A 115343-nucleotide genomic window follows, 5' to 3' on the forward strand; every position below is an offset into this window, starting at 1 on the left:
TTTTAATATCGCTTTCATTCTCAAAGCGGGTGCAAAAGTAATCATCTTTTTCTTTATAACAAGCTTTTTTGAAAATAATTTTAAATTTATTTTCTTTCTGCTTGGTTTTCAGAAAATCAGGGTTGCTAAGATAAATGGTTTTATTTAGCTACACAAATTTTCTTTTGATTTTGTGAAATCTTAATCCAAAAAAGTAAAGAACTCTGCTCTAATGCGGGTGCAAAAGTAATACTCTTTTTGGCATTTGCAAGTGTTTTTCAACTCTTTTTTGGATGTTTTTTGCAACTCGTTGGTTCTACGGTTTTTGCAGGTGAAAGTTTTTTTGATAGTTTAAAAGTATTCAATACAAATCCTAGTTAGCCCCGATTGTAGTGGCACCGTGTAAAGCGAAAAGCGGGAATATGGATTACTGACACAACCCTAACCCTTTGCTTCAAAAACTATTTTTTTGACGCTTTTTTCTCCCAATAGTCTGTAAGCTCGTCAATATCAACAGGAGTTGCTGATTTTTGTGGCATGAGTCTACCTCTGATGAAAGCTCTATCGAGTATGGATTCGATTAAAAAGTCTTCATTGACTTCGTAAGGTTGGTATTTTGTTTTAAGATTGATATCGAAAAGTCGGGCTGTATTATTAGACCAAAAGGCCTTCCAACCACTTTTGTAATCTTTAATCAGTTCGAAAGTAGTATAACCGGTTTGTCGGTGAATGAGTTTGACTAAAATTTGGCCTTGCTTTCTGGAGAGTTTTTTTAATTGTGCTGTGAATTCGTTTTCCATGTAATCTTCAACAATTTTGAAATATTTCTTTTTCTCCTTGTTGGTTTTCATTTTATCCATGTTTCTATTTAGAATGGTCAACCTGTCTGCAGCTGCTTTAGCGAATGGATACACCTTATATACTCTATTTTGAAGTAATAGAAATTCTTTCTTCTCAGCCGGTGTTAATTTGTTTTTATAGACAACGACTTCCTCTAACAAAATAGGATCTTTGACTATCGTGTCATTTTCGTCAGTTACTACCTCTTTTTTTTGAATAGAATCTGTTGTGATTTGGGCATTCGCAACTGATGCCACAAACAATACAAAAACGAATAAAAGCAACTTCTTCATAGCTAATAAAAATTAGGGTAAAAATATAGAATATCCTTAACAACTGTAATGCCAAATTTATATTTTAGCAAAAAAAAATTATGGCAACAAAATCTATACTTACAAAATCATCACTAACATTTTTAGAAAACTATTTAAATAATGCTTCTCCGACCGGTTATGAATCGAACGGACAAAAGCTTTGGATGGATTATTTAAAACCTTATGTAGACACTTTTATCACGGATACTTATGGTTCGGCTGTTGGGATTATAAATCCGGACGCGCCTTATAAAGTAGTTATCGAAGGTCATTCGGATGAGATTTCTTGGTACGTTAATTATATTACTGATAACGGCCTGATATATGTAATACGAAATGGTGGTTCCGATCATCAAATTGCGCCTTCCAAGAGAGTAAACATACATACCAATAAAGGAATAGTAAAAGGTGTTTTTGGTTGGCCGGCGATTCACACGAGAAATCGCGGTAAAGAAGAATCGGCTACTTTACACAATATATTTATAGACTGTGGCTGTTCAACAAAGAAAGAAGTTGAAGCATTGGGAGTACATGTTGGTTGCGTGATTACCTATCCGGATGAATTTATGATTTTGAACGGCAATAAATTCGTTTGCCGTGCGATTGACAATAGAATGGGTGGATTTATGATTGCGGAAGTAGCTCGCTTATTAAAGGAGAATAAAAAGAAATTACCCTTTGGATTGTATATTACTAATTCTGTTCAGGAGGAAGTTGGTTTAAGAGGTGCCGAAATGATTACTAAGACCATCAATCCTAATGTAGCTATAGTTACCGATGTTTGTCACGACACCAGCACACCAATGATTGATAAGAAAATCGAAGGCGATTTAGAAATGGGTAAAGGTCCGGTTATTGCTTATGCACCGGCAGTTCATAATACTTTAAGAGATTTGATTGTCAATACCGCTCAAGACCAGAAGATTCCTTTTCAACGTCATGCGACTTCGCGAGTAACCGGAACAGACACTGATGCTTTTGCTTATAGTAATGGTGGCGTGCCATCGGCATTGATTTCGCTTCCGTTGCGCTATATGCATACTACTGTAGAAATGGTTCATCGTGAAGATGTGGAAAATGTAATTAAATTGATTTATGAGAGTTTATTAAAAATAGAAAACAACGATTCTTTCTCCTACTTTAAATAATAACTAATAAAAAAGCATCCCGAAAAGGATGCTTTTTTGTTTTACAATGCTGAAAATTATTAACCTAAACTTATAATTTTAAATCTGTAGTAATACCCATATTATTGTTACTGGATTTATTAATTTTTAGTAAGCAATTAATTTTTTCAAAATCCAAAGGATAATACTCATTATCCACATTGCTTTCCACAATTTGATTTCTTTCAGCAATTTTGTCTTCAACAGACATTTCTAATGCAATAGGCTGATAAACATCCTCGCAAGTATCGGTAACCAATTTGTTTTCGGCTATTACTTCCTCTAATGTTTTGTTGTAAGTTGATTTAATTACGGAAGCCGGATTAAAAATAGTTGCCTCTTCTCCTGAATTTTCAATGGTAAATTTTGAAATTTCGTTTTTTACCAAAGTCAGCTGACTTTGTTTTTGAGTGTTGTCTACACTTACTGTAGTTAAATCCTGTTGAACTAAATCTTGTGCGTTTAATTCGTTTGCTGCATTACTATTAGTAAAACTTAAAGCAGCTAATCCTAAAAAAATGATTGTTGTTTTCATGATTGATTTTTTTTTGATGATGATTCTTTTTGATGATGATTTTGATACTACTATTAATATCCTATGCAAATATATGGCTAAAAAAAGGTATCTTGTATTACATAGTACTTAAATTTAACATAATTTTAACTTTTAAAATACCCTAACTGAATGATTTACAGAATAAAGCGCCGTTCTTACAGTAAACGACGCTTTGTTTAAATTGGTTAGACTTGTTTCAACAAAGCAACTGCTTCATTGGCATTTGAGAGCTCAGCATACTTTAAGGCCGTGAATCCTTTCTCATCTTTGGCCTCTATTTTTGCACCTTTATCTAATAATACTTTAATGATTTCCACATTATTGTAACGAGCGGCTAACATTAATGGAGTCGTTCCGTTTGTTGATTCGTTTACATCGGAACCATACTCGATAAATTTTTTAACGGTAGCCAAATCTCCTTTAACGATAGCGTTACAAAGAGGCGTAACATCATATAGTATAACTTCAGTTGGTTGAGACGTTGTTGAAACGTTGGTTGCCAAAGCAACATTGGTAAAAGCTACTAGAGCTAAGCCTGCGAAAAAGATTGTTTTCTTCATGATGAATGATTTAAAAGTTATTGATTGTCAGTAAGACGTCGTAACCCTAATTTTCGTTGCATCAAATAGTTAAGTATAACAAAATTTTAACATTAGGCACAAAAAAACCACGCCTAAACGTGGTTCATCATCTTATGTTTACTCTTACTTTACGATTTCAAAAAGTTAACTACGTTTTTTTCTATTCGTTCATTAATGTTAGAGATATCAGCTTTGACAAATTTTTCTCCAAGAATATTTTCGTACAATTCTATATAACGTTCCGAAACCGTTTCGATATATGCTTCAGTCATATCTGGAATTTGTTGTCCTTCTTTGCCTTGGAAACCATTTTCGATTAACCAACGACGCACAAATTCTTTTGACAATTGTTTTTGCTCTTCGTTGTTATCTTGTCTTTCCTGATAACCATCGGCGTAGAAGTAACGCGAAGAATCCGGTGTGTGAATTTCGTCAATTAAAACAATTACACCATCTTTAGTTTTACCGAATTCATATTTGGTGTCTACCAAAATCAATCCGCGACCGGCTGCGATTTCTGTTCCGCGTTGGTACAAAGCTCTGGTGTATTTTTCTAATACCAAATAATCCGCTTCGGAAACGATGCCTTTTTCTAAAATAGCTTCACGCGAAATGTCTTCGTCATGAGAACCGTTATCAGCTTTAGTGGTTGGTGTTATAATTGGAGTTGGGAATTTGTCGTTTTCTTTTAAACCTTCCGGCATGATTACGCCACAAAGTGTTCTTTTTCCTTCGGCATATTCTCGTGCTGCATGACCGGAAAGATAGCCTCTAATTACCATTTCAACTTTGAAAGGTTCACAAAGATGTCCGACAGCTACGTTGGGATCAGGAGTTGCAATTAACCAGTTAGGAACGATGTCTGCAGTCAAGTGCATGAACTTGGTGGCAATTTGGTTTAAGATTTGACCTTTGTATGGAATTCCTTTAGGCATTACGACATCAAATGCAGAAAGTCTATCTGTAGCAATCATGACTAAAAGTTCGTCGTTAATATTGTAAACCTCGCGAACTTTACCGCGGTAAACCGATTTTTGCCCCGGAAATTGGAAATTTGTATTGGTGATTGTATTCATATTGTTGTGTTGTTATCCTAAAAAAGACAAGGATAAATTGTTGTGCTGCAAAAATAACTTGTTTTAAAGTGTTAGACAACAACTTAACCAAATTTGTAAAAAAAATTATATAATTGCAAACTATTAAGTATCATAGCATTGAACCGTGGTAAAAAAAATATTCTTAACACTTATGATACTCGGTGTAATCATCGTTGTCATTTTGAATCATCGAGTACCCTTTTTTAAACACACAGGAGGACCATGGTCTATTGGATTCGGGTTCTCTAAAGAATATCCGAAAGAAATTAGTTTTCACCAAAATAAAATCTACAGCTTCGAGGAGTTAAAAAGCCAAATTGATAGTACTCAGTTTATTGCTGATCCCTTTTTTATTAAAGAAAAAGACACTTTTTACCTCTTCTTTGAGCATAAAAAAATTAATAATTTCAAAGCAGTTATTGGCTTACTTACTTCAGTTGACGGACATCATTACCAATATCGAGGCACAGTTTTAAAAGAAAATTTTCATTTATCCTATCCCCAAGTTTTCAAACATAAAAAAAACTATTATATGCTTCCTGAGAGTCAGGGTGCTAACCATGTTTTGCTCTACAAAACAGAGAAATTTCCATTTGATTGGAAAATATGCGATACGCTTATTACTAATACACGATTGAAAGACCCAACAATCTATCTTTCTGACACTTTAAATATTATAGTAGGCAGCGATAAAAACTTTAAAATGCACATGTATCAAGCTAATAATTTACATGGAAATTGGAGATTACATGATAGACCTTTGGTGATGGAAGGCACTGAATCCCGTCCAGGCGGACGCTTTTTTGCAGATAATAAAGGATTGGTCTTACCGGTTCAAAATGCCCATAAAACATATGGTTCTGGTCTTTCTTTATATCGATTACAATTCAGAAACAACTTCTATACTATAAAGAAAGAGAAACATCTACTTCTCAAATCACAAGAAAACATAAAAGAATTTAATGCTGGCATGCATCACCTTGACATCCAAAAAATAGACCATCTTTATTACTGTGTATATGATGGCAATCAAAAAAAGAACAACGAAATCGTATTTAATTATAAATTACCTCTACTGCTTAACTATTTGGACTGTAAAAACTGGTTTCGACAAAATAGTTCAAACCGATATTCAAAAAAACAACAAACCCTATCATCGGAATAGGGCTTGATATTAATTTAGGTAAATTAGTAATCGTTGTTCTCAATACTCTTATAAGCATCAATTACTTTTTTCACCAATCGATGGCGAACGATGTCTTTATCATCTAAGTATATGATTCCGATGCCCTCAATGTCTTTCAGCACCAAAATTGCTTCTTTCAATCCGGATATAGTACGACGTGGTAAATCCACTTGCCCAGGATCACCGGTAATGATGAACTTGGCATTTTTTCCCATCCGGGTAAGGAACATCTTCATTTGAGAATGTGTAGTATTTTGTGCTTCATCCAAGATTACAAATGCATTGTCTAATGTTCGACCACGCATAAAAGCCAGAGGTGCGATTTGAATAATACCTTTCAGCAAATAATCTTCTAAAGTTTGCGGCGGTAACATATCTCGTAATGCATCGTACAAAGGTTGCATGTATGGATCGAGTTTTTCTTTCATATCGCCTGGCAAGAACCCCAGATTTTCACCAGCTTCAACAGCAGGACGTGTTAGAATAATTCTTTTTACCTGTTTTTCTTTCAATGCTTTTACTGCCAATGCAACACCCGTGTAGGTTTTTCCGGTTCCGGCCGGACCAACCGCAAAAACCATGTCGTTTTTGGCTACATAATCCACTAACTTTTGTTGGTTTGGTGTCATGGCCTTAATCAGCTTTCCGCCTATTCCGTGCACCAAAATTTTGTCACTGTCAGGCATGCGTTGTTCGTCCTGAGAATTGCTTTGTATAACGCGATCAATGACATTGTCGTCAATATTGTTATAGCGGGTAAAATGCAACATCAGTCGGTTAAAGCGATTTTCAAACTCATCGAGTTCTTCTTTTTCGCCAAATGCCTTCAGGGTTGTACCACGAGCGACAATTTTGAGTTTTGGATAGTACCTTTTAATAGTTTCAAGATGAGCATCTTGAGCGCCCCAAAATTCTTTAGGTGCGATGTCGTGTAATTCAATGATACGTTCGTTCAAAAGCAGTAGTATTAAATTAAAATAATTCGCTATATATTATTAGCTTTGTATCCAAATTTAATCAAATAAAAGAATAGGTTTTACTATTTTTGAGTCCAATTTCTACCAAGTTATAAACAATCTATGTCAATAATTACCTTAACTACCGATTACGGATTAAAAGACCATTTTGTAGGCGCTTTAAAAGGTAAATTGTTATCCGAGTTTCCGGAAGCCACCATTATTGACATTTCGCATCATATTGACGCCTTTAATATAGCCGAAGCTGCTTACATCATTGGTGCTGCTTATAGCAGTTTCCCTAAAGGAACTGTTCATTTGATTGGTGTAGACATAGAGTTGAATGCCGAAAACCAGCATATTGCGATGCAATGGAACGACCAATATTTTGTTTGTGCCGATAATGGTATCTTGAGTATGTTGATTCAAAAGATAGTCCCGCAAAAATTAGTTACCATTACGATACACGATCGATTGCCCAATGATGCCACAGATTTAGATGTTTTTGTAAAAGTCGCATGCCATTTGGCTAAGGGCGGCTTGCTAAATGTCATTGGCAAAGAAATAAAAACTATTAAAGAGGTCACCGAATTACAAGCCGTTGTTCAAGAGAATCAAATCAAAGGTTATGTAATTTATATTGATCATTTAGGGAATGCTGTGACCAACATCTCGAAGAAACTATTTTTAGAGATGGGCAAAGGCCGACCTTATGAAATCAAATTCAAAGGTCAAAACATCAAAACGATATTGCCAAAATATTCCGATATAGTCGTATCCGAAAAGTATACTTGGAAAGATTATGAAGGCGAAAAGCTTGTGATTTTTAACGAAGCCGGTTTTTTAGAAATAGCTATTTTCCGAAGCAATCCGGATACAGTAGGTTCTGCAAGTTCCCTTTTAGGATTAACATACAGAGATTTAGTGATAATAGATTTTAAAAATTAGGGAATTAGAGACAAGTAAAAAAGGATAAAATGTTTGTTAGAATAGTAAAAATGAGCTTTCACGAAGAAAATATTCCGGCGTTTCTGGAAAATTTTGACAGTATCAAAGAAAAGATACGCAGTGCTGAAGGCAATCGCTTTCTGGAGTTGTATCAAGACAAAAACAATCCGTGTATTTTCTTTACTTATAGTTATTGGGAAACCGAAGAGGATTTGGAAAATTACAGGCGTTCGGCTTTGTTTGACGAGGTTTGGACCTTTACCAAAAAATTATTCAACGAGAAACCTGAAGCATGGAGTGTAGATAAAGTGGTCAGTTTACAGTAATTAGTATTCAGTAAAAAATAAAAAAATATAATGAAATCAATCGCATTACGAGAAATAAAATCCTTTTTTGGTTCACCCATAGGCTATTTAGTGATAGCCATTTTTCTTTTGCTCAACGGGTTGTTCCTTTGGGTTTTTGATGGAGAATACAACATTTTACAAAGCGGTTTTGCCGATTTGAGTCCGTTTTTCACTTTAGCCCCATGGATCTTAATTTTCCTTATTCCGGCCGTAACTATGCGCAGTTTTTCGGATGAGAAAAAACAAGGTACTATTGAGCTTTTGCTGACCAAACCATTATCGATTTGGCAAATAGTCAACGGCAAGTTTTTAGGCTCATTTCTACTGATTGTAATTGCGTTAGTACCAACTCTAGTCTACGTTTACGTAATTTCAAGTTTAGGCTCGCCTGAAGGCAATATCGATATGGGCAGCACTATGGGTTCGTATTTCGGACTGTTATTTTTGGTTGCTTCTTACACAGCTATTGGCATCTTTACTTCTACCCTTTCGGAAAATCAAATTGTTGCGTTCCTAGTTTCGGTGTTTTTATGCTTTCTATTTTATTTCGGATTTGAAGGCGTTTCTAATTACGTTACAGGTTTTGAAGATGTCGTAGCCAAAATTGGAATGGATTATCATTTCAAAAGTATGTCTCGCGGGGTTTTGGACACTCGTGACATCTTGTATTTTGTGAGTGTCGCCTTTTTGTTTTTATCGTTTACCGTGTATAAATTAAAATCCTTGAAATCGTAATGAGTGCGTCTAAAAATAACTTAAAAAAAATAGCCCTAACCCTATTGTTTGTGGTAGTGCTGAACTTTGCCGGTCATTTTGCCTTCAAACGATTTGACTTGACTGCCGACAAACGTTATACGCTTTCTGAAACTTCTTTAACTATTGTAAGCGAAGTAAAAGAACCACTTTATATTGATGTGTTCTTAGAAGGAGAATTTCCGGGTGAATTCAAAAAACTGCAAACGGAAACCCAACAATTATTAGAAGAGTTCAAAGCCGAAAATCCTAATATTATCTTTCAGTTCGTTAATCCGCTTGAAGAGGAAGAACAAAGAGATGCTACTATCCAATCTTTTTTAGAACGCGGTTTAACTCCGGTAAATGTTACTGTCAATAACAAAGGACAACAAACTCAAGAAGTAGTTTTTCCATGGGCTGTCGCAACCTGTGGTGACCGTTCAGTAAAAGTACCCTTGCTAAAAAACATGATGGGTGCTTCAACCGCGGAAAAAGTGGTGAGCTCAGTGCAACACCTGGAATATGCTTTCGCCAATGCTATTAATACGGTTTCAAAAGCCAAACAAAAGAAAGTAGTTATCCTCAATGGAAATGGTGAAATCGAAGACCGTTACATCGCAGATTTCATCAAATCCGTAAGAGACAATTATTATATCGGACCATTTACTTTAGATTCGGTAGCCAAAAGTCCTAATGAGACTTTAAAATACCTTAACAAATACGACTTAGCGGTCATTGCCAAACCCACAGAAGCTTTCACTGATGAAGAAAAACAAGTTTTAGACCAATTCATCATCAATGGCGGAAAAACACTTTGGTTAGTGGATCATGTGAATATGGAAATGGACAGTTTGTATAACGAAACCGGTTCCAATTTAGCTTTCCCAAGAGATTTAGGTTTGAACGATATGTTCTTCAAATATGGTGTTAGAATTCGTCCCGACTTGATTTTTGATTTACAAAATACCCCAATTGCTTTGGCTACCGGCGAACAAGGAAGCGCCACGCAATACACGCAATATCCTTGGTTTTATTCGCCAATGGTTTATCCCACGATTAACAACCCAATTGTAAGTAATTTGGATGGCATCAAGTTTGACTTTACCAGTCCGATTGAACTTTTAGGGAACGATATCAAAAAAACTGTTTTATTGCAGTCGTCTAAAGTTTCAAGATTGATTGGTACTCCGGCTCAAGTGAGTTTAGAAGTAGTTTCCCTTCGCCCTGAACCAAAAGAGTTTGCCGGAAAAGGGAACTATCCTGTAGCAGTTTTATTAGAAGGACAATTTCATTCCATGTATGAAAACCGAGTTTTACCGTTTAAAGATGCGACATTCAAAAACTTGGGCAAAGCCAATAAAATGATAGTGATTTCAGACGGAGACATTATCAAAAATCAATTGGATAAAGACGGTCAGCCACTCGAATTGGGTTATGACAAATGGACCAATAATTTGTATGCCAACAAAGAGTTTATGATGAATTGTGTCAATTATTTGTTAGACGACAACGGACTTATTAACATTCGGAGCAAGGAAGTAGATTTGCCTATACTGGACAAACAAAAAGTCTTTGACAACTACACCTATTCGCAAGTCGTAACTGTAGCAGTACCAATCATTATCTTATTGTTATTCGGCGTAGCCTTTACCCTTTTGCGCAAGCGAAAATACAGTAAGTAATGTTAATAAAAAACTTTTTGAAATCTGTTAGTTTAAGATATATTTGTAAAAAATAAAACAAAATGAAATGCCTCAATTGAGGTTTATCATAAAAATGGTATTTGATGGGCATTCCATCTTCCAATAAAAAATAAATAAAAAATCCAGATGAAATTCATAGTATCGAGTTCATACTTATTAAAACAACTACAAGTTTTAGGTAGCGTTATCAACAGTAGCAATACCTTGCCTATTTTAGATAATTTCCTATTCGAATTAGACCATAAAATCCTAACTGTTTCTGCTTCTGATTTAGAAACGACCATGTCGGCTACTTTAGAAATTGATTCAACCAGCAAAGGTAGCGTGGCTGTTCCGGCAAAATTGTTATTAGACATTCTAAAAACGTTTCCAGAGCAACCATTGACATTTACAGTAGAAGAAAACAGTACGATTGAAATCAGTTCCAATTCAGGAAAATACGCTATTGCCTATGCTCCGGGAGAAGAGTTTCCAAAATCGGTAAGTTTAGACAATCCATCCTCTACTGTAGTTCCTTCAGAAGTATTGGCAACTGCTATCAGCAAAACCATTTTTGCTGCCGGAAACGACGACTTGCGCCCGGTAATGAGCGGTGTGTTTTTTCAATTTTCTCCGGAAGGATTGATTTTCGTAGCAACTGATGCTCACAAACTAGTGAAATATGCACGTACTGATGTAAAAGCTTCAGAAGTAGCGGATTTCATTATGCCAAAAAAACCTTTGAACATTTTAAAAGGAATTTTAGGAACGTCAGAATCTGATGTAACAATTGAATATAACGATTCCAACGCGACTTTTTCTTTCGACAGTTATGTATTGACTTGTCGCTTAATCGATGGAAAATATCCAAACTATGAAGCAGTAATTCCAAAAGAGAATCCGAATAAATTGATGATTAACCGTGTTCTTTTATTGAACTCTGTGCGTCGTGTTGCGATTTTCTCTAACAAAACTACGCACCAAATTCGCTTGAAAATCGCCGGTGCCGAATTGAATATTTCTGCCGAAGATATCGATTACTCTAACAAAGCTGAAGAGCGTTTGACTTGTGATTACCAAGGCGACGATATGCAAATTGGTTTCAACTCCAGATTCTTATCTGAAATGTTGACTAATCTTCAATCAGACGAAATCATGTTGGAAATGTCTATGCCAAACCGAGCCGGAATCCTAACGCCAATTGATGGCTTAGACGATGGCGAAACTGTTACTATGTTGGTAATGCCGGTAATGTTAAACAACTAAGATAAACTAACCATAGTTATGGAAAACCGTCTCGATTGCAAAATCAAGGCGGTTTTTTTTATTCCCAAAAGATTGCATGACTTCATTTGTCATTTATCTAAATTAAATATGTTATTTTACTTACTTTAGCTAAAATAAAAAAATATCATGGCCGATTATATAATTCAAACCGAATCACTGAATTTCCAATATTCAAAGGATAAAAAAGTCTTAGAAGATATTTCTATTAATGTTCCGAAAGGGGCTATTTATGGTTTTTTAGGTCCAAATGGCGCCGGAAAATCAACTACCATGAGATTACTCACCGGAATCATTCCTGAACAAGGCAATGCCATCAAACTTTTTAACCAACCCTTGCAAGAACAATTGCCGAAGGTTTTTGCAAAGATTGGTTCCTTGGTAGAATCACCTGCTTTGTACTTGCACTTGAGTGGCATTGACAATTTAAAATACATTGCCAAACTTAGAAATATTCCGGAAGAAAAAATTCATGAAACCTTGAAACTGGTTGATTTATCGCGTGATGGAAAACGCAAAGCCAAGCAATATTCATTAGGAATGAAACAACGCCTTGCCATTGCCATGGCTTTACTAAACGAACCTGAATTATTGTTGCTCGACGAACCCGTGAATGGATTGGATCCAAACGGAATTATTGATATTAGAAAACTACTTATCAAACTCAACAAAGAAAATGGCGTGACCATATTTGTTTCGAGCCATTTGCTTAGCGAAATTGAAAAAATGTGTACCCATGTTGGCATTATCAGTAAAGGCAAACTGCGTTTTGAAGGCACCATGCAGGAACTTTCCAAAGCAGCCGGTTTGTGTAAAATTCAGCTTACGATTGATGAGGCTCAAAAATGGCAAACCGAACTGGAAGCCAACTATCAAAATGTGAATTTAGTTGCCCAAAACCAGCTTACGGTAGACATTGGAAACAAAGAACTCATTCCTGATTTTATTAAAACCCTTATCTCCAAAAACGCCTCGATTTATGAAGTGAAAATCTTGGATGGATTAGAAGAATGGTTTATGACAATAACTAATGATAATCATACCGATGAAAAATAATATAGTCAACTTTATCACCGCTTTAAAAGCCGAAAATATCAAGAAAAGAGGTACCGGTTTTTATTGGACCAGCGCCATTTTGGGGATTATTTCTCCCATCTTATATTTTATAGTTTCTATCGTTATAAACACCGAAGAAATTAAAGCAACCTTGCCTTTTAATTTTTACCAGAAATTTATCCATGAAGCAGTAAATCCCTTTGCTTACTTCTTTTTTCCATTACTAATCATCATTATTGTAAGTCGTATTACACAATTAGACCATAAAAATGGAGGTTGGCAATTAATGGAAACCCAGCCTACATTTAAATTCTCCATCTATTTTTCGAAGTTTGGCATCATCTTAATCGCTAATTTGATTTCAATCCTTTCTTTTGTCTTAGTGTCATTACTCTGCGCTTGGTTACTGACATTTATTTTAACTATACCTAAATTGGCGCAAATGGAAATCCCTTTCAGCGGAATCTTCCATATTATCTCCCGATTGTTTGTAGCATCGCTTTTAATTACAACCATACAGTTTATCATCTCTGTTTTGATTCCGAGTTTTATTTGGTCAATCATAATTGGCTTTTTCGGATTATTACTCACTGTATTTCTTAAGCCATTTGATTTGGTTCCGGTTTGGTATCCTTATGAAATCCTTTCTAAAATTGCTGTAAATCCGGATGGTAGTGACTTGGGCTATTGGTTTACCTTTACGGAATATGTGGGCTTGACCATCAGTATTGTATTGTTGCATATTGGTTTTAATTGGTACCGACACAAAACACTAAAACTGACTTTTAACAAAATGTCAAAAATAATAAGTTTGGCTGCCGTTCTACTGGTTTTTGGTGGATTGACCTATTGGTTGTTAAAACCCAATCAAATGCCCGATTACGACAAAACAGTATTTAGCGGTAGCATTGACAGTAAAGATCAATTTCAATACGTGTATGTAAAAGACAATACAGTTCAAGACACCATTGCAGTCATTCCCATTAAAAACAATACGTTTCATCATATTTTTGCCAACGAGGTAATCACTGATAATTATACATATGTCATCGACGGGAAATATGGAGGTAATGTCTTTTTCGGTCAAAAAGACAGCATTTATTTACAGGGAAAAATATCGGGTCAAGTCTCTGAATTCAAACTCAAAGGAACAAGATTGGCCGAAAATCAAATGGCCACTAATTCAGTGCTGGATTGGAGTATGGTCTCTTATTTTTTAGAAGAAAACATCAATTTAGACAAACCCAACATCATAATTGAAGCATTGCATGATGAATGGAAAGAAAGTATGGAAACTTCCAATAAATTCAAAACCGTTGACAATTATGTTCCCAAAAACGATTATGTCGAAAGAAACCAAAAATTGATCACCACGCGTTATTTGAACTTATGGAATGATTTTCTAAAAAAGCGAGCTGCCTTGTATCCCAACGAGGAAACTAAAGGCGGAAAGATGATAGCCGAAATGCAAAAAAATCTATCCTTAACCGATGAAAGTTTGCTCAGCAGTCCGGACTATTTTGACTATATAATCAGCCAACTGATAGCTAAAAACAACCAGGACATTGACGACAATACTAAATCCATTTTAGCCATAACAAAAATGAAAACCGGTTCTTTTAAGGACAAAATGCTATTTTGGCAAATGAACAAAACCATTGAAGAAGCATCCACAAGTAAGGAAAGAAATGAATTTGTGTCACGTTACATTACCCAATTCAGTAACAAGAGATACCAACAAAAAATCAACCAAATCAACAATATTGTCGAAAGTATGGGCAAAGGCAAACCGGCACCTCTCTTTGAAGCAACCACTATTGATGGTAAAAAAGGATCATTGGCTGATTTAAAAGGAAAATACGTCCTTTTGGATGTTTGGGCAACTTGGTGTGGACCGTGTAAACAACAGTCCCCATTTTTTGAAAAATTTGCCTTGAAATATAAAAAAGAGAACATCCAATTCGTTGCCCTAAGTACCGATGAAAACATCCAAAAATGGTATATAGCTGCGAAGAGTAAATCCAAATCGGTGTTGCAATTGCATGCCGATAACCCCAACTCATTTGGAAAAGATTATGCCGTCGTTTCCATACCGAGATTTATTTTAATAGATCCGAACGGTAATTTTGTCAATGCCGAATTACCCTTTCCTAGCGATGCTTCTTTTGAAATATTATTGCGTAAAGCGATGAATTTACCCGAAGAAGAATAACCGGATAGCTGTTTTAGTTTTAGTATCTTTGCCAACAAACAGAGAAAAATGAATGCACAGGAAACTATTGTAGCTTTAGCTTCACCTTCGGGTGCCGGTGCCATTGCGGTTATCCGAATTTCGGGTACTGCCGCGATTTTCATTGCCGAACAAGTTTTTCAATCGGTTTCCGGAAAAGCCATCAGCAAGCAAAAAACCCATACAATTCATCTCGGACACATAGTTGATGAGGGAAAAGTGTATGACCAAGTGTTGCTTTCTATTTTTAAAAATCCGCATTCTTATACCGGCGAAGATGTGATTGAGATTTCTTGTCACGGCTCGACTTACATACAACAACAAATCATTCAATTAGTACTTCGGAAAGGTTGCCGAATGGCGCAAGCGGGAGAATTTACTTTACGCGCATTTTTAAACGGTAAACTCGATTTGTCTCAAGCCGAAGCGGTAGCCGATTTGATTTCGTCAGATAATGAAGCCAGTCACCAAATTGCCATGCAACAAATGCGCGGTGGTTTTAGTAACGAAATTGCGAAACTACGGGAAGAGTTATTGAATTTTGCTTCACTCATCGAACTTGAATTAGACTTTGCCGAAGAAGATGTAGAATTCGCTGACCGAACTCAATTTAAAGATTTATTAAACCGAATCGAATTCGTTTTAAAAAGACTAATTGATTCCTTTGCTGTTGGAAACGTAATCAAAAACGGAATTCCGGTTGCGATTGTAGGCGAACCCAATGTGGGAAAATCGACTTTATTAAATGCTTTATTAAACGAAGAACGCGCCATTGTTTCCGACATCGCCGGAACAACTCGTGACACTATCGAAGACGAATTGGTCATTGACGGAATTGGTTTTAGATTTATTGATACCGCCGGAATTCGCGAAACCAAAGATGTGGTTGAAAGTATTGGTATTAAAAAAACGTTTGAGAAAATTGAACAAGCGCAAGTCGTTTTGCTATTAGTTGACGGTTCTCGGTTGTCCGTTGAGAGTTTGACCGGCGTAAAAATTGAAATCGAAAAAATTCGAAATCAGTTTCCCTTAAAACCCATTGTAATCATCATCAATAAAAAAGATTTGATTGCTCATGAAATGATTTCAACCATTAACCACCAACTGACAACAGACAATGGTCAACCGACAACTATATATCTTTCCGCCAAAAACAAAGAAGGCATTGATGACTTAAAAAAACAATTAATGTCGTTCGTTAATACCGGTGCTTTGCGTAATAACGAAACCATAATAACCAATACGCGTCATTATGATTCGCTGTTAAAAGCTTTGGAAGAAATTCAGAAAGTGCGTTTTGGCATGGACACCCATTTATCTTCAGACTTAATGGCCATTGACATTAAACAAGCCTTATATTATTTTGGCGAAATTACGGGCGAAGTCACTAACGATGAGTTGCTTGGAAATATTTTTGCGAATTTCTGTATCGGGAAGTAATTATTCAATCACTAGTTTCTTCACCTCAGTTTTGCTATCACTGGTAATTTTGGCCAAATAAATTCCGGAGCTTACATTGGGAGAAATTGGGGCTTGACCAGTAACTTTTTGCTCAAAAACTTTCATTCCTAAACCGTTGTAAAGTTCAATCGCCGCTTCGGAATTCAATCCGGAAACGATAAAACTATCTCTCGCCGGATTGGGATAAATCACATACTTCGCCGTTTGGTTTTCGTTAGTAGAAAGCGAAGCAAACCATGCCTGACCTACATTGGCGCCCCAAATATAATCGGCTAAAAGCGGATAATCAATAAATGGATTTCGGTTCATTTGCCAAGTGTAGATGTAATTATTTCGGTTCATTTCAAAATCGTCTCTTGGGTCACTTTGATTCCACGATAACAACGTGGTTAAATCTCCTAATTGCCCTACAGTTGTGTCAGGAATATCTCCATTTACAACGTCTAATCCATTGTAACGAATAGCCATGTAAAAAACAGCTCTGGCAACATCGCCTTTCCAAGAACCTTGGGTTCCGCTTGGTCCATTGTACCCGGTTAACCCATAATCTTTGTTACTTCTGGAGCTATTTTCAGGTCCGTCTTCAGCGCGAATGTGATGAGCATCAGCATGACCGGCTGCCAAATCATCGGCATTGGAAGACGACCAAACATTAATTCCATCAGGTGTATCTTCGGTAGCATTGACAAATCCACCACGAGATTGCGGGTAGATATGCTCTCTGTTCCATGTTCCGACATTGCTGGACGAAGTTTGAAAATCGAGTTTGGCTCTTGGCGATTCAACATACATCATCCAAACCTGATTACTATTGAGTGGATTTTGATCCGCTACTCTCAATATATCCGTAACATCGCCGTAAGTATGGGCACGAACTGCTGCAGGATTGGCAATTATATCCTGTAATCCTTGTTTTAAAGCCGTTCCGGATAATCCTTCAATAGATGCATAATAACCAACCGGCACTGTACTTGTCACATTTCCATAAGTCGGATTCAGCGGTGTTCCAAAAGGTAAAGTTGAAAAATCATTGTCGACGACTCTAATTTCAAGATTATCGTTTCTACGATTGTAACCGAATGGCAAATCACCAAATTTTATTCTTAGTACTTCATCGCCTTCATCTACAATATCATCAACCAATGTAATGGTAGTTGCAAATGAATTAGCACCTATCGGAATAAAAACTGTGGTATTTCCAGTAAAATCATTTGTATTGAAAGAACCATTGGTCAGTGTAAAAGAAAATAACAAATCACTTGTCACATTAGTTTGCGTTGTAAAAGTAATTGAAAAACTATCGCCTTCATTTTTATTGGCAGTATTGGCAGTAATAGTTATTCCATTAAAAATAAAACCGCTTCCGTCATTATTTGCTCCCGGAGTTGGTGCCTTTACTTCCCATGTACCATCAATTTTTCGTTGAATGGATTGGGTTGTCCCAAGACTATTGATATTCTCATTCTCTTGTGTAGATTCACCCAATAAAGTTTGTAAAGAGGGAACCGCAGTTGCATTATTAGAGTGAACCAATGCATCAATCAAATTGGTAGTAGTGGCAATAGTTCCCGCAGGAAAATCAGCTGTTGAACCTAAATATAAACCAACACCATCCGGACCGTTTTGAATAGAACCAATACTAAAAATCCTTTCAGGCACTGGTGCTACTAAATTATTACCAATCAAAATCAAACCATTTACATCGGTAGTGAGACCATTCAGACTTACCGTAAAATAGCTGGTATCCGCTAAAGATCCCGTTCCGTTAAAGAAAACAAGTACGTAACCATTAAGAGAAAAATTGGGTGTTTCTGATTTTAGTTCGATGAATTGTTTGTCATTGGTACTTGGTGTATCAGCATCAAATTCATTGATAAGCACCTGAGATTGTACTATTGATGAGGACGCCATCAACAGACAGAAGACTATTTTTTTGAGCATTAATTGAAATTTTGTCAAATTTATTGATATGCAATCTATTAAAACTACAATTCAATTTTTTTGTGATAATTTAACTAACACTGAAATGATTTTTAAAGAAAAACCTTTAAAATACAAGGCTTAACGTTAGAATTTTACTACATGAAATCTGTGGCTATTTTTTAACATAAATACACTATTTTTACCCTAATTATTATTGCAAACAATGCTTGAGATTTTAGGATATGTTGGCGCCTTATTCATAGGCATCGTTTTAGGGATTACCGGTGGCGGAGGTTCTATTTTAACGGTTCCGATATTGGTTTACTTGCTCAATTTTAATTTTGTAATAGCCAGTGCTTATTCCCTTTTTATAGTCGGAACTACCTCTGCATTCGGAAGTTTTCAGAATTTCAAAAAAGGATCAATCGACAGCAAAACTGCTTTACAATTTGCCATACCTTCCGTACTTGGCGTTTATCTGTCACGAAAATTTATAGTTCCCAATATTCCTGACACCCTATTTTATTTTGGTTCGTTACAACTTACTAAAGAGACTTTTTTAATGTTGATTTTTGCTGTCGTGATGCTATTGGCTTCCATTTCAATGCTTAAAGAGAGTAAAGTAATTGTGAAAATCGAACCTCAAAACAAATATTGGTTAATTCTTCAATTGTTTTTGGTGGGTATATTGATTGGCTTGATTGGCGCCGGTGGTGGATTTTTAATTATTCCGGCTTTGATGAAATTGGCTAAATTGCCTATCCGAAAAGCCATTGGTACTTCACTACTAATCATCACAATTAATTCGTTGATTGGCTTTCTTGGAGATGTTCAAACCACTGTAATAGATTGGGAGTTTCTCTTGACTTTTACCGCTTTATCCGTGATGGGTATTTTTATTGGGCTTTTTATTCAAAAATACATCAATGAAAAAAGACTCAAAAAGCTATTTGGCTTTTTCATTTTAGCCATGGCTGTGTTTATTATCTATAAAGAGATATTTTCATAAAGTAATCTAAATTCAAATGGTTTCTACACATCAAATCTTTAAATTTGCATAAATCTTCTCAACTATGAAAATCGAACAAATATATACCGGATGTATTGCTCAAGCGGCTTATTATCTTGAAAGTAATGGTGAAGCGGCTATTTTTGACCCATTGCGTGAAGTAAAACCCTATTTGGACAAAGCGGCTAAAGACAATGCTAAAATAAAATACATTTTTGAAACCCATTTTCACGCCGATTTTGTTTCGGGACATTTAGATTTAGCTCAAAAAAGCGGTGGCAAAATTGTTTATGGTCCAACAGCAGCGCCGGAGTTTGACGCAATAATCGCTGAAGACAATCAGGAATTTAAAGTTGGGCATTATACCATCAAAGTACTTCATACACCGGGACATACATTAGAAAGTACCTGTTATCTTTTGACCGACGAAAATGGAAAACAACACGGCATTATTACCGGAGACACTTTATTTATTGGTGATGTAGGTCGGCCAGATTTGGCACAAGCCTTAACAGAAGAATTGACCCAGGAGAAATTAGCTTCTTACCTTTTTGATTCGCTTCGAAATAAAATTATGCCTTTAAGTGATGATTTGATTGTTTACCCTAGTCATGGTGCCGGAAGTGCTTGTGGTAAAAACATGAGTAAAGAAACTACAGATACTTTAGGCAACCAAAAACGCACCAATTACGCTTTAAGAGCCGATATGAATAAGGAAGAATTCACTAAAGAATTGTTAGATGGTTTGGGACTTCCTCCTGCTTATTTTCCTCAAAATGTAATGATGAATATTAAAGGTTACGAAAGTTTAGATACAGTTATTGAAAAGAGTAATATCGGTCTTTCGCCAAAGGTATTTGAAGCTGTTGCCAATCAAGGTGATGTTGTTGTTTTAGATGTTCGTCATGAAAATGATTTCGTAAAAGCACATATTCCCAACTCGATTTTTATAGGGATTCAAGGTAATTTTGCGCCTTGGGTTGGTTCTTTATTAAAAGATGTCAATCAAAAACTATTGCTGGTTATTCCGGCAGGAAGAGAAGAAGAAACTATAACCCGATTATCCCGTGTTGGTTTCGACCAAGTATTAGGCTATTTGAAAGGCGGTATGGAAGCATGGGTAGAAGCCGGTTTTGAAACCGATAGTATTAAATCGATTTCACCTGAGGAATTTTCCGGACAATTAACCCCAAAAAGCATAGTAGTTGATGCCAGAAAACCCGGTGAATACGAAGCAGAGCATGTTGAAAACGCTTTAAATATTCCTTTAGACACCGTTAATGAAAGCTTCCAAAGCGTTCCAAAAGGAGCCGATTTCTTTTTGCATTGTGCCGGAGGTTATCGCTCTGTGATTATGGCTTCAATACTAAAATCAAGAGGCATTCACAATTTGATAAATGTGGAAAAAGGGATGAACGGTATAAAGCAAACCAAAGTTAATTGCACCCAATTTGTATGTCCGTCTACCAAAAAATAATTAAAGAAAAAAAATAAAAAATTCACTATATCCTATTGCAATTTAAATACATTTGCAATCGTTAAAAATTTAAACCAAAAAAATGAAAAAAATAATTCTTTTACTAGCCGTAGCCGTTCTTTCATTCGCTTGTAATAACTTGGCTGAAGGTGAATACATCATCACAGGAAATATTAAAGGCATGAAAACAGGCTTAATATTCCTGGAGAAACAAAGTCCAATGGGTATGGGATACATGGCTATTGACACTGTAAAAATAGAAGATGGAAAATTTGAAATTAAAGGAAAATCGGATGAACCTGAAATTCATTTCATCCAAATTGATAAAGTTAAAGGCAAACTTCCTTTAATACTTGAAGGTGGCGAAATTGCAATAGAAGTTGACAAAGACAGTTTATTCAAATCGAAACTAAAGGGAACATACAGCAATGAAGAGTTTACCAAATTCAATGAAGAATCCAATAAGCTTCAAAAAGGAATGCAAAAGAAAATGAAAGCCTTTGAAGTAAAAAACAAAGCGCTTATTGAACAAGTGGAAAAAACCAAAGACACAGCCATAGCTAACCGACTAAGAGCTGAATATGAACCCCTACAAAAAGAGGCTCAAAAGACTATGGAAGAATTCACTTTTGCTTACCCAAAAACACATCCAAAATCGTTTATCAGTGTATTAATTGTACAAATGATGATGAATAATCCAAAGTATACTCCAAAAGAAATTGAAGGCCTATACAATTCATTGGATGAATCTTTGAAAAAAACTAAACCGGGAAAAAGCATCAAAGAAAACATTGATGCCTTAAAAAAAAAGCCAGCGATAAGTCAGCCATAAGCCTTAACCAAATTGCACCCGATTTTAAAGCCCCAAATCCTGAAGGAAAGTTGGTTTCTTTAAATGAGAGTTTAGGTAAAGTAACGTTAATTGATTTTTGGGCTTCTTGGTGTCCACCATGCAGAACTGCCAATCCGAAATTAGTTGCTTTGTTTAACGAGTTTCACAGTAAAGGTTTCAATATCATTAGTGTTTCGCTTGACAAAGAGGCCGACAAATGGAAAAACGCTATAGCTAAAGACAAGTTGACCTGGACACAAGTTTCAAACTTAAAGGAAATGGAAGATCCTATTGCAGTGCAATACGGAATTGAATTAATTCCGACTACTTTTTTATTAGATTCTTCAGGAAGAATTATTGGAATCGATTTACCTCATGAGGAAATGAAAGCCAAAATCAAAGCGCTTTTGGGAACCAAATAAGACTTTTTGATCATTACATACAAAAATCTCCTTAGGGAGATTTTTTTATTGCTTTTAAAACCAATAGCTTAAAAAAAGTTGCACAATTAAGTTCCGATTTTATTTGTGAAGCTCAAAAGTGTTTTTATATTTGCAATCGCTAAAGGCCATGGGGAGATACTCAAGCGGCCAACGAGGGCGGACTGTAAATCCGCTGATTACATCTTCGCAGGTTCGAATCCTGCTCTCCCCACAAGAAAAACCGAAACTTATGTTTCGGTTTTTTTTATTTTGTGGTTACGTCAAATGCTTGCTTTTGAAAGTAACTTCAAAGTAAAAAAACAAACAGGGCGACTTAGCCGTGATTTAGTTTTTCTTGTACCTATTTAATCCTAATAGGATGTTGCATGGCAAAATCCTGCTCTCCCCACAAAAAAAACCGAAACATAAGTTTCGGTTTTTTTATTTTGTGGTTACGTCAAATACTTGCTTTTGAAAGTAACTTCAAAAAAACACCACCATAAAATTTTACAAAAAAGAAAAGGTAGAAAATAGCTAACAACTAAAAGAATAGTAAAATAAGCAACCTATTTAAAATACTATGTACCTCTGCAAAAATAGTATTGAAAGAAAGAATGAACCTATCGAAGATATCGATTAAGATTTAATAGTATAAAACTATTTTAGCGTAATTTTATATACGGTTTTACTAATGAAAAACAATTTTCATTTGTGATCATTATTTGCTAATAATAGTATAATTCAGACCTTAATTAATAGACAAAATCAAAAGATGGGAAAACAAAAACCTGATAATGTAGTTTATTCAGAAAAAGAAGGATATCACGCTAACATATTGCCTTTCGCAACCAATGTTGGTGCCCCTGTTATTAAAATTGATGATGTCGTTGCATGGAAAAGCAGAGGAATTCATAATGTAAACAAAGAGTTTGAAAGTAAGTTTAATGAATTAAAAACGGCTTATCAAAGTTTAATAGAAGAATACCAATGGAATGAGTTAGTCTATAATGCAAAGTTTTCATTTGAGCCAGTAATTGGGGAAATTTATCATATGTATTTAGGCGATGATGGAAAACAATTTTTATCACTAATATCACCGCAAGAATGGAACAAAGAGTTCATAGCCTCTTTCAGACTCAACAGTGATAAAAAATGGTTATTGATAGACAAACAAAGCCTAAGTTTCATTTAATATTTTAACCACAAATCCCTAAAGGTTTTATTCTTATCATAATCGATAGCCTGCTTTTCAATATTGAAATAGCGATTGCCACGAGGATCATTTCCAACACCGGCCAAATAAGCCCAATTACCCCAATTACTGCAAACATCATAATCGATAAGCTGTTGCTCAAAATAACTCGCACCATATCGCCAATCGAGCTTTAAATCGTTACAAAAATAACTCGCCACATTTTGACGACCTCTATTACTCATAAAACCTGTTAATTGTAGCTCAATCATATTAGCATCCACAAAATCAACTCCGGTTTTACCGTTAACCCAGTCTTCAAGTAATTTTATATCGAATTGATTTATCGTCAAGTCTTTATTTTGAATGCCTGATTTTAGAAATATTTTATTTTGATGTTTCTTCATCATAAACCTAAAATAATCTCGCCATAACAATTCAAATACTAACCAATACGTTGATTCGTTAGCTCCAAATTGGGATTCATATTTTTTTAGTTCCAAATAAATAAACCTGGGCGAAATACAACCCAAAGCCAACCAAGCAGAAAACTTAGAAGAATAATCGGCACCTACCATACCGTTTCGGGTTTCTTTGTAGATTGAAATGGCTTTTGATTCAAAAAAATAATAGTTCAGCCTTCTTAGCGCTTCCGACTCACCTCCTTTAAATTGGATTGCCGCTCTATTGTCTATTGCCACCTCGTGTATACCTAAAGCTTCTATTGTTGGCAAAATTACTGGTGCAATTTCAGGGGAATTTACAACCATCGGTTTGTCAAAAGATTTTCTGATGATGGCATCCTTCTCCGTTTTCTTTCTAAAATTGGTAAACACCTCCGGAATGTCTTTGATGGAAAAAGGCAAATCTTCGGCATGGTACAAAGTACTGGTGCTAAATGTCAGTAATTCACAATGGTGTTTCCAAAGTTCAGCCTGAACCAAGGCCTCGGTTTGCTTTTCTTCATAAGCTACTTCTCGCTTAGCGTACACTCGTTGGGCTTTAAACTGCTTGACAACCTGTGGAATTTCTATTTCTGGTTTTCCCTTTAAAATTAGCAATCCTGAACCTAACTCTCGTAAACTTTTATCTAAATCGATTAAGGATTCTAATAAGAATTGGATTCTGAAACTACCGGTTTTTTTAAAACCATATCTGGTCGTTTCAAAATGGGATTCGTCAAAACAATACACCGGAATTACAGCATCATTTTGTGCAATTGCTTTGACCAAGGTTTCGTTATCAATTAATCGTAAATCTGTTTTAAACCAAACTATAGCAGTTTTCATAATTCATTGAGGTGTTTTAAATAATAATCGGCTTGTTGTAATAACGCGGTTTTATCTTCCGGCTTCATTTTACGCCAAACATTGTACATCATACCAATCCTTGGGTTCTTGGCCAATTGGTCTTCGTGACGGTCATAAAAATTCCAGTACAAACTATTAAAAGGACAAGCTTTATCGCCTACTTTCTTAGCCTTGTTGTAAAAACAACTACCGCAGTAATGACTCATTTTATCTATATAAGCAGCCGAACTCACATAAGGTTTGGTACCCACTATACCGCCATCGGCAAACTGACTCATGCCGCGGGTATTGGTAATTTCAACCCAATCAATAGCGTCAATATAAATCCCCAGGTACCAAGCATCGACTTCATCCGGATGGATCCCGACCAAAAGTGCAAAATTCCCGGTGACCATTAATCGTTGAATATGATGGGCATAGGCATAGTGAAGTGATTGGTTAATGGCGTCTTTAAGACAATTCATTTTTGTTTTTCCGGTCCAAAACCAATGCGGTAACTTTTCCTGATGGTTGAAAAAATTCATTGTAGCATATTCAGGCATTTTCAACCAATAGATGCCTCGCATGTATTCGCGCCAACCAATGATTTGCCGAACAAAGCCTTCCAATTGATTGTACTCGATACGTTCCGGCTTATCTTTCCATTCCATAATAGCCCGTTGGATTACCTCTAAAGGCGATATCATCTTAGTATTCATCGAAAAAGATAATCTTGAATGATAAAGCGACCATTCATTGGGTGACATAGCGTCTTGGTACGAGCCAAATAGCGGCAAACATTCAGCAACAAAAAACTCGAGTAATTCCAGTGATTGAGTTCTATTAATTGGCCAAATAAAATTAGTAGCATCAATAGTTCCAATGGTTTTTATATTCGTTTTAGCCATCTCATTGACTATCTCTGAAACATCCGTATTGAACACCAAAGGATCAATAGGCTTATGCGTTTTGGGCAACTTTTTTCGATTGTCACCATCATAATTCCATTGGCCTGTAGTAGGATTATTGCCTTCCATTAGAATTTGGTGTTTTTTACGCATGGCGCGGTAAAAACTCTCCATCAAAAATGACTTTTTACCTTCAAAAAAATCGCCTAACTCATTTCGAGCAGCAAAAAAATGCTCAGTATCGAATACTTGAACGGGAATTAAAAGTTGGTTCGCAAATTCCTTGAGCATTATATCAAGGCGATATTCATCCGGCAGTTGATACTCAAAATGGGTGTAATTATCCCTTTCAAGGATAACATTTAAGTTAGCCTCAAAAGATTGCAAATTAGATTTATCGGTTAATTTCAGATAAATAACTTTATGTTTTTGAACTTGTAAATTATCTGCAAAATGGCGCATAGCGGCAAAGAAACCCGCTACTTTTTGAACATGATGCTGCGCATAATCGGTTTCGGTACGCACTTCCATCATTACATAAGTCACCGCATCATCGATCATAGAAAACCATGAGTGTTGGCTGTTTAATTGATCGCCTAAAATCAATCTTAAAATCTTAGTTGCCATAATTATTTATTCATTCTGCATTTATCACTGCAATATTTTACCTCATCCCAAACCTTTTCCCATTTCTTTCTCCAAGAAAAAGGTCGATGGCAAACCAGGCAAACTTTAGAAGGTAAGTGCTGTTTTTTAATTCCTTTCATAACCAAATTTTAATCGGTTTCTTTTCCATTCAATCTTAACCGCTGACCCATCGGCCACGAAGACAGCCTTGGGTTGGGTATGGTTCAATACTGAAAAATCGTTTCCATACATTGTTGAAAAATCACAATTTATGGCGTGATTGGTAACCGGAAAGACCTTCCATCTCGGGTGCTGCAAACGGTATTCTTCAGTAGCATTTTCGTTTACTTTAGTATAACCGTAATAATGTTGGTAGATAAATTCTTCAAAAGAATTAGGCTCCATGTCCTTAGATTTTGTCTCGGTTTCAACGAAAATACTGTTCCACTTTTTATTCAAAAGCCACTCGAATTGCAATTGTTGTGTTGATTCAAATTTGCTAAAAAAATGCTTGGTAGGAACTACGGTATAATGTTCTTTGTACAACCAATTGGCTACCCAAGCCACTAAGGGATAAGGGATAGTTTCATTGATAAAAACAACGCCTCTTTTAACAAAATACCCTTCTTCTCTCTTGACATAAAACCGCAAATTGATTTCTTCAAAAGTGCCAAAGCGTGGAATGGGAATATTAAATATTTTGGTTTTTTTAAACATAAAACCTACCAAACTTATATAGGCCTTACCGTCGAATAAGTCGATTGTAACTCCTTTAGGTAAAAATGGGCGGAGAATCTCAGGATCAATTTCGTAATTGACCATGATGATATTTTCCCAATTAGCTTTTAAAAATATGGCCATTATTGACTTTTGTTTTTGAATTTTCGATTTGGATTGTTTACATGTTTCTTTAGAATCTTTTTACCCTCATGCTTGACCTCTTCTTTTTTTCTGAAACCCCAAATGATGTCACTGGCATATTTTCGAGTAGCTTCGAGGTCAACAATGGGGAACGGATAATCTTTACCCATTTTGCATTCGTATAGTTGTTGGTCAATCAAACTTAATTTCCAAGGTTCATGAATTAAATGAGGCGGAATATTGCCCAATTCCGGCAACCATCGTTTTATAAATATAGCCTCGGTATCGTGATCTTCAGAATTCTTTACCGGATTGTAAATTCTTACCGTATTAATTCCGGTAACACCAGCTTGCATTTGCAATTGGGGATAATGAATCCCAGGTTCATAATCTAAAAACTGTCGGGCTAAAAAATGCAATTCCCGCCAATCTTGCCAAAGGTTAAACACAAAAAAAGACACGACCATAGCGCGCATTCTAAAGTTGATGTAACCGGTTTCGACCAAACATCGCATACAGGCATCAACAATTGGAACACCTGTTTTGCCTTCTTGCCAAGCTTTGATATAAGATTCATTCTTAGGTTTTGCTATACCATCAAATGCGCGATTGATATTTTCAAACTCCATTCGGCATTCGCTTTCAAACTTTTGAATAAAATGACAATGCCAATGTAATCTGGAAATAAAATTGGACAACGCTCTTTTATTTTCAGATTGATTATAATGCTGCATTGTATATTGATAAACCATTCGCATACTGATATTGCCGTAAGCCAAATAAGGTGACAATCGGCTACAACCTTTCCGACTTAAATTGGGTTTGGAAATATGCTTGCTATAGTTGACATAACGCACTTTGATAAAACTATCCAAATATCTCCATGCCCAATACTCTCCACCTTGCTGAAAATTAGTATTTCTTAGGGTTATTGCTGCCGGCAGATCTTCCCCTTTTATGGCATCATATATAGTGTTATTTAAAGTTAAAAAAACGCCTTTTTCAATAGCTACTAATTTGGGTTCACTACTCATGGTTTGGCGCCATTTTTCCTCCCATTGGCTACGATTTTTAAGCTTCCTAATTACACCATTGGTTTGAAACTCTTGCCAGACGATTTTATTTTTATCAAAAAAATGCTGCATGGTTATGTCTCGGTCAAACGTGAGTCGGTTTCCGGTTTCCTGATGTGAGTAAACTGTTTTTATCTGATAATTAGAGGATAATGCTTCGAAAACAGCAATGGATTCTTGATGAAAAACATACAATTGAGCCGAAACTTTATTCAAATTATTTTGCAAGTCTTTTAATGATTCATAAACAAAACGCCAATGTCTTGCATCGGTATCCTCATGAGTCATTACAGTAGGTTCAAAACAATACAACAACAAAGTAGGTACTTCTTGTTGAAGCGCCATAAATAAGGGTTCATGATCGATTAGTCTCAAATCCCTTTTGAACCATACAATATTGATTTCTTTCTTATTCAACTGCAAGGATTGAAGTAACTTCTTTATCGGGTTTGGCGTAACTCAAGCGGTCTAATCGGATCGTCTTATGATAACTGTCTAAACCGGAACAAGTGATGGTGTTGGCTTTTTCTAAATCAATAAACCCATCTTTAGACAAACAATCTTCCGGAACATGAATTTCAATAATCTCACCAATAATCATAGTGGTATTATTTATGGATATATCTACTTTTTCCTTAAACGCTACACCTAACTGAATGGCGCTTTCTTTTACAAATGGTGAAGGAAAATTGCTTTTAAATTCGGGTGTTAAACCAACGGCTTCAAATTCAGAAACCTCAATATCATACCTAGCCGATGTTTGATGAGCTTGTTTGTAAATGTCTTCGTTGATATGATTTAAAGTATAAAAACCGGTACTGATAATGTTTCTCAAGGTATCACGCTCGGGTGGACTTGGTCTGAAAATCATGGCTACCAGCGGTGGATTAGCGCCCAAATGAAAAATAGAACTGAAAATAGCCAGATTATTGGTGCCTATTTCACTTCTGGTTCCAACCAATGAAACACTTTTGAAACCGCCCAAACCATTAATAAGATGTACTCTAACTTGCTTATCTAAAAGTGCTATCTCATTTGAATTTATACAAGCTCTTTTCATCTTCTTTTTGAGATTTTATTATTAGAAATGGCACGTTGTAAATTGCATTTGAAACGATCTATTCCTTCTACTCGTTTTGCGGCATGCTTGGTTTTACAACTTTCCACTCTTTCACGCCACAATTTATAACTGCTGAACTTCAATTCTTTTTTCATCAGCGCTTTTACCTCAGCTTCTGACAAGTTAAACTGGAATTGTATGGCATCAAAAGGAGTTCGGTCTTCCCAAGCCATTTCAATAATGCGATCAATATCAATTTCTGACAGGCTATTTTTTTCTTTTCTTGACAAAATCATTTTTAAAATTGTTTAACTATAAATCAATAAAGTTAAACAAAGATATTCAATTGTTACCAAACTAAGTGTTAATTTAAGTTTGTTTTAATAGATTGTCCATAAAACAATAGTGCAACTATAAAATTATTGAGTTTAAAAAAACTAACCTATTTTGCTATTCAATTGCAACTGAGTCCAAAACTAAGAATACAAGTATTTTTTTTGTTGAAGATATAATCAAAAAAAGTATCTTTGGTTTTCTAAAAAGTATGCTTTATGAAATCAAATTTAATTTTCAGTTCACTTATAGTAGTTTCCTTGGCGTTTGTTTCTTGTAAAAAAGAAGAGGAAGCCGCTACAACTACAGATGAAACTCCTAAAGAAATAATAATGCCGAGAGTGCAATCTATTCCGGCACAAAATTATACCCAACAACCTACGACTCAAAATGCCGCTCCCGGTCAAAACCAACCGGTAACAGCAAGTCAAACCATTACACCGAACCAAATGCCGGTTACTACAAAAAAAGGAATGAATCCGCCTCACGGTCAACCAGGACATCGTTGTGATATTGCAGTTGGTGCACCTTTAAGTTCTCCTCCGGGAAATAACCAAGCCAAAGCCGGAAGTGCTATTACCCAACAAATTGACCCAAGTAAGTTTACGACGCAAACCCAAACTTCCCAACCCTCTGCTACGCCGGCTATATTGAGTTCGGATGGTGCTGCTACGACTACAACAGCTCCGGGCATGAATCCGCCTCACGGACAAGAAGGACATCAATGTGGTATTGCAGTTGGCGCACCTTTACCGAAATAAAAACAAATCATTTCATAAAAAAATCCCATCTCTTAATTGAAATGGGATTTTTTACTTTTTAAGACTTTGTTCTTTATTCTAAAGCAAAGGTCACGGTAACATTGGTACTGATTTCAATTTCACCTATCGCTAAAGTTTCTCTTGGCATAGCTTCAGCAGCCATGGCCATCATTCCGCCTTTATACATAGGCTGTGGTACGTATACACTTGAATTGTCTGTAATCAACAATGCTTTGCCTATTTTTTGTCCTAACACTGAAACATAATCCGAAGCTTTTTGTTTGGCATTGAGCATTGCTTTCTTTCTGGCTTCTTTTTCATAGTCTTCCATTTTAGAGGACTTGAATTCAACACCATCAATCGAATTCACTCCGGCATCAGTCAACCCCATCATGATATCATCGTATTTTGATAAATCCTTTAAGGTAATACTCAATGTTTGATTGGCTTGAAAATTATATTTCTTCTTTTCGTAGTCATAACTCTTACCTAAACTAACGTTATTGGTTTTATAATCTGTAGCAGGAATTCCGCTTTTCTTTAAAAACTTGATCACTTTATCAACTACTTCATCATTCATTGTTTTTACTTCTTTGGCATCTTTGCCTGAGTTTTGAAAACCAACAGTGATCACTGCTTGATCCGGAATTATTTTAATTTTTCCTTCTCCGGTTACTGTAATTTGAGGTACTTGGGCTTTTTGTTCTTGCGCATTCGCAATACCTGTAACTACTAGGGCTAAAATTAAGATTGCATTTCTCATATTGTTTTATTTTAATTGTATCTGTCTAATTCCAAAAGTTGTGCCAATTATAATTTTCCCATTTTAGCCATAACAAAAAGTATAATGATGGGAATTGCCAATAAAATGACCATTAACAAGCTTTCTTGAAATAAACTCGGTTCTTTTAATAAAGTAATGGCGTATCCTCCGATAGCACCACCAAAATGCGCGGTATGACCAATGTTGTCATTCTTGGTTCTCATTCCGTATATAGAATAAAGCAAATAGACAATTCCGAAAATATAAGCCGGCATTGGAATTATACCAAAAATACCAATCGTCATATCGGGGTAAAGTAAAATAGCAGAATAAATAATTCCGGTTACTGCACCGGAAGCACCCACTGCCCTATAATTATATTCATTACCGTGAAAAACCATAGTTAATAAGCTGCCGAAAACCAAACTTCCGGCATAAATCAATAAAAAAGTGGTATTTCCTAATGATTCAAAAACTACCGGTGCAAAAGAATACAATGCTATCATATTGAAAGCCAAATGAAACACATCGGCATGAAGAAAAGCGGAAGAAATCATTCTAAACTGCTCTCCGGCACGAATACTGCCTACATGAAACTGGAATTTTCTAAAGAAATATTCATCATTAAATCCTTTAATACTGATAAGAACATTGGCTAAAATTATGCCTAATAAGAAAAAATTATCCATTCAAATATATTTCTGTAAAAATAATAATACTTCCGTAGGTTTTGTTAATGTTATCCGTTTAAAATCACATTTAACTTTATATTTGCATAAAATTCACTAGCATGCAGTTTATTGTTTTTATACTCCTTTATCCTTTCCTTTGGTTTATCTCTGTTTTACCATTCCGACTTCTATATGCAGTTTCCGATGTTATCTATCTTTTGATCTATTATGTTATTGGATACCGCAGAAAAATTGTTCGTCAAAACATTCAATTAGCCCTGCCGCATTTGTCTAAAAAAGACCAAATAACCATTGAAAAAAAATCTTATCGTCACATGTGTGACATGTTTTTAGAGATGATTAAAACGATGACCATTTCTGAAAAGGAAATAGATAAGCGATTTGTTTTTACTAACTTGGAAGTACTGACCAACATGGAGCAGAAAGGAAAAAGCATTGCCGTAATGATGGCTCACTATGCCAGTTATGAATGGGCTATTTCCCTAAATAAATTCAGTAAACTAACCAGCTACGCTATTTATAAAAAAATTGCCAACAGGCATTTTGATAAGTTGGTCAAAGACATTCGACTCAAATTTAAAGCGATTTTAATTACAACTCGTGAAACCATTCCAACCATTGAGAAAAATTACCGCGAAAACCATTTAGGCCTTTATGGTTTTGCCAGCGATCAATCTCCGCAATTGAGTAAAACTCACCATTGGGGTACTTTTATGGGAATTGAAACTCCTGTCCATACCGGTGCAGAAATGTTGGCCAAACGTTTTGATATGAATGTTATATTTCTAAAGGTAAAAAAAGTAAAACGTGGTTACTATCAAGCAACATTTGAATTGATGTTTGACCAACCAACAGCGGTACCGAATTATGAAATATCCGATGAGTTTTTAAGGCGTGTAGAGAAACAAATCTACGAAGCACCGGAATATTATTTGTGGACACACAAACGTTGGAAACACAAGAAAAAATAGTATTCAGCTAGCAGTGTTCAGTTATTTAGCATTAAACCAAGATTTAACCATGGCTAATTCTGAATGTTTTGCGTTTTTGTGAATGAACTCGTTGGTTTTTGAGTTGTATTCATAATCTTTCGCCCAAACTGCATGGTTTTGTGCCAATGCTTTAATGCTTTCGCAAACAAATTGTATCTCTTCTGAAGTAGTGGTTGGATGAATCGACATCCTAATCCATCCCGGTTTTTTGATTAAATCTCCCGAGGTAATTTGGCACACCAAATCATGAGAAGTTTCTTGGTCAACGTGCAATAAGAAATGTCCATAAGTTCCGGCACAACTGCAACCTCCACGGGTTTGAATACCAAATCTGTCATTCAATAATTTTACACCCAAATTAAAATGCAAATCATCAATATAAAACGAAATCACCCCTAAACGGTCTTGGTGTTGGTTGGCCAAAATGTGTATGTTTTCTATCGAATTCAATTCGGAAAAAATATAGGCTACAATTTCATGTTCGCGCTCTAAGATATTCTTAACGCCCATTTGCTCCTTCAACTGAATCGCCAAAGCAGTTTTAATCACCTGAAGAAATCCCGGAGTTCCGCCATCTTCTCTGTCTTCAATATTGTCTATGTATTTGTGTTCACCCCAAGGATTCGTCCAAGATACGGTTCCACCACCCGGACAATCGGGTACATTGTTTTTGTATAAATTTTTGTTGAAAATCAACACCCCCGAAGTTCCCGGTCCACCCAAAAATTTGTGAGGCGAAAAGAAAATAGCGTCTAAATAACTTTCGTTATCGGGATGCATGTTTATCTCAACATACGGCCCTGAACAAGCAAAATCTACAAAGCAAACACCATTGTTTTGATGCATCAATTTGGCTACTTCATGATATGGAGTTCTGATTCCCGTTACATTGGAACAAGAGGTTATGGAAGCAATTTTAAAACTTCTTTCTTTATATTGCTCAAGTAATTGTTTGAATTCATTCATACACAACAAACCCTCTTCATTCGCAGGAATTACCACTACATCGGCAATGGTTTCTAACCAAGAAGTTTGGTTCGAATGGTGTTCCATGTGAGAAATAAATACAATGGGTTTTATAGCTTTAGGAATTTCCGTAAATGCTTTAAGATTCTCAGGCAATTTCAAGCCTAAAATTCTTTGAAACTTGTTTACCACGCCAGTCATTCCGGTGCCGTCATTAATCAACACATCATTATCGTTGGCATTAACATGCTTTTTGATAATGTGTCGGGCTTCATGATAAGCCATAGTCATTGCAGTTCCTGAAATAGTGGTTTCAGTATGGGTATTGGCCACAAAAGGACCAAATTGATTCATCAATTTTTCCTCAATTGGTCGATACAATCTTCCGCTGGCCGTCCAATCTGTATAAATGATTTTCTTTTTCCCGAAAGGCGATTCAAACTCTTGGTCAATTCCAATAATATTTTGACGGAATTGTTGAAAATACTGCTCTAAAGCCGTTTGGGTATCTGTGGTAATCATAATGCAACTATTTGAGTTCAAAGATACATTATTTTTAATTTTAGGTCAAAAAAAATACTGTTTGTTGATAAATTCACAATATTACCAAAGGGTTTAAACCTTAACTTTGGGGATAAGTCTTATTTAGAAATTCCTTTAAATATGAAAAAATACATATCACTACTGTTGGTTATACTAGGTATAACCTCAGGTTTTAGTCAAGAAGACAATCGTCCGGTAAATACCGGGGATGATTTTAGTTTAGAAGGTGCTTTAGCGCTATTTAAAAAAGCCAATTCCCTAGAAGAATTTGAAAAATTTCTTAACGAAGAAAACAGTGTTAACAATCTCGACCTCAACAACGATGACGATATTGATTACATTCTTGTAGAAGACATCAAAGAAGGTGATTCTCATGTTATTGTCCTGAGCACTTATCTTGACGAAAAAGAGAAACAAGACATTGCCACCATAAGCATCGAAAAAACAGGGGAAAATAAAGCTTTACTTCAAATTGAAGGTGACAAAGATTTATATCCCGAAAACACCATCATCGAACCCATTGATGAAAAAGAAACCATAAAAAGTTCAAAAGGCGGACCTAATGTTCCTGAAATTGATTTTCAAATAGTTTCGGTGAATGTATGGCTTTGGCCAAGTGTACGCTTTTTATATGCTCCAAATTATGTAGTTTGGGTATCGCCATACCGTTGGAGAAACTATCCTCGTTGGTGGAAACCTTGGCGACCAATTTCCCATCCGGTATTTTATGCGCATTGCGCACCACATCGCGTTTATTATCGTCCGGTTACTACTCGTAGAGTTGTTGTAGCCCGAAATACGTATACTTCGAGAAGACATTCCTCTACTTTAGTAGTGCACAATCGTAGGGGAACTACAGTAATTCACAAAAACAAAAGAGGCAATGTAAAAGCCGTTAAAGTAAGAAGAACTCCGGTAAGAGGAAGAAGATAAAATTATGAATAAGAACACACTTTGGTCATTGCGCTTAGGCTTCTCGGGAAAGCAAAGTAAACTTATTGAGAATATGGGTTTACCAAAGTTTATAGGAGAATCCTTTGCAGCAAAAATTGACAAAAGTCTGCCTTCCTTTTTGGATAACAGCCCGAAATCTATTCAGGAATTAAGAGCCAAAAGACAATCGCTCCAAAGCAAACCTCAAGAGGAAGTCAAAGAAATGCTCAAAGCTGAACTCCAAGTTTCCCAGGAAATGAAAGCTTGGTGGTTGAACAAAATGATCGAAGAGGAGTTTCCACTACGCGAAAAAATGACTTGCTTTTGGCACAACCATTTTGTTTCAACGTTCCAAAAGGTAAAAGTCAATCATTGGGTTTTTCAGCACAATCAAATCTTGCGTGAAAATGCTTTCGGCAACTTTAAATCGGTAACCAAACAAATCATCCAAACCAATGCCATGGTTCGTTATTTGGATAATGTAGACAATCGTAGTGACAAAATTAACGAAAACCTGAGCCGAGAATTATTAGAACTCTTTACACTCGGCATCGGAAATTACACCGAAGACGATATAAAAAATGGTGCCAAAGGTTTGGCCGGCTTAAACCTGGGAGAAGAACAAGCCATTTATCGAAAGTTACTCGAAAACAACGATACCATTACTTATTTCGGCAAAACCGGAAAATTCAAGGCCAATGAAATGGTAGATATCATTTTTGAACAAAAAGCAGTGCCTTATTTGCTGACGCGAAAAATCCTAAAATGGTTTATTTATGACAATCCATCGGAAGAATTGGTACAATATTATGGAGATTATTTCCGAAAAGTAGATTTTGAAATCAAGCCATTGCTAACCAAAATCTTCACCGAAGAATTCGCCAAAGACAATGCCGGAAGCAAAATCAAAGATCCGTTGGTTTATATTCTTCAATTGATACACGAACTGAAAGTTGAAGAATTGAATCCGAAACTGCTTGCTTTTTTCCTGAAACAACAAGGCATGGATTTGTTCAATCAACCTAATGTCAAAGGTTGGAATGGCGGAAAAGAATGGATGACTTCTCAAATCTATTTGCAACGCAACAATGCCGCCGATTTGCTTTGTAACGGTAAAAGCTTAAGTCGAAGAAAACAATTCACCGACGATGAAATGATTAACGAAAGTGTATACCAATTGGTGAAAGTAAAACTCCATTGGAACAAAACCGGCAACAACAAAACCATCATAGCTGAACTGTCCGACAGATTAATATTTCAGACGGATGAAAATTTACAGAAAGAATTTGAAACCATTTTAAAATATGATTTCAATCCCAAGGCAGAAAATGCCGATGATGCCGTATTGCGATTGTTCAATGCCATAGTAAAAACACCAGAATACCAATTGATATAGCCATGAACAGAAGAAACTTTTTATCCTTAACAGGTACATTTACAGGCGGTGCATTGTTGTTACCCGATTTTCTTCACGCTTTTGGCAATCAGTCGAACTTGGTAATTGGCGAACATTGTTTGGTCTTTATTCAGTTGAATGGTGGTAACGATGGTTTAAACACTTTTATTCCTTTCGACAATCCATTATATTATGATTTGCGTGCCAAAATTGCGTTGTCCAAAGACACCATCATCAGTAAAAACAAAGGCATGGCTTTTCATCCTGCGTTAAAAGATTTTGCAGGAATACAACAAAACGGCGATTTGAGCATCATTCAAAACGTAGGTTATCCCGAACCAAATCGGTCTCATTTTCGAAGTCAGGAAATTTGGCAAACCGCCTCTGGCTCGAACCAATACATAAATGATGGTTGGCTCGGACGTTATCTCGATTTGCAATGCCAAGACCACCAACCTACTGCCGGCGTAAATTTGGATTCCATAGATAATCTAGCCCTAAAAGGCAATGAACCTAATTTTATCACCGTAAAAGATCCCAATCGTTTCAAAATTAGAACCGATAATGACGACACGGTAAAACTTTCCGACAATCCGCAATTGGATTTTGTTCGTAAGATTGCCAACTCGGTTTCCGAAGGTTCGGAGGAGATTCAAAAAGCGATTGCAAAATCAACTGCCGAAATGAGTTATCCTAAAACCAATTTAGGCAAAAACTTAGAATGGATTGCCCGATTGATTAAAGGCAATTTGAACTCCAAAGTATATTACACTTCTCAAAATGGTTACGATACCCATGACAATCAATTGACTATTCACCAACGCAATTTAACGGAATTGAACGATGCGGTATTTAGCTTTTATTCGGATTTAAAGAATGCTAAATTATTGCAAAATGTTACCATCGTAGTCTTCTCTGAATTTGGTCGAAGAGTAAAAGACAACGGCAACGGAACCGACCACGGAACCGCTGCTCCAATGTTTATCATTGGCGGTAATAACAAGGGCAATATCATGGGAAACAACCCTAACTTAAATGATTTGGACAATGGCGATTTAAAATATGAAATCGACTTCAGAAGTATTTATGCGACGTTGTTGCAAAGCAAAATGGATTTTGATTATAAAAAGATTGGTATAACCAATACTCCTATCAAAGGACTATTTTAATTTTCGTTGCCTTTTGTACTATTTATTGGTCAAAATTATGTTAAAAATAGACTTTAAGACGTTTACTTTTACAAATAAATTTCTCACCTTTGGGATAACGAACCAAAAAACAGAAACTCGACATGAAAGTCTACGAATCAACAGGCACTTTTAACCCAAGTGACGAAACTTTTTCTATTACCATTCAAACGACTAAAATCAGTCCGGATGAATTCTACATCAGTCAATACTACAACATCAGCAATGCAAGTCGATATGCTATAGTAGGTATTTTGCAAACTGTTGATAAAAACGACACCGATTTCTCTAATTATCCGGCCGATAGCCAACTCGTTCTTGAAGATGTTTCTTTTAGTACATTAGATACTTCTTATTTAGCACCCGGTGATAAAGACATTTATGACATTACTACCAGAGATCAAATTACCGTATACATCCACCACGGAATTGGTTTTGACCCAACCACCAATTCCGACGACAATAAGTACATAGAAAACTACAAAGACGGTATTTATGTACACTTAGCCGGTGGGTCACCTCCGGGAACTGGTGCGCCAGGTGGCTTAAATGGCTAAATATTCATTATGTTTAAATCAATTCCATTCAAATCTATTTTCATAGTACTATTTCTTTTTAGTACTTTGATAGCTATTGCCCAAAACGCAGCATTAAAACAATTTGATTCTGAATTTGACCAACTTGACTTTAACACTCGTATGGCCGAATTAAAAAAGTTCAAACCAAATGAGTTGTCTATAAAAGACAGAGCGCTTTTTGAACATTTATCCGGTAAAACCCAATATTTAAACAGTTCAGGTGTCGGAGCAGTAGAACATTTTGTAAAGGCGAAAGAATTATACCTTCAGGTCAAAGATTTTGACAAAGTAGCGGAGTTGTTAGTAACATTGGCCGAACAAAAAAGTCTTAGTGATTATGTTTATGCCGATTATAAACCTTTGCTAGATGAAGCCATTATTTATGCTGAAAAAAGTAAAAATCCCGATTTACTGTGTAAAACCTATAAACAGATTGGAAAAAGCATATATAAATTAGAACCTCAAAAAGCGATTAATTATTTTCAAAAAGCTATATCCATTGCAAAAAAAAACAATCTTTACGTTCATGAAATTAAGATTAATGGCAACATTGGCGTCACCTATTTTGAAGTACTAAATGATTTAAAAAAAGCACACTATTATCATAATCTATCTTTAGAATTAAGTAAAAAACACAATCATCAAGAAGGTATAGCATATGCCTTTGTCAATTTTGCAGCCATCTTTCGAAAAGAAAAAAATTACGAAGCTGCTGTAAAGTATTACCTCATGGCTCTAGAATTAAAATTTGACAATTACAGAGCTAATGTTGACCTCATTGTACTTGGATATATTTCGGATACTTACAAAGAGATGAAGAATTATGAAAAAGCATTTGAATATCTCGACAAGAAAAAAGCACTTGAGAAAGAATTGAGTGATCAACAAGAAAACAAAATCATTCGCGACATCAATACCAAATACGAAACCCAAAAAAAAGAACTCGAAAACAAAACCCTTAAAATCAAGGACCAACAAAACAAAATGATACTCTATGCTTTTGTCGGGTTATTCATTATTGTAGTCATCGTCGCCTATTTCAGAATCAGCAATATCAATAAAAAGAAAAAAATTGCAGAACAAGAAAAGTTTATCGAAACCCAAAAGCTCGAAAATGTCCTCAAAGACCAAGAGCTTCTTGAAATAGATAAAATGCTGGAAGGCCAAGAAAAAGAAAGACTAAAATTAGCCAATGATTTGCACGACAACTTAGGCAGTATTTTAGCCACTTTGCGACTCAATTTCCAAAACTTATACCAACAAAAAGTAGGCATCAATCAAGAAGAACAGGAAATGTTTGCCAAAACCGATGATTTAATTGAAGAAGCTTACCAAAAAGTTCGAGGTATGGCACATGCCAAAAACGCCGGCGTAATCGGTAGCGAAGGCTTAGTACCGGCAGTACAAAATATTGCCAAAAAAGTCGCGATACCGAATAAACTGAAAGTACAAGTGATTCCATTTGGCATGACCAAAAGACTGGATAACGCACTCGAAGTCACACTCTTCCGAATGATTCAAGAAATCTTAACCAACACCATCAAACACGCTGAAGCTAGCGAAATCAGCATTAGTTTGACCCAAGACGATGACAGCATCAACATTTTAATCGAAGACAATGGCAAAGGTTTTAACCCAAAAACCATCGACAAAAAAGAAGGCATGGGTTTAAGCAACATCGAAAAGAAAGCCGAACAACTCAACGGCACTTTCAGCATAGACAGTTTTGAAGGAAAAGGAACCACCATCATTATAGACATCCCCATATGATAAAGCTTATTATTGCCGAAGATCATCAAGCTCTGATTGACGGAATGAAATCATTCTTGAAAAACGAGAGCGACATCGAAATCGTAGGTCATGCCAATGACGGCTTGGTCTTAATAGATATTGTACGCCAACTAAAACCTAATGTGGTCATCACCGATATCCGCATGCCCAAATGTGACGGTATCATCGCCACCAAAACCATCAAAGCCGAATTGCCCAATACCAAAGTTATCGCCTTCAGCATGTTTGACCACGATGATGCTATTTCGCAAATGAAGGAAGCCGGTGCTTCGGGTTATATCATGAAAAACGCTTCGTTGCAAACCGTTTTAGAGGCAATCAGAGCGGTAAATGAAGGATACTCGTATTTTGTCAACGAAGCTGAAAACGAATACGAAACTCCCAAAAACGAACTGGTGTTCAGCTCCCGCGAAAAAGAAATTCTTCAATTAATTGCCGAAGGAAAATCGTCCCAAGAAATTGCAGATATCCTCTTTATAGAAAAATCTACTGTCGATTCCCACCGTAAAAACATGTCAAAAAAAATAAAAATTATTGGCAAAACCGATTTAACCAAATTCGCTTTAGAGCGAAAATACGACTATTTGTAGTAATTTTACCCAAGAATCATGATAAAAAATCCCCATTGATGGGGATTTTTTTTTTGGTTTTGTTTTCCGACTTTTATTTCCTCTAAGAAATTAATTTTTTAATTTTTAGTTGGTTAGTAAAAACCCTGCCCGTACAAACAAAATTATAAGTGGTATTTGATTAGTTATAGTAAGGGCAGGTTTTTTTTACATAAAGTAAAATCCAATTAAACGAATACATGCCAAAAAGAAACTTCAACCCCAATCTGGTGATTTCCTATCACCGTATGCGCCAATCCATTGGTTGGCTCGGATTAGCACTGCCTTTCATCCTACTTACAGGCAATTATATTATAAATGAATACGAATTACTCAATAACGAACACCTTCTAATGACACAATGTAACACCTATACTGCCGGTCATTCTTTTAAACCTTCTATTAGTCATTATTACTATACGACTGTTGGTGAGTTGTTTACCGGTACACTTTGGGCAGTGGCTTTATTTATGTTTAGCTACCGAGGATACCCGCAACGCGATGAAGAAATCATTCCGTCAGACAGTTTCATGACCAACTTAGCCGGAATTTGTGCTTTGGGAGTAGCAATATTCCCTACCTCATCCGACTATTGCCTTACCGACAATGTTCGCAATTACATTAGTAGCGAAACCATAGGAGCAGTGCATTATATTTTTGCAGGGTTCTTTTTCATCACCTTAGCACTCATCTCTATTTTTAATTTCAGACGTACGGCCAACGTAGCTGATTTTGGCAAAATGCCCTCGCACAATTTTTATAAATACTGTGGAATCATAATGTTGGTTTGTATTGCCCTAATTGTAATTTATTCGGTTTGGATAGAAGAGAACTATCCTATGTGGAAAGCATACAATATTACTTTCATTTTAGAAGCTATAGCGCTGGTAGCCTTTGGATTTTCTTGGCTTAAAAAAGGAAGAGTAGACAGTAATTAATACTAAAACATAATAATTCATAATTTTTAAAAAAAAGAAGTCATGTGTTGGAACAATGTTGAAACCCAGTGTAAAATGGTTTATGATACACCATTTATTCGTGCCGAGAAACCCCTCGACCGTAAGTTTATCATACAAATCATCGCTGAGGAATTCCCCGATTTTCCTCGTGTACGTATTGCAGCTACAGTTGACCGCTGCCTAAAAATATTCCCCGCGCCGGTGGAACGTCAAAAGTTGTTGCATTTTGTGCAAACCAGCTTGCGATAAACCGGCACTCTATACCTACCGCTCCGCCCTCTTCCATTTTGAGACTTTGAAAGAGGGTTTTGGAGCGAAATGATTACCCTAAAACAACACAACCACTTTTACCAAAAGAAGAAGCTCAAAAGTAGTTTCTTACTAGTGAAAAGTGGTTTTTTTGTATATTAGCTCGGAGAATAAGAAAATATATAACCTATCAACACGTTGTGACCAATTTTCACAACTTAGATCTAAAAAATTGGAAAAGAAAATAATAATACGTTTAGTTATATTCAATTTTATTCTTGCAAGCTTAATTACTCTTGACTTATTTATACCCGGTAAAGAAAGTTCTGTAAAAGAATTAGATTCGTTCTATTCAAAGTTAACACATACTGGCGGAAATAACAATCCTACTCATGAATTGCGGCATATTGTTGAATTGTCAAATGGAGAGTCATATCGGATTGCTCAATACCCTGAAAAAGAATATAAGAAAGGTCAAAAATTAAAAACAGTCAAGTCTATAATATTTAGTAATGTGAATGAAATAATAGTAAAAGACAATAATTGGGAAAAAATACATGTTGGACTATTTTCTAACGGAACTATTATTTCTTTGTTTGTAGGTTCAATATTAGTTTCACTTATAAATTTATATGCTAGAAATAAAGGTTTGAATATAGCTTTGATTGCGTCGACCATGTTTTTGGTAATAATACTTTTTCTTTACATTACTTATTACTAAAAACATCTGGTAACAGTAGTTTGTGATAATTGCGAGACTTGGGATTTTTCCCGAGTTTTCTTCAATAATTCAAATAAACACCTGCAATGTCTGAATAGACACCTGTCAACTCCGAAATACAACCTGCAACGTTCGAAAAGACTCCTTCAACTTCTGAATTCAAACTTGCCAACTTCGAAAAGGCTCCTGCCAACTCCGAAAAGACACCTACAACTTCCGAAAAGCGGTCAACAAACTCCGAAAAGGCATCACGAACTTCTAAACACAGAAAATAAAGCCGGGAAAAATGGTAAAACCCATCCAATAAAGTAAAATCCGAAAGCTATTCTTACTCTTACCAACTACACTTGAAACCAAAAAAAAAAAAAACGATTTACAGCAAATATTTATTAAAAAAAAATACATATTTATTGTTTATCAATAAATAATTGTATTATATTTGCCTTGTTAAACTTTAAAAATGCGCTCTTATGGAAATTAAAATTAGTACCGCTCAAATCCTCAAACTCTTGTACATCTTTTCATGGATCATCTTTATCGGCTTGTGTATTGAAGCCGGAGGTTTTCTATTTAATTCGGTATTAGCGTTAGTTAGACCCGATAACATTGGTGTTTTTTGGCATCAAATCGATTTGACCCAACTCTACAAGCACGACGTTAATCAGTACTTTGTGATTACGTTTTACATCAGTATCATCGCCGTCATGAAAGCACTAATCTTCTACCTGATTGTAAAAATATTGCACGATAAAAAACTAAACCTGTTACAGCCTTTCAACCCTGAAGTACGCCGGTTCATCTTTAACCTTTGTTACTTGACTTTAGGAATCGGTTTGTTCACCCACTTTGGAGTTACCCATGCGCAGTGGCTCTACAAACAAAACGTTACAATGCCCGACATTTACCATCTTCGTTTAGCCGGCGGTGATGTATGGCTGTTCATGAGTGTTACGCTGTATGTAATCGCCCAAATTTTCAAAAGAGGCATCGAAATCCAAAACGAAAACGATCTAACAATATAAACTATGGCTATAATTGTAAACCTAGATGTGATGATGGCCAAAAGAAAGATGTCGTTGAACGAACTTTCCGAAAAGGTTGATTTAACCTTGTCCAATTTGTCTATCCTAAAAACCGGCAAAGCCAAAGCCATTCGTTTCAGCACACTTGAAGCGATTTGCAAAGCCTTAGACTGTCAACCCGGAGATATTTTAGAATACACCGACTAACTATTTTCATATATTTGAAATCAATAGAAAACTAACAAATGGAACACAAAGCCTTATCCATTCGCCCTTTCATTGGTGCCAAGAACTATGAAGTCTCAAGAAGCTTTTACCGCGACTTAGGCTTTGAAGAAGTTGTTTTGTCACACAACATGTGCTTATTCAAAACAGCAACAATTGGTTTTTACCTGCAAGACGCTTATGTCAATGATTGGATAGACAATACGATGGTGTTTATGGAAGTAGAAAATGTGGAGCAGTTTTATAAGCAATTAGTAGCTCTAGATTTGCCTTCAAAATACGAAAGTGTTCGGGTTGTTCCCATTCGGGAATTAGATTGGGGAAGCGAATGTTTTGTTCATGATCCTTCCGGGGTTTTATGGCATTTTGGCGAGTTCGTAAAGAAATAAACTAATACAACAACTTCACCTCTTTCAATTCGTAATACGCTACATTATCATCATTTAACAGCACCGCCAATTTACCATCACGGGTCACGCATTTAATAATGCCCATAAATCGGTCGCCATTGGGGAACTCAAAAGCAGAAGGTTTGTCTTTTTTGAATAACAAATCGTTGTAATGCGCCCAAGCTTCATCAGCTCTTTCAGGAAATAGTATCAAGTGTAATTTTAGTGATTTGATAAAACTTTTCGCCATTTCGTCCAAGTCATAATTTTTTCCGGTAATGTTGGTCAGTGAATTGGCTTGTGGTAAATGCTCAAAATCGGTTTGGTTTAAGTTCAACCCAAAACCAACAACCGAAGTAAAACTGCCATCAGATTTTAAGGTGTTTTCGATTAGTATGCCACCTACTTTCTTATTCTCTGCCATAATGTCGTTGGGCCATTTGACATTAACTTTCACTATACCATTCATAGTCAAAACACCTACAGCAGCCAATGCTACCGCAATATTAAAATCATAAATAGAGATCATATCCTGCGGAACATCCTTAACCAAAACACTGATAGTTAGATTTTTACCGGATTCGCTCACCCATTCAGAACCCATTTGACCTCTGCCTTTTGTTTGTTCAAAAGCCATCACCGCAGTATAGTTTTCCAACCACTTTTCTTTGGCCAATTGCTTTAAATAGTCATTGGTCGAATCTATGGCATCGAGTTTGATTATAGGCATGATAGAAATAAAATTGGTGGTAATTTTAAACTTTTGTTAAGCAAAAATAAGGACAAAAAGTAATACCTTTGCCAAATACACATAAATACTAGATGACGAAAAAAGCAATTAACACTGATGTACTCTTAGCGAGTATCATCAAAGGCATTGAAGAAGTAAAAGGAAATGATATTGAAATACTCGATTTAAGAGCTATAGACACCGCAGTTTGTGATTATTTTATCATTTGCAACGGGAACTCCAATACCCAAGTTAACGCGATTGTTAACTCTATCCAAAAATTAGTTTCAAAAGAATTAAAAGACAAACCATGGCACGTAGAAGGTACGGACAATGGCGAGTGGGTTTTAATGGATTATGTTGACATCGTCGTACATGTTTTCCAAAAACAAATCCGTGAATTCTACAATATAGAAGGATTATGGGGCGATGCCCAAATTACTACCATTCCAAGTAACTATTAAAAATTGCGCTAAACATATATGGCAACGGAAAAGAAACCCAATAATTTTAAAGTAAGTCCGTGGTGGATTTACGCCGGATTAATCATTGTATTCTTCGGATTAAACTACATCGGCGGTTCCGGATTTCAGGATACGGCTAAGATTTCTTCGTCTAAATTCAACGAATACTTAGACAAAGGACAAATCGAAAAGGTGGTGGTTTTCAACAAAACTGAAGGGGAAGCTTATTTGACAGCTGCGGCTTTAAAAGACAAAGCCCATACCAAAGTTTCGAAAGATATGCTGGACAATCCTAACAAAGGGCCGCACTACTCTTTTGAGATTGGTAATGACGAAGTATTCCAAAACAAAATCGAGAAAGCCAAATTGGACGGTAAAATCAAAGACTACGATTTTAAACCGAAAAGCAATTGGTCTGAGATATTCATCAGCTTATTGCCTATCATCATCATCATTGGAATTTGGATTTTAATCATGCGCAGAATGTCAGGCGGTGGTGCCGGTGGTGGCGGAGGTCAAATATTTAACATCGGAAAATCAAGAGCCAAATTATTTGACGAAAAAACCGATTTAAAAACCACTTTCAAAGACGTAGCCGGATTAGAAGGTGCTAAAGAAGAAATACAAGAAATCGTTGAGTTCCTAAGAAACCCTGAAAAATATACTACACTTGGAGGTAAAATTCCAAAAGGTGCTTTATTAGTTGGGCCTCCCGGAACAGGAAAAACCCTGTTAGCTAAAGCTGTAGCCGGTGAAGCCAAAGTGCCATTCTTCTCACTATCAGGTTCTGATTTTGTGGAAATGTTTGTAGGTGTTGGAGCTTCTCGTGTTAGAGATTTATTCAAACAAGCCAAAGACAAAGCTCCGGCGATTATCTTTATTGATGAGATTGATGCGGTAGGTCGTGCTCGTGGGAAAAACAATTTCTCAGGTTCTAATGACGAACGCGAAAACACCCTAAATCAGTTGTTAACTGAGATGGATGGTTTCGGCACCAATACACATGTAATAGTTTTGGCGGCAACCAACAGAGCCGATGTATTAGACAAAGCCTTAATGCGTGCTGGACGTTTTGACCGTCAAATTTATGTTGACCTACCGGACGTAAGAGAACGTAAAGAAATATTTGAAGTACACTTACAACCTTTGAAAAAAGTTGAAGGTTTAGATATTGAATTTTTAGCCAAACAAACGCCTGGTTTCTCAGGTGCAGATATCGCCAATGTTTGTAACGAAGCGGCTTTAATCGCTGCCAGACATAACAAAACTGCAGTTGACAAACAAGATTTCCTAGACGCTGTCGACAGAATCGTTGGTGGATTAGAAAAGAAAAACAAAATCGTTACCCCGGATGAAAAACGCGCTATTGCCGTACACGAGGCTGGTCATGCTACCGTAAGTTGGATGTTAGAACACGCAGCGCCATTAGTAAAAGTTACGATTGTTCCGCGTGGACAAAGTTTAGGTGCCGCATGGTATTTACCGGAAGAGCGTTTAATCGTTCGTCCGGAACAAATGCTGGATGAAATGTGTGCCACTATGGGCGGGCGTGCCGCTGAAAAAGTAATGTTCAACAAAATCTCTACCGGAGCTTTGAGCGATTTGGAGAAAGTAACCAAACAAGCGCGTGCGATGGTTACAATTTACGGATTGAACGACAAATTAGGCAATGTAACTTATTATGATTCCTCGGGACAAAGTGAGTATAATTTTTCCAAACCGTACTCTGAGGAAACGGCTTTGACTATTGATAAAGAAATTTCAAACTTGATTGAAACAGAATACCAAAGAGCTATCAAGATTTTACAAGACAATAAAGAAAAACTCGAACAGTTAGCTAACATATTAATTGAAAAAGAAGTAATCTTCAAAGACGATTTAGAAACCATTTTCGGCAAAAGACCATACGACAATCACGCTGATGAAACCATGGCTGATGCAGTAATCGAATAACATTTACGGTTTTTTAACATTTTTTTAAAATCTTAATTCAAAACATACTTTTGAATTAAGATTTTTTTATCTTTGAGGGATTTCAAATACCAAACCAGATTATACCCAAACCAGCATGAGTCTTTTCAGAAAAATTTTTGGCACAGGTAATGATGCCTCTGACGAAGAAAGTCAAAGCGAATTTAACAATGCTCCTTCTAGCTTTTCACTGCTTCCTGTAGATGAAAAGTTCACTTATAATTTCAAAAAAAATGGCGGTAAGTTTTTGTATTGCGAAAACTTGAATGAAGTAAAAGACCAATTCCTAAACATATTAGAAGAAAACGATTGGTTCGAATGCGAAGCCCTTTGTTATGAGCCAAAATTATACAGCATGTTAGACGAAAACAAGTTGCATTATGACAAACCGGCCAATCCGGTATTTTTATTTGCGAGTTGTGAAAACCTAATTGCCGATGAAGGTTCGGTGTTATTTTCCTCCAACCAAATCAAGCAAAACAAACCTAACGATTTGCCAAACAACATTATCATATTAGCCACTACCAGTCAGATTTTGGAAACCAAAAGCGACGGATTGCGTGTGATTAAAAAGAAATATGATAAAGATTACCCAACCAATATCACTACCATCAAATATTTCGAAAAAGCTAAAGACGAAGATTTCCTGCAATATGGAAGCACCGCTAAGAATTTATACCTCTTGCTTTTAGAAGATTTATAGCATGACGACTACCGTAACAAGAGCTTTATCCGGCGCAGTTTATGTACTGTTGTTAGTAGGCGCGACTTTATATTCCCAATATAGCTTTTTGTTGTTGTTCGGTTTACTATTGCTTTTTTCAGTAGTGGAATTCTGCAAATTAGTTTCGCTAAAACCTATTTTCCCGCTTGTGATAGCGACCGTTGGTTATATACTTTTCAACTTAAACAATACGGTTAAAACCAACGAAATTTTATTGTTAATTGCAGCTTTGCTGGTTTCAATTCGGTCATTATTGTTTCTGTTTGAAAAAAAGGATAGATTTCTGGATACGCAAGCCAAATACGTTTTCCTGATTGGCTACCTCATCATTCCAATTATTATTTTTACCAAAATTCCTTTTATCAACAACCAATATGTTCCCGAAATTATCATCAGCATTTTAGTCATTATTTGGGCCAATGATACTTTTGCTTATTTAGTTGGTATTACGATGGGGAAAAACAAACTCTTCGAGAGAATTTCGCCTAAGAAAACTATTGAAGGTTTTGTTGGAGGTGTTATTTTTGCGGTCGTAGCCGGAATTTTATTGGCTGAATTTTACATCAACAAACCCGATGAAACCACCATCAAATGGATTATCATAGCGATGATTGTTAGTGCTTTCGGCACTTTAGGTGATTTGATTGAATCAAAATTTAAAAGAATCGCCGGCGTGAAAGACAGTGGCAATATCATGCCCGGTCACGGAGGTTTTCTAGATCGCTTGGATAGTATTATATTTGTAGCACCATTTGTTTATTTGTTTTACCAAATTATTTATTATGTTTCATAAAGAAGGTTATAAAATCATTTTCATAGGAATAATAAGCTTTATCGTAGCTTTATTATTAGCCGATAAATTTGTGAGTTTGACTTGGCTCAGAATAGCTATACAGCTGGTTGTCATTTTCCTTTTTGTAATGATTTTACAATTCTTCAGAAACCCTAACAGAAAGATCGTACCAAATGACAATTACTTTTTGGCTCCGGTTGACGGCAAAGTAGTAGTCATTGAAGAGGTATATGAAGAAGAGTATTTTAAAGACAAAAGATTACAAGTTTCGATTTTTATGTCACCCATCAATGTACACGTAACACGTTATGGTGCTTCCGGGAAAATCAAATTCAGCAAATACCATCCGGGAAAATATTTGGTTGCATGGCATCCGAAAGCCAGTACTGAAAACGAAAGAACAACTGTAGTAATTGAGACCTCCGCCTTTGGCGAAGTTTTATACCGACAGATCGCCGGTGCATTGGCACGCAGAATAGTAAACTATGCCGAAGAAGGACAACAAGTCGTTCAAGGTGATGATGCCGGTTTTATCAAATTCGGTTCGAGAGTAGATATTTATTTTCCGATAGGAACAAAAGTTGACGTTGCTTTAAAACAAAATGCTGTAGGTAACCAAACGGTTATCGCTTCCAAATAATTAGGATAAAACATGTCTGAAAAAGAATTAGAAGTTCGATTTCTGGAAGCCGTGGAAATTGCTTCCCAAATGACACAGTCATCATTGCCGCAAGATGTACAGTTGCGTTTGTATGCCTATTACAAACAAGCTACTTTTGGTACTATTGGCTATAACAATTCTTCCAGTTTTGATTTAAGAAATGCTTTTAAAACCAATGCTTGGATGCAAATCAGTCATTTATCCGTAGACGAAGCTAAAGAATTATACATTGAAGCCATCCATGCTATTGTAAACGAAAAAAATAAATTATGAAAAAGGGTATTGCATTGGCATTGTGTTTTTCTTTTATAATACTGACATCTTGTAACAAAAAAAAATTGACTGAAGTTGTCGAAGTGCCATTGCCTTCCGCTGAAGAAAAAGTAACCATTGGACATCCTGATGATGTTACTGCTGATGAAGGACAATTTGCTCTGGCCAAATTACCCTATGAATACAATGCATTAATGCCGAGTATTGATATTCTGACGATGGAAGTGCATTACTCCAAACATTATTTAACGTATACCAATAACTTAAACAAATTAATTGAGGCCGATCCTTTGATGGTTGATTTGGCCATTGAAGATATCTTGAAAAAACTCGACATGAACAATGCCGATTTACGAAACAATGCCGGTGGCTATTACAATCACACTTTATTTTTTGAAGGTTTGGCGCCAAAATCGGAAGAACAACCAAAAGATACTTTAGCAACAGTGATTACCCGAGATTTTGGATCCTTTGAAGTCTTTAAAAACCAATTTATTGATGCTGCTGAAAAACAATTTGGTTCAGGTTGGGCCTGGCTAATCGTAGACAAGGCGGGAAAGTTATCGGTGACAAGTACACCCAACCAAGACAATCCTTTAATGCCAACCCAAACCGTAAAAGGAATACCTATTTTGTGTTTGGACGTTTGGGAACACGCTTACTATTTAGATTACCGTTACAAACGTAAAAAATACATCGAAGCCTTCTTTAAAGTCATCAACTGGAAAAAAGTTTCCGAAAGATATGAAGAAGCAACTGCTGTGAAATAAAAAAAATCCCTAATCTTTCAATTAGGGATTTTACTTTTTTACCAAATAACCACTTTCAAATTATCCGGTCTTCGCATTTTGCTTCCCGGTTTAATGTTGAAAGCTTTATGAAAATCCGGATTGTTTTCCAATGGCCCGTTGATTCTGTATTTGGCCGGTGCGTGTACGTCGGTTAGTAATTGCTGGGCTAATGATTCCGGTTTGATATTCACCATCCAAGCGTAGCCATAAGCTAAGAAGAAACGTTGCTCCGGAGTTAACCCACTAATTTTTTCTTTGTTTTTATATTGAGCCGATTTTTTAAAGGCTTCAAATCCCATTACAACTCCGCCTAAATCGGCTATGTTTTCGCCTTGCGTAGCATCACCGTTTACAAATTTGCCCGGTAAAGCTTCGTATTGACTAAATTGGTCCACAATCAATTTGGTTTTGGCTTTGAATTTTTTCAAATCTTCAGCAGTCCACCAATTGTTTAAGTTGCCTTTTTCGTCATATTGACTGCCTTGGTCATCAAATCCGTGGGTGATTTCGTGCCCGAAAGTTGAACCGCCAATTATTCCATATAAAACTGCATCATCCGGCATTCTGCCTTCAAATCCCGGTACTAGAATGTTACAAGCCGGAACACAAATTTCATTGTTAGATGGACTGTAATAAGCATTATACGTCTGTGGATACATTCCCCATTCGGTTCTGTCTACCGGTTTACCATACTTAGAAATCATAGTGTTGATGGCCCATTTGTTAGTCGCCATTACGTTGGCTAAAAAAGTACCTCGATTAATGTTTACACTGCTCATGTCTTTCCATTTGTCCGGATAGCCTACTTTCATCACAATTTTACTGAGTTTGAACAAAGCTTTTTTCTTCGTTTCCTCGCTCATCCAATCTAAGGTTTTAATACGCTCAGCATAAACATCACGGATATTGTTACCGATTTCGAGAAGCTTTTCCTTTGAACCCTTTGGCAAATAATCTTTTACATAGACCTGTCCAATCAATTCGCCTAAAGAGCCATCCGTTTGTTCTACAATTCGTTTCCAACGTGGTTTTTGTTCTTTCACACCACTCATTACTGTTGAATAGAAATAAAAGTTTTGCTTTTCAATCGCATTGTGTAAATAGGAAGCGTAAGAATTGACCAAATCCCATTCTAAATAAGTTTTCCAATCCTCAACAGTATAGCTTTTAACCATTTGGTTAAGCGCTTTGTAGAATTCAGGTTGGCCTACGATTACCGTATCGGCATTCTTGATACCCATAGCAGCTGTCATCAGTTTCCAATCGATGTTAGGAGTAGCACTATTAATTTGTGCCATGCCCATTTTGTTGTAATTCTTTATCGGATCTCGAAGTTCTTCAAGCTCTCTAGAGTTTTTAGCCAACTCTGTTTCCAATTTCATGATAACTTGCGCATTCGATTTTGCAATCTCTAAATTTTTTCCAATGAGCAAATTCATTTTTTCAATATGCTTTACATATTCGGCCCGAATATTTACCGTTTCTTTATCAGTATTGAAATAATAATCCCGGTTGCCCAATCCTAATCCGCCTTGCCCCAAGAAAATAGCATACTTCGAGCTGTTTTTATCGTCTTGTCCTACATACAAAGAAAACGCAGGATTAGCTCCGATGGTATGCAAATAAGCAATAGTATTTAATAATGAAGGAATATCATTGATGGCTTTAATTCTATTCAAATCAGCTTTTAAAGGTGATAATCCTAATTTTTCAATTTGCAAAGTATCCATACCGGAAGCATAGAAATCGCCTATTTTTTGTTCGTTACTACCTTTAGGAGCATCAGTCATTTCCGCTGATTTTTCACAAATTTGTTTGATTTGCGAATTGATAGTATCTCCTATAGTACGAAAAATACCGTTACTTCTTTCGCTTGCCGGAATCGGATTTCGTTTGAACCAACCGCCATTAGCATACATAAAAAAGTCATCTCCGGGATTAACCGTTGTGTCTCTGTTAGTCAATAAAGGATCTATAAAATCGGCTTCTTTTTGGTTACAACTAACAAGCAATAGCGCTGAGAATAAACCAAGGATTAGTTTAGTTAATAATTTCATAAAAGTATGTTTTTGATGTGTATTGGACTAATGAATGATAAAAATGTTACCAAATGTAATGCTTTTGTAAAAATAACAACAATAAAAAACCACCCGAAGGTGGCTTAGTGATTAGTCTTTAACGCCTAACTTGTCTAAAATATCTTCCATCAAACACCATTTGGTGATAGAAGATTGCAATAAATTAACTCCGACAAAAGCGGTAAACCATAGCCAATTCTGATTGACGTAAATTGCCAACAGCAAACTGAGTAAGATGAAAGTTCCGGCTACGGCTCTGATAATTCTGTTTTTCATATTCTTATAATTTAAATTAATTTTCCCATTTTTTTCTTTCGGTGATATAATAAATCAAAGGCACAACAATTAGCGTGAGCAAAGTCGACACAATCGCTCCAAACACCAACGAAATTGCTAAGCCTTGGAAAATCGGGTCGAATAAAATGATGGATGCTCCAATAACCACTGCGCCGGTTGTTAATAAAATTGGCGTAGTTCGAACTGCTCCGGCTTCAATGATAGCTTGTTTCAACGGTATGCCATCTTTCAATCGAATCTCAATAAAATCAATCAATAAGACCGAATTTCGAACCATAACTCCGGCCAAAGCAATCATACCAATAAAAGAAGTTGCGGTAAAGAAAGCGCCCAACAACCAATGACCCAATACAATCCCGACTAACGAAAGCGGAATCGCCATCATCATTACCATCGGGGTTTTGAAATTTTGAAACCAACCTACAATCAACATGTAAATGATGACAATCACGATTAAAAAAGCTGCTCCCAAATCACGGAAGACTTCCAAGGTAATTTGCCATTCGCCATCCCATTTTACGGTGAAATCACTTTCATCGGATGGCTGTTCCATGTACAATTCATTGACTTTATATCCTTTTGGCAAATGCATTTTCTGGAGTTTTTCATTCATGCCTAAAATCGCATACACCGGGCTTTCCAAATCGCCTGCCATGTCAGCTGTTACATAAACCACTCTCTTTTGGTCTTTGCGGTAAATAGTTTTTTGCAAGGTATCTTGAACCACTTTGACCAAATCACTTACCGGAACTACATTCCCGCGATTGCCTTTGATTTTCAGACTTTGAATGTCTTGTAAACTTGTTTTGTCTTTATCATCCAAAGACAAAACTATACCAACATTGTCATTTGAATTTTCATCATACAAATTAGAAACCGGATACTCTTTAAGCAAATAAGTCAAATTGCCTACAACTTGCTGCGGAGCGATTCCGTTGAGCATTGCTTTTTCTTTATCGACTACTAATTTATATTCCGTTTGGTCGTCTTCAGTCATCCAATCTACATCAACTATATCCGTGGTATTTTCTAAAATGGTTTTTACTTGATTGGCGACTTTGATTTGCTCCTTATAATTCGGTCCATAGATTTCCGCTACCAATGTTGATAATACCGGCGGTCCTGGTGGCACTTCTATAATTTTGACATTCGCAGCATATTTTTTGGCAATCTTTTGGATTTCGGGACGCACGATTTTGGCGATGTCGTGACTTTGTAAATCGCGGTCTTCTTTGTGCAACAAATTCACTTGAATATCGGCCATATTGCTGCCACCACGCATATCGTAATGACGCACTAAACCGTTAAACGTAATCGGAGCAGATGTACCGATGTAATTCTGATAATTTACCACTTCGGGCACTGTAGAAAGGTATTGCGCAATTTCCTGAGTTACCGCAGCCGTTCTTTCTAAAGTCGTTCCTTCGGGCATGTCAATAACGACTTGGAATTCGTTTTTATTGTCAAATGGTAACATCTTCACGGCTACCGATTTGGTAAAAAACATCAAAACCGAACCTATTAACAATAAAACGGTGATACCTAACATCAAACGACGCTTTTTAGAACTTTCTAAAAATGGTCTTTCCATTTTGCTGTAGACTTTATAAATCCATGATGTTTCTAATCCTTGTTCGGCTTTTTGTTCTTGTTCTTCTTTTTCGTGTAATAAATGGTAACCCAAGTAAGGTGTAACAGTCAACGCCACAAACAAGGACAACAACATTGCAATCGAAGCACCAATCGGCATCGGACTCATGTATGGTCCCATCATTCCTGATACGAAAGCCATTGGCAAAATCGCCGCAATAACCGTGAACGTGGCTAAAATGGTTGGGTTCCCAACTTCATTAATCGCATAAATAGCCGCTTGTTTGAATGGCAATCGCTTCATTTTGAAGTGACGGTGCATGTTTTCGGCGATGATGATACTGTCGTCTACCACAATTCCTACTACGAAAACTAAGGCGAATAAAGTGATACGATTTAACGTGTATCCCAATATATAATAGGCGAATAATGTCAAAGCAAACGTCAATGGTACTGAAAAGAAAACCACTAAACCACCGCGCCAACCCATGGCCAACATGACCAAAAGTGTTACCGCAATAATCGCAATGCCTAAATGCAGCAACAACTCGCCTACTTTATCCGAAGCGGTTTCACCGTAATTACGCGTTACTTCTACGTGAATATCATCGGTGATAATGGTTTGTTTCAGATGCTCGACTTTCTCCAAAATCTTTTCGGAAATTTTCATCGCATCGGCACCTTTTACTTTACCGATAGAAATCGTTACGGCCGGATATTCCGAATTGTTTTTGGCGAATTTTTCATTGGCTTTGCCGTTCCCAAAAGACACGTAACTTCTCGGCGTTGACGGTCCGTCTTGCACTGAGGCTACTTGTTTTAAGTATACCGGCAGATTAGCATTGACACCAACCACTAAATTCTCTATATCTTCTGAAGATTTTAGAAATTCTCCGGTTGTCAACAAATATTCTTTATCGGCTGAAACAAAACTTCCGGATTGCGAACTGCCGTTATTAGCTTGAATCATTTGCATAATGCTCAACGCATCGACACCGTTTTCCGCCATTTTATCTTTGTCTAAAACCACTTTCACTTCGCGGTTTCGGCCACCGATTTCTTTGGTGATGGCGACATCTTTTACTTTTTCAATTTCCGAAGTCACTTCTTCGGCTATTTGACGAATTTCGAAATCGTTTAGTTTTTCGCTCCAAAGTGTTAACCCTAACATCGGAACATCGTCAATAGAACGCGTTTTTACCAAAGGTTTGTACACGCCTTGCGGAAACATATTTTCGTGTTTGGCCAACACATCGTATAATTTTACATAGGAACGTTCCACATCTTGCCCAACATAAAACTGAACAATCAACATCGCCTGACCGTTCATCGCCATACTGTGCACGTGTTCTACTCCTTTGATATTGGAAAGGATTTTCTCTAAAGGTTTCACTACTCGACTTTCGACTTCACTCGGACTCGCACCGGGATAACCCACCATTACGTCGGCCATCGGAACATTGATTTGTGGTTCTTCTTCTCTTGGAATCAGAAACGAACTGTATACGCCGATGATCATTAACCCAACCATTAACAGTATTGTTAATTTCGAATTGATGAAAAAATGGGCGATTTTACCTGATATACCTTCTTGCATTTTTAGATTTTTAGATTGTTGGATTGTTAGATTTTCAGAATCTATTGGATAGAAACTTTTGCGCCATTATACAACTTACCTTTTGCCGAAACGATGTATTGTTCTTCAGCCGATAAGCCTGATAAAACCTCGACTTGGTTGCCAAAAGTTTTCCCGATGCGCAACCATCTTAATATGGCTTTGTTACCGTTACCAATAGTGTAAATTCCGGTGAGTTGGCCTTGTTTGACCAAAGCACTTTCGGGTACCAACACTTTATCGGTTGTGGTAGTCGTTTGAGTTTTATTGGCCACAGGGAATTGAACATTAACAAACATGCCGGATAAAATGGCTTTGTCGATTTGGTTCAAACTGACTTTTACCAAATACTGTCCGCCGGTATTTTTAGCCGAACTGCTGACTTCAATCACTTTTCCGGTTACTTCTTTGTTGATGGATTTTACTAAAATTTTTACAGCCATTCCGTTTTGAATGTTGGCTATATCACTTTCCGAAACCATGGCAGTAACTTGCAAACGCGAAACACCTTCGATACTTACTAACGGCATTCCCGGATTCGCCATATCGCCTTCTTTGACAAAAGTATTAGTCACTTCGCCCGAAAACGGCGCGGTGATATTGCTGTAATTGAATTGGGCTAAAACTTCATTGCGCATTTGCTTAGCGGCATCCAATCCGGCTTTGGCCATTTCGTAGCGCGAAGTCATGTCGTCTAACTCTTTTTGAGAAGCACTTTGTTGGTTGAATAATGCCGTGAATCTTTCGTAGTCTTTTTTAGCATTATTAAACGAAGCTGTAGCTTGCAAAATAGACGCATCTACTTGGGCTTTTTTGGCTTGTAAATCGGTAGCGTTGATGCTTACCATCAATTGTCCGGCGCTAACTTTTTGCCCGACTTTCACATGTACTTTGGTCACGTAACCCATCATTCGGGTACTGACATTGGCACTGTTTTCGGCTTCAATTTTGCCGCTGGCGGTTACAAAAGAACCATTGTTTTGCGCAGTCATTCCACTAACTTTTACCGGGATAGCCGCTGCGTTATCTGTAATTTCTTTTCGGTCTTTTCCACAAGAAAGGAATAAGAAAGTCGATAGCAATAGCGTGGTTATTATTTTATTGTTCATGTTGTTCTGTTTTATAATTGTCTTAATACTATTGGGTCAAAAATTGTAAATACTGTTGGGTGAAATTGTACTCAAAAACCGCTTGCAAATGCTCTAATTCCTTTTGAATCATTTGGGTTTCGGCAGTCAATAAATCAGTGGTTTTTTCTAAGCCTTGGGTGAAGCGATTTTGGCGAATGCGATAAGCTTCTTGTGATTGTTCGAAGGCCATTTGCGACAAACCGACTTTGTTCTCAGTATCTTTTAGTTGTCGATTGGTTTTGCTTAATTCGAGTTGGCTTTGCTTTTTGTATTGCTCGGTTTCGATGGCAGCTTTTTGGAAATCGGCTTTGGCTTTGTCGTATTTTCCGATGGATTTGTAACCGTCGAAAACGTTCCAAGACAATTGTGCTCCAACCAAATATCCTTTGGCAGCTGTGCCTAAAAACTGACTGTCGTACAACTCATAACTTCCGAAAGCGTTTAATCTTGGTAAAAAATTCATTTTGCTCATGACCATCATTTTTTGATACGCTTCGGATGATTTATCCATCGCTTGAATGTCTTTTCTATTCTCGGATAATTGGGTGTTTATAGCTTCAACCTTAATGGAATTTTCCAGTTCTTCTGAAGGTTTAAAGGTTTTGCCTTGAGTGTCTTCGTTTAACAGAAAAGCCAAATAATCGGAGGCATTTTGCACATTGCTTTTGGCGTATTGCAATTGATTTGAAATGTCATTTACGCGTACTTGAACATTCAACACATCGGTCTTTTGCAACAAACCTTGTTTGAAATAATTGTCGACCAATTTTAAATTGGCTTTAGCCGTTGACTCTGCTTTTTCCAAAACACGAACGGCTTTATACGCCAATTGGAGTTGCATGTAAGCCTTAGTCACTTCGAGTTCTAAATACTCTTGAGTTCGTTTCGTTTGCAATTGAAAGGCTTCCATTTTGGCTTTGGCCGCTTGTCTTCCAAAAATGCCGTCAACGTTGAGTAGTGGTTGTTGGATTTCGATTTTAGTGGCAAAGTTTTGCGTGGTTTTCGGGTCATTCAACAAAGCCGGATTGAAATCGGATTGGGTTAAGATTTCCTGATTTAATTTGGAACCAAAAGCCATTAACGGATTGGTAGTAGCCATTCCGGTATAAGACATAGTAATATTGGGCAAAAAGAGTGCATTTGATTGGCGGTAATCCGCTTTAGCCGATTGGTAGTTTTTATCAGCGATTTTGATTTGCAGGTTTTTTTCGGATACTTTTTGTTTCAAATCGCTTTTGGAAATAGACAAAGTATCTTGGCTAAATCCGAAAATTGATAAGAATAAAAATCCTGTGGTTACTATTATTTTGTTCATATTCATCTTAGTTTATCTGAATTATGAAGCAAAAATACTGCTGTAGAAAAGCGTGTACAGTTACAATTGTTACAGAGGCATTTGGGCATAAAAAAATGCCTGATTTCTCAGGCACTCAAAAATATAGTGGTATTGAATTGATTTATTTTACAATCACTTTTTGGGAAACATAAAACTTATTATCGAATATAAAAGTGATGATTACTGTTTGATTGGAAATTCCATCCAGTTCGAAATTCATACCATTATCACCTTGTGTAGTAGCTTCAATTTCACCGTCTAAAACAATTTTACCGTCCATGGTAGAAACAAAGTAATCAATGTTAGTGGCATAAGCCATTTTAAAATTGATTCTCACAGTACTGCTTTCGGTCGGATTTGGAGCAACGGTCATTGAAAACGGATTTTTGCCTTCAATGGGTTGAACACCTAAAGGAAGATTTTTAATCAATTTTACTTCATAAATAGTAGCATTGGCTGAAGTGGTTGAAGTATTATTGACTGAAAACGGATTCGCACTTGGACTGGTCAATCCGCCAACAATGTGCCCGATTACAAATTCATCCGTAGTAATCTCGCTTAGTTTTATGACCTCGTTACTGAAATGTGGTAATGATTTATTCGGTATAAATTCGGCACTTGCGCCTTTTAAAGCCGGCATGGTTTCGGGCAGTTGGTATTCTTGTAAAGAACCGTCGGCGAATCTTGTAGTTCGGCTGATGGTATTGACAAAGGGAACATTATTGTCCTGAACCAAAGTAGTTCCGTTGTAATAATACTGACTGATTCCTCCAAAAAAGAGATTGTGCATACGATTTTCGGTAGCATCGTACAAACAAGATTTGGCACTGTGGTAATTGCTCAAATATTGGTTGAAAGACGTTTGCGGAAAATAACCTTCGGGTTTGATGTCAACGGGATATAAAAACGGTAAGTCGACATTGATTTGAAAAACGCCGGACGAAATCGTATAGCCTTGAGAACCATCGGGGAAAATTTGAGGCAACAAATTGTAGTCTCTTCGGTGTAAATGAACCGCATCAGTTATCGCTTCATAATTGGAAATACTCAATTGGGTTTCAGAATTATCGATGAAAAATTTTCTAATTTGATTGGAATAGGTTTGGGTAAAGGTTGGGTTATTCATCGGATTGTATCTTCCGTCAAAACGATGGCCGCCAATTAAATAAAATGTGTTGTTTATTTTTCCTAATTGTCCACCGGTGATGGCAAAATTGGCATCGGTCATTTGTTTGAAATGAGGCAAAATGGAAGTGCCATTAACTACTGAATTAATCAAACCCGGAACATCAATCGATGTCATTTTATCAAACGTAATGTGATCATTGGCTGATACTGAAAAAGCATAACCTCCGATAATATAAAGTGTATTTTCGTCTTGGTAAAAATTGAAATTACTGGCTTGCAATTGCTCTTTTAAAGTGGTTGGCAGAACATCTATGGAAGTTGACCACACTTGATTTGTCACGACATCAACTACATAAATATTGGTATTATTGTTTGAAGCCGGAAAAGCATTAAACGGTTGTCTTGCGTGAATTCCATCGACTCTTCCGCCTATTATTAGCCATTTACCATTGGATTGACCAAAAGCATACGAATGGATTCCGGGAAAATTGGCAATGGTAATCGGATTGAGTTGTACTTGGTAATCAAATGTAGATTGTGAAAAAATCACATTGGTCAATCCTAAAAACAGCAAAGTATAAAGAAATTTCATATTAAGAATATTTCACCAAAGCTATCTATTCTCAACATACTGTTTTGCAACATTTGTTACATAAAAAAAACGCCTCTAAATTGAGGCGTTTTTAAACTAAACTTAAAGGTATAATTAAGCTTTTTTTGAAGCGCAACAACCGGCTTTTTTCTCAGTACTGCACTCTTTTTTCTCTTCGGTTGAGCAAGACTTTTCAGTTTTTGCTTTTTTCTTTTTTTGTTTTGGTTCACCATTACTAGCATTAACATTCATGGCAAACAAAAGCGCAACAGCGGCAAATGCGGAAACTAATTTTTTCATCTTTTATAATTTATTTAATGGATTAATCTATTTAACTGTTATCAAATGTAATCTTTAAAAACCTTGACAAACAAAATTTTAGCTTAAAACTAACTTAAGAATCAAGCTTCGAAACAACAACTATTTTTCTTGCTTTGGTTTTGGCACAAAAATATTAAACAACAATCCGCCCATTAAGCCACCGTATAAAGTTGCGTTCAAGGGCTTAGAAGTAATTGCACAACTCCCGCTGGCACAACCTATAAAATGATAATAAGCATAACCGCCAATGGCTCCGATCAATACTCCGATTACAGTGACAATTACTGCTTTACTATTCATTAGTGTTGTCTGTCATTCGGCCGATGGCGCAGTTCACATAAGATTTTGCTTTTCTAACCAAAGTGTTATTCCCTTTTTCGGGGTAGCCTAAATCATTAAGCTTGTCAACGATTAATTCTCTATTCACTTCTCCAGTTACCAAAACAGTATCAATTTCTTTATTAATTTCAACTCCGGTTACCCCTTCAATTTTAAGCAAAGCTGTTTTGATACTGTTCATACATCCGCCGCACTTAATATTCTCTACTTCAAATTGCTGTTCCATGATGATTTAATTATTGGTTTTGTCTAAAATATTTTTGATAATTTCTTCTTTGGGCAAAACGCCGGATTGGCGCCAAAGTTGCTTTCCGTTTTGAAACAATATCATGGTTGGTACACCGCGAACTTGTTGCATAGCTGCCAACTCTTGGTTTTTATCCACATCAACTTTAATTATGGAAACCCTTTCTCCGAGACTGTCTTTAACTTCTTTTAAAATGGGTCCCAACACCTGACATGGTCCGCACCAAGTGGCAAAGAAATCGATTAAAACCGGTTTTTCTGAATTGATGATTTGGTCGAAACTATTATTCATTTTTTTGAGTTTTATAATTTAAATTACAACCACTGGAACCACAACCTAAATTAAATAGAGCTTGAAATAAAAAGAAAACGCCAAAAGCTACAAAAAACCAATGATGGGTTTCATAAGCCTGATAAAACAGGAATAAGGCAAACCCTAATCTAAAAAAGCGCATCAAATGCCAGTTGGAGAACAATATTCTTTTCATTTTATAAATTTATAATAAAGTCGTAGGACAAACATAATTGGTAATCGGTAAGTTCGTTAATTTGATTTCATTGAAACCACCTATTACATCCACAAAATTCTCAAAACCTCTTTGTTTTAAAATGGAAGCTGCAATCATACTGCGATAACCGCCAAGGCAATGCAATACGAAATGTTTGTCTTTGGGAAAATCATCCAAATGCTCATTAATCTCATTTAACGGAATATTAATCGCACCTACTAAATGCTCGGAATCGAATTCGCTTTTCTTTCTGACATCAAATATTGGGGTCAAATGAATCTCTTCTAAAATTTCTAAATCATCTGCTGAGATTCTGTTAACAGTGTCAACCTCTTTTCCGGCTTTTACCCAAGCTTCAAAACCACCTTCCAAATAACCAATTGTGTGGTCATAACCCACTCTCGATAATCGGATAATAGCTTCTTCTACTTTTTCGTGGTTTTCGGCTACCAATAGAATCTCTTGTTGTAAATCGGGTATCAATTCCCCAACCCACATCGCAAAATTGCTTTCTAAGCCGATGTTTATACTATTTGGAATAAAACCTTGGGCAAAATCAGAAGCTTTTCGGGTATCTAGAATTAGCGCTTGCGTTTCATTCGCTACGATTTCAAAAGTTTTGGCATCATAGGGTTTTTGACCACGGTGCATTACTGTATCCAAACTTTCATAGCCTTGAATATTCATTAAGACATTTTTCGGAAAATAAGCCGGTGGCGTGGTCAAACCGGTTAAAAGTGTAATAACAAATTCGTCTTCAGTTAACTTTGGATTTAAAGCATAATTGGTTCGTTTTTGGTTGCCCAAAGTATCGGTGGTTTCTTTGCTCATCATTTTGCCGCAAGCACTTCCGGCACCGTGATTTGGGTAAACAATTAAATCATCTGACAAAGGCATGATTTTTTCTCGAAGCGAATGATAAAGCAATCTCGCTAATTTGTCTTGAGTTAAATCGGCTATCACGTGTTGGGCCAAATCAGGTCGGCCAACATCGCCAATAAACAAAGTATCTCCGGTGATGATGCCATGTTCTTTTCCGTTTTCATCAATCACTAAATAAGTTGTGCTTTCCATCGTGTGACCTGGCGTGTGAATGGCTTTTACTTTACAATTGCCGACGTCAAAAACCTGATTATCATTGGCTACTAAAGCTTCAAAACCCGGTTTGGCTGTTGGACCATAAACGATTACAGCGTTTTCTTTTTGGGCCAAATCCAAATGTCCCGATACAAAATCGGCATGGAAATGCGTTTCGAAAACGTATTTGATTTTGGCATTGTCTTTTCGGGCGCGGTCGATATAAGGTTGTACTTCTCGCAAAGGATCAAAAATAGCCGCTTCGCCATTGGACTCCAAATAATAAGCAGCGTGTGCTAAACATCCGGTATAAATTTGTTCTAATTTCATATTCAAAGTTTTCTCAAAAGTAGCACTCCAATTTTTTATTCGGAATGATAATTATCAGTTGCATCGAATACAAAAGTAGTCACACCGATTGAAGCAATCAGTATCAAAAGTTACACAAGAAAGAAATAAAATTTAGGGACGGATTAACTCAATGGAGGCGCGATGTAACTTGATTTTACCTTCATTTTCCAAAGCTTTCAGCAATCGAGAGATGACAACTCGTGAAGTATGCAAGTCATAAGCAATCTCTTGATGTGTATTTTGAATGGAATTGGTTTTGTTGATTTGGGCTTTGTCTAACAAATAATTGTAAAGTCTTTCATCCATGTTCATGAAAGCGAGATTGTCAATGGCCATCAGCATTTCCTTCAAGCGACTGTTGTAGCTATTGAAAACGTAATTTCTCCAGCTCTTGTATTTGCCGAGCCATTCTTCCATTTTGCCTACGGGAATCATCACGACTTTGCCTTTGGTTTCGGCTACGGCGCGGATTTCGCTTTTGGTTTCTCCCAAACAACAAGCCATGGTCATGGCACAAGTATCACCTTTTTCTAAAAAATAGAGCAGCAATTCGCCTTCATCAAAATCTTCACGGAGAATTTTAATCGCGCCCGAAAGTAATAAAGGCATAGTTTTAATATAATCGCCAAAATCAATCAGGATTTCACCTTCTTCAAATGTTCTGAGTTGAGACACTTGAGCAATTTCTTCGAGAAGTGACTCTTCAAAAACAAAACCGTAACTTTCTTTTAGCAATTCTAACATGATGATTGAATTTTAGTCTTGTAAATTTCGACTAAAAAAAGGACATGATAAAAATCATTTCTTTAAAAAATGAATTGAGTAACTTTACTTGCTATAAACCAACAAATTACAATTTATCATGAAGAAAAATATGGGAACTTTAGACAAAAGCATTAGGGTGATTTTGGCCGCTGTATTTGCTTATTTATATTTTAGCGGAACGGTTACCGGTACTTTAGGCTACGTTTTATTGGCGTTTGGCGTCATCTTTTTGCTAACCAGTTTGGTAAGTTTTTGTCCACTTTATCCATTATTGGGAATCAATACTTGTAAAACAAAGTAATCCTTTGTGCTTTGCATTTTAAAAGTGTTGTCTTTTGCGCAGCACTTTTTTTATTGGCTATAATTTGAAAAAGTTTTCATTTTATTTATAATAATTTTAATACTACTGCGTTTTATAAATAGTAATTTGCAACAAATTAAAATGTACTTATGGACAAGATCAAAATACTTTGGGTTGATGACGAGATTGATTTGCTCAAACCACATATCTTATTTTTAGAAAACAAAAACTACAAGGTAACGACTTATAATAATGGCCGTGATGCTATTGACGCCTATGAAGACGGTAATTTTGATATTGTCTTCTTAGATGAAAATATGCCCGGTATGAGCGGTTTGGAAACCTTGTCTGAAATGAAGGAGAAAAAATCTTCTACACCGGTCATTATGATTACCAAAAGTGAGGAAGAATACATCATGGAGGAAGCCATTGGTTCTAAAATTGCCGATTATTTGATTAAGCCTGTAAATCCAAATCAGATTCTGTTGAGTTTGAAGAAAAACTTAGACCATTCAAGACTGATTTCGGAAAAAACTACTTTAGATTATCAGAAAGAATTCCGCAAAATTGCCATGGAAATGGCCATGGTCAACAGTTATGAAGATTGGGTAGAATTGTATAAAAAACTTTTGTTTTGGGAATTGGAATTGGAAAACATCAACGACCAAAGCATGTTTGAAATTTTGGAAAGCCAAAAAGTCGAAGCCAATATGCAGTTTGGTAAATTCATCGAGCGCAATTATGAAGATTGGTTCGAGCCTAAAGCCGATAAACCGATACAATCCCACACGCTATTCAGAGAATTAGTCGTTCCTGAATTGGTCAAAAAAGACAAACCTGTTTTATTCGTAGTCATCGATAACCTTCGTTATGACCAATGGAAAGCCATGGAAAATGTAGTAGCGAATCATTACAAATTAGAAAAAGAAGTTCCTTATTTTGCCAGTTTACCAACAGCAACTCAATACGCCAGAAACTCTATTTTCTCAGGCTTAACGCCGTTGGAAATGGAAAAACAGTTCCCACAATATTGGAAAAATGATGTTGAAGAAGGTGGTAAAAACCTTCATGAAGCCGAATTTTTAACCGCACATTTAAAACGTTTAGGTTTAAACATCAAACAAGATTATTTCAAAATTACGAATTTAACCAGTGGGAAAAAATTGGCTGAAAACTTCAAAGGTTTAAAAGACAATCAACTGGTTACGGTGGTTTACAATTTTGTAGACATGCTTTCACACGCCAAAACCGAAATGGATGTGGTAAAAGAATTAGCTTCTGATGACAAGGCTTATCGCTCTTTGACATTAAGTTGGTTTAAAAATTCGCCGCTTTTAGAGATCATACAGCAAGCCCAAAAGTTAGGTTTTAAATTGATTATTACTACTGACCACGGAACGATTAATGTAAAAAATCCTTCCAAAGTAATCGGTGATAAAAACACTAGTTTAAACTTAAGATACAAAACCGGACGAAGCTTGACTTATGAAGACAAAGACGTTTATGCTGTCAGAGATCCGAAAAAAATAGGGTTACCAACAATCAACATGAGCAGTTCTTATATTTTTGCTAAAAATGATTTATTTTTGGCCTACGTAAACAACTACAATCATTATGTGAGTTACTACCGAAATACCTACCAACATGGAGGCATTTCGTTGGAAGAAATGATTGTGCCGTTTTTAGTATTTAACCCGAAATAGGGCCGAGTGTTAAAAAACAGTCTAGTAGACTGTTTTAGCGAAGGAGCCAGCAGGCGCATAGCCTTTAGTATCAAAAAGCATAGTAATGGAAATCATATTTTCAATTGACGAAATACAAGAAGTCGCTCAAAAAATAATAGCCGAAAAACCCCATAAAGTGATTTTGTTTAACGGTCAAATGGGTGTTGGCAAAACCACTTTAATTAAAGCATTAGCCAAAGAACTTGGTGTGAAAGATGCTACGAGCAGTCCGACCTTTTCTTTGGTGAATGAATATCAAACGGACGATAACCAATACGTGTATCACTTTGATGTATACCGATTAAAATCGGAAAGCGAAGCATTGGATATGGGTATAGACGAATATTTGTATTCCGGTCATTGGTGTTTTATTGAATGGGCGGAAAAGATTCCGAATCTGCTTCCCGACAATTATTCCAAAATAGACATAACGATTGGAGCAGATGCAAAAAGGATACTGAGGTTAAGCTAGAAATAATAATTTCAATTACAATGGCAATAGTCAAATTGTTATCCTATTGATTTTGACATTGCTATTGTCATTGAAATTTGAAATTGAAATTGATTTTTTTTTCGTAATTTCGAGCTAAATTCAATCACCGATTATGTCTTTAACCCCATTCACTAAGCAACAACTTTTACCTCAAGAGGAAAAATTAGAAGTCTATCGTCATAAAAGTGAACTTTTTATTGGTATTCCCAAAGAGACTTCATACCAAGAAAGACGTATTTGCTTAACGCCTGATGCGGTTAATTCTTTGACCTCACACGGTCACAAAGTAATGATTGAATCAGGTGCCGGATTAAGTTCGAGTTATACCGACAAAGAGTTTAGTGATGCCGGGGCGACAATTACCAAAGACACTAAAAAAGTATTGAGTTGCCCAATGATATTAAAGGTTGAACCTTTAACAATGGAAGAAATTGCCTTGGTCAATAACAATACGATTGTGATTTCGGCCATCCAATTAAAAACCAGAAAAAAAGAATATTTCGAAGCCTTATCTAAGAAAAAGGTAACGGCTTTGGCCTTTGAATATATTAAAGATGAAGACGGTTCATATCCGGCGGTAAAATCTTTGAGTGAAATTGCAGGAACAGCCTCAGTTCTTATAGCGGCCGAATTAATGATCAACAACCAATTCGGAAAAGGATTATTACTCGGAAATATAACGGGTGTTCCACCAACGGATGTAGTGATTCTCGGCGCCGGAACTGTTGGCGAATTTGCCGCAAAAACAGCTTTAGGCTTAGGAGCTAACGTTAAAGTATTTGATAATTCCATTACTAAATTAAGACGTTTGCAAAATAATTTAAACCAAAGAATATTTACTTCTACCATACAACCAAAATCTCTTTTAAAAGCACTTAGAAGATGTGACGTAGCTATTGGAGCGATGCGAGGCAAAGAACGTTGTCCGGTTGTAGTGACAGAAACCATGGTCGAGCACATGAAAAAAGGTGCCGTGATTGTAGATGTCAGTATTGATACAGGAGGTTGTTTCGAAACTTCGGAAGTAACGACTCATGAATCGCCGACATTTATCAAAAACAATATTATTCATTATTGCGTTCCTAATATTCCTTCTCGCTATTCTAAAACTGCTTCGCTTTCTATTAGTAACATCATTACTCCTTACTTACTTCAAATAGCCGAAGATGGTGGCATTGAAAGTGCTATTCGTTGCAACAAAGGTTTGAAAAACGGAGTTTACCTCTATCACGGAATATTAACCAATAAAGCCATAGGCGACTGGTTTAATTTACCCGACAATGATATCAATCTGATTGTATTTTAAAATAAATCTTCTTTTCATTTATTGAATATCTAACATTGATTACTTTTGCCAAAAAATAATCAATTTATCTATGAAATTTTACCAACGATTGGCCTACTACTTAGTAGGTTTTGTTATCGGACTGTTTTTTGTTGCCATGGTACTTAGCGGAAAAGACACTAGATGCAACTATTTCCCGAATGCCAGAGTATTGAATGATCTGAGAAATAAACCTTTTCAATATGATTCTATAGCAACCAAACAAATGAGCGAAGGTTTGGCCGACAAAACCGACATCAAAAATATACTTACTCATGGCGATGTAGATTTTGACAAGAGTAATGTACCGGCTGAAGGAGGTAAAAAATACGTTATTTACGGCCAAAACAAAAAACAAAAAGAAATTACACTTGAAGTAATCAATTATTCAGATAAGGCAGTTTTAAAAAACATTATCGAAACAAAAGAATAATAAAAAAAGAGTTCAATAAAAAAAGGGTTGTCAAATTGACAACCCTTTTTTATATCTATAGTTAAACTATGCTTAATTTCCTGTGTGACGGCTTTCGATTTCATCAACCTCTTTCTTGCTCATAGTATCATATACAACCGGAGTTGCAATGAATAGAGAAGAGTAAGTACCGACAACGATACCAACCAACATAGCGAAGATAAATCCTCTGATAGATTCACCACCAAAAATAAACATGATTAACAATACTAAAATCATTGTTAAGGACGTGTTGATTGTTCTTGAAAGTGTAGTGTTAATAGAAGCGTTTACCACATCTTTAAAATTACCTTTTACATTTCCGGCTAAGAACTCTCTTACCCTGTCAAATACAATTACGGTATCATTCATGGAGTAACCAATAACGGTTAAGATGGCCGCAATAAAGTGCTGATCCATTTCCATATGGAACGGCATGTATTTGTACAATAAAGAATATAATCCTAATACAAATATAACATCGTGGAATACTGCCGCAATAGCACCTAATGAATACTGCCACTTACGGAAAGAGATTACCAAGTACAATCCAACTACTAACATAGCGCCAATTACAGCCCAAAAAGAGTTGGTTTTAATATCCGCAGAAATAGCGGCACCTACTTTTGAAGCTTGTAATACTCCTACTTTTTTCCCATCATAAGTATTGATGAAATTGTCATATGAAATATCTTCGTTGTAATATTTTTTCAAAGAGCTGTGTAGCTTCTCGTTTACTTCTTTGTCAACTTCAACACCATCTTCTTTGATTTTGTATTTGGTTGTCAATTTCAATTGGTTGTCGTCACCAAATACTTTAGCTTCAACTGCTACTCCAAAAGCAGCAGACAATTCCTCAGATACTTTTGTAGCTTCTACCGGTTTGTCAAACTTCACTTGGAAAGTTCTTCCTCCAACAAAATCAACACCTTCATCTAATCCGTTAAAATAGAAAGAAACACAACTTCCAACTACCACTAAAGTTGAGAATATATAAGACCATTTTCTAACTTTAATAAAGTCGAAATGAAAACCGGTAAACCAGTTTTTAGTCATTGGTGTACAGAACATCAAACTTCTGTTTTTAGCAATATCTCTATCAATAAAGATTCTTGCAATAAAGATGGAAGTAAACAATGAAGTGAAAATACCAATTAATAAAGTTAATGCGAATCCTTTAATTGGTCCGGTTCCAAATGTATATAAAATAGCTCCGGTCAAAACGTGTGTTACGTTAGCATCAATAATCGAACGCATAGCCCCTTTCCATCCATAAGAAGATTTTACGGCATCGGCTAAAGTTTTGCCTTCGCGTAATTCTTCTTTAGCTCTTTCATAGATAATGATGTTAGCATCAACCGCAGTACCTAATGTTAACACGATACCGGCAATACCTGGCAATGTTAATACGAAACCAAAACTGGCCATAACACCAAATAGGAAAAGTAAGTTTAACAACAAGGCAGCATTAGCATACCAACCTGCTCTACCATAATAGAACACCATCCATAAACAGACTAATAAGAAACCTACGATTGAAGAAGTCAAACCGGCATTGATAGCAATTTCTCCTAAGGATGGTCCAACAATTTCCGACTGGATGATTTCTGCAGTAGCTGGTAATTTTCCGGCTCTTAAAACGTTGGCTAAATCTTTAGTTTCAGCAACATCAAAACTTCCGGTAATTTCAGATCTTCCACCCGATATTGGCCCAGAAGTTACTCCCGGAGCAGAATAGACAACATCATCTAAAGCAATAGCAATAAACCCTTTTTGAGTGTAAGCATTATTGGTCAATCTTTCCCATTCTTTTGCCCCTGCACCATTCATTTGCATAGAAACGGCTGGTTTACCCATTTGGTCAAAAGTATCTCCGGCATCAACGATAACACCACCACCTAGAGGTGCAACGTCATCTTTGTTTCCTTTTAAAGCATATAAATCAACTGTAGTAGTTTCTTTTTTAGTTTTCGCATCTGTTTTGGTTACCGGTTTACCCCATACAAATTTGGCAAAACGTTTATCTCCTGGCAATAATGCTTTGATTTCATTACGCTTCAAGTAACCATTAACCGCGGCTGTATCTTTAGTATTAACAATCGCTAAAATTGGTCCACCACCAATAGAAACAAACTTATCAAACAAAGGGTTGTTTCCTTTTTTGGCTGTGGCTGAATCAGCCACTTTATCAGTTAATAATTTACTAAGTGAATCTTCCGCTTTTACTGCTTCAACTTTTTCGTCAACTTTTACAGTGGCTTTCAAAGCTTCATTAGCTTGTTGAAGGAATCCGCCCAACTCTTCCGCTTTGAAAGTTTCCCAGAATTCTAACTCTGCTTTGCTTGATACTAATTTCTTAATACGGTCAACGTCTTTTGCACCTGGTAACTCAATTAAGATTCTACCGGTTTGACCTAACTTAGCAATGTTAGGTTGGGTTACCCCAAATTTATCGATACGACTTCTCAATACCCCAAAGGCTGATTCTACTGACTCGTCTACTTTTCTTCTTAATACTTTTTGCACTTCTGCATCCGTAGAATTGAAATTCAACTCGTTGTCATCAAAATTTCTGTTGGCAAAAATATCCGGAGAAGCTAGTTTTGTAGTTCCTTTATTGGCTTCAAACGCTTCAAAGAAGGCATCCAAATAAGATTGGTTTCCTTTTTGATTGGCTTTGGCATCTTCCAAAGACTTGTTGAAAACAGGGTTTTTTGAATTGTTTGACAATTGTACCAAAACATCTTTAACCGAAATTTGAAGAATTACGTTAATTCCTCCTTCAAGGTCAAGACCTTTGTTAATCTGTTTGTCTTTCACATCATTGTAAGTGAAAAAATCAAGAAAAACTTTTTCTTTTCCTATGGAGTCAAGATATCTGATTTCTTTTTCAGGATTTCCTCCTGCGAAGTTTTTGGCATCATCTTTTACTTTATTGGCCACAAAAGTGAATGAAAGTTGGTAGATGCTTACCAAGGCAAATAGAATTGCGAAAAATTTAACTAGTCCTTTATTCTGCATTATTACTAAAAATTAATTAATTCTGGTTTTGTTATTGTTTTACATAAAGCAAAAACTATTGAAATTCAAAACATTATACGTTAAAGTATTGAATTTACAACAATTCCCTTTTTTATGAAACGTGCAAATATATAATTATAGATAAGATTAACCAATATTTTCATGATTAATATCAAAAAAAAGACTGCAAAGTTTGCAGTCTCTTTTTTATATTACCTTAATATATTATGCTAAATGAGATTTTAAGTCATTATTCATGTTGCGAACGGCATCTGCACTCTTAGCAAACAAAGCTTTTTCAGCCTCATTTAAGTTGATGTCAACGATTTTTTCGATACCGTTTTTACCAATGATACAAGGCACACCAATACAGATGTCACTTTGACCATATTCGCCTTCTAAATAAACCGAACACGGAATCATTTTGTGTTGGTCATTCAAAATAGCATCCACCAAATAGGCTACCGAAGCACCCGGCGCATACCAAGCTGAAGTTCCTAATAACCCTGTCAACGTTGCGCCACCAACCATAGTGTCAGCCGCTACTTTTGTCAATTCGTCCTCAGACAAAAATTGAGAAACCGGCACTCCGTTATAAGAAGCCAATCTCGTTAACGGAATCATAGTCGTATCTCCGTGACCACCAATTACCATTCCTTGAATATCATTGGCAGGTTTGTCAAGGGCTAAAGACAAATACGTTTTAAAACGTGAACTGTCTAAAGTACCACCCATACCGATGATTCTGTTTTTTGGTAAACCCAATGATTTATAAGTCAAGTAAGTCATCGTATCCATTGGGTTAGATACAATTACAAAAATCGCATTAGGGGAATTCTGCAATAAATTTTCCGCCACCGATTTCACGATTCCGGCGTTGATTCCGATTAACTCTTCACGAGTCATTCCCGGTTTTCTCGGAATTCCCGAGGTAATTACTACCACGTCGCTTCCGGCTGTTTTTGCATAATCATTAGTACTTCCAACTACTTTAGTATTGAACCCTAAAGTCGTTTGCGTTTGCGTGATGTCTAATGCTTTTCCTTCAGCAAAACCTTCTCTAATATCCACCAACACAATTTCGCTGGCAATTCTTCTGTAAGCAATCGCATCGGCACATGTTGCCCCAACGTTTCCTGCTCCTACAATCGTAACTTTCATTTTTGTTATTTTAAATTATAAATTTTGAATTTTAAATTGTTGTGTTGTAAATTTTGAATTTCAATCATTTAAAATTTAGAATTCAAAATTTAAAAATAAATTATGCGTCGATTTTAGCATAAACCGCATTTTTCTCAATAAACTCTCTACGTGGCGGTACTTCGTCACCCATTAACATGGAGAAAACTCTATCGGCTTCGGCCAAACTATCGATAGTAACTTGACGCAACGTTCTGTAATTCGGATCCATCGTAGTTTCCCACAATTGCTCAGCGTTCATCTCTCCCAAACCTTTGTAACGTTGGATGGCAGCGCTTCCGCCCATTCTTTCGTTGGCTGAATCGCGTTGGTCATCGTTCCAAGCGTATTCTTTTTTGTTTCCTTTTTTCACCAAATACAAAGGTGGCGCAGCGATATACACGTGTCCGCCTTCGATTAATTCTTTCATAAAACGGAAGAAGAAAGTCAAAATCAAAGTAGAAATGTGACTACCATCAACGTCGGCATCACACATGATGATTACTTTGTGGTAACGCAATTTTTCTAAGTTCAAGGCTTTGGAATCTTCTTCGGTACCGATTGTAACTCCAAGAGCGGTGAATATATTTCGAATCTCTTCGTTTTCAAATACTTTGTGGTGCATGGCTTTTTCCACGTTCAAAATCTTACCTCGCAAAGGCAAAATCGCTTGGAAGTTACGGTCACGACCTTGTTTAGCCGTTCCACCTGCCGAATCTCCCTCGACTAGATAAACCTCACATTTTGCAGGATCTTGTTCTGAACAATCAGATAATTTCCCTGGTAAACCACCACCACCTAGAACGGTTTTGCGTTGTACCATTTCACGGGCTTTTTTAGCGGCGTGACGGGCTTGTGCTGCAAGTATAACCTTTTGCACAATGATTCGGGCATCATTTGGATTTTCTTCCAAATAGTTTTCTAACATTTCCGCAACGGCTTGAGAAACCGGAGAAACTACTTCTCTGTTACCCAATTTGGTTTTGGTTTGGCCTTCAAACTGTGGCTCTTGCACTTTTACCGAAATAATCGCGGTCAATCCTTCACGGAAGTCATCACCCGAAATTTCGAATTTTAGTTTTTCCAACAAACCAGAAGCATCAGCATACTTTTTCAACGTACGGGTCAATCCCATACGGAAACCTTGCAAGTGCGTTCCACCTTCGTGTGTGTTGATATTATTTACATAGGAGAAAATGTTCTCTGCATAACTTTCGTTGTATATCAAAGCGACTTCCACCGGAATTTCGCCTTTTTCATGCTCCATGCTGATTACGTGGCTGATGATTGGCACACGATTTCCATCAAGGAAACGAACGAATTCTTTCAATCCTTCTTGTGAATGAAAAACTTCGCCTTCGAAATCGCCATTTTCTTTGGTATGTCTTCTGTCGGTTAGAGTAATCGTGATTCCTTTGTTCAAAAACGAAAGCTCACGCATACGTCCGGCCAAAGTATCATAAGAATATTCTAAAGTTTGGGTAAATATAGAAGCATCCGGTTTGAAAGTAACGGTTGTTCCTCTTTTGGTCGTTTCGCCAATTTGCTTAACAGGGTACATTGATTTTCCTCTTTCGTACTCTTGCTCGTATACTTTTCCGTCACGGAAAACTGTCGCTCGCAAATGGTCAGATAACGCGTTCACACACGAAACCCCAACACCGTGTAAACCTCCGGAAACTTTATAGGAATCTTTATCAAATTTTCCTCCGGCTCCGATTTTGGTCATTACCACCTCTAAAGCCGAAACGCCTTCTTTTTTATGCATATCAACCGGAATACCACGACCATTGTCTTCTACGGTAACCGAATTGTCTTCATTAATAATTACACTGATGGTATCACAATGTCCAGCTAAAGCCTCATCAATCGAGTTGTCTACGACTTCGTAAACCAAGTGATGCAACCCTCTGACTCCGGTATCTCCAATGTACATGGAAGGACGCATTCTTACGTGCTCCATTCCTTCTAACGCCTGAATACTATCAGCTGAATAATTGTTCTTTTTAATCTCGTCGCTCATATAAATTTATCGTAAAAAATGTGATTTTTGTCTAACACGCAAATATATAAAAACACATAGGATTTCCTATTGAAAAAAGGGTTTAAAACCTTTAAGTTATTAACATTTTTGGCATGATTTCAACAAAAAAACGCCCGCCAAAAATGACGGACGTTCTTTAACAAACAAACTAAACTTCAATCTAAACTCAAACGCTAACGCTTGGTTTTGCTATTTCAACATCTGCTTGGACGTGAGCTGCGTTTGCTCTTCCGCTTGGATCTTGATTTTCTTGCCATTTTGGTATCCATTTGCGGACCGTTTGCGCCGCGCTGACCTGTGGATAATATTTATGGAAAATAGTTCTGTAAAAATAGGCTTCTTTCGTGGCCGGAGTATTGTATGGGAAAAGCATTGTAGCTTGTTCCATTTGTTCATCGGTAACTTGTGAAGAACAATATTCAATCAAAGTGTCAATCCAGTTATAACCTACTCCATCCGAGAATTGCTCTTTCTGACGCCACAATACTTCATCCGGAAGATATGGTTGTTCAGGGGTATCGAAGGCTTTTCTTAAGATATATTTTTCTTTTCCGTCATAAGTCTTTGGCTGTTTTTCTTCGCCTTTGATTTTCATGGCAACATCTAAGAATGCTTTGTCTAAAAACGGTACACGAGCTTCTAATCCGTGCGCCATCGTTGATTTATCAGCACGAAGTAAATCGGCTGTAAATAACTTTTGCACTCTTTCGATGGTTTCTTTGGTAAAATCTTCAGTGCTTGGCGCATTTCTGAAGTACAAATATCCTCCGAAAACCTCATCGGCACCTTCACCAGAAAGTACCACTTTGATTCCCATATCGGTAATCGCTTTGGATAAAAAATACATCGGTGTACTGGCTCTTACCGAAGTCACATCATAAGTTTCCAAATGCCAAATCAATTTGTCCAAAATTTCAATTCCTTGTTCGATAGTAAAATGAATTTCATGGTGTTTAGTCCCTAAAAATTCGGCTACTTTTCTTGCCGCTTTGGCATCCGGTGCCTCTGCATCTAAACCTATGGAAAAGGAGTGTAATTCTTTTCCTTTTTCTTTTAACAAACGTGCTGCTATAGATGATGTTAAAGAAGAATCTAATCCTCCTGAAAGCAAAACACCAATCGGCACATCACTCATTAATCTTTTGCGTGTGGCTTCGGTTAACGATTCTCTTAAAGCGGTATAATCAACCTCAGCATCACAAGTAGTATAATCTTCGTATTCCGGTGTGTAATATTTCACAAAACCGGTTTCTGCGGTGTAATAATGTCCCGGAGGAAAAGTGGAAAACGTTTTGCATTGGTCGGCAATCGGCTTCATTTCGGAAGCAAAATACATTCGACCTCTTTCATCCACACCATAATATAAAGGCTTCACGCCTAGCGGATCACGACCGGCAATATAATCATCGCCATCAATCACCACGAAAGCAAAATCGCCATCTAATAAATGAACAAAATCGTAACCAAACTTCTCATACAAATGCACAATAACCTCTGAATCCGATTTGGAACGAAACACATGGTCTTTTAGAATTGTATCTCTTAATTCTTGATGGTTATAAATTTCGCCATTGTGAACCATCCAAGCTGTTGTACAACCTTGAATAGGCTGTCTTCCTGAATGTAAATCTATAATAGACAACCGTTCGTGACTTAAAATGTGTCCGTTTTCGGTAACATGGATATCACTTTCATCCGGTCCGCGATGAGACATTCTTTTCGAAAGTTGTTTTACCAACTGTTCGTCTTTTCCTTTTCCAATAATGGCTAATATTCCGCACATACTCTTTTCTTTAAAATCTAACTTTATTCATTTGATAAAGCAAAAGTGACATATTCATTTTAATACGAAAACAAAAAAAGAGTTATTGGTTATAATTTGTAACTTAAAATTAAAATATAAATTAATTATGCAATTAAACATGTAAAAAAGACCGCCTTTAAGTAAGAATTTATAAAAGAGGCGAGTTATTCATCAAACAATTAGTAGAAAAGTACTCAAACATTCTAAAACATTATTCTATATTTGGTCAAAATCAAGTCAAGCATAAACTATTTTATGAATTATAAAGACTTTTTAAATAAAGATTCCACAGCCAATCGGATAAGTTGGGTTGATCAAGTCAAAGGCCTTACGATTTTTTTGGTGGTGTATGGACATAATTTTCCATTCAACGAAAAATACATTTACAGCTTTCATATGCCTTTGTTCATTATGATGGCCGGCTTTTTTCATCCTACTGTTTCAAATTGGGATAGTTTAAAAAAAAGAGTTACAACTATTCTTGTTCCTTACTTTTTGTGGAGTTTTATTTTATTTGCGATTTGGTTTTTCATCACAAGTAAATATGGTGACAATCTTCAATACAATCTTTCGCCTCTTAACAACTTCATAGGTATATTTTATTCCCAAGGCGGAAGAGATTATATGGATTGGGGAATTCCCATGTGGTTTTTACCGGCCTTATTTATGACTTTTTTGATTTTCCACGGGTTGCGTAAAATTAAAAACAACATTTTGTTTTATTGCCTTTTGACACTAATTCCAATTGGAGGATTTGTTTATTCGAGGCTTACCAATATTAATCTACCCTGGAGTATTACTATCGCCATGGTGGCTTTAGTTTTTTATGCCTTTGGATTCTATGCCTTTCCAAAAATAAATGCTGTGACTAAAAAAGCGAGTATTGTTTTAGCTATAATTTTAGGTGTAATCCATTTTTCACTTAACTATTACAATGTTAAAATTGATATGTACCGAGCCATTTACGGAAACGAATTCTTTTTTACAGTAAACGGTATTTTAGGAAGTTTATTTGTGTTGTTCTTTTTCAAAGCCTTTCCGGTTTTCCGGTTTTTAGCCTTTATCGGAAAGTTTTCATTGACAATCTTGGCTTTACAACTTTTGGCATTGACTTTTATAAAAGCAATTCTTTTATATGGATTAGGTCAAAGTGATTTTAATTTCTCGGAATGGGAACGATTTTTCTATGCTATTTTACAAATCATAATAATGATTCCCGTATTTTTTATCATCAATAAGTATTTACCAATTCTAAATGGAGGTTTTAAAAAAATATAAAAATCAATTGGTTTTTCATTTGTTTTTGAATTTTGCTTTTGCTCTTTTCATCACTTTTGCTTCCTATTACCATCTTCCATTGTATACTTTAAGTGATATCAGTTTTTACTTGTTTCACTTTTTAGCCTTGCAATTTTCGATATTTGGTTTTTTATACTTTTTAAGTATTAATAAATACTTGTTCCGATTTTTATTCCCCATCGTATTTTTGTTTTTTTCTTGTGTAGCTTATTGGGTCTATTTTCAAGATATAGCCATCTCACACAGCATCATTCAGGTTTCATTAGAAACAAAAGCCGATATCGTTATGGATTTAATCAGTATTCCATTTCTACTCTATCTCCTTTCTTCCATAATAGCACTGATTTTTATCCTTAAATATTACAATAAATTAAAAGTAAACCAGCTAAAATCTCCTTTAACAATATTGGCTATAGTAGCTGTATTTAGCTACTCTTTAGTTGAAAATTACAGATTTGGAACATTCAACAGAAGATTACCTTATAATGTTATTTCTTCGTCGAAAGCGTATTTTGAAAAAAACAGTCTTATTTTAAAGCCAATCGACCAAACCATAAAAGCCAATATTGATAGTTTGAATGTGGTATTCATACTTGGAGAAAGTGTAAGAGCCGACCATCTGCAATTGAACGGTTACCAAAGAAAAACAATGCCGTTATTATCAAAAAGAAAGAACATCATCAGCTTTCCGAACGCTTATACACCTTTAACTTACACCGCGATTAGTGTTCCGCAAATACTGACGAATGCTACACTTACCGATGATTACAGTCGGCCAAAGTATTCTCTAATTGATATTCTGAACCACGCCCATATTCAAACGAATTGGATTGGCAATCAAACTCCAGAAAAAAGCTATGAAATATTTATAGAGCAATCGAGGTTCCAAAAAATAATTGACCCGTTACATTCCGAATTGAGTTTTCAAAAAGACTATGACGATAAAATGCTTCCGGTTTTCAAAACCCTTTTTAAACCCAATCAAAACCAGTTTACCATCTTACACATGATGGGAAGCCATTGGTGGTATGAAACGAGATATCCTGATGCGTTTAGAAAATTCCAACCCGTTATCAAAAGCAAACACATCCCTTCCAACACTAGTGAAGAAATGATTAACGCTTATGACAATACGATTTTATATTTGGATTATTTCATCAATGAAGTGATTCAGCTGGTCGAAAAGCAAAACTCAAATACCCTAGTTATCTATTTGGCTGACCACGGAGAACTTTTGGGTGAAGATAATTTGTGGCTGCATGCCCAAACCGGAAAAGCTAGTGAAAATCCGGCGATGATTATTTGGTATTCAGAAGGTTTTAAAGAAAAACATCCGGAAACCGTTTTAAAGTTGAAACAAAAACAAAACGCAAAAACCGACTTGGATTTCTTTTTTCACAGCATTTTGAATTTATACCAAATTGAAGGGATTGAATACAATAAGAAAAAAGTAATTTTTTAATCTATTCAACCGATTCGATCTGATAGGGTTTTCCATTCATATCAAATTCAAATCCGATGGAATTCCCCATCAATTTACTACCTAATGGCGATTGCGGTGAAAGTGCAAAAATGGTTTTACTGTCAACAGTGATTTTTGGCAAAGCCGAACTGATAAAAAGCAACATCCCATTGGCTTGTACTAAACTGCCCAAAGCCACTTTTTGATGTTTGTTAGAAGCTTCAATTTTGTCAAGAACCGCTTTCTGTTCCAGAATTTCTTTGAGTTTGTGATTGAGTTTTTCTTGTTCCAAATGCATCATCGATAAGGCAGTTTCGTGTTTATCACCTGCCGAACCTTTAGCATCATTTTGCGCATCAACCGTCAAGCCGGAAATCATGTCTTGAAAAACATCAATTCGGTCTTGGACTAACTGTTTGTAGTAGTGAAGAACTTCTTGTTTCATGGCAGATTTTTGGATTATTAGACTGCTTAGATTACTAGATTTTGTCTAAGTCAGTCTAAGAAGTCTAACTGTCTAATTATCTAAAAATCAAATTTATAACTCGCACCGCCTAGTACTTGCAATCCTTGAACCGGATAATTCAACCATCTTTGGTAGTCTTGGTTGGCTAGGTTATTTCCTTTTAAGAAAAAGGTCAAACGCTCGCTGTATTTAAACCCAACATGAGCATTTAAATCGAAATAACTATCCAAAGTTACATCTTGAATTGGATAATCAATCAATAACGAACTGCGGATGAATTGGTCTTTTCTTTCTCCGACAAAAAACAAGCTGGTTCCTGCGTACCATTTTGGAGTAATATTGACATCTAAATTAGTCCCAACTTTTATTCCCGGTAAATTCCAAGCTTCCCCTTGAGCATCCATAGTGTAACTATTGAAAGTTCCGTTGATACCAAAAGTTACATTTTTAGAAAAATCGGCTTTCAATTCACCAAAGAAACTTAAAGTCTTTACGTTATCATATAATACATTGAAAGAATTTCCAAAAGTATAACCATCGGTATTTCCATTGTTTTCGTCAAAACCATAGCTTTTGAATAATGGTTTATTTTCTTCACTCAAATAGGAACCGCGGATATTATAACTCACGCTATTGGCCAGTTTTCCTTTCAACCCAACATACACATCAAACTTCTGATCGGTTGGTGCTATACCTAATGTTGGCGCGACAAAGAAATTCTCTTGAACAAAATCGTGGTAAGAATTTTGCTTTAATGCGCCTTCAATTCCGGCATAGAAAATCATTATATCGCCAACAACTCTATACGAACCGGTAATTTGCGGATAAATAAAGAATTTGCTTTCTCCTTCTTCTTGAGCGGCGCTGTAAAAGAAACCAACTCCGGCATTGATAGTCAAATCGTCTTTTTGAATTTTAACACTCGGTTGGAAACCAACATTGGTAAAACCATATTTATGACCCGTATTTCCGGATATGTCTTGATCAAAGGAACCACTGATGTAATCTAAAATAAAGTCAGCTTTAATTTTTTGTTCTACTATATCGAATTCTAAGGATGGCTTGGCTACAAAACGATTTTCAGCTGAACCAAAAGCATCCCAAAAACGACTGAATTTAATCGAACTTTCTTTTAAAACGTTGCTCAAGCCCAATCTTCCTCCAACATACAACGTATGATAAGTTTGTTGCTCATCGATAGTTTCAAGGGTTGCATCGGTTAGCGTACCCGGATAAAAACCATACCAATTGTAGATTTGGTGATTGTAACCTAAATCCGCATTCCAATTCATGTTTTTGGTTCGGCTTCCGTAGGTTAAATCTAAAGCCGTATTCATGAATTTATCATCTAAAACGACGTTTTCAATTCCGCCTTGGGACGAACTGTGACGCAACATTCCCCCAAAATAATCGGTGTTGCTTACGTTTTCGGTTACAAATAATTCGACATTGGCTGTACCGTAATTTCCGGCTGCTAAAGTCAAATAATTGCTGAAGATTTTCTCTTCAGGCGATTTGTCTACGTTGGCTGCTTTTCCTTTAGAAGGCGCAAAAGTAGAAGCTACCGGAAAAGAAAAAATATTGTACTTGATGTTTTCTTTTTTCTGTGTTTCTTCGTCGTCTAATGTTGGTGTTTCCTTTACTTTAAAAGCATCGGAAATTGTAGGCGTGTAAGGTTTTACCACGTTCACTACTTCGGTTCCAATATTATCGTCTTTCTTTTGAGAGAAAGAGAATTGGGTTAAAAAGAACAGGACTACTATATATTTTACTTGTTTCATATCTATTTAAAAATTACAAAAGGTTCGAAAAAAACCAAAAGTTTTACAGCGATTTATTCGGTTATTGAGGAATTCGTTTTGGCGGCCTCGCCTTTAATAATATCCAATTCAGTTTGCGCTTCCGCAACAATATCTTCGTAGGAAGCAAAGTTTTTAATTACACTGTCCAAAATAGAAGTAGCGCTGAAATTGTCTTTCAATTGGTAATAGTTTTTTGCCATTACAATCAACCCTTTGGCACCAAAATACTTGTAACCGGAATAGTCTTTGGCCAACTTCTGCACCGTTTTATTCGAATCTTCATACTTGCCGTCTTTATTTTTAAAATACGCTTCATAATACAAGGCTTCGGCAGCTAATTCTCCTTTAGCAATGGTTAACAATTTGGCATAAGCCACACGAGCTTTAGCCTCATCATTCACTTGAATAGCCGCACGAGCTACTATAATTTGGGCGTCACTTTTAACTTTATTGTCAGTTTTGGGATTGGCTAAAACTTTATCTGCGTAAACTACAGCATTAGCGTAATCCTTTTGTTCGTAGTATGTACGCATTAAATTGGCTTGTGCAAAAGTCACGTTTTGAGGAAAATCGGCTTCTGTTTCCAAGCGTTTCAATACTGGAGTTGCTTTAATATAATCGTTTTTCTTTAAGTGAATTTCGGCCAAACGCGCTAAAGATTGTTCGGTAAATTCATTTCTCGATTTACTTATTACATAGTCGTAACCCGCAACAGAATTACTTTCCAAACCGTCAGCATAATAAGATTGTGCCAAATAGAAATTGGCTTTCAGAGCATGAATTCCGTTTGGAAATTTAGACACATAACCGCTTAAACTCGATATCGCTTGTTTGGTATTATTTTGCAAATATTGCTTTTCAGCAGCTTCGTAAGTATCGTTATCCAATTCGGCATCAGATACTTCTACAAAATCCAAAGTTCTTACCCAAGACGCATATTCGTCAACTTTTCCTTTGTCTATATAAATTAAACGCGCAGTCGAAACCGCTTCTAATGCCTCAGGAGATTTTGGATAATCCGCTGCTACTTTTTTAAATTTGGTTAAAGCCAAATCTTCTTTTTGAGCGTTATAATAGACTAAACCCTGACGCAAAACCGCTTTTGAAGCAAATGAGCCATTTTTGAATTCGGTTAGCAATTGGTCATAAGTTTTTACCGCCAAATCGGTTTTATTTTCATTTACGTAAGTGTTTCCCAGCTCAAACAAAGCGTCATCACGGTATTTTGATGTTTTGAAATTTTGCAAGAACTTATTAAAATCTTCAATTTTCTTATCATTACGCGAAACAAAACCATAGCTCAAAGCTTTTTGGAAGGCAGCATAATCAGCGTCAATCCCTTTCATTTCGATGGCTTTGTTGTAGGCATCCATAGCGGGCCAATATTTGGAAGTTACAAAACGCGAATCACCCAAACGCAAATAAGTATCATTCAAACGCACTTTATCCTCTTTACTAACGTCGATAAAACTTTGGAAATAATTTCCGGCTTGTTCGTATTCTTTTTGCTTAAAATAAGCATAAGCTATATTGTAATTGATGTTTTTGTATTCCGGCGTTTCTTTTGCGGAATCATACCCTGCAAATTGTTTGAAACTCAACAAAGCTTCATTAAAATTATCTAAAACATATTCGGTTTCGCCTTTCCAGAAAGTAGCTCTGGCAGTGAATTTTTCGTTTCTTGGCGTAGCGATTGACTTTTTGAACATGCTCAAAGCTTCTTTGTAATTGCCATCAGTATACAATTCTATTCCGCGGTAGAATGTCACTTTTTGGTATGCCGCTTTGTTGGATTCCGTATTGTTTTTTTCCAATAACGTCAAAGCGTCTTTGTAATTTTTAGAAGTGATGTACGAATTGATTAACAACGATTCAATTTCAACTTTGCTAGGTGAATTCGGATATTTGGCCAAAAACGATGACAATACATCCGGAACGGATTGGTAAGAATTTCCGATTTCGTAACTCAGTTTGGCATAATTCAAATTGGCATCTTCCTGAATTTGTGGGTCAAAATCCATTTCCGAAGCACTTTTGAATGCGTTTAATGCCTGTTGTTTTTTATCAGTTTTGAAATAACATTCGCCTAAATGATAGTAGCCATTTTGGGCAACCGAATCTTTCCCATCTATAATTTTATTGAACTGCAGTATGGCATTTTCATAATCTTTTTGCATGTAGTAAGTGTACCCCAATTGGTAATAATCGGTATTACTCCATTTGCCTTTCTTACCGCGATATTCTTTTAAGTAAGGCAATGCTTTATCGTATTGTTTCAAATTGAAATAGCTTTCGCCGATGATTTTATTCAATTCCGATTTCTCAGCAGCATTGGAATTAGGCATAGCCACTAAACCGGCTTGGATGGCTTGCTCAAATTCACCGGCTTTGAAATGCATGTCGGCTTTGAAATAGGACAATTTTTCTTTGTATTTTTCTTCGTTTTCTACTTTTTGAAAATACTTATTAGCCTCTTGGTAATTGTTGTCTTCATATTTTATGAATCCTAAGTAGTAATTAGCTTGTGCGCCATATTCTTTTGAATTCAATACCTTTTTAAAGTAAGCATCTGCTTCTTTTTTATTGCCTGCCGTAAAATAAGCATAGCCTTTTTGGAACGTAAATTTTTCAGTTTGTTCGTAGGTCAAAGCGCTTTCATCTACTTTGTCAAAATATTGCAATGCTTGAGGAAATTTCCCTTGTTCGAAATAATATTGGGCTACTTCGATATACGCCTGATTTTGCTTCGAACTTGTCGGATAATCGGCAACGAATTTCTCCATTAACTCGTCTGCATTATTTTGGTTCAAATGAATCGCACAGTTAGCAATATAATAAGCACATTCCGACTGAACATCTTCGGCTTTGCTGTCTTGTTTGACTCTTTCGAATAAAATTTGGGCGGATTGGTACTGCTTGTCCTTATACAATAAAATGGCCTTATCGAATTCGGATAAATCATGGGTATAAATAGCAGATTGTTGGGCAGAAACTGTTGAAAATCCGGCAACAGTCATTAGAAAACATAACATTAAAACACTTCGCATGGTCTTTATTTTTACTTATCCAAAAATATTACTCTATACACTATAACGTCAAAACTATGCCATTTATTATAAACATTCTTTTAAACAATTTGAATTTACAATTTGGGTATTGAGAATTAAGAGTTTAAAAAAATAAACCTCCTTAATTTTATGATTTCCTTTGGATTTGTATCAAAACCATTCCCTAAACTTTTATTGCTTAGTTTATCAAAATTGTTTTTAGAAAATATATTTTGAATTCAAGCCTTATCTTTATTACTTTTACCCCATAAACCCAATTACACATGTCACAAACAGTTTTATCTTTAAAAAACGTTACGATTTATCAGGAAAAGAAAGTGATTTTATCACAAGTCAACTTGGAAGTGAAAGAAGGCGAATTCCTTTATATCATTGGTAAAACAGGTACGGGTAAAAGTAGTTTCATGAAAACTTTATACGGAGATTTACCTTTAACTGAAGGTTCCGGAAACATTGTAGGCTATGATTTGGTTAACCTAAAAGAAAACGACATTCCGTTTTTAAGAAGAAAGATTGGAATTGTTTTTCAGGATTTCCAATTGTTGCATGACCGAAGTGTAAACAAAAACATGCTTTTCGTTTTAAAAGCCACTGGTTGGACTGACGAAAAAGCCATGCAAGATAAAATCGATGAAGTTTTAGAAAAAGTGGGTTTAAAAGGAATTGCCAACAAAATGCCACACCAACTATCGGGTGGAGAACAACAAAGAGTCGCCATTGCCAGAGCTTTGTTAAATGATCCGGAATTGATTTTAGCGGATGAACCCACAGGAAATTTGGACCCGCAAACCAGCGCTGAAGTATTGGCGGTCTTGAAAAAAATCAACGAAAACGGCAAAACGGTAATCATGGCTACGCACGATTATGCGGTGATTATGAAATTCCCATCGAAAACATTAAAATGCGAGGACAATACTATTTTTGAAGTCGTTCAGAAGACGGTTTAAGCCCATTCCTATCGGTTAAAAATTTAGCTAAAAGCAAAATCACAAACGGAAAAGTTATCAGGTGAAATCTATCGCCTTGTCCACAAGAAACTCCGGATAAGACAATTATGTAGGTTATAAAGAATGCTATAAAAAAGTAAAATTTATCTTTTCTGTAATACTTCCATAAAAAATAAGCTGACAATAAAATCGCCAGTAAAGTAAAGACTCGATTTTGCCATTTGGTCATTTCAAAAACAAAAGCCTTCCAAAACAAAAAGTTGTCTTTTTTCTCGTGATTTAACAAATCTTTAATACAGGCATTTCCGGAAACGGCATTATCCTTTATATCATCTGCGAATGCTTTAATAACATTCGGAAAATTAGTTCTAATTTGACGCTTTGCATCTTCAAATGCAATCTTTTTTTGATTAGGAAAACTTAAGCTAAATAAATAGTCTGCTCTCGTATTGTTAATTTGACTGTATTCTTTGCCATTCTTAAAGCATTCCGCTTTGCTGAAAAGATAATTGTGATAAGTAACCCCATCAATGTAACTAATTGTAAAATCGCCATACTGCACTTTCATACCAACGACTTGAATGGATATCATCAACAAACTTCCATAAATGAAAACCATACTTTTTGAAGCATAGTTTTTTATGATTTCTCTAATAAAAAACAAGGTAATGATTATGGCTAAAAACTTAGCGCCCGGTTTGACCAGCATACTTGACAACAGCAAGGACAAGGATAGGGACAAATACCAAAACTTAGCCGTTTTATAATATTGGAACAAGCAATAAAAAGCCAACATGATAAAAAAAACAAAAATGTTTTCAGTGAGAATATGAAAATTAAGTATGATGTTGCCTAAAATGAAAAACGGCAGAATGGCAAATACGAAAGCGTATTTTTCTTTGACAAAATGCTTCGCAATTTCAAATAAAAGTAACGATGTTCCTAACCAACAAAAAACATTAACCCACAAACTCCATTGAAAAATTCCGGCATCAGAACTGCCAAACAAATAAGGAAATCCTGTGATGAAGGCCATTACCATCGGTCTGTAATAATGTCCGGTAAATTTGTGATACATCTTTTGGGCCGATTCCAAATAATTATCACAATCGGGATAAACCAGAGTTTGCCGGTCTAATTGCAACAAAAAATTTACTCCTTCCAAGCAAATCAAACCCACCAAAATAATGAGTAAATGATAACGGTATTTTTTCAGTAAGGCACTCAATCTTCGTTTACTTTTGGTGAATATTATGATTTTAATTTGTGCAATTTGGCAAGAGTAAATAACTAAAACTAAAATTACAAAAAGCAGCAGTAGGATACTTATCCATAAGATTTAGTAAATCAATTAGGTTCTTAGCGTTACTTTTACCAAAAAATATATTTCTTTGTAAAGGTATTATTAAATTCCGTTTTCGTAAATGATTTCAATCCTTATTCCAACCTACAACTTCAATACATTGCCTTTAGTACAGGAATTGCACAAGCAAATTCTAGTGGAAAATATTAAATTTGAAATCATTGTTCAGGATGATGCTTCTCCGATTAACGAAAATACAAAAATCAATACTAAGATTAACCAATTGGAAAACTGTCGATTTGAGCGCAATGAAACCAATTTAGGTCGTGGACAAAACAGAAATGCATTGGTAACCAAAGCGCAATACGATTGGATTTTACTGATGGATTGTGATATGTTTCCCAAAAGTAAAAACTTCATCAAAATTTATTTAAAAAGCATTCAGAAAGAAGATCGAAAAGCGGTTTTCGGTGGTATCATTTATTTTGATGAGAAACCGAAAGACGATGAAGTATTGCGTTGGATTTTTGGCAAGAACAGAGAAGAAATTCCGTTGAAAAAAAGGCTGACCAATCCCTATCATTACACTTTAATTTCGAATATTTTAGTCCAAAAAAAATGGGTAATGGAACATCCTTTCGACCAGAATATTTACAATTACGGCTATGAAGATGTGGTTTTTATCTTAGGCTTTAAAAGCAATGACATTCCGATAACACATATTGAGAATCCGGCTTTTCACCTGAATTTAGAAAAATCGAAAGTTTTTTTAGATAAAACGCACCATTCGTTGCAAAATTTAAAACACATCATCGACAAGAAAATTATTGAACCCAATGATACAGCTTTGATTAAAATGTACACCAGAATTGAAAAATTAAAATTGGTCAAAACGGCCGCTTTTATCTTTAAAATTTTCAGAAAGAGATTCATTAAAAACCTTCTTTCTAAAAATCCGTCTATATTCCTATTTGACGTTTATCGTTTGGGTTATTTTTGTCAACTAAACTCACGCTGATGGCCTATTTTTCGATCATTATTCCGGTTTATAACAAAGAAAAATTTGTATTCAAAACGCTGAAAAGTATTTTAGCACAAACCTATTCCGACTATGAAATTATTATCGTTAACGATGGTTCAACTGACAATAGCGAAACTATTATACAATCTTTTAAAGACCATCGAATTCAATATTTTTCAAAAGAAAACGAAGGAGTTGCCGTAGCCAGAAACTATGGATTAGCCAAAGCCCGAGGCGAATACATTTGTTTTTTAGATGCTGATGATTTTTGGTATCCTATTTTTTTGGAAACCCTGTATTCCTATTGCAAAAAACTTCCGGAGCAAAAAGTTTTGGCTTGCGCGATTGAAATTGAAACCATCCACAAAACCTTTCCGGCGCAGTATTCTATTGAACAAAAATCAGACTATGAAATTGTAAATTTCTTTGATGCCAGCCAAAAAGAATGCGTGCTTTGGACCTCAAGTTCGGTTTTTCATCATAGTGTTTTTGAAAAGGCTGGCCATTTTGACACGCAAATTAAAAAAGGCGAAGACACTGAATTGTGGATTCGAATCGGCTTGCAATATCCGATTGTTTTTATTTGGCAGATTTTAGCCAAATATGTATACGACAAAAGCAGTGTTTCCCGCAATCTTACCTACTTTTTTGAACCCTATACTTTTGAAAAATACGCTGTTGAAGAAAAAAAGAATCCTAAATTAAAACACTATTTAGATTTGAACCGATTTTCAGCCGTAATCAAATGCAAACTAGGCGGTGATTATAAAAATGCAAAATTGATTTACAATGAAATTGATTTGGACAAAATAGGTTGGAAAAAGACCATTTTAATGGAGTTACCTAATGTAGTTTTAAAGTCTCTAATTGGTTTCAAAAACTTTTTGGCCCAAATAGGCATAGGAAAATCAGTTTTTAGATAATAGAAACTCTTTGTAATCTCGTATATAATCGGCTTCTACAAAAACATCCGAAGCAATAACCAAACAAACGGAACCGGAAGAAAAATTCTCCAATTCTCTCCAAAGACCACTTGGAATCAACAATCCTTGATTGGGTTTGTTTAAAGTAACCTTCTTTTCACTTTGACCATCATGCAATACCACATCGAAACTACCGCTTAAAGCCACCAAAAACTCTTGCTGCTCTTTATGAGAATGACCGCCACGTTTGCTACCACTTGGCACATCATATAAATAATAAACACGCTTCATTTCAAACGGAATGACTTCATTTTCAATAACGGAAAGGTTGCCACGCGTATCGTGAACTTTAGGAATTTCGATGATTTTAGCGTCGTTGGTATTAGTCATTTGCTTTCAATAAATTTTGCCATTGTTGGGCAATGGTTGTCAAAGATAAATGTTCTACACTTTTCTTGGCATTATTTTTACAATTTTGGTATAAATTTTCGTCTTCAATCATCAAACTCATGGCTTCCGCCAAGGCTTTCGGGTTGTGATTTTCTACTAACAATCCGTTGACCTTATTTTGAACAATTTCTCTTGGACCGGTTTCACAATCAACAGAAATTACTGGCGTTCCAACGGCTAAAGATTCCACCAATGACATCGGAAACCCTTCGAAATGGCTTGTCAAAACTGTAGCTTTCGCATTTTGAATGTAAGGAACAATGTCTTTTTGAAAAGGCAACAATTGCACAAAATTTTCAAGATTTTTACTTTTAATTTTACCCCAAATGGCTTCTTTATCGGATCCATCGCCTACTAAGAGTAAATAAATATTTTTCTCTTGCAATTTTGACATTTCATAGGCTTCAATTAACAAAGTCAAGTTTTTAATTTTGTCTTCCAATCGTCCAAAAAAGATAAAATAACTTTGCGGAGTATTCGTTGGTTTTTCAATAACGGCTTCAGTAAATACAATTGGATTATAAATAGTGGTTGTATTGGTAAATCCGTATTCTTCTTTAACCTTATGCTCAATTTCATTGGAAACAAAAACCAATTGTGTTGCTTTTTGATAGAGATATTTGGCCCAAAAAACAGATTTCGGCAAATACATTTCGATATCCGAACTGTGAATCATGAAATAGGTTTTTCGGTTGCCATAAATCCATTTGGTAAATAGTTCACGCATCAACATTGGTCTTGAACGAATATCGATAATAGTATCGATTTGGTTTTCGTGTAGATAGTTAGCAATATACTTCCCTTTTTTTATCGCTCTAAAAACTCCTTTATCATTAGCAAACAATCGACCTAAATTGACCAATTCCCCTTGATAATCATAACTAACAAAATCTAAAATGATGATGTGATGAACTTGATACCCTAAATTATGCAACATCAATCCTAACAAACTGGCAAAACGCTCAGCGCCGCCAACACCAAGGGAAGCGGAAACTATAGCGATTTTATTGTTGTTTTTCATTTCTTACTTATATTGCAGAGATATTTTTTCAAATATAGCAAGATAATGAAGATTTTACTCATTGGAGAATACAGTCGACTGCATAATTCTTTAAAAGAAGGGTTACAAGTATTGGGAAATGAAGTGACTCTCTTAGGATTTAAAGATGGTTTCAAGGATTTTCCGGTGGATTTTCCTTTGGTTAAAAAATGGGATTACGGTTTTTTAAAAAAAATTAAACTAGCGGTTTTAAAACTGACCGGATATGACATTTCTTCTTATCTAACATATAAACAATTTAAGCAAAATCAAAAGCATTTCAAAGGGTTTGATGTGGTGCAACTTATCAATGAACATAGTTTTTTTTGCGATTACCCACACGAGAAAAAGATTTTAGACTATCTTTTCAAAAACAATAAAAAGGTCTTTTTACTTTCAGCCGGAGATGATTATACTTATGTCAATTATAACTTTAATCATCCCGAAAATCCATCTATCGTTCAACCTTATTTGAATGGTAAAATTGTAGACAATGACTTTTCGAATGTTTTAAAATTCAAAAGGAAATCGTTTAAAAAACTGCATGAATTCATTTACCAAAACATTCAAGGTGTCATGGCAACCGACATCGATTATCACATTCCGTTGCAAAATCATCCCAATTATTTAGGATTGATTCCCAGTCCGATAAACCTAACCAAATTTCCGAAAAGAGAACTGAAAATTGGTGACAGAATCATTATTTTTCATGGAATTAATCGAGGAAGTTATTATAAAAAAGGGAATGATTTTTTTGAAAAAGCATTGGCCATTATCCAGCAAAAATACCAAGACAAAATTGATGTTTTTGTAACTGAAAATGTACCTTACAACGATTACATTAACAGGTACAATCAGGCGCATATCGTTTTAGACCAATTATACGGTCACGATCAAGGCAGCAACGCCTTGGAAGCGATGGCCAAAGGCAAAGTGGTTTTTACCAACGCGAGCGAAATTTTTGAAAATCATTATAAGTTAATCGAAAAAGTAGCTGTAAATGCGCTACCTGATGTAGATTATTTGGTGGTACAATTGTCCAACTTAATTGAAAATCCGGAAGAGTTAAAAAATATGGGACAACGAGCCCGAAAGTTTATTGAAAAAGAACATGACTACTTAAAGATTGCTCAACACTATTTGGCCATTTGGAAATAAAAACTACTGGTCTTTTGACTTGATGAATACTTTTCGAAACATCAGTAAAACTAAAACCAACGCCACTACATTGGCATAAAAATAAGCTTTGACAACACCTTCCACCGCTGAGGCTTTCATTAGAAAAACTGCCAATACAAAATAAGATATATTAAAGACAATTTCAACCAGAAAATAGCGTTTCATCATGGTTTTGACCAAAATTTGGAATCCAAATGCCAATGTCATTATTTTGATAAAATCGCCTGCCAATTGCCAAATCAGTAACTCATTGACACTTGAAAATGCTTCGGTAAAAGCCATTTCTAAGATGATGCTTTTGGCCCAATAAACCATAACCAACATTAAGAAGAACAAAGGAACAAAGACTTTAAAATAGGATTTGAGTTCGGCTTTGAATTCGCTTTCAGTATGAATTGAGGCCAACTTGGGCATATAATACAGTGACAAACCCGAGCTGAAAAACATCATATAAAAACTCGATAATCGGTTGACCGCGTCCCAAATTCCGGCTTCTTCTATAGAGTGTGATTGCACTATAGCATTACGGATAAAAAGTAAGGTCATAGGCACGGCAAAAGCACTCAATAATGCCATTACAGAAAATCTTTTGATGACTTTGAGGTATTTTGGGCTAATTAATTTTTGCAAATCAAAACGAAAAGATTCTTTGTCTTGACGAACGAATAAAAAAGTAACCATTACCATTAACATTTCGCCGATAGCAATGGATAATAACCCTCCGAAGATTTGCTTTTGCCAAATTAAAAATGCCGTGATTCCGAAGACCAAAATATTGGAGACTATCTGAATAAAAACAATTTTTTTATACCGCTCTAGACCGTTGTATATCGCCAGCCAAAAAGTATTAATTACCATTAAAGGCAATAACAAAGCGAAGAAACGTATTGGAATCGTATAGCTATTTGTAAAGAAAAGAAAATCAGAAATAGGTTCGGCGAATGCTAAAACCAAAATCCCCATAATTGACGAAATCGCTAAAAACAACCAAAAAAAGGTTGAATATATCACCGAGAGTTCCTGCTTGTCTTCCTTATTTTCAACAAAGAGTTTGACTATGGAATTGCTGACACCCAATGTGGCCATCGATTTGATCATTGAGGCGAAATTTCGAAAACTGCCCATCAAAGCCATACCCGAAGCACCCAGAAAAACGGCTATAATTTTAGAAGAAATAATACCCAATACAAAATTCACTGCAACCGAAACGGAATTCAGCGACAAAACCTTTAGTAGTGTATTTTGTTGGAGTAGTTTCAATTTATAAATTTCGGATTACTTTCGCAGGATTTCCGGCAGCAATTGCATTTTCAGGAATATCTTTGGTCACTAGGGAACCATTGCCTATCACAGCATTTTTACCAATAGTTACGCCTTTCAAAATAGAAACATTATCGCCTAAAAAAACATTTTCACTAATAAAAACTGCAGCTGATTTTGGGTCACCCTCATTTCTTTGGTTAGGATCTAACTGATGCCCGTCATTGTCTATGATAGCACAATTTACACCAATTAAAACGTCATTTTGGATTGTTAATTTAGAAAAAGCCACGGCAGAAAAACCATTGTTTATCGAAACATTATCGCCAATTACAATTTCACTATCAGAATTTCTGGCTTCCAAATAGGTGTAATGCGAATAGTAATTTGGTGAATTAGTAACCCCAATCTGAACATTTTTACCAAAAGAAATTTTCCCTTTTCCCTTTAACAATAAAGGATGAAACAACTTAGGCTGACCCGAAATGCGGCTACAATCGGAAAGCCATCGGTATTTCCACACTCGGAAAGCGACAAAAAAGAAATGATTTAGTTTGGATCCCATTCCCATTAGTACTGATTTAAAATTGTGATTATATAACTTACTTCTTCTTCGGTCATTACCGGACTCAAAGGCAAACTAATTACTTCTTGATGGATTTTTTCGGTAATCGGAAACGAGAGCGAATTCCATTTCGACAAAGCTTTTTGTTGGTGTGGCGGAACCGGATAATGAATCAATGTTTCAATGTCATTTTGTTTCAAAAACTCCTGAAATTGCGCTCTGTTTTGGGTTCGAACCACAAACAAATGAAAAACGTGATTGTCTGTTCCATCCCAAAAAGGCAATGTAATTTTGTCGTTTTTGATTTCAGTCAAATACCGCTTAACAATATCTTTTCTCTTTAGATTTTCTGCATCCAAATGCGGCAACTTTACAGTCAAAAATGCGGCTTGCAATTCATCTAAACGAGAATTTACCCCTATAAATTCGTTATAATACTTTTGTTCCGAACCATAATTTCGCAAAGCAAAAAGAACTTTGGCTAAATCGGCATCATTGGTTGTAATCGCTCCGGCATCGCCCAAAGCTCCGAGATTTTTTCCCGGATAAAAGCTGAATGCTGCCGCATCCGAAAGATTTCCGGATTTTCTGTTTTGATAAGCGGCACCATGAGCCTGAGCTGAATCTTCAATGACCAATAAATTATGCTCTTTGGCTATAGCGTTTATTTGCTCCATTTCGGCTAATTGCCCATAAAGATGAACCGCTAAAACGGCTTTGGTCTTAGAAGATATTTTATCAGCAATTAAATCGGGATTGAGGTTGTAGGTTTCTAATTTAGGTTCTACCATAATCGGAACCAAATCGGCTTGTAAAATAGCTAAAATACTGGCAATGTATGTATTTGCAGGAACGATAACCTCATCGCCTTTTTGCAATTTTCCCAATTGAATGTATGCCTTAAAAATCAAGACCATTGCCTCCAATCCGTTGCCTACGCCTATGCCATATTTAGTACCGCAGTACTGAGCAAAACTGCTTTCAAAAGTTTTGACTTCATCACCTAAAATAAACCAACCCTTGTCCAATACCTGTTGCATTTTTTCTTGAAATGCAGTTTGATAAGGCAAATTGATTTTATGTAAATCGAGGAATTTTATCATACCAAAACGTTTTCTAACAATGTATAATTGGCGGTTATCACTTCATAATAATCCTGAACGGTTGTTTTGGCTCCAAAACTTTCCTTCCAGAACAAAATACCTTCGTTAATCTTTTTACCATTTTCTTCGTGTGACGGACCAAAGTCGAAATAAATTTTATCTTTAAAAACTTCGGTGATCAAATGGTGGTATAAAAAATCTAAACTTCCCAATTCATTTTTTTGTTCATTACCCGAAATATATTGCGGATGCGCCACATTATCAGTCACAAAAACAGTTGTTCCAGCCACAATTTTATCATTATAATAGACATTAAAATGACGAATATTGTTGGGGAATTTCTCTTGTAAATTGATGATTTCCTGATAAGTATGTACCGGTTTGGATTGGTGCTTTTTGTCAAGATTCGGGATCAATATTTCGGTCCAAAACTGTTCAAAATTGGTTTCTTCTTTAATTATAAGGTGATGTTTTTGGGCTCGATGAATACACTTTTTTCTGTTTTTTTTGAAAGAAAACGGTTGTTGTAAATCGATAACCGAAAGACAATCCCTACGAATGAGTTGGGCTTCCAACAAAAACAAAACGTATTCTATCTCTTCTGAAAAGAACGAATTATAGATATTTGGAATTAATTTCAATTGAAAACTTTCAAATTGATTTTGATGCAAAAATTTGAAGACGGATTTAGCAATGGTAATGACTTCGCCTAATTTTATTTTTTCACCAAAAACAAAACCTCCGTAGGTTAAACCTTGATGTGAAAAAAGCTTATTTTCTTTAGTATTCACCGGAATTACAGCCACCAATTTTTGCCCTTCAAAAACCAGTAAGGAATAGTCTTCAAATCTATCCGAATGATATTCCATAAAATCGCGATGGAATAAAAAAGTAGCATTTTTGGCTGTGCTGATAAAAGCATTCCAAAGCAAAAAATCGGCCGATTGATAACGTCTTACTGTATAGTTTTTCACAAGTGTGGTTTAAACTTTGGAAAATTAAACATTTATTTTTTAATAGCATTCATTAGACAAAAAATATGAAATCCAAAATAATTACTTATTTTTAACCTACTAAATTTAAAATTGCCTTGAATTTAAAACGAAAATTGCTATTATTTATTGCCTTTTTCCTCAACATTTACTGTGTGAGCGGACAAGACATTACCCTATATGAGCAATTCAACGGAAGGTATGATTTTACCTTTTTTGGCAATACTTTAAACACTCAGGAAAACAATACCACAACAAATTCAGTAACGGTTACCTCATCGGCAGCAACTCTGAATTTAAATCCGACAGATGTTATCGAAAAAGCCTATTTATATTGGGCCGGAAGTGGTGATGGTGATTTAAATGTAACGTTGAATACAACGGCTATCACACCCGATAGAACTTTTGCTTTCAGTAGGTTTTTTGACGACCTTGAATTTACTTATTTCAGTGCTTTCAAAGATGTTACCGCTTTAGTCCAAAATGCCGGAAATGGCACTTATACTTTATCGGATCTTGACATTTCTCCTTTTGAAGATTTACACTTGCAAAGAAGAACAAACTTTGCAGGCTGGGCTATCGTAATCATCTATAAAAACCCCAATTTACCTTTAAACCAAATTAACATTTATGATGGTTTAGAAGGCGTTCCGGATGAATTATCCATCACACTAAACAACTTAAACGTGGTTGATAATCTTAACTCTAAAGTTGGTTTTTTAGCTTGGGAAGGTGATGCGGCCTTAGCTACCGAAGAATTCAGAATTAATGGCGATTTATTGAGTAATACCTTAAATCCGGCCAGTAATGTATTTAATGGAACTAGTACTGTTACCGGAAATACCGGTTTATTCAATATGGATTTAGACATCTATGAGATACAAGATTTAATTGCTATAGGAGAAACCACTGCAGAAATATCTTTGACCTCCTTTCAAGATTTTGTGATGATCAATGCGGTAGTCACCAAACTAAACAGCCAAATTCCTGATGCCACTGTGACCATAAATTCAGTCAATAAACAATGTGATTCGAGAACTGTAGTGGTAAATTATTCTGTATCCAATTTAAATTGTACCGGTCCGCTTCCCTCTGAAACACCTATTTCGATTTACATCAACGGACAGTTAATTGAGATTACAGAAACTACAGTGTCTATTCCGGTTGACGGATTCATAACATCACAAATTACACTGGTATTGCCGGAGTGGGTTCCGAATACTTTCGAAATTAAATTCGTAGTAGACGATAAAGGCGACGGAACCGGAATCGTCAACGAATTAGTAGAAAACAATAATATATTTTCAGTTAATGAAGCCTTGGGAACATCACCAACTTTTAACGATTTAGAAGATTTAATTTCCTGTAATGAAGGCTTTACCCAAGCTACATTTGATTTTTCAAGTTATGAAGCATTGGTTAAAACTGACCCGGAAGATACTGTTGCTTTTTATGACAATTTTGATGATGCCGGTAACGGAATTAACCCTATAACAAACACCTCGAATTACATCGCCACCAATACTCCTAAAGAGATTTTTGTTAGAATTAACAATCAAAATTGTTACACCACAACTTCTTTTTTATTGACTTCAAGAAATTGTCCGCCAACGGTTTACAACTATGTCTCCGCCAATAATGACAGCAGAAATGATACTTTTACTATTGGAGGTTTGCAAAATATTTTCCTCAACTACAAAGTAGAAATCTACAATCGATGGGGGAAATTAATATGGACCGGTAATCAAAACACCTCTAATTGGGATGGTTACATCAAAGAAGGATTGGGAACCAAGAATGCACCCGACGGAACTTACTTCTATTTATTGTACTTAAATGACCCGGATTACCCTGAACCTTTGAGTGGCTATTTGTATTTAGTTCATTAATAAGAAAAACTTTGTAATTTTGTTCCGAAACATCGGGATTACAACTCCATAATGAAACAAATCACCAGCGCACAAAATCCGTATATCAAATCTTTGGTTCTGCTACAGGAAAAAGCCAAAGTCAGAAAACAATCAGGTACTTTTTTGATTGAAGGACAACGCGAAATCGAATTGGCACTCAAAGGACAGTACGAATTGGAAACCGTTCTTTTTCTCCCGGAATTAATCACAGAGCAACAAATAACCAAAATAACGCAGAATCAAATTCCACTAATAGAAATCTCCAAAGAGGTCTATCAAAAACTAGCTTATCGCGATACAACTGAAGGCATTCTTGCGGTAGCTAAAATTAAATCGTTACAACTTTCCGATTTAAAACTACCTGAGAATCCTTTGATTGTGGTAATGGAAGCCATTGAAAAACCGGGAAACATCGGCGCCATGTTGCGCACATGTGATGCCGCCAAAGTTGACGCCGTTATTATTGCCAATTCCAAAACCGATTTATACAACCCCAATATTGTTCGCTCAAGCGTTGGTTGCTTATTCACTAATCAAATAGCGACAGCATCCACAGAAGAAGTAATTACGTATTTAATTAAAAACAATATTAATTTTTACAGTGCAACGTTACAAAACTCGACCTCATACCATACCCAAAACTACAACCAACCTACCGCATTGGTCGTTGGCACGGAAGCCACCGGACTATCCCAACTTTGGCGAGAAAAAGCCACACAAAATATCATTATTCCCATGCAAGGGGAAATCGATAGCATGAACGTTTCGGTAGCTGCAGCGATTTTGATTTTTGAAGCCAAACGCCAAAGAGGATTTCAATAATTAAAAATTTTAAATTATGACTCGAACGAAAGTGAACTGGCGAAGCAATTTTAAATTGTCATTGCTGTTTGTATTAGCAAGTATTAAGCTATCTGCCCAAATTACAGAGAAAGAAGTAGATGCCTTAGTTGAAAACACTCTCAAAACCTTTAACGTTCCGGGTATTGCCGTGGGAATTGTCAAAGATGGAAAATTGGTTTTCGCTAAAGGTTATGGTGTAGCCAATATCAAAACCCAACAAAAAGTAGACGCCAATACCTTATTCGGAATTGCTTCCAATAGTAAAGCATTTACGGCATCAGCTTTGGCTATTTTGGTGGATGAAGGAAAAATAAATTGGGATGACAAAGTCAAAAAATATTTGCCTGAATTCAAAATGTACAATGACTATGTCACCAATGAATTCACTATTCGCGACTTGTTAACCCACAGAAGCGGACTCGGATTAGGCGCAGGCGATTTAATGATTTGGCCCGACGGACATGATTTTACGCCTAAAGACATTGTAAAAAACATCCAATATTTAAAGCCTATTTCCGGTTTCAGAACCAAATATGATTATGACAACTTGCTTTATGTAATTGCCGGTGAAGTAATTGAAAAAGTTTCCGGAAAATCGTGGTGTGATTTTGTAGAAGAACGACTGATGAAACCCATTGGTATGTATAAAAGTGCGGCTTCTTGGAATAGATTAAAAGATACTACCAACACTATCGTTCCACATGTTCCCACCGACGGAAAACTGGAAATTGTACCAAGATATACGAATCCTATTTTTGATGCCGCTGCCGGATTGTATGCTTCTGTAAATGATTTAAGTAATTGGTTAATCGTACAAATGAACAAAGGAAAATATGGCGAAAACCAACAATTGTTCAGCGAAAAACAATGGAAAGAAATGTGGAAATCTCAAACCATTTTGCCTTTGTCAAATCCATATCCTTATACTTCTAATTTCAGAAGTTATGGTTTAGGCTGGCGATTAGATGACATTAACGGCCATTTGCAAGTCTCCCATACGGGCGGTTTAGACGGAATCGTGACACAAACTATCATGATTCCCGATGTTAACTTAGGGATTATTGTTTTGACCAATCAACAAAGTGGCACTGCTTTTACCGTAATCTCTAATACTATTAAAGACAGTTATTTGGGCTTGCCAAAGTTTGACCATTTGGCTTATTTGAGCGAAGAAAGAAAGGCTAAAGAAGACAACGCCGATAAAATCACCGAGAAAGTTTGGGCAAAAGTCAATCAAAATGTAAAAGATAAAATCAAAATCGATTTCAAAAAATACATTGGCACTTACCAAGACAAATGGTTTGGCGAAGTGACTATTTTTGAAAAGAAGGGCAAATTATACTTTGCTTCCAAGCGTTCCAAACGATTAATTGGGGAGGTTTTCTTTTACAAAGACCAAAATTTTGTAGTGAAATGGAATGTCAGAAGCTTTAATGCCGATTCACATCTTTTCTTTGATTTAGATCCTAATGGTCAAGTCAATCACTTCAAAATGGAAGCCATTTCACCTTTAACGGATTTTAGTTATGACTTCCATGATTTGGATTTTAGACGGGCAAACTAAACTTTATGCTGAAATTCAACCCCTTGAATTTTTGATTCCTTTGTCTTTGGAAATTGCGCTTTGTTGTTGCACATCTCGTTAGTTATTCCTAATTTTAGGAATTGAATGAACTTGCTATGATTGAAATTGATTTAGAAGAGGAAAAAAAAGCTATTGCCCGAGAATACAAAGAATTACTTCGCATAAGTTACCAAACGCTTACCGATTCAGATAAAAAATTGATTCGAAAAGCCTTTGACGTAGCGGTTGACGCTCACAAAGACCAACGCCGTAAGTCTGGGGAAGCCTATATTTTTCACCCTATTGGCGTGGCCAAAATTGTTGCCTCCGAAATTGGTTTAGGCGCCACCAGTATCGCCGCTGCATTAATGCACGACGTGGTAGAAGACACAGATGTAACCATAGAAGACATCGAAAAAATGTTCAATCCGAAGATTGCGCATTTGGTGGAAGGTTTGACCAAGATTTCCCAAGTCAAAAAAGACATGAACATTTCTATGCAAGCGGAAAATTTCCGTAAAATGCTATTGACATTGAATGATGATGTTCGGGTAATCTTAATCAAAATTGCCGACCGTTTGCACAATATGCAAACCATGGATTCCATGCCGGATTACAAACAGGTGAAAATCGCTTCCGAAACTTTATACATTTATGCACCACTCGCCCATCGTTTGGGATTATACAACATTAAAACCAAGTTAGAAGACTTAGGTTTAAAATATACTGAACCGGATGTTTACACCGATATTGTCAGCAAAATCAAGGAAACCAAAGAAGAACAAGACGCTTATATCGCAACAATTTCCGATGTATTAAAGAAATCATTAGACGAAGAAGGCGTTGAATACACCCTCAAAGGCCGACCGAAATCTATCTACTCCATTCGCAGAAAAATGGCAGCGCAAAACGTCACTTTTGATGAAGTTTACGATAAGTTTGCCCTCCGAATTATATACAAATCCAACTTACACGACGAGAAATTCCTCGCCTGGAAAATTTATTCCATAGTTACTGATCATTATCGTCCGAGTCCGAGTCGCTTGCGCGATTGGATTTCATCACCCAAATCAACCGGTTATGAAGCTTTGCACATCACGGTGATGGGACCAAAAGGCCGTTGGGTAGAAATTCAGGTGCGAAGCGAACGCATGGACGAAATCGCCGAAAAAGGATACGCCGCCCATTACAAATACAAACAAGGCGCTACCGAAGAAAGCGGTTTAGACACTTGGCTTAACTTGTTAAAAGAAGCTTTGGAAAGTTCGGAAACCAATGCGGTCGACTTTGTAGAAGACTTCAAAATGAATTTGTATGCCAAAGAAATCTTTGTCTTTACGCCTAAAGGAGAAATCAAATCGTTACCCAAAGGCGCCACTTCACTCGATTTTGCCTTTAGTATTCACTCCGAAATCGGAATCAAAACCCGAGGCACACGTGTCAACGGAAAGCTTGTTCCGCTCAATTTCGAATTAAAAAGTGGTGACCAAATTGAAGTCATTACCTCTGTCCACCAAAAACCAACCATCAACTGGTTGGATTATGTTACTACCTCAAGAGCTAAAAATAAAATCAGAAATGTCCTGAATGAAGACACCAAAAAAATTGCCGAAGACGGTCGAGAACTATTGACCCGAAAAATGAAACACTTAAAGATTACTTTGAGTGAATCGGTGATTAATGAGTTGGTGAACTTCTTCAACCTTAAAACCAGCTTAGACTTGTTTTACCGAGTAGGAATCGGCTCCATTGAAAACCAGCAACTAAAAGATTTTGCGGCGCAAAAAAGTAATTCCTTGATGAATTTCTTTAAGAATAAAATCAAGCGTTCCCCAAGTTCAAAACCCGATGAAATCAACAAACAAGAGCTTAGTAAGAATTTTGACATGCTCGTTTTTGGTTCGGAACAAGACAAATTAGATTATAAACTGTCTTCTTGTTGCAACCCCATTCCGGGCGACGAAGTGTTTGGCTTTATCACCATCAACGAAGGCATTAAAGTTCATAAAAAAGATTGTCCGAATGCCATAACATTGCAGTCAAATTACGCTTACCGTATCATGCAAGCCAAATGGATTGACTCTTCGCAACAAGAATTCAAAGCCATTTTAAAAATTACCGGCATGGACAGTTTAGGGCTGACCAACGAACTGACCAAAGTAATTTCAAATAACATGCACGTAAACATTCAAAGCATTTCCTTGAGCGGTGAAGCCGGAATTTTTAACGGACAAGTAGCAGTAATTGTGCAAAACAACAGCATACTAAAAAAACTCATCGACAATATTAAAAAAATAGATGGTGTTGATAAAGTAACGAGAGTCTATACGAATTGAGTTGGGAGTTTTGAAACTTTGAACTTTAAACCTTAAACTTTGAACCCGAAACTTTGATACCTTAAACAAAAAAATTACCTTTGCCGTATGACATTAATTGCTACCGATAATATCAAAAATCAAGAGACCGTAAAAAACGTTTTTACGATGTACTTGGAGAACAAAGGGCATCGCAAAACCCCTGAGCGCTATGCTATTCTACAGGAAATTTACGACAGCGAGGAGCATTTTGACATCGAGAATTTGTACATCAAAATGAAAAACAAAAACTATCGTGTCTCTCGTGCGACTTTGTACAATACTATTGAGCTTTTATTAGATTGCGGTTTGGTTCGCAAACACCAATTCGGGCAAAACCAAGCGCATTATGAAAAGTCTTATTTCGACAGGCAACACGATCACATCATCATGACCGATACCGGTGAAGTAATTGAGTTTTGTGACCCAAGAATACAAACCATCAAACAAACTATCGAAGAAATATTTGGTATTGAGATTCACAACCATTCGTTGTATTTCTATGCCAACAAAAAATCAATTGATAATGGATAATTAACAATTGATAATGGGTGTTGCTTATGGCCCGGGCTTTTCGTTTCAATCCCTAACACGGCAAAACAATTAAAATTAAACTAAGTTCAAATAAAAACACAACTCAATTGATGGTATACAAAGATTCATTCATTGTCAATTATCAATTATCAATTATCAATTAAAATGACCGTAGATTTACTACTCGGATTACAATGGGGAGACGAAGGAAAAGGAAAAATAGTTGACGTTCTGACTTCAAAATACGACATCATCGCAAGATTTCAAGGCGGACCCAACGCCGGACACACTTTAGAATTTGACGGTATCAAACACGTTTTAAGAACCATTCCTTCAGGGATTTTCCACAGCAACAACATCAACATCATCGGGAACGGTGTCGTAATTGACCCGGTGGTTTTTAAAAGTGAAATTGATGGCTTGGCCAAATTCAACCTCGACTTAAAATCAAAACTAATCATTTCGCGCAAAGCGCATTTAATCTTACCGACACACCGTTTGCTCGATGCCGCTTCTGAAGCCGCTAAAGGCAAAGCGAAAATCGGCTCGACATTAAAAGGAATTGGCCCAACGTATATGGACAAAACCGGTCGTAACGGATTGCGTGTTGGCGATATTGAATTGGCAGATTTCAAAGAAAGATACAGAGCCTTAGCCGACAAACACGAGGCGATGATTGCGTTTTACGACGTAGCCATTCAATACAATTTACCTGAGTTGGAAAAAGAATTCTTTGAAGCCATTGCCGATTTACAAAAGCTAAACTTCATAGACAGCGAAGAATATTTGGCACAAGCTCAAAAAGCCGGAAAATCTATTCTTTGTGAAGGCGCTCAAGGGTCGTTACTGGATGTTGATTTCGGAACGTATCCTTTTGTAACTTCTTCTAATACAACCGCTGCCGGTGCTTGTACAGGTTTAGGCATTGCCCCTAACAAAATCAAAGAAGTATACGGAATTTTCAAAGCTTACACGACTCGTGTGGGTTCGGGACCATTCCCTACGGAGGATTTTGAGGAAGCCGGCGATGTGATGGCGAAAGTAGGAAACGAATTCGGCTCAGTTACCGGAAGAAAAAGACGTTGCGGTTGGTTGGATTTAGTTGCCTTGAAATATGCTATCCAAATCAACGGTGTAACCCAATTGATGATGATGAAAGGCGATGTACTTTCGGGCTTTGACACTTTGAAAGTGGCTACGGCTTACAACTACAAAGGCGAAGTGATTCACCATTTGCCTTATAACATCGAAGAAGAAAACGTAACACCGATTTATACCGAATTCAAAGGTTGGCAAGCCGATTTAACCGGCATGACGACTTATGACGCTTTACCAAAAGAACTAAAAGAATACATCGAGTTCATAGAAAAAGAAGTCGAAGTACCCATCAAGATTGTTTCGGTTGGACCGGATAGGAAACAGACGATTACGAGATAATAAAGAAACCCTTTCAGTGATGAGAGGGTTTTTCTTTTGGTAGTGTTTTTTTGTATATTAGCAGTAGGATAGATTGACAGTCGTAGCTATCTGTTAGTTGGCAGTAATGCGCTGAAAACCTTGAAAATTTATCAACTTATGAAATTATTTAACACAATATTTTTGATTTTACTATTTAGCAGTTGCTCGAATAAAATTATTTCAACAAAATCAGGGTTACAATATCGTATTTTAGAGAATGGGAATGGAATAAAAGCCAAAGCTGGTGATGAAGTCTTTATATATGAAACAACTAGTTACAGAAATGGAACTATTCTATATTCAAATTATAATTCTAGTTCACCCGTAAAAGTTTTAATTGGTGGAAATCAAGCAACAGCAGCTGTTGACGAAGGATTACGTGGGATGCAAGTTGGAGAAATTCGTGAATTAATTGCTCCTAATTATTTAGTTAAGAGAAAAGGGTACCCGAGTAATGTTAGTCCAGATTCTACTCTTGTAATTAAAATTAAATTAGATAAAATTGAAAGAAGGTAATATTCGTACTGCTAGCAACAGTGGTTATCAGTTATAGCTGGTTTTCTTGAATTCCGATAACACGGATTTACAACCCCGATTCCAACATCACGGATTTATAATCCGTGTTTTCCTAAAATACCCAAAACCATTCCAATCGAAAGTTTCCCGCATTTCCTGCCTGTTTTGAAAACAACTTAACAAGCTTATTTTTAAAATTTTACATACATTTACCGTTTTTTAAAACAGTCTTTATGAAAAGAATTATTACTAGTATACTTTTGGTTATTTCCGCTATCGCCTCTTCCCAAACCTTGAGTTGGAATATTGCGGACAGTTTTGATAATTTCAGTTATTCGGCAGCAGTTTGCAGGATTGATTCGAATGACAATATTTACACCAAATATTCCACAACCTTAGTCCAATATGGAGATGCCTTGGGTTATATTGAAAAATACAATGCCGGAGGTACAAGAGATACCTCATTTGGTACTAACGGCGTTTTAGCACTTAATCCCTTATTACCGGGATCGGGTTCTAAATATGTCTATTCTTTTGAAATTACCAATGACCAAAAATTACTGTTTTTAGCCAAAAGTGGGTCTCTCCTCTATTTTTTAAGACTAAACACTGACGGAACGCTCGATACTACTTTAAATGGAACCGGAGTTAAGCAAATTCTAACCGATACCAATAGGTATTATGAGCACTTTTCACCTTCAATGATTAAGGAAGGTAACAACTATTTTATGAGCCATAATTTTGATACTATTCTAAACCAAAGGCTTGCAGAAGTTCACTGTTTTGACGACTCCGCTAATTTGGTTACCACCTTTGCCAACCAAGGTCATTTTTTAGTAAACTATGGAGCGCTCTACACTTCCTACTGTTCGATTAGAAGTATATTTTATACCAATAATTCATTATACATCTCCGGAACCGGTTATGTAAACAGCACTACCAATGACCGTTACCTTACCAAGCTAAATCCGACAACAGGCCAGCCGGATACCAATTTCGGAACTAACGGGCAACTGCTTTTTAACGACAGAATCCCTAGCCTAATTCAGGCCGATGGCAAAATAATTTACATAAGATCCGTTGATATCAGCCCTGCTCAACAAGACCTGCAAGCTACCAGATATTTAGCCGACGGAACTGTCGACAGTACTTTTGCCAATAACGGCACAATGACCGTAGCAGCTGCTTGGACGAGTAGTAGTTATGTAAAACCTTATAATCTGCCTAACGGCGATATTCTTTTACATTATCGACTTACTCTATTTGCCTCTGATAAAGATGCTGTGATGTATGTAACCAATGCAGGAGTAAAAAACACTAGTTTTGGTGGAAATGTTATTGATAATGGAAATCCGGTGTTAGGAAGTTTCGGTCTTCCGACCTATAAAGCCAATCCGGGAAATTTAAGTCTTGGCACTAATTATTTTGTAACAACTTCTGAAAGACAAGCGCTGCCACAAAGCATTACTACAACAAAAATTAATTACACCTTTCAGACCTTATCAAGCAATGATAATAACCTATCCGGTTTTAAAATCCTGCCTAACCCAAGTGATTCTGAAATAAATATTGTAAGTTCTGAGGCTTTTACCACTGTTCAAATTTACAATATTGAAGGCCGATTATTGCAAACATCGGTAACGACTAATCCTATGCTTGAAAAAAGACTAGACATAAGCAGCTTGTCAAAAGGAGTTTATATAGTTGAGGTACAATCAGAAAATAAAAGGGAAATCCAAAAGTTGATTAAAAATTAAATTTGAGAGTACCTAAAAGTCTCAAAAACAACCATTTAAGCATTTACTAACCTATCAAGTCTAAAAATAAGACCGGAGATAGAGAACAGACAATAACGAGATAATACAGAAACCCTTTCAGTCCCGAAGCCTCGGGAGAGAGGGTTTTTATTTACTGGTCTAAAGAAGAATCTATTTTAAGCTACTTTACCTCTATTTTATCAATAACCAATTGAAAATTTTCATCGGTCTTATTGCCAATCAAAAAAGCAATTTCTTCTAAACTTATTCCATCATAATTGGGAAGGTTTAAAGTTCTGCCTCTAAATGAGGCATACATTTGATTAATGGGTATTTCTATAGTTTGCCATTCCGATGTGGTTTCAAATTCATATATATAGGAATAGTAATCATTTACTCTTGACTTCACTCGGAACTGATACTTTTTCTTATCGCCTTTCAATACTATACTAAAAACCTTGTATTCTTTGATTGATGTTGTTTTAAAAAAATGGCGAACCGAACAAAAACCTCCATTATTTTTTGTAGAAACAAATCCATTAAACACTCCATTGCCGGCATCATCAATAAAAAAATCACTCGATGAAACTCCACCCATCACACCATCGTCAACGATATTCCAATCTGTAACAGTACTATCATTATTAAAATCAAAAAGTAAAATAGGATTCATTACAAAAGAAATTATTAGAATGTAAAGCATAAATAAAAAATTAAAAACCCTTCAAATGTAACCACATAGATTAAATCAAAATAGTATTTAACAGTTTTGATGGACTTTATAACAATTGTTTAAGCTGCTAAAAACTAACACTTTTAAACTATTTATTTTTTTTGCACACAACCTCAATAAATTGTTTGGAAAGATTTATAATTGAAATTAATTTTTATGTTAGATACAGTAAAACAACTATTTATACATTTAAAATAAATCTCTCAAACCAAGATACTCCGATTTAAAAGCATAATTTATGCTAAAGTTGTATTGAATAAAACATCGATTTATAAATATAAGATTCTAAATTTATAGTTCTAAAATTGCATAGAATATTAATAGTAAAACCTAACCTAACCAATTTCAATAAAACTATGGAAAACCACAAAGTATTCAAAATGTCTTTCGCCAGTGTTTATCCGCATTACATTAACAAAGCGGAGAAAAAAGGCCGCACCAAAACAGAAGTTGACACCATTATCTGTTGGCTAACCGGTTATGACCAACAAACTTTGCAAAACCAAATTGACACCAAAAAAGACTTTGAAACTTTTTTTGCAGAAGCACCGCAACTCAACGAGCATGTTTCCAAAATAACCGGTTTGATTTGCGGGTATCGCGTAGAAGACATCAAAGATCCGCTCATGCAAAAGATTCGGTATATGGACAAACTCATTGATGAATTAGCCAAAGGAAAAATAATGGAAAAGATTTTAAGGAGCTGAATAAAAAAGAAAACCCTTTCTTCCAAAATATCGAGAGAAAGGGTTTATGGTATTTTAAATAGCTTTACAACTTAAATATAAAGGATTCACTAGGTTTCACTTTTAGTTTTACAGTTCCCACGCCATTGACTACAGTCAACACCGCATTGCTGCCGTATAGTTGGTCTTTTACCGTATAACTTCCGTCTAATATATTCCATTTTGAAATGACTTCAGCCGGTATTTTTAAGTCGAAGTTACTGGTAGTCACCCATGAGAAGTTGGCCACCACAATTAATTTCTCATTAGTACTGTAACGCACATAAGCATACAATCCCGGATCATAATCTTTAGTTTCCTTACGGTTAACCTCTTGAATGGATTGGAATTTGCCCACCATGGCTTCACTGGTTAAAGTGAAATTCAATAGGCGCGAATAAAAATCACGCAACTCTTTTTCTTTCGCAGTCAATTGTCCGCCATCAAACTTACCGCCGTTCATCCAACGTTGGTGACTCGGAACGCCTACATAATCAAAGATGGAAGTGCGTGAACGCGTACCAAAACCTCCGTTTTCATTACCGGCCTCGCCTACTTCTTGACCAAAATAAACCATAGTTGGCGAAGAACTTAGTGTTGCAGAAACCACCATTAGTGGCTTTCCTTTTTCCGGTGTTCCGGCAAATTCAGGACTGGCTAATCGTTGTTCATCGTGATTGTCTAAGAAATGTAACATGTGGTGTTCAATATCGGCCATGCTTTCTTGGATTTCTGTTAGCGGATCAGGTAGCGCATTGCCTTGAATCACCGCTTTTAAATGATCATAGGTTTCTACTTTGTCGTAGAGATAATCCATTTTGCCCAACTTAATATAATTTCTATATTCCTTCGGATTGTATACTTCAGCTAACAAAAAGGCATTCGGGTTTTTCATTTTGATGGCAGAATTCATATAGCTCCAAAACTCAACCGGAACCATTTCGGCCATATCATAACGGAAACCATCAACGCCTTTGGCTAACCAGTACAAGGCGATATCACGAAATTTTTCCCAAGAACTCGGCACGTCTTTTCCTTGCCAAAATTCGTAATGCGTTTTGTAATCTTTGGTTTCAAATCCGGCCGGCAATTCCGGAAAATCTTTTGAACCATCAGGTCTGATGCCATAATTGACTTTCACGGTTTCATACCAATCGTTGATGTCCGGTTTGGCCAAACGCGAACCATTACCGGTCCATTTCGCCGGAAACTCACTAAACTTTCCATCATTTAACGGATTCGCTTCACCGTTCAATGGCTTGTAATCCGGAGAAGTAGGCACTTCAAAAGGAGTATTGGGGATATAATAAAAATTGTTATCCCGAGCATATTCTACCGAAGTGTCATCATCAGCTCCAAAATCTTTGACGCCTTTCGGATTGGTTAATCCTGTATAATTTCGGGCAATATGATTAGGAACAATATCGATAATTACCTTTAATTTATTCTTGTGAGTTCTCGAAATAAGCGCTTCAAACTCTTCCAACCTTTTAGCCGGATTAACCGCTAAATCCGGATTTACATTGTAATAATCTTTCACCGCATAAGGGGAACCGGCACGACCTTTTACCACATCGGGATCATCGTTTGAAATACCAAATTTGGTGTAATCTCTAATTACATCGTGATGCGGGACTCCGGTATACCAAATATGAGTTACGCCCAGTTTCTTAATTTCCTCCAAAGCTTTATCAGTAAAATCATTGAACTTTCCAACACCGTTTTCTTCTATAGTTCCCCATGGTTTGTTGGTGGTATTCTTATTGCCGAATAATCGGGTAAAAACTTGGTAAACAACAGTTTTCTTGGGTTGTCCAACAACCTCAACTTGCTTCATCATAGGAGTTTGTGTATTGTTTTGGGCAAAAGTCATACTTCCAGTATAACTTATGGCAATCAGTATTAATAGTTTTGTTTTCATATCATTTTTTCTTGTCCGTTATAGCGACAAGTAGTAGACACAAATATAAATAAATGATTGAAATATAAGCACCATAAATTATTCTTAATAAACGTTGTCATTGGGGCTAATTTCATAAATTTGCTTAAAATTTTACCTATTGAAAAAGTTACTTTTTTACCTCGGATTATTTTTATTGGTCGTGAATATTGCTGCTGCACAAAAAAAATCATCACCTATAAACATAGAATACTCCGATTATGCAGATATCAATCAAACTGAAATTCCCGATGCGTTATTGTTGCGTGGCAATGTGAGAGTAAGCCATGACGGTGTTATTTTTACTTGTAACAAAGCTTATTTTTTCCAAAAAGAAAACTATCTGAAAGCTTTTGGCGATGTGCAAATGGTGCAAGGCGATACGCTTTACCTAAATAGCAAATACGCTGAATACAATGGCGAAGTCAAACAAGCGTATGCAACAGGCAATGTGGTGATGCGTTCCCCTGAATCGACTTTGGTTACCGATACGATTAACTTTGACCGAAACAGCCAAGAAGCTTTTTACAATTCTCATGCGACAATTACCAATAAAGACAACACTTTGAAAAGCAAATCGGGTCGTTATTACGCCAATGAAAAGAAGTTTAAATTCTTAACCGCTGTAACGATTACCAATCCGAAATACACCATCAAGTCGAATCATTTAGACTATTATACTAATTCGGGTCACTCCTATTTGTTTGGTCCGTCGACCATTACCAGTAAGGAGAATTATATTTATACCGAAAAAGGGTTTTATGATACCAAAAAGAATTTGGCCTACTTCAAACGAAAATCCTATATCAAATACAAAGACCGACGCATCGAAGGTGACAGTTTGTATTATGACCGAAACCGAGAATATGCTTCGGCCACCAACAATGTAAAGATTACTGATTCTATCAATAATGGTTTAATCAAAGGTCATTATGCCGAAATTTATCGCGATTTAAAAACGCAGAAAGATTCGATGATGATTACTAAAAAAGCCGTTGCGATTACTTTGGTCGAAAACGATTCGATGTATGTGCACGGCAAAAAAATGATCATTACCGGAAAACCGGGAGAACGTATTGTCAGAGCTTTTAACAATGTGCGTTTTTACAAAACCGATATGAGCGGCAAATGTGATTCCATCCATTCCGACCAAAAAACTGGCTTAACCAAATTGATTAAAAACCCGATTCTTTGGAATTACGAAAACCAAATGACCGGCGACATCATGCATCTTATTGGCAACAACCAAACCGAAAAACTCGACTCGCTCAAAGTGCTCAACAATGCTTTTATCATTTCGAAAGACACACTTAGCACGGGTTACAATCAGGTCAAAGGACAAAATCTTTACGGAAAATTTGTAGACAATAAACTCCGAGAAGTGGATATCATCAAAAACACCGAAGTCATTTATTATATGCGCAATGACCAACAAGAACTGATTGGTATCAACAAAAGCGTAAGCAGTAAAATCAATATGATTTTGGATAAAAATACGATTGAAACGATAACTAATTACAACCAAGTAGACGGCGATATTTATCCCGAAGCAGAATTGCCTGAAAATGCTCGGAAACTACGAGGATTCATTTGGCGTGGCGACGAACGAATAAAAACCAAAGACGATATTTTTCCGCAAGAAGAACTCGATTTGGATGCCAAGATTCAAGCGGAAAGTAAAGTCGAGAAAGCCAAAGTAGATAAGCCTTTAGAACCTAGTAAAGAAACTTTAGATTACGATAAGAAGAACCCTAAACCGGTAGTAAAATAATGATAACGCAAACTTGTCCAAAGTGTAAACAAGATGCTTTCACTTGGTACGTTAGCGAAATATTGCCAAATATAACGGTTTGGAGTTGTAACAATTGTCCGCTGCAAATATTCGAAGAAGACCATGAGGAAGAAATTTGCGAAAATTGTAATGAAAAAACGAAAACTTTATTAAGAAGCCAAGAAGAGCAATTTAATTGGTGTTCCCATTGTAATACAGTCACCAACTACCAACTAAACGAATAACGAATTACCGAGATTGAAAGAAGATTTCCTAAAATACCAAGCGCAAACTTCCCCGTATCCTTTGGGTATGGAAGTGTCGCATGCGGTTGGTTCTTATATATACGACACCAAAAATAAAAAATACTTAGACTTTGTAGCCGGTGTTTCAGCTTGTAGTTTGGGTCACCAACATCCTAAAGTTAACCAAGCCATTATTGACCAATTGAATAAATATTCGCATGTAATGGTTTATGGCGAGTATGCCCAACATCCGGCGGTGGCTTATTGCAAATTGTTAGTCGAAAATTTACCGACAAGTTTAAATAAAGTCTATTTAGTGAACTCAGGAACCGAAGCTTGTGAAGGCGCTTTAAAATTGGCTCGAAGAGTTACCGGCAGAAGCCAATTGATTTCCTGTCACAATGCTTATCACGGCAATACGATGGGCTCGATGAGCGTCATGGGATTTGAAGAACGAAAACAAATCTTCCGACCGTTGATTCCCGATGTAGATTTCATCACCTTTAATAACGAAGCCGATTTGGAAAAAATCACTACCAAAACGGCAGGAATCATTTTAGAAAGCATTCAAGGTGGTGCCGGTTTTATCGAACCTAAAAATGATTTTTTGGCGAAAGTTAAAAAACGTTGCAAGGAAGTTGGGGCGCTGATGATAGTCGACGAAATTCAACCGGGTTTTGGAAGAACCGGAAAACTATTCGGTTTTGAAAACTACAATGTCGTTCCCGACGTAGTTATTATAGGTAAAGGAATGGCCGGCGGTATGCCTGTTGGTGGATTTATAGCCAATGAAAAACACATGGATTTGTTAAGTCACGACCCGAAATTGGGACACATTACCACTTTTGGCGGACATCCTGTCATAGCGGCAGCTTGTTTGGCTACTTTAGAAGAAGTACTGGAAAAAGATTACGCTGCACAGTCATTAGTAAAAGAAAAACTTTTCAGGGAAATTTTGGTACATCCTTTGATAGAAGAAATTCGAGGCCGAGGCTTAATGCTGGCGGCGATGACCAAAGACCCCGAAATTACCAATAAAGTGATTTTTAAATGCCAAGATAAAGGACTGATTTTATTCTGGCTCTTGTTTGAAGGTTGCGCCATCCGAATTACTCCTCCGTTAACTATCTCTTTAGAAGAAATAAGAGAAGGTTGCGCCATCATCATAGAAGCTATGAATGAAGTGGCAGCAGAAATGAAAAATTAAAGATTTCATTTTCAATTTGATAAGAAATTTCAAATCAAAAAATTGTTAATTAAATTGTTTACAACAAAAAGTCGCTTTCACTAAAAAAAGAACAGCGTTTTCCTAATTTTATTAAGGATAATTTTAAAACCTACTAGTATGCACCTAGAACACGACGAAGAAGATTACAACTTATCCCTAGCGAAATTTGAGTCGATGTTGAAAACCAACAAAGTCTTGTTTTTCGATTCAGAGGAGTTCGAGGAAATTATTCTGCATTATCTCGACATGGGGAAAGCTTCTCTTGCCAAGAAAGCTTTAAAATTAGGACTGGAACAACACCCAAAATCTACCGGATTAAAATTGGTTCAAGTAGAAATGCTGGTGTACGACGATAAATTAGATCAGGCAGAAAAGTTGTTAAACGAATTGTACGCCATTGAGCCAACCAACGAGGAAATTTTTATCCAAAAAGCCAATATCTATTCTAAAAGAGACGACCACGAGAAAGCGGTGGAATTCCTTCAAACCGCGTTGTTATATACTGAAGACTATGCCGATGTATACAACTTAATCGGAATGGAATATCTTTTTATGGATAGCCTTGAATTGGCCAAAGAAAATTTTATCAAATGTTTGGAAGAAGATTTCGAAGACCAATCTGCTTTATATAATGTAGTGTATTGCTTTGAGTTTTTGGACCAAAATTTGGATGCGATTGAATACCTCAAAACTTACATCGATAGAAATCCCTACAGCGAAATAGCTTGGCACCAATCAGGCCGTTTGTATTATGGGGTAAAAGATTATGAAAATGCAGTTCGTTCGTTTGAATTTGCTACTTATATAGATGATGAATTTATTGGTGCTTTCATGGAAAAAGGAAAAGCATTGGAGCGTTTAAAAAGACACGAAGAAGCCATTGAAAGTTACAATCGCACCATCGAATTAGACGACCCGACTTCTTATGCCTTATTACGCATCGGGAAATGTTATGAAAAACTAGGCAACAAAGTTGAGGCCTTAAAATATTTCAACAAAACCGTTCACGAAGATCCGCTTTTAGACAAAGGCTGGATTGCGATTACCGATTTTTATGTACGCCAAAAAAATTTCCAAAAAGCCTTATTCTATGTGAATAAAGCGTTGGCTATTGACGATCAAAATCGCCTCTACTGGAAACGTTATGCGACCATCAACAAAGCGATGAGTATGTTTGAGGAAGCTGAATTCGGATACAGAAAAGCTGTTGAACACGGTGATTACCAACTAGACACTTGGTTATTTTGGGTGGATATGATGCAAAACATGGGAGAAACCAACAATGCGATTCTGACTTTAATCCAAGCCGCAGAATATTTTCCGGAAGAATGTGAAATCGAATACCGTTTGGCCGGTTTGCATTTGTCTTTACACGAAGAAGAAAAAGGAAACTTCCACTTGAATAATGGATTGCGTTTAAACTCAAAACACAACACTATTTTGGAAGAATTGTTTCCAATGGTTTGGGAAAGACAATCGGTACAAGATTATATGGCGAAACATAAAAAATCGGAATAAATGTCGAGAAGACAATACGGTCTAATCGGAAAGAACATTTCCTATTCGTTTTCCCAAAAGTACTTTACCGAAAAATTTACTTTAGGCAACTTTGTAGATTGTTCCTATGAGAATTTCGACCTACAATCCATTATAGAATTCCCAACTCTTATTGCCAACAATCGTGATTTAAAAGGGCTAAACGTTACCATTCCTTATAAAGAAGTTGTTATCCCTTATTTGGATAAACTGTCTAAAACGGCGGCCCAAATTGGCGCCGTCAATGTCATTCGATTTACCAAAAAAGGCAAACTCAAAGGCTACAACTCAGATTACTACGGTTTTATGAAATCTTTACAACCACTACTCCAACCACATCATCAAAAAGCCTTGATACTCGGAACCGGTGGCGCAGCTAAAGCGGTGGCTTTTGCTCTAGACCAACTCGGAATTCTATACACTTATGTTTCTCGCGAAGAAAAGGAAGGCATGATTAATTATGACCGAATTAATGCAACGACTTTCGACAATTACCATATCATTATCAATTGCACACCCTTGGGCACAAGCCCTGACACCAAAGCCTTTCCGCCTATTCCGTATAACTTTTTTACCAAAAAACACATTGCTTTCGACTTAATATACAATCCGGAAGAAACGCAGTTTTTGAAAAAAGCGAAAAAGAACGGTGCCATTACCAAAAACGGTTACGAAATGTTAGTTTTGCAAGCCGAAAAAGCCTGGAAAATTTGGAATAAATAAATTATCATGAACATCAAACTAATCGCCATTGGCAAAACCGATAACAAAGCGTTGCAAACGTTGATTGACGATTACACCAAGCGTTTGTCGTTTTACATCAAATTTGATTTAGACATTATTCCCGATATCAAAAACGTTAAAAACCTTTCGGAAACGCAACAAAAAGACAAAGAAGGCGAATTGATTTTGGCCAAACTCACACCAACCGACCAATTAATTTTATTAGACGAAAACGGCTCAACATTTTCAAGTGTTGGCTTCTCCGATTATTTGCAAAAGAAAATGAATTCAGGCGTGAAGACTTTGG

Annotated in this window: 108 protein-coding genes and 1 tRNA gene (1 of these 109 running past the window's edge); 63 read left to right on the plus strand and 46 right to left on the minus strand. The window is 36.2% G+C overall.

Translation table 11 applies throughout. The features are described 5' to 3' along the window. Positions 1–440 precede the first annotated feature (440 nt). The gene (locus ICG50_RS10585; RefSeq protein ID WP_187660892.1) at positions 441–1112 is read right to left on the minus strand and encodes a DUF4294 domain-containing protein; all 672 of its coding nucleotides are present in this window, start codon (positions 1110–1112) and stop codon (positions 441–443) included. 80 nt (positions 1113–1192) lie between these two features. Between ICG50_RS10585 and ICG50_RS10590 the strand changes: the two genes are divergently transcribed. Then, positions 1193–2281: a M42 family metallopeptidase gene (locus ICG50_RS10590; protein ID WP_187660893.1), complete on the plus strand. Its 1089-nt coding sequence runs from the start codon at positions 1193–1195 to the stop codon at positions 2279–2281. Positions 2282–2351: 70 nt separating this feature from the next. Here the strand turns inward: ICG50_RS10590 and ICG50_RS10595 are convergent, their stop codons facing one another. The 3 genes from ICG50_RS10595 to ICG50_RS10605 form a co-directional block, all read right to left on the minus strand. Next, positions 2352–2834, minus strand: a complete 483-nt coding sequence (locus ICG50_RS10595; protein WP_187660894.1) for a hypothetical protein — start codon at positions 2832–2834, stop codon at positions 2352–2354. Positions 2835–3040: 206 nt separating this feature from the next. Further along, entirely contained in the window at positions 3041–3415 is a 375-nt protein-coding gene (locus ICG50_RS10600; protein ID WP_187660895.1) for an ankyrin repeat domain-containing protein, read from the minus strand. Positions 3416–3564: 149 nt separating this feature from the next. Then, positions 3565–4512: a phosphoribosylaminoimidazolesuccinocarboxamide synthase gene (locus ICG50_RS10605; protein ID WP_187660896.1), complete on the minus strand. Its 948-nt coding sequence runs from the start codon at positions 4510–4512 to the stop codon at positions 3565–3567. 172 nt (positions 4513–4684) lie between these two features. Between ICG50_RS10605 and ICG50_RS10610 the strand changes: the two genes are divergently transcribed. After that, complete coding sequence (locus ICG50_RS10610) at positions 4685–5698, plus strand: glucosamine inositolphosphorylceramide transferase family protein (RefSeq protein ID WP_187660897.1); 1014 nt, start codon at positions 4685–4687, stop codon at positions 5696–5698. 23 nt (positions 5699–5721) lie between these two features. Here ICG50_RS10610 and ICG50_RS10615 read toward each other — a convergent pair whose 3' ends face one another. Continuing rightward, positions 5722–6675 carry a PhoH family protein gene (locus tag ICG50_RS10615; protein WP_187660898.1) on the minus strand — a complete coding sequence of 318 codons (954 nt, stop codon included), beginning with the start codon at positions 6673–6675 and terminating at the stop codon, positions 5722–5724. Positions 6676–6798: 123 nt separating this feature from the next. On the opposite strand from ICG50_RS10615, the gene ICG50_RS10620 reads away from it, so the two are divergent. The 8 genes from ICG50_RS10620 (at position 6799) to mnmE (ending at position 16397) form a co-directional block, all read left to right on the plus strand. Then, the gene (locus ICG50_RS10620) at positions 6799–7623 is read left to right on the plus strand and encodes an SAM hydrolase/SAM-dependent halogenase family protein (RefSeq protein ID WP_187660899.1); all 825 of its coding nucleotides are present in this window, start codon (positions 6799–6801) and stop codon (positions 7621–7623) included. 29 nt (positions 7624–7652) lie between these two features. Next, entirely contained in the window at positions 7653–7949 is a 297-nt protein-coding gene (locus tag ICG50_RS10625) for a putative quinol monooxygenase (protein WP_187660900.1), read from the plus strand. Between the two features lie 30 nt (positions 7950–7979). After that, complete coding sequence (gene gldF, locus ICG50_RS10630) at positions 7980–8705, plus strand: gliding motility-associated ABC transporter permease subunit GldF (RefSeq protein WP_187660901.1); 726 nt, start codon at positions 7980–7982, stop codon at positions 8703–8705. Continuing rightward, positions 8705–10387 (plus strand): gliding motility-associated ABC transporter substrate-binding protein GldG, encoded by a 1683-nt coding sequence (gene gldG, locus ICG50_RS10635; RefSeq protein ID WP_187660902.1) that lies wholly within the window; start codon positions 8705–8707, stop codon positions 10385–10387. Before gldF ends, gldG begins: the two co-directional genes overlap by 1 nt. 147 nt (positions 10388–10534) lie before the next feature. Continuing rightward, positions 10535–11653, plus strand: a complete 1119-nt coding sequence (gene dnaN, locus ICG50_RS10640) for a DNA polymerase III subunit beta (protein ID WP_187660903.1) — start codon at positions 10535–10537, stop codon at positions 11651–11653. Positions 11654–11800: 147 nt separating this feature from the next. After that, the gene (locus ICG50_RS10645; RefSeq protein ID WP_187660904.1) at positions 11801–12727 is read left to right on the plus strand and encodes an ABC transporter ATP-binding protein; all 927 of its coding nucleotides are present in this window, start codon (positions 11801–11803) and stop codon (positions 12725–12727) included. Continuing rightward, the gene (locus ICG50_RS10650) at positions 12717–14939 is read left to right on the plus strand and encodes a redoxin family protein (RefSeq protein ID WP_187660905.1); all 2223 of its coding nucleotides are present in this window, start codon (positions 12717–12719) and stop codon (positions 14937–14939) included. The genes ICG50_RS10645 and ICG50_RS10650 overlap by 11 nt, the downstream gene beginning before the upstream one ends. Positions 14940–14987: 48 nt before the next feature. Next, a complete protein-coding gene (gene mnmE / locus ICG50_RS10655; RefSeq protein WP_187660906.1) occupies positions 14988–16397 on the plus strand; it encodes a tRNA uridine-5-carboxymethylaminomethyl(34) synthesis GTPase MnmE in 1410 nt (469 codons plus the stop codon). Here mnmE and ICG50_RS10660 read toward each other — a convergent pair whose 3' ends face one another. After that, positions 16398–18359 (minus strand): endonuclease, encoded by a 1962-nt coding sequence (locus tag ICG50_RS10660; protein ID WP_187660907.1) that lies wholly within the window; start codon positions 18357–18359, stop codon positions 16398–16400. It lies immediately after the preceding gene. 205 nt (positions 18360–18564) lie between these two features. Between ICG50_RS10660 and ICG50_RS10665 the strand changes: the two genes are divergently transcribed. From ICG50_RS10665 to ICG50_RS10690, 6 genes are all read left to right on the plus strand, one after another. Then, the gene (locus ICG50_RS10665) at positions 18565–19350 is read left to right on the plus strand and encodes a sulfite exporter TauE/SafE family protein (protein WP_187660908.1); all 786 of its coding nucleotides are present in this window, start codon (positions 18565–18567) and stop codon (positions 19348–19350) included. Positions 19351–19414: 64 nt separating this feature from the next. Next, the gene (locus ICG50_RS10670) at positions 19415–20827 is read left to right on the plus strand and encodes an MBL fold metallo-hydrolase (RefSeq protein WP_187660909.1); all 1413 of its coding nucleotides are present in this window, start codon (positions 19415–19417) and stop codon (positions 20825–20827) included. Positions 20828–20909: 82 nt separating this feature from the next. After that, on the plus strand, positions 20910–21659 hold the full coding sequence (locus ICG50_RS10675) for a DUF4369 domain-containing protein (RefSeq protein WP_187660910.1): 750 nt from the start codon (positions 20910–20912) through the stop codon (positions 21657–21659). Between the two features lie 11 nt (positions 21660–21670). Beyond that, positions 21671–22081: a peroxiredoxin family protein gene (locus tag ICG50_RS10680; RefSeq protein ID WP_341432466.1), complete on the plus strand. Its 411-nt coding sequence runs from the start codon at positions 21671–21673 to the stop codon at positions 22079–22081. A gap of 150 nt (positions 22082–22231) precedes the next feature. Further along, positions 22232–22313: transfer RNA gene (locus tag ICG50_RS10685), tRNA-Tyr, on the plus strand. A gap of 540 nt (positions 22314–22853) precedes the next feature. After that, positions 22854–23273 (plus strand): DUF2452 domain-containing protein, encoded by a 420-nt coding sequence (locus tag ICG50_RS10690; protein WP_187660912.1) that lies wholly within the window; start codon positions 22854–22856, stop codon positions 23271–23273. Here the strand turns inward: ICG50_RS10690 and ICG50_RS10695 are convergent. The 7 genes from ICG50_RS10695 to ICG50_RS10725 are packed head-to-tail and all read right to left on the minus strand — an operon-like array spanning position 23270 to position 29387. Then, positions 23270–24562 carry a DASH family cryptochrome gene (locus ICG50_RS10695; RefSeq protein ID WP_187660913.1) on the minus strand — a complete coding sequence of 431 codons (1293 nt, stop codon included), beginning with the start codon at positions 24560–24562 and terminating at the stop codon, positions 23270–23272. The two genes, ICG50_RS10690 and ICG50_RS10695, sit on opposite strands and share 4 nt — an antisense overlap. Further along, a complete protein-coding gene (locus ICG50_RS10700) occupies positions 24559–26097 on the minus strand; it encodes a cryptochrome/photolyase family protein (protein WP_187660914.1) in 1539 nt (512 codons plus the stop codon). Before ICG50_RS10700 ends, ICG50_RS10695 begins: the two co-directional genes overlap by 4 nt. A gap of 2 nt (positions 26098–26099) precedes the next feature. Continuing rightward, positions 26100–26228: a DUF2256 domain-containing protein gene (locus ICG50_RS10705; RefSeq protein ID WP_341432468.1), complete on the minus strand. Its 129-nt coding sequence runs from the start codon at positions 26226–26228 to the stop codon at positions 26100–26102. Continuing rightward, a complete protein-coding gene (locus ICG50_RS10710) occupies positions 26224–26958 on the minus strand; it encodes a YqjF family protein (protein ID WP_187660916.1) in 735 nt (244 codons plus the stop codon). The genes ICG50_RS10705 and ICG50_RS10710 overlap by 5 nt, the downstream gene beginning before the upstream one ends. Beyond that, positions 26958–28448, minus strand: coding sequence for a cryptochrome/deoxyribodipyrimidine photo-lyase family protein (locus tag ICG50_RS10715; RefSeq protein ID WP_187660917.1), 1491 nt, complete (start codon positions 28446–28448; stop codon positions 26958–26960). Before ICG50_RS10715 ends, ICG50_RS10710 begins: the two co-directional genes overlap by 1 nt. Continuing rightward, on the minus strand, positions 28441–29091 hold the full coding sequence (locus tag ICG50_RS10720) for a flavin reductase family protein (RefSeq protein ID WP_187660918.1): 651 nt from the start codon (positions 29089–29091) through the stop codon (positions 28441–28443). Before ICG50_RS10720 ends, ICG50_RS10715 begins: the two co-directional genes overlap by 8 nt. Next, positions 29088–29387, minus strand: coding sequence for a TIGR03643 family protein (locus ICG50_RS10725; RefSeq protein WP_187660919.1), 300 nt, complete (start codon positions 29385–29387; stop codon positions 29088–29090). Before ICG50_RS10725 ends, ICG50_RS10720 begins: the two co-directional genes overlap by 4 nt. A gap of 255 nt (positions 29388–29642) precedes the next feature. On the opposite strand from ICG50_RS10725, the gene ICG50_RS10730 reads away from it, so the two are divergent. Next, positions 29643–30185: a hypothetical protein gene (locus tag ICG50_RS10730; protein ID WP_187660920.1), complete on the plus strand. Its 543-nt coding sequence runs from the start codon at positions 29643–29645 to the stop codon at positions 30183–30185. A 73-nt stretch (positions 30186–30258) separates the two neighbouring features. On the opposite strand, the gene ICG50_RS10735 is transcribed toward ICG50_RS10730, so the two are convergent. Together ICG50_RS10735 and ICG50_RS10740 are read right to left on the minus strand one after the other, a co-directional pair. Further along, positions 30259–30948 carry an SIMPL domain-containing protein gene (locus tag ICG50_RS10735; protein ID WP_187660921.1) on the minus strand — a complete coding sequence of 230 codons (690 nt, stop codon included), beginning with the start codon at positions 30946–30948 and terminating at the stop codon, positions 30259–30261. A 47-nt stretch (positions 30949–30995) separates the two neighbouring features. Beyond that, positions 30996–31637, minus strand: a complete 642-nt coding sequence (locus tag ICG50_RS10740) for a rhomboid family intramembrane serine protease (protein ID WP_187660922.1) — start codon at positions 31635–31637, stop codon at positions 30996–30998. A gap of 101 nt (positions 31638–31738) precedes the next feature. Between ICG50_RS10740 and ICG50_RS10745 the strand changes: the two genes are divergently transcribed. Next, positions 31739–32611, plus strand: coding sequence for a lysophospholipid acyltransferase family protein (locus ICG50_RS10745; protein WP_187660923.1), 873 nt, complete (start codon positions 31739–31741; stop codon positions 32609–32611). A gap of 21 nt (positions 32612–32632) precedes the next feature. Here ICG50_RS10745 and ICG50_RS10750 read toward each other — a convergent pair whose 3' ends face one another. Then, positions 32633–34120 (minus strand): aminotransferase class V-fold PLP-dependent enzyme, encoded by a 1488-nt coding sequence (locus tag ICG50_RS10750; RefSeq protein ID WP_187660924.1) that lies wholly within the window; start codon positions 34118–34120, stop codon positions 32633–32635. Positions 34121–34261: 141 nt separating this feature from the next. Here ICG50_RS10750 and ICG50_RS10755 point away from each other — a divergent pair, with 141 nt between their 5' ends. From ICG50_RS10755 to ICG50_RS10810, 12 genes are all read left to right on the plus strand, one after another. Further along, a complete protein-coding gene (locus ICG50_RS10755; RefSeq protein WP_187660925.1) occupies positions 34262–35074 on the plus strand; it encodes a hypothetical protein in 813 nt (270 codons plus the stop codon). Between the two features lie 4 nt (positions 35075–35078). Continuing rightward, positions 35079–36470 (plus strand): DUF1800 domain-containing protein, encoded by a 1392-nt coding sequence (locus ICG50_RS10760; protein WP_187660926.1) that lies wholly within the window; start codon positions 35079–35081, stop codon positions 36468–36470. Positions 36471–36472: 2 nt separating this feature from the next. Continuing rightward, the gene (locus ICG50_RS10765; RefSeq protein WP_187660927.1) at positions 36473–37639 is read left to right on the plus strand and encodes a DUF1501 domain-containing protein; all 1167 of its coding nucleotides are present in this window, start codon (positions 36473–36475) and stop codon (positions 37637–37639) included. Positions 37640–37761: 122 nt separating this feature from the next. Beyond that, positions 37762–38214 carry a hypothetical protein gene (locus ICG50_RS10770; protein ID WP_187660928.1) on the plus strand — a complete coding sequence of 151 codons (453 nt, stop codon included), beginning with the start codon at positions 37762–37764 and terminating at the stop codon, positions 38212–38214. A gap of 9 nt (positions 38215–38223) precedes the next feature. Then, complete coding sequence (locus tag ICG50_RS10775) at positions 38224–40005, plus strand: tetratricopeptide repeat-containing sensor histidine kinase (RefSeq protein WP_187660929.1); 1782 nt, start codon at positions 38224–38226, stop codon at positions 40003–40005. Next, positions 40002–40616, plus strand: coding sequence for a response regulator transcription factor (locus ICG50_RS10780; protein WP_187660930.1), 615 nt, complete (start codon positions 40002–40004; stop codon positions 40614–40616). Before ICG50_RS10775 ends, ICG50_RS10780 begins: the two co-directional genes overlap by 4 nt. A 218-nt stretch (positions 40617–40834) precedes the next feature. Beyond that, positions 40835–41572, plus strand: a complete 738-nt coding sequence (locus ICG50_RS10785) for a hypothetical protein (RefSeq protein WP_187660931.1) — start codon at positions 40835–40837, stop codon at positions 41570–41572. 42 nt (positions 41573–41614) lie between these two features. After that, positions 41615–41842, plus strand: coding sequence for a hypothetical protein (locus ICG50_RS10790; RefSeq protein WP_187660932.1), 228 nt, complete (start codon positions 41615–41617; stop codon positions 41840–41842). Between the two features lie 232 nt (positions 41843–42074). Further along, complete coding sequence (locus ICG50_RS10795) at positions 42075–42563, plus strand: hypothetical protein (RefSeq protein WP_187660933.1); 489 nt, start codon at positions 42075–42077, stop codon at positions 42561–42563. Positions 42564–43033: 470 nt separating this feature from the next. Further along, positions 43034–43585, plus strand: a complete 552-nt coding sequence (locus ICG50_RS10800; RefSeq protein WP_187660934.1) for a DUF2975 domain-containing protein — start codon at positions 43034–43036, stop codon at positions 43583–43585. Positions 43586–43588: 3 nt separating this feature from the next. Next, positions 43589–43792: a helix-turn-helix domain-containing protein gene (locus tag ICG50_RS10805; protein WP_176305395.1), complete on the plus strand. Its 204-nt coding sequence runs from the start codon at positions 43589–43591 to the stop codon at positions 43790–43792. 38 nt (positions 43793–43830) lie between these two features. Then, entirely contained in the window at positions 43831–44199 is a 369-nt protein-coding gene (locus ICG50_RS10810; RefSeq protein ID WP_187660935.1) for a VOC family protein, read from the plus strand. A 1-nt stretch (position 44200) separates the two neighbouring features. Here ICG50_RS10810 and ICG50_RS10815 read toward each other — a convergent pair whose 3' ends face one another. Beyond that, positions 44201–44929, minus strand: a complete 729-nt coding sequence (locus ICG50_RS10815) for a biotin--[acetyl-CoA-carboxylase] ligase (RefSeq protein ID WP_187660936.1) — start codon at positions 44927–44929, stop codon at positions 44201–44203. A 92-nt stretch (positions 44930–45021) separates the two neighbouring features. On the opposite strand from ICG50_RS10815, the gene rsfS reads away from it, so the two are divergent. The 7 genes from rsfS to ICG50_RS10850 all read left to right on the plus strand — a co-directional run bounded on the left by rsfS (position 45022) and on the right by ICG50_RS10850 (position 50585). Beyond that, positions 45022–45393: a ribosome silencing factor gene (rsfS, locus tag ICG50_RS10820; RefSeq protein WP_121314521.1), complete on the plus strand. Its 372-nt coding sequence runs from the start codon at positions 45022–45024 to the stop codon at positions 45391–45393. Between the two features lie 18 nt (positions 45394–45411). Then, entirely contained in the window at positions 45412–47346 is a 1935-nt protein-coding gene (gene ftsH / locus ICG50_RS10825; RefSeq protein WP_187660937.1) for an ATP-dependent zinc metalloprotease FtsH, read from the plus strand. A gap of 115 nt (positions 47347–47461) precedes the next feature. Further along, complete coding sequence (locus ICG50_RS10830; protein ID WP_187660938.1) at positions 47462–48067, plus strand: lactate utilization protein B/C; 606 nt, start codon at positions 47462–47464, stop codon at positions 48065–48067. A gap of 1 nt (position 48068) precedes the next feature. Further along, entirely contained in the window at positions 48069–48881 is an 813-nt protein-coding gene (locus tag ICG50_RS10835; RefSeq protein WP_187660939.1) for a phosphatidate cytidylyltransferase, read from the plus strand. Next, a complete protein-coding gene (locus ICG50_RS10840) occupies positions 48871–49521 on the plus strand; it encodes a phosphatidylserine decarboxylase family protein (RefSeq protein WP_187660940.1) in 651 nt (216 codons plus the stop codon). Before ICG50_RS10835 ends, ICG50_RS10840 begins: the two co-directional genes overlap by 11 nt. Before the next feature lie 12 nt (positions 49522–49533). Next, positions 49534–49815 carry an acyl-CoA-binding protein gene (locus ICG50_RS10845; protein ID WP_187660941.1) on the plus strand — a complete coding sequence of 94 codons (282 nt, stop codon included), beginning with the start codon at positions 49534–49536 and terminating at the stop codon, positions 49813–49815. Next, the gene (locus ICG50_RS10850; protein ID WP_187660942.1) at positions 49812–50585 is read left to right on the plus strand and encodes a superoxide dismutase; all 774 of its coding nucleotides are present in this window, start codon (positions 49812–49814) and stop codon (positions 50583–50585) included. The genes ICG50_RS10845 and ICG50_RS10850 overlap by 4 nt, the downstream gene beginning before the upstream one ends. 38 nt (positions 50586–50623) lie before the next feature. Here the strand turns inward: ICG50_RS10850 and ICG50_RS10855 are convergent, their stop codons facing one another. From ICG50_RS10855 to ICG50_RS10915, 13 genes are all read right to left on the minus strand, one after another. Then, complete coding sequence (locus ICG50_RS10855; protein ID WP_187660943.1) at positions 50624–52663, minus strand: M13 family metallopeptidase; 2040 nt, start codon at positions 52661–52663, stop codon at positions 50624–50626. A gap of 111 nt (positions 52664–52774) precedes the next feature. Next, positions 52775–52960, minus strand: a complete 186-nt coding sequence (locus ICG50_RS10860) for a YgaP family membrane protein (protein WP_187660944.1) — start codon at positions 52958–52960, stop codon at positions 52775–52777. A 16-nt stretch (positions 52961–52976) separates the two neighbouring features. After that, positions 52977–56168 carry an efflux RND transporter permease subunit gene (locus ICG50_RS10865; RefSeq protein ID WP_187660945.1) on the minus strand — a complete coding sequence of 1064 codons (3192 nt, stop codon included), beginning with the start codon at positions 56166–56168 and terminating at the stop codon, positions 52977–52979. A gap of 41 nt (positions 56169–56209) precedes the next feature. Then, on the minus strand, positions 56210–57295 hold the full coding sequence (locus tag ICG50_RS10870) for an efflux RND transporter periplasmic adaptor subunit (protein WP_187660946.1): 1086 nt from the start codon (positions 57293–57295) through the stop codon (positions 56210–56212). A 28-nt stretch (positions 57296–57323) separates the two neighbouring features. Further along, positions 57324–58631 (minus strand): TolC family protein, encoded by a 1308-nt coding sequence (locus ICG50_RS10875; RefSeq protein ID WP_187660947.1) that lies wholly within the window; start codon positions 58629–58631, stop codon positions 57324–57326. Between the two features lie 142 nt (positions 58632–58773). Then, on the minus strand, positions 58774–60372 hold the full coding sequence (locus ICG50_RS10880) for a hypothetical protein (RefSeq protein WP_187660948.1): 1599 nt from the start codon (positions 60370–60372) through the stop codon (positions 58774–58776). A gap of 114 nt (positions 60373–60486) precedes the next feature. Further along, on the minus strand, positions 60487–60672 hold the full coding sequence (locus tag ICG50_RS10885) for a hypothetical protein (protein ID WP_187660949.1): 186 nt from the start codon (positions 60670–60672) through the stop codon (positions 60487–60489). Positions 60673–60792: 120 nt separating this feature from the next. Beyond that, a complete protein-coding gene (locus tag ICG50_RS10890) occupies positions 60793–60993 on the minus strand; it encodes a DUF6132 family protein (protein WP_187660950.1) in 201 nt (66 codons plus the stop codon). Continuing rightward, the gene (locus ICG50_RS10895; protein WP_187660951.1) at positions 60986–61258 is read right to left on the minus strand and encodes a heavy-metal-associated domain-containing protein; all 273 of its coding nucleotides are present in this window, start codon (positions 61256–61258) and stop codon (positions 60986–60988) included. Before ICG50_RS10895 ends, ICG50_RS10890 begins: the two co-directional genes overlap by 8 nt. 6 nt (positions 61259–61264) lie before the next feature. Then, a complete protein-coding gene (gene trxA / locus ICG50_RS10900; protein WP_187660952.1) occupies positions 61265–61570 on the minus strand; it encodes a thioredoxin in 306 nt (101 codons plus the stop codon). Then, positions 61563–61766, minus strand: a complete 204-nt coding sequence (locus ICG50_RS10905) for a hypothetical protein (RefSeq protein ID WP_187660953.1) — start codon at positions 61764–61766, stop codon at positions 61563–61565. Before ICG50_RS10905 ends, trxA begins: the two co-directional genes overlap by 8 nt. Before the next feature lie 9 nt (positions 61767–61775). Then, positions 61776–63194 carry an MBL fold metallo-hydrolase gene (locus ICG50_RS10910; protein ID WP_187660954.1) on the minus strand — a complete coding sequence of 473 codons (1419 nt, stop codon included), beginning with the start codon at positions 63192–63194 and terminating at the stop codon, positions 61776–61778. Between the two features lie 132 nt (positions 63195–63326). Then, positions 63327–63959: a Crp/Fnr family transcriptional regulator gene (locus tag ICG50_RS10915; protein WP_187660955.1), complete on the minus strand. Its 633-nt coding sequence runs from the start codon at positions 63957–63959 to the stop codon at positions 63327–63329. Between the two features lie 118 nt (positions 63960–64077). Between ICG50_RS10915 and ICG50_RS10920 the strand changes: the two genes are divergently transcribed. The 5 genes from ICG50_RS10920 (at position 64078) to ICG50_RS10940 (ending at position 68255) form a co-directional block, all read left to right on the plus strand. Then, positions 64078–64281 carry a YgaP family membrane protein gene (locus tag ICG50_RS10920; protein ID WP_187660956.1) on the plus strand — a complete coding sequence of 68 codons (204 nt, stop codon included), beginning with the start codon at positions 64078–64080 and terminating at the stop codon, positions 64279–64281. Between the two features lie 149 nt (positions 64282–64430). Then, positions 64431–65984, plus strand: a complete 1554-nt coding sequence (gene porX / locus ICG50_RS10925) for a T9SS response regulator signal transducer PorX (RefSeq protein ID WP_187660957.1) — start codon at positions 64431–64433, stop codon at positions 65982–65984. Positions 65985–66069: 85 nt separating this feature from the next. Continuing rightward, positions 66070–66477, plus strand: a complete 408-nt coding sequence (gene tsaE, locus ICG50_RS10930) for a tRNA (adenosine(37)-N6)-threonylcarbamoyltransferase complex ATPase subunit type 1 TsaE (protein WP_187660958.1) — start codon at positions 66070–66072, stop codon at positions 66475–66477. Between the two features lie 133 nt (positions 66478–66610). After that, on the plus strand, positions 66611–67804 hold the full coding sequence (locus ICG50_RS10935; protein ID WP_187660959.1) for an alanine dehydrogenase: 1194 nt from the start codon (positions 66611–66613) through the stop codon (positions 67802–67804). 70 nt (positions 67805–67874) lie between these two features. Further along, the gene (locus ICG50_RS10940) at positions 67875–68255 is read left to right on the plus strand and encodes a DUF4258 domain-containing protein (protein WP_187660960.1); all 381 of its coding nucleotides are present in this window, start codon (positions 67875–67877) and stop codon (positions 68253–68255) included. Positions 68256–68327: 72 nt separating this feature from the next. Here ICG50_RS10940 and secDF read toward each other — a convergent pair whose 3' ends face one another. The 4 genes from secDF to asnB form a co-directional block, all read right to left on the minus strand. Then, positions 68328–71294 carry a protein translocase subunit SecDF gene (gene secDF / locus ICG50_RS10945; protein ID WP_187660961.1) on the minus strand — a complete coding sequence of 989 codons (2967 nt, stop codon included), beginning with the start codon at positions 71292–71294 and terminating at the stop codon, positions 68328–68330. 225 nt (positions 71295–71519) lie between these two features. Then, on the minus strand, positions 71520–72455 hold the full coding sequence (gene mdh / locus ICG50_RS10950) for a malate dehydrogenase (protein WP_187660962.1): 936 nt from the start codon (positions 72453–72455) through the stop codon (positions 71520–71522). A 100-nt stretch (positions 72456–72555) separates the two neighbouring features. Beyond that, positions 72556–74496, minus strand: coding sequence for a DNA topoisomerase (ATP-hydrolyzing) subunit B (gene gyrB / locus ICG50_RS10955; RefSeq protein WP_187660963.1), 1941 nt, complete (start codon positions 74494–74496; stop codon positions 72556–72558). Between the two features lie 187 nt (positions 74497–74683). Then, positions 74684–76300, minus strand: coding sequence for an asparagine synthase B (asnB, locus tag ICG50_RS10960; RefSeq protein WP_187660964.1), 1617 nt, complete (start codon positions 76298–76300; stop codon positions 74684–74686). A 276-nt stretch (positions 76301–76576) separates the two neighbouring features. On the opposite strand from asnB, the gene ICG50_RS10965 reads away from it, so the two are divergent. Both ICG50_RS10965 and ICG50_RS10970 read left to right on the plus strand, forming a co-directional pair. After that, entirely contained in the window at positions 76577–77599 is a 1023-nt protein-coding gene (locus ICG50_RS10965; RefSeq protein WP_187660965.1) for an acyltransferase family protein, read from the plus strand. Next, positions 77577–79082: a phosphoethanolamine transferase gene (locus ICG50_RS10970; RefSeq protein ID WP_187660966.1), complete on the plus strand. Its 1506-nt coding sequence runs from the start codon at positions 77577–77579 to the stop codon at positions 79080–79082. The genes ICG50_RS10965 and ICG50_RS10970 overlap by 23 nt, the downstream gene beginning before the upstream one ends. A gap of 1 nt (position 79083) precedes the next feature. Here the strand turns inward: ICG50_RS10970 and ICG50_RS10975 are convergent, their stop codons facing one another. From ICG50_RS10975 to ICG50_RS10985, 3 genes are all read right to left on the minus strand, one after another. After that, positions 79084–79527, minus strand: a complete 444-nt coding sequence (locus tag ICG50_RS10975) for a hypothetical protein (RefSeq protein WP_187660967.1) — start codon at positions 79525–79527, stop codon at positions 79084–79086. A gap of 80 nt (positions 79528–79607) precedes the next feature. Beyond that, the gene (locus tag ICG50_RS10980) at positions 79608–81329 is read right to left on the minus strand and encodes a TonB-dependent receptor (RefSeq protein ID WP_187660968.1); all 1722 of its coding nucleotides are present in this window, start codon (positions 81327–81329) and stop codon (positions 79608–79610) included. Between the two features lie 53 nt (positions 81330–81382). Beyond that, positions 81383–84397, minus strand: a complete 3015-nt coding sequence (locus tag ICG50_RS10985) for a tetratricopeptide repeat protein (RefSeq protein ID WP_187660969.1) — start codon at positions 84395–84397, stop codon at positions 81383–81385. Positions 84398–84681: 284 nt separating this feature from the next. Between ICG50_RS10985 and ICG50_RS10990 the strand changes: the two genes are divergently transcribed. After that, complete coding sequence (locus ICG50_RS10990; protein WP_187660970.1) at positions 84682–85365, plus strand: cell division ATP-binding protein FtsE; 684 nt, start codon at positions 84682–84684, stop codon at positions 85363–85365. Here ICG50_RS10990 and ICG50_RS10995 read toward each other — a convergent pair. After that, a complete protein-coding gene (locus tag ICG50_RS10995) occupies positions 85334–86593 on the minus strand; it encodes an ArnT family glycosyltransferase (RefSeq protein WP_187660971.1) in 1260 nt (419 codons plus the stop codon). The genes ICG50_RS10990 and ICG50_RS10995 overlap by 32 nt on opposite strands. Before the next feature lie 196 nt (positions 86594–86789). On the opposite strand from ICG50_RS10995, the gene ICG50_RS11000 reads away from it, so the two are divergent. Both ICG50_RS11000 and ICG50_RS11005 read left to right on the plus strand, forming a co-directional pair. After that, positions 86790–87686, plus strand: coding sequence for a glycosyltransferase family 2 protein (locus ICG50_RS11000; RefSeq protein ID WP_187660972.1), 897 nt, complete (start codon positions 86790–86792; stop codon positions 87684–87686). Next, positions 87686–88612, plus strand: a complete 927-nt coding sequence (locus tag ICG50_RS11005; protein WP_187660973.1) for a glycosyltransferase family 2 protein — start codon at positions 87686–87688, stop codon at positions 88610–88612. Before ICG50_RS11000 ends, ICG50_RS11005 begins: the two co-directional genes overlap by 1 nt. Here ICG50_RS11005 and ICG50_RS11010 read toward each other — a convergent pair. Then, complete coding sequence (locus ICG50_RS11010; protein WP_187660974.1) at positions 88598–89002, minus strand: sugar 3,4-ketoisomerase; 405 nt, start codon at positions 89000–89002, stop codon at positions 88598–88600. The two genes, ICG50_RS11005 and ICG50_RS11010, sit on opposite strands and share 15 nt — an antisense overlap. Further along, entirely contained in the window at positions 88995–90083 is a 1089-nt protein-coding gene (locus ICG50_RS11015; protein ID WP_187660975.1) for a glycosyltransferase, read from the minus strand. Before ICG50_RS11015 ends, ICG50_RS11010 begins: the two co-directional genes overlap by 8 nt. Positions 90084–90128: 45 nt before the next feature. Between ICG50_RS11015 and ICG50_RS11020 the strand changes: the two genes are divergently transcribed. Continuing rightward, positions 90129–91259, plus strand: coding sequence for a glycosyltransferase (locus ICG50_RS11020; protein ID WP_187660976.1), 1131 nt, complete (start codon positions 90129–90131; stop codon positions 91257–91259). Positions 91260–91262: 3 nt separating this feature from the next. Here the strand turns inward: ICG50_RS11020 and ICG50_RS11025 are convergent, their stop codons facing one another. From ICG50_RS11025 to ICG50_RS11040, 4 genes are read right to left on the minus strand one after another with little or no spacing between them, the layout of a single operon-like run. Further along, positions 91263–92540: an O-antigen translocase gene (locus ICG50_RS11025; protein ID WP_187660977.1), complete on the minus strand. Its 1278-nt coding sequence runs from the start codon at positions 92538–92540 to the stop codon at positions 91263–91265. A 1-nt stretch (position 92541) separates the two neighbouring features. Continuing rightward, the gene (locus ICG50_RS11030; protein ID WP_222940192.1) at positions 92542–93105 is read right to left on the minus strand and encodes an acyltransferase; all 564 of its coding nucleotides are present in this window, start codon (positions 93103–93105) and stop codon (positions 92542–92544) included. A 5-nt stretch (positions 93106–93110) separates the two neighbouring features. Continuing rightward, positions 93111–94208 (minus strand): DegT/DnrJ/EryC1/StrS family aminotransferase, encoded by a 1098-nt coding sequence (locus ICG50_RS11035; RefSeq protein WP_187660979.1) that lies wholly within the window; start codon positions 94206–94208, stop codon positions 93111–93113. Further along, complete coding sequence (locus tag ICG50_RS11040; RefSeq protein ID WP_187660980.1) at positions 94205–95182, minus strand: GNAT family N-acetyltransferase; 978 nt, start codon at positions 95180–95182, stop codon at positions 94205–94207. The genes ICG50_RS11035 and ICG50_RS11040 overlap by 4 nt, the downstream gene beginning before the upstream one ends. 173 nt (positions 95183–95355) lie before the next feature. Here ICG50_RS11040 and ICG50_RS11045 point away from each other — a divergent pair, with 173 nt between their 5' ends. From ICG50_RS11045 to ICG50_RS11080, 8 genes are all read left to right on the plus strand, one after another. Further along, positions 95356–97089: a T9SS type B sorting domain-containing protein gene (locus ICG50_RS11045; protein WP_341432457.1), complete on the plus strand. Its 1734-nt coding sequence runs from the start codon at positions 95356–95358 to the stop codon at positions 97087–97089. Between the two features lie 51 nt (positions 97090–97140). Continuing rightward, positions 97141–97932, plus strand: coding sequence for a TrmH family RNA methyltransferase (locus tag ICG50_RS11050; RefSeq protein ID WP_187660982.1), 792 nt, complete (start codon positions 97141–97143; stop codon positions 97930–97932). Positions 97933–97948: 16 nt separating this feature from the next. Continuing rightward, complete coding sequence (locus ICG50_RS11055; protein ID WP_187660983.1) at positions 97949–99517, plus strand: serine hydrolase; 1569 nt, start codon at positions 97949–97951, stop codon at positions 99515–99517. Positions 99518–99633: 116 nt separating this feature from the next. Then, positions 99634–101853 carry a RelA/SpoT family protein gene (locus ICG50_RS11060; RefSeq protein ID WP_187661013.1) on the plus strand — a complete coding sequence of 740 codons (2220 nt, stop codon included), beginning with the start codon at positions 99634–99636 and terminating at the stop codon, positions 101851–101853. 87 nt (positions 101854–101940) lie between these two features. Next, positions 101941–102405 (plus strand): Fur family transcriptional regulator, encoded by a 465-nt coding sequence (locus ICG50_RS11065; protein WP_187660984.1) that lies wholly within the window; start codon positions 101941–101943, stop codon positions 102403–102405. A gap of 165 nt (positions 102406–102570) precedes the next feature. Next, positions 102571–103842 (plus strand): adenylosuccinate synthase, encoded by a 1272-nt coding sequence (locus ICG50_RS11070; RefSeq protein WP_187660985.1) that lies wholly within the window; start codon positions 102571–102573, stop codon positions 103840–103842. Positions 103843–103980: 138 nt separating this feature from the next. After that, complete coding sequence (locus ICG50_RS11075) at positions 103981–104379, plus strand: FKBP-type peptidyl-prolyl cis-trans isomerase (RefSeq protein ID WP_187660986.1); 399 nt, start codon at positions 103981–103983, stop codon at positions 104377–104379. A gap of 233 nt (positions 104380–104612) precedes the next feature. Beyond that, positions 104613–106136 (plus strand): T9SS type A sorting domain-containing protein, encoded by a 1524-nt coding sequence (locus tag ICG50_RS11080; protein ID WP_187660987.1) that lies wholly within the window; start codon positions 104613–104615, stop codon positions 106134–106136. A 181-nt stretch (positions 106137–106317) separates the two neighbouring features. Here the strand turns inward: ICG50_RS11080 and ICG50_RS11085 are convergent, their stop codons facing one another. Next, positions 106318–106839 carry a CIA30 family protein gene (locus ICG50_RS11085; RefSeq protein WP_246448739.1) on the minus strand — a complete coding sequence of 174 codons (522 nt, stop codon included), beginning with the start codon at positions 106837–106839 and terminating at the stop codon, positions 106318–106320. Positions 106840–107225: 386 nt separating this feature from the next. On the opposite strand from ICG50_RS11085, the gene ICG50_RS11090 reads away from it, so the two are divergent. Continuing rightward, a complete protein-coding gene (locus ICG50_RS11090) occupies positions 107226–107576 on the plus strand; it encodes a DUF2200 domain-containing protein (protein WP_187660988.1) in 351 nt (116 codons plus the stop codon). 64 nt (positions 107577–107640) lie between these two features. Here ICG50_RS11090 and ICG50_RS11095 read toward each other — a convergent pair whose 3' ends face one another. After that, complete coding sequence (locus tag ICG50_RS11095; protein ID WP_187660989.1) at positions 107641–109515, minus strand: alpha-amylase family protein; 1875 nt, start codon at positions 109513–109515, stop codon at positions 107641–107643. A gap of 139 nt (positions 109516–109654) precedes the next feature. On the opposite strand from ICG50_RS11095, the gene ICG50_RS11100 reads away from it, so the two are divergent. The 6 genes from ICG50_RS11100 to rlmH all read left to right on the plus strand — a co-directional run. Beyond that, the gene (locus ICG50_RS11100) at positions 109655–111304 is read left to right on the plus strand and encodes an OstA-like protein (RefSeq protein ID WP_187660990.1); all 1650 of its coding nucleotides are present in this window, start codon (positions 109655–109657) and stop codon (positions 111302–111304) included. Then, positions 111304–111549, plus strand: a complete 246-nt coding sequence (locus ICG50_RS11105) for a hypothetical protein (RefSeq protein ID WP_187660991.1) — start codon at positions 111304–111306, stop codon at positions 111547–111549. Before ICG50_RS11100 ends, ICG50_RS11105 begins: the two co-directional genes overlap by 1 nt. A 13-nt stretch (positions 111550–111562) precedes the next feature. Next, positions 111563–112756: an aspartate aminotransferase family protein gene (locus ICG50_RS11110; protein WP_187660992.1), complete on the plus strand. Its 1194-nt coding sequence runs from the start codon at positions 111563–111565 to the stop codon at positions 112754–112756. A gap of 138 nt (positions 112757–112894) precedes the next feature. Continuing rightward, positions 112895–114295, plus strand: a complete 1401-nt coding sequence (locus ICG50_RS11115) for a tetratricopeptide repeat protein (protein WP_187660993.1) — start codon at positions 112895–112897, stop codon at positions 114293–114295. After that, on the plus strand, positions 114296–115036 hold the full coding sequence (locus tag ICG50_RS11120) for a shikimate dehydrogenase family protein (RefSeq protein ID WP_187660994.1): 741 nt from the start codon (positions 114296–114298) through the stop codon (positions 115034–115036). It begins immediately after the preceding gene. 6 nt (positions 115037–115042) lie between these two features. Beyond that, positions 115043–115343, plus strand: partial view of a 23S rRNA (pseudouridine(1915)-N(3))-methyltransferase RlmH gene (gene rlmH, locus ICG50_RS11125; protein ID WP_187660995.1) — the 5' portion only. It continues 173 nt past the right edge of the window; only the first 301 of its 474 coding nucleotides appear in the window; the start codon lies at positions 115043–115045; the stop codon falls past the right edge of the window.

The organism is Flavobacterium buctense (assembly GCF_014486695.1).
Lineage (GTDB): Bacteria > Bacteroidota > Bacteroidia > Flavobacteriales > Flavobacteriaceae > Flavobacterium > Flavobacterium buctense.

Bases quoted from the DNA above. Each gene is read 5' to 3' on its own strand.
- ICG50_RS10835 (WP_187660939.1), top strand. From the start codon at position 48,069: ATGACGACTACCGTAACAAGAGCTTTATCCGGCGCAGTTTATGTACTG.
- ICG50_RS10780 (WP_187660930.1), top strand. From the start codon at position 40,002: ATGATAAAGCTTATTATTGCCGAAGATCATCAAGCTCTGATTGACGGA.
- ICG50_RS10770 (WP_187660928.1), top strand. From the start codon at position 37,762: ATGAAAGTCTACGAATCAACAGGCACTTTTAACCCAAGTGACGAAACT.
- trxA (WP_187660952.1), bottom strand. From the start codon at position 61,570: ATGAATAATAGTTTCGACCAAATCATCAATTCAGAAAAACCGGTTTTA.
- mnmE (WP_187660906.1), top strand. From the start codon at position 14,988: ATGAATGCACAGGAAACTATTGTAGCTTTAGCTTCACCTTCGGGTGCC.
- ICG50_RS10970 (WP_187660966.1), top strand. From the start codon at position 77,577: ATGGAGGTTTTAAAAAAATATAAAAATCAATTGGTTTTTCATTTGTTT.
- ICG50_RS10590 (WP_187660893.1), top strand. From the start codon at position 1,193: ATGGCAACAAAATCTATACTTACAAAATCATCACTAACATTTTTAGAA.
- ICG50_RS10690 (WP_187660912.1), top strand. From the start codon at position 22,854: ATGGGAAAACAAAAACCTGATAATGTAGTTTATTCAGAAAAAGAAGGA.
- ICG50_RS11105 (WP_187660991.1), top strand. From the start codon at position 111,304: ATGATAACGCAAACTTGTCCAAAGTGTAAACAAGATGCTTTCACTTGG.
- ICG50_RS10610 (WP_187660897.1), top strand. From the start codon at position 4,685: ATGATACTCGGTGTAATCATCGTTGTCATTTTGAATCATCGAGTACCC.
- ICG50_RS10595 (WP_187660894.1), bottom strand. From the start codon at position 2,834: ATGAAAACAACAATCATTTTTTTAGGATTAGCTGCTTTAAGTTTTACT.
- ICG50_RS11095 (WP_187660989.1), bottom strand. From the start codon at position 109,515: ATGAAAACAAAACTATTAATACTGATTGCCATAAGTTATACTGGAAGT.
- ICG50_RS10735 (WP_187660921.1), bottom strand. From the start codon at position 30,948: ATGAGAAATGCAATCTTAATTTTAGCCCTAGTAGTTACAGGTATTGCG.
- secDF (WP_187660961.1), bottom strand. From the start codon at position 71,294: ATGCAGAATAAAGGACTAGTTAAATTTTTCGCAATTCTATTTGCCTTG.
- ICG50_RS10870 (WP_187660946.1), bottom strand. From the start codon at position 57,295: ATGAACAATAAAATAATAACCACGCTATTGCTATCGACTTTCTTATTC.
- ICG50_RS10675 (WP_187660910.1), top strand. From the start codon at position 20,910: ATGAAAAAAATAATTCTTTTACTAGCCGTAGCCGTTCTTTCATTCGCT.
- ICG50_RS11010 (WP_187660974.1), bottom strand. From the start codon at position 89,002: ATGACTAATACCAACGACGCTAAAATCATCGAAATTCCTAAAGTTCAC.
- ICG50_RS11060 (WP_187661013.1), top strand. From the start codon at position 99,634: ATGATTGAAATTGATTTAGAAGAGGAAAAAAAAGCTATTGCCCGAGAA.
- ICG50_RS10910 (WP_187660954.1), bottom strand. From the start codon at position 63,194: ATGAAATTAGAACAAATTTATACCGGATGTTTAGCACACGCTGCTTAT.
- ICG50_RS11055 (WP_187660983.1), top strand. From the start codon at position 97,949: ATGACTCGAACGAAAGTGAACTGGCGAAGCAATTTTAAATTGTCATTG.
- ICG50_RS10650 (WP_187660905.1), top strand. From the start codon at position 12,717: ATGAAAAATAATATAGTCAACTTTATCACCGCTTTAAAAGCCGAAAAT.
- ICG50_RS10660 (WP_187660907.1), bottom strand. From the start codon at position 18,359: ATGCTCAAAAAAATAGTCTTCTGTCTGTTGATGGCGTCCTCATCAATA.
- gldF (WP_187660901.1), top strand. From the start codon at position 7,980: ATGAAATCAATCGCATTACGAGAAATAAAATCCTTTTTTGGTTCACCC.
- ICG50_RS10815 (WP_187660936.1), bottom strand. From the start codon at position 44,929: ATGCCTATAATCAAACTCGATGCCATAGATTCGACCAATGACTATTTA.
- ICG50_RS10915 (WP_187660955.1), bottom strand. From the start codon at position 63,959: ATGTTAGAATTGCTAAAAGAAAGTTACGGTTTTGTTTTTGAAGAGTCA.
- ICG50_RS10935 (WP_187660959.1), top strand. From the start codon at position 66,611: ATGTCTTTAACCCCATTCACTAAGCAACAACTTTTACCTCAAGAGGAA.
- ICG50_RS10975 (WP_187660967.1), bottom strand. From the start codon at position 79,527: ATGAAACAAGAAGTTCTTCACTACTACAAACAGTTAGTCCAAGACCGA.
- ICG50_RS10790 (WP_187660932.1), top strand. From the start codon at position 41,615: ATGTGTTGGAACAATGTTGAAACCCAGTGTAAAATGGTTTATGATACA.
- ICG50_RS11015 (WP_187660975.1), bottom strand. From the start codon at position 90,083: ATGAAAAACAACAATAAAATCGCTATAGTTTCCGCTTCCCTTGGTGTT.
- ICG50_RS11070 (WP_187660985.1), top strand. From the start codon at position 102,571: ATGACCGTAGATTTACTACTCGGATTACAATGGGGAGACGAAGGAAAA.
- ICG50_RS10710 (WP_187660916.1), bottom strand. From the start codon at position 26,958: ATGGCCATATTTTTAAAAGCTAATTGGGAAAATATCATCATGGTCAAT.
- ICG50_RS10625 (WP_187660900.1), top strand. From the start codon at position 7,653: ATGTTTGTTAGAATAGTAAAAATGAGCTTTCACGAAGAAAATATTCCG.
- ICG50_RS10885 (WP_187660949.1), bottom strand. From the start codon at position 60,672: ATGAAAAAATTAGTTTCCGCATTTGCCGCTGTTGCGCTTTTGTTTGCC.
- ICG50_RS11090 (WP_187660988.1), top strand. From the start codon at position 107,226: ATGGAAAACCACAAAGTATTCAAAATGTCTTTCGCCAGTGTTTATCCG.
- ICG50_RS10890 (WP_187660950.1), bottom strand. From the start codon at position 60,993: ATGAATAGTAAAGCAGTAATTGTCACTGTAATCGGAGTATTGATCGGA.
- ICG50_RS11085 (WP_246448739.1), bottom strand. From the start codon at position 106,839: ATGCTTTACATTCTAATAATTTCTTTTGTAATGAATCCTATTTTACTT.
- ICG50_RS11000 (WP_187660972.1), top strand. From the start codon at position 86,790: ATGATTTCAATCCTTATTCCAACCTACAACTTCAATACATTGCCTTTA.
- ICG50_RS10990 (WP_187660970.1), top strand. From the start codon at position 84,682: ATGTCACAAACAGTTTTATCTTTAAAAAACGTTACGATTTATCAGGAA.
- ICG50_RS10740 (WP_187660922.1), bottom strand. From the start codon at position 31,637: ATGGATAATTTTTTCTTATTAGGCATAATTTTAGCCAATGTTCTTATC.
- ICG50_RS10805 (WP_176305395.1), top strand. From the start codon at position 43,589: ATGGCTATAATTGTAAACCTAGATGTGATGATGGCCAAAAGAAAGATG.
- mdh (WP_187660962.1), bottom strand. From the start codon at position 72,455: ATGAAAGTTACGATTGTAGGAGCAGGAAACGTTGGGGCAACATGTGCC.
- tsaE (WP_187660958.1), top strand. From the start codon at position 66,070: ATGGAAATCATATTTTCAATTGACGAAATACAAGAAGTCGCTCAAAAA.
- ICG50_RS10645 (WP_187660904.1), top strand. From the start codon at position 11,801: ATGGCCGATTATATAATTCAAACCGAATCACTGAATTTCCAATATTCA.
- ICG50_RS10600 (WP_187660895.1), bottom strand. From the start codon at position 3,415: ATGAAGAAAACAATCTTTTTCGCAGGCTTAGCTCTAGTAGCTTTTACC.
- ICG50_RS10865 (WP_187660945.1), bottom strand. From the start codon at position 56,168: ATGCAAGAAGGTATATCAGGTAAAATCGCCCATTTTTTCATCAATTCG.
- ICG50_RS10800 (WP_187660934.1), top strand. From the start codon at position 43,034: ATGGAAATTAAAATTAGTACCGCTCAAATCCTCAAACTCTTGTACATC.
- ICG50_RS10755 (WP_187660925.1), top strand. From the start codon at position 34,262: ATGAAAAAATACATATCACTACTGTTGGTTATACTAGGTATAACCTCA.
- ICG50_RS10965 (WP_187660965.1), top strand. From the start codon at position 76,577: ATGAATTATAAAGACTTTTTAAATAAAGATTCCACAGCCAATCGGATA.
- ICG50_RS10760 (WP_187660926.1), top strand. From the start codon at position 35,079: ATGAATAAGAACACACTTTGGTCATTGCGCTTAGGCTTCTCGGGAAAG.
- ICG50_RS10860 (WP_187660944.1), bottom strand. From the start codon at position 52,960: ATGAAAAACAGAATTATCAGAGCCGTAGCCGGAACTTTCATCTTACTC.
- ICG50_RS10855 (WP_187660943.1), bottom strand. From the start codon at position 52,663: ATGAAATTATTAACTAAACTAATCCTTGGTTTATTCTCAGCGCTATTG.
- ICG50_RS10905 (WP_187660953.1), bottom strand. From the start codon at position 61,766: ATGAAAAGAATATTGTTCTCCAACTGGCATTTGATGCGCTTTTTTAGA.
- ICG50_RS10695 (WP_187660913.1), bottom strand. From the start codon at position 24,562: ATGAAAACTGCTATAGTTTGGTTTAAAACAGATTTACGATTAATTGAT.
- ICG50_RS10765 (WP_187660927.1), top strand. From the start codon at position 36,473: ATGAACAGAAGAAACTTTTTATCCTTAACAGGTACATTTACAGGCGGT.
- ICG50_RS10745 (WP_187660923.1), top strand. From the start codon at position 31,739: ATGCAGTTTATTGTTTTTATACTCCTTTATCCTTTCCTTTGGTTTATC.
- dnaN (WP_187660903.1), top strand. From the start codon at position 10,535: ATGAAATTCATAGTATCGAGTTCATACTTATTAAAACAACTACAAGTT.
- ICG50_RS10920 (WP_187660956.1), top strand. From the start codon at position 64,078: ATGAAGAAAAATATGGGAACTTTAGACAAAAGCATTAGGGTGATTTTG.
- ICG50_RS10605 (WP_187660896.1), bottom strand. From the start codon at position 4,512: ATGAATACAATCACCAATACAAATTTCCAATTTCCGGGGCAAAAATCG.
- ICG50_RS10895 (WP_187660951.1), bottom strand. From the start codon at position 61,258: ATGGAACAGCAATTTGAAGTAGAGAATATTAAGTGCGGCGGATGTATG.
- asnB (WP_187660964.1), bottom strand. From the start codon at position 76,300: ATGTGCGGAATATTAGCCATTATTGGAAAAGGAAAAGACGAACAGTTG.
- ICG50_RS10810 (WP_187660935.1), top strand. From the start codon at position 43,831: ATGGAACACAAAGCCTTATCCATTCGCCCTTTCATTGGTGCCAAGAAC.
- ICG50_RS10940 (WP_187660960.1), top strand. From the start codon at position 67,875: ATGAAATTTTACCAACGATTGGCCTACTACTTAGTAGGTTTTGTTATC.
- ICG50_RS10985 (WP_187660969.1), bottom strand. From the start codon at position 84,397: ATGCGAAGTGTTTTAATGTTATGTTTTCTAATGACTGTTGCCGGATTT.
- gldG (WP_187660902.1), top strand. From the start codon at position 8,705: ATGAGTGCGTCTAAAAATAACTTAAAAAAAATAGCCCTAACCCTATTG.
- ICG50_RS10670 (WP_187660909.1), top strand. From the start codon at position 19,415: ATGAAAATCGAACAAATATATACCGGATGTATTGCTCAAGCGGCTTAT.
- ICG50_RS10845 (WP_187660941.1), top strand. From the start codon at position 49,534: ATGTCTGAAAAAGAATTAGAAGTTCGATTTCTGGAAGCCGTGGAAATT.
- ICG50_RS10840 (WP_187660940.1), top strand. From the start codon at position 48,871: ATGTTTCATAAAGAAGGTTATAAAATCATTTTCATAGGAATAATAAGC.
- ICG50_RS11005 (WP_187660973.1), top strand. From the start codon at position 87,686: ATGGCCTATTTTTCGATCATTATTCCGGTTTATAACAAAGAAAAATTT.
- ICG50_RS11035 (WP_187660979.1), bottom strand. From the start codon at position 94,208: ATGATAAAATTCCTCGATTTACATAAAATCAATTTGCCTTATCAAACT.
- ICG50_RS10730 (WP_187660920.1), top strand. From the start codon at position 29,643: ATGAAATCAAATTTAATTTTCAGTTCACTTATAGTAGTTTCCTTGGCG.
- ICG50_RS10620 (WP_187660899.1), top strand. From the start codon at position 6,799: ATGTCAATAATTACCTTAACTACCGATTACGGATTAAAAGACCATTTT.
- ICG50_RS10665 (WP_187660908.1), top strand. From the start codon at position 18,565: ATGCTTGAGATTTTAGGATATGTTGGCGCCTTATTCATAGGCATCGTT.
- ICG50_RS10750 (WP_187660924.1), bottom strand. From the start codon at position 34,120: ATGATTACCACAGATACCCAAACGGCTTTAGAGCAGTATTTTCAACAA.
- ICG50_RS11120 (WP_187660994.1), top strand. From the start codon at position 114,296: ATGTCGAGAAGACAATACGGTCTAATCGGAAAGAACATTTCCTATTCG.
- ftsH (WP_187660937.1), top strand. From the start codon at position 45,412: ATGGCAACGGAAAAGAAACCCAATAATTTTAAAGTAAGTCCGTGGTGG.
- porX (WP_187660957.1), top strand. From the start codon at position 64,431: ATGGACAAGATCAAAATACTTTGGGTTGATGACGAGATTGATTTGCTC.
- ICG50_RS10585 (WP_187660892.1), bottom strand. From the start codon at position 1,112: ATGAAGAAGTTGCTTTTATTCGTTTTTGTATTGTTTGTGGCATCAGTT.
- ICG50_RS10720 (WP_187660918.1), bottom strand. From the start codon at position 29,091: ATGAAAAGAGCTTGTATAAATTCAAATGAGATAGCACTTTTAGATAAG.
- rsfS (WP_121314521.1), top strand. From the start codon at position 45,022: ATGACGAAAAAAGCAATTAACACTGATGTACTCTTAGCGAGTATCATC.
- ICG50_RS11065 (WP_187660984.1), top strand. From the start codon at position 101,941: ATGACATTAATTGCTACCGATAATATCAAAAATCAAGAGACCGTAAAA.
- ICG50_RS11080 (WP_187660987.1), top strand. From the start codon at position 104,613: ATGAAAAGAATTATTACTAGTATACTTTTGGTTATTTCCGCTATCGCC.
- ICG50_RS11020 (WP_187660976.1), top strand. From the start codon at position 90,129: ATGAAGATTTTACTCATTGGAGAATACAGTCGACTGCATAATTCTTTA.
- ICG50_RS11050 (WP_187660982.1), top strand. From the start codon at position 97,141: ATGAAACAAATCACCAGCGCACAAAATCCGTATATCAAATCTTTGGTT.
- ICG50_RS10850 (WP_187660942.1), top strand. From the start codon at position 49,812: ATGAAAAAGGGTATTGCATTGGCATTGTGTTTTTCTTTTATAATACTG.
- gyrB (WP_187660963.1), bottom strand. From the start codon at position 74,496: ATGAGCGACGAGATTAAAAAGAACAATTATTCAGCTGATAGTATTCAG.
- ICG50_RS10725 (WP_187660919.1), bottom strand. From the start codon at position 29,387: ATGATTTTGTCAAGAAAAGAAAAAAATAGCCTGTCAGAAATTGATATT.
- ICG50_RS10980 (WP_187660968.1), bottom strand. From the start codon at position 81,329: ATGAAACAAGTAAAATATATAGTAGTCCTGTTCTTTTTAACCCAATTC.
- ICG50_RS10775 (WP_187660929.1), top strand. From the start codon at position 38,224: ATGTTTAAATCAATTCCATTCAAATCTATTTTCATAGTACTATTTCTT.
- ICG50_RS10830 (WP_187660938.1), top strand. From the start codon at position 47,462: ATGAGTCTTTTCAGAAAAATTTTTGGCACAGGTAATGATGCCTCTGAC.
- ICG50_RS10875 (WP_187660947.1), bottom strand. From the start codon at position 58,631: ATGAACAAAATAATAGTAACCACAGGATTTTTATTCTTATCAATTTTC.
- ICG50_RS11115 (WP_187660993.1), top strand. From the start codon at position 112,895: ATGCACCTAGAACACGACGAAGAAGATTACAACTTATCCCTAGCGAAA.
- ICG50_RS10700 (WP_187660914.1), bottom strand. From the start codon at position 26,097: ATGGCAACTAAGATTTTAAGATTGATTTTAGGCGATCAATTAAACAGC.
- ICG50_RS11075 (WP_187660986.1), top strand. From the start codon at position 103,981: ATGAAATTATTTAACACAATATTTTTGATTTTACTATTTAGCAGTTGC.
- ICG50_RS11030 (WP_222940192.1), bottom strand. From the start codon at position 93,105: ATGGGATCCAAACTAAATCATTTCTTTTTTGTCGCTTTCCGAGTGTGG.
- ICG50_RS10880 (WP_187660948.1), bottom strand. From the start codon at position 60,372: ATGAAATTTCTTTATACTTTGCTGTTTTTAGGATTGACCAATGTGATT.
- ICG50_RS10785 (WP_187660931.1), top strand. From the start codon at position 40,835: ATGCCAAAAAGAAACTTCAACCCCAATCTGGTGATTTCCTATCACCGT.